Raw genomic sequence first — 103121 nt, 5'->3', positions numbered from 1 at the left:
GAAGCGCCGATAACGCCACGAGCAGGCACAGAAGACGATCAAGGTGTCAAGCATCAAGCGAAGCCAGAGTGTCAACCATCAAGCGAGATAGGACAGCTGTAGCCGAAACCCCGCTGCACGCCAAAGCCCGTAGCAGTCCAAGGTCCGTGGTAGCCCAAGGCCCGTGGTAGCCAAGGCCCGCTGTACGCCAAGGCCCCGCTGTACCCGAAAGCCCGCCGTACTCGAAAGCCTCGCTGTACGCCCAGGCTCGTCGGACCCGCGGCTCGTCGTAGCGCGGGTCCGGCGTTCCTGTGGGTCCGGCACACCCCGTGGGGCTGCCGTTTCCCTGAGCCCGGCATTCTTGCGAGCCCGGCATTCCTGCGAGCCCGGCGCACCCGTGGGGCTGCCGTTTCCATGGGTTCGGCGTATCCCGTGGTGGCTGGGGCTCGCCGTACCCGACGTCTTCGGTCGGGTACGGCGAGCGGTATCGCCCCCGGCCGCAGGTGGATGGGAGGCCCGGCGAAGGTGAACGAAGCGGACGGCCGGTTTGGCGGTTCTGTGGGCAGAGGCTGGATCGCGCTTGGTTGTCGGTGGCGGCCTATAGGCTCTTGAACGTGGCGAGCACCTTGAGTTTCCGGCCGAAGCCGGGGTCGATCCCCGATTCTCCAGGGGTCTACCGGTTCCGGGACGCCAACGCCCGGGTGATCTACGTGGGCAAGGCGAAGAGCCTGCGCCAGCGGCTCAACTCCTACTTCGCCGACTTCGCGGGGCTGCACCCGCGCACCCAGACCATGCTCAACACCGCGGCGGGCGTCGACTGGACGGTCGTCGGCACCGAGGTGGAGGCGCTCCAGCTCGAATACTCCTGGATCAAGGAGTTCGACCCGCGCTTCAACGTCAAGTATCGCGACGACAAGTCCTATCCCTACCTCGCGGTCACGATGGGCGAGGAGTTTCCGCGCGTGCAGGTGCTGCGCGGGGCGAAGAAGAAGGGCACCCGCTACTTCGGGCCCTACTCCCACGCGTGGGCCATCCGCGAGACCGTCGACCTGCTGCTGCGGGTCTTCCCGGTGCGCACGTGCTCGGCCGGGGTCTTCAAGCGGGCAGGCCAGATCGGCAGGCCGTGCCTGCTCGGCTACATCGACAAGTGTTCGGCCCCGTGCGTCGGCCGGGTCACCCCGCAGGAGCACCGCGACCTGGCCGAAGACTTCTGCGACTTCATGGCGGGCAACACCGGCCGCTTCATCAAACAGCTCGAACAGGACATGCGCGCCGCGGCCGGCGAGCAGGAGTACGAACGGGCCGCGCGCATCCGTGACGACATCCAGGCGCTGCAGCGGGCGCTGGAGAAGCAGGCCGTCGTGCTCGGCGACGCCACCGACGCCGACGTGATCGCGCTGGTGGAAGATCCGCTGGAGGCGGCCGTCCAGGTGTTCTACGTGCGCGCCGGGCGCATCAGGGGTCAGCGCGGCTGGGTGGTCGACAAGGTCGAAGAGACCACGCCTGGCGAGCTGGTCGAGCACTTCCTGCTGCAGATCTACGCCGAGGGCGAGATCCCCAAGGAGGTGCTGGTGCCGGCGCTGCCGCCGGACGCCGACGCCGTCACCGAGTTGCTGGCCGAGCAGCGCGGCGCGAGGGTGGAGCTGCGGGTGCCGCAGCGGGGCGACAAGAAGGCGCTGATGGAGACCGTCGAGCGCAACGCCAAGGAGTCGCTGGCCCAGCACAAGCTGCGCAGGGCGAGCGACCTGACGACGCGGAGCCTGGCGCTGCAGGAGATCGCCGACGCGCTCGATCTCGACCAGGCGCCGCTGCGCATCGAGTGCTACGACGTCTCCCACCTGCAGGGCGAGAACGTCGTGGCGTCGATGGTCGTCTTCGAGGACGGGCTCGCGCGCAAGAGCGAGTACCGCCGCTTCGCCGTACGGACGAAGGAGGGTGATGTCGCCTCGATCCACGAGGTGATCACCCGCAGGTTCAAGCGCTACCTGGAGGAGCGCTCGGCCACCGGCGAGCTGACGGCGGAGGACGAGCACGGCCACGGGCCGATCGACCCCGAGACCGGCAAGCCCCGCAAGTTCGCCTACCCGCCCAACCTGGTGGTGGTCGACGGCGCGGGGCCCCAGGCGGCGGCGGCGCAGCGGGCGCTCGACGAGCTCGGCGTCGACGACGTGGCGGTGTGCGGGCTCGCCAAGCGGCTGGAGGAGGTCTGGCTGCCCGGAGACGATCAGCCGGTCATCCTGCCGCGCGCCAGTCAGGGCCTCTACCTGTTGCAACGGGTGCGTGACGAGGCACATCGCTTCGCCATCACCTACCATCGATCCAAGCGGTCCAAGACGGTGAAGGAGAGCGCGCTCGACGGCGTGCCCGGCCTCGGCCCGGCCCGCAGGCAGGCGTTGCTCAAGCATTTCGGCTCTGTGAAGCGGCTGCGCGAGGCCACCGTGGCCGAGATCTGCGAGGTCCCCGGCATCGGCCGTGCGACCGCAGAGGTCATCGTGTCAAGGTTTGCCCAGGAGTAGTGAGGTTATGAGCAGCCCAGAGCATCAAGGACGCGCCGAAACCGCGTTCGTCATCGTGACCGGCATGTCAGGAGCCGGGCGCAGCACCGCGGCCAAGGCGCTTGAAGACTTGGGCTGGTTCGTCATCGACAACCTGCCGCCGGGGCTGCTGTTCGCCATGGCCGAGGAGGCGGGCAGGGTCAAGCTGGCCGCCGACAAGGTGGCCGCCGTCGTCGACGTGCGCAGCCTGGCCTTCACCACCGACCTCAACACGGCGATCGAGGAGCTGGAGGGGCGCGGCGTGCGCGTCCGCGTGGTCTTCCTCGAGGCCAGCGACGAGGAGCTGGTGCGCAGGTTCGAGAACGTCCGCAGGCCGCACCCGCTGCAGGGCGAGGGCAGGCTGGTCGACGGCATCGCGCGCGAGCGCGGCATCCTGCGCGAGGTGCGCGCCAACGCCGACCTGGTGATAGACACCTCGGCGCACAACGTCCACGAGCTGCGCAACAAGATCGTCGCCTACTTCGGCGGCGAAGACAGGCCGGGCCTGCGGGTCAACGTCGTCTCCTTCGGTTTCAAGTACGGCCTGCCCGTCGACGCCGACCTCGTGGTCGACTGCCGCTTCCTGCCCAACCCGCACTGGGTGCCCGAGCTGCGGCCGATGAACGGCCTCGACGTCCCCGTGCGCGATTACGTCCTCGGGCAGTCGGGGGCCAAGGAGTTCCTCGACGCCTACGAGGAGGCGTTCAAGATCGTCGCAGCGGGATACTCGCGTGAGGGCAAGAGCTACGCGACGCTGGCGGTGGGCTGCACGGGCGGTAAGCATCGCAGCGTGGCCATGGCCGAGCAGCTTGGCGGCCGGTTGCGTGACCGCGGGATGGAGGTCCAGGTGAGTCACCGGGATGTGGGCCGGGAGTGACGGATGGGCGTGGGCAGGTAACGCGGGAGGACACGCCGGGAGTGCCCGATGGGCGTGAGCAGGCAACCCATGCAGACGCGCCCGGAGTGAGGGATGGGCGGGAGCCGGTAGTTCGGGAAGACGCGCCGGGGTTGTCCGAGGGCCATGAGCGGGCACCCCGGGAGGTCGCGCCCGGATTGTCCGATGGTCGTGAGCCGGCGATTCGGGAAGACGCGCCGGAATTGTCCGATGGGGGTGAGTCGGCAACCCGGGAAGACGCGCTGGGTCAGGCCGGTGGGCGAGCGGGCGGCGGGCCGAAGGTGGTCGCGCTGGGCGGCGGGCATGGGCTCTACGTCTCGCTGACTGCGCTGCGGAGCGTGACGGACGAGCTCACCGCCGTCGTGACCGTGGCCGACGACGGCGGCTCCAGCGGCAGGCTCAGGCGGGAGCTCGGCGTGCTTCCGCCGGGTGACCTGCGGATGGCGTTGGCCGCGCTGTGCGGCGATGACGAGTGGGGCAGCACCTGGAGCGAGGTGGTCCAGCACCGCTTCAGGAGCGAGGGCGACCTCCACGGGCACGCTGTCGGCAACCTGCTCATCGTGGCCCTGTGGGAGCTGCTGGGCGACCCGGTGGCCGGGCTCGATTGGGTGGGGCGGCTGCTCGGCGCCCACGGCAGGGTGCTGCCGATGGCCTCGGTGCCGCTCGACATCGTCGCCGAGGTCGAGCTCGACGGCGTGATCTCGACCGTGCGTGGCCAGGTGGCGTGCGCGCTCACCCCTGGCAGAGTCCAGGCCATCTCGCTGGTGCCGGAGGATCCGCCCGCGCGTCCCGAGGCCGTGCAGGCGATCCTCGACGCCGACTGGGTCGTCTTCGGCCCAGGATCGTGGTTCACCAGTGTGCTGCCGCACCTGAAGGTGCCTGAGCTGGCCGAGGCGCTCCACGTCAGCAGGGCCAAGCGGCTGGTGACGCTCAACCTCGCCCCGCAGCCGGGCGAGACCGACGACTTCTCGCCCCAGCAGCACCTGGAGGTGCTCAGGCAGCACGCGCCCGACCTCACGGTGGACGTGGTGCTGGCCGACACGGGCGTGGTCGACGACCTCGACGCGCTGGAGAAGGCCGCCGCCGCGTTGGGCGGCCGGGTGGTCACGGCCGTCGTGGCGGCCGAGGACGGCTCGCCGAGGCATGACCCACGACGTCTTGCCTCCGTCCTTGACGAGATTTTCCTCCAGAAGCGTTGATCCTGGTCGGCGTCGCGCGAAGGTGCGAGAGACTTCTTGGGAGCCGGTCTGTATGGGGGAGGACTAACGCTTATGGCAATGACAGGTGTGGTGAAGGACGAGCTGAGCCGACTGCCGGTGCTCAAGCCCTGCTGCCGCAAGGCGGAGGTGTCCACGCTGCTGCGCTTCGCGAGCGGGCTGCACCTCGTGGGCGGGCGCATCGTGATCGAGGCCGAGCTCGACACCAACGCCACCGCCCGCCGGCTGATCAAGGACATTGGCGAGGTCTTCGGCCACAAGGCCGAGGTGCTCGTGCTGGCTCCGGCCGGGCTGCGCAAGGGCTCGCGCTACGTCGTGCGCGTCTACCGCGACGGCGAGGCGCTGGCCAGGCAGACCGGCCTGATCGACAACCACGGCCGACCGGTCAGGGGTCTGCCCCGCCAGGTGGTGGCGGGCGCGTCCTGCGACGCGGAGGCGGCCTGGCGGGGGGCCTTCCTCGCCCACGGGTCGCTGACCGAGCCTGGCCGTTCGATGTCGCTGGAGGTCACCTGCCCCGGGCCGGAGGCGGCACTCGCGCTGGTGGGGTCGGCGCGGCGGCTCAAGATCCACGCCAAGGCGCGCGAGGTGCGCGGCGTCGACAGGGTGGTCGTGCGAGACGGCGACGCGATCAGCGCGCTGCTGACCAGGCTCGGCGCCCACGACAGTGTGCTGGCCTGGGAGGAGCGGCGGATGCGCCGCGAGGTGCGCGCCACCGCCAACAGGCTCGCCAACTTCGACGATGCCAACCTGCGGCGTTCGGCGCGCGCGGCGGTCGCCGCGGGCGCGCGGGTGCAGCGGGCGCTGGAGATCCTCGGCGACGACGCGCCCGACCACCTGGTCATCGCGGGCCGGCTGCGGGTGGAGCACAAGCAGGCGTCGCTGGAGGAGCTGGGCCAGATCGCCGACCCGCCGCTGACCAAGGACGCCATCGCGGGCCGGATCAGGCGGTTGCTGGCGATGGCCGACAAGCGCGCCTCCGACCTGGGCATCCCCAACACCGAGGCCAACCTGACCGTGGAGATGCTCGCCCCGTGACCCAAGCGGGCGCCGTCCCCCTGCGGCGCTCGCGGGGTGGAATCGGGGTGACCGCGGTGTTCTCGGGTCGCTCGCTGCGGTGCCAGCTGGCCGCTGTTCGCATGCGGTACGGCGGAGCATGTCCTTCGGCGTGTGCTGCGGGGAGTGGGTGGCTCCGGGTGCGGCGGGATCGGGCGGTTCGGTTGCTGCGCGAGGAAGCGGTTTCGGGTGCGGCGGATTCGGGCGGTTCGGTGTGCTGCGGGGGACGGGTGGCTTTGGGCGCGGCGGGATCGGGCGGTTGGGTGTGCTGCGCGAGCGGGTGGCTCCGGGCGACCGGCGCGGGCGGGTGGCTCTCGGGTGCGGTGGGTGTGGGTGCGGCAAGGGTCGTTCGGGCGTCTGGTCGCGTGAGGTCAGCGGTTCCTGGGAGTGAACAGGTTGATCGGCTCCTGCGGGGGAGCGGCGGGCTCCGGTACGGCGGCCGCGCGGGCCGCCCTGACGGCTTTGATCCGCTTGTTGACGAACATGAACGCCGCCACCGCGCTGATCACCCAGAACAGCACGACCACCGGGTCCTGCTGGATCACCGTGTCGAACTGCGCGAGCACTGTGCGAACCGCGGTCAGGTAGTCGGTGCCCGCGGGGGCGAGCTTCACGGTGAGCGCGACCACGCCGGCCGTGGTGCCGAGCGCGGCTCCGACGAGGCCGAACAGCGCCGCCAGCCAGGGCAGGACCGCGCTGGACGGTTTGACCGCCGTCACGCCGACGCCGACCAGCACGCCCACCAGCACCGCGACGACGCCGAGGTTGTACTCCGTGACACCGATGACCGCCCCGTGGACGCCCGCGCCGACGAGCATGGCCACCAGGCCGATGAGGACACCGGGCACCAATCCTGACTTCTGCTGGGTCATTGTGAGGTCCTAGGAAAGAGACGTGTTGACAGTAACGAGTCGGGCACTTTACTCGACTAGGACAAATGACGTGTGGGGATCGACGAAATCCAGAGCGGGACCTCACGTGGTCTAAACCAATTTAGGTCCGATAGTGTTTGCGCTGAGGTTTCAGCCCGCCATTCACGTACGAGGAGACGGTTCCGTGAGCATCCGCGTAGGCGTCAACGGCTTCGGTCGCATCGGCCGCAATTTCTGGCGAGCGGTCGCCGCCAGCGGCAAGGACATCGAGATCGTCGCGGTCAACGACCTGACCGACAATGCGACGCTCGCCCACCTGCTGAAGTACGACAGCATTCTGGGCCGCCTGCCGTACGAGGTGAAGGCTTCCAGCGACGAGATCACCGTCGACGGCAAGGCCATCAAGGTCTTCGAAGAGCGCGACCCCGCCAAGCTGCCCTGGGGCGAGCTGGGTGTCGACGTCGTGGTGGAGTCGACCGGTCTGTTCACCGACGCCGCCAAGGCCAAGGTGCACGCCGACAACGGCGCCAAGAAGGTCATCATCTCCGCGCCCGCCAAGGGCGAGGACATCACCATCGTGATGGGCGTCAACCACGACAAGTACGACCCCGCCGCGCACACGATCATCTCCAACGCCTCCTGCACCACCAACTGCCTGGCCCCGATGGCCAAGGTCATCCACGACTCCTTCACCATCGAGAAGGGTCTGATGACCACCATCCACGCCTACACGCAGGACCAGAACCTGCAGGACGGCCCGCACAAGGACCTGCGCAGGGCCCGCGCCGCCGCCCTCAACGTGGTCCCGACCTCCACCGGCGCCGCCAAGGCCATCGGCCTGGTGCTGCCCGAGCTGAAGGGCAAGCTCGACGGCTTCGCGATGCGCGTGCCGATCCCCACGGGCTCGGCCACCGACCTGACCGTCGACCTGGCCCGCGAGGTCACCGTCGAAGAGGTCAACGCCGCCGTCAAGGCCGCCGCCGAGGGCCCGCTCAAGGGCATCCTCACCTACACCGAGGACGAGATCGTCTCCAGCGACATCGTCACCGACCCCGCCTCCTGCATCTTCGACGCGGGCCTGACCAAGGTCATCGGCAACCAGGTGAAGGTCGTCGGCTGGTACGACAACGAGTGGGGCTACTCCAACCGCCTCGCCGACCTCATTCAGCTGGTGGGCGCTGACCTCTGATGCGCACGCTCGACGATCTCGACGTGAAGGGGCGGCGCGTCCTGGTGCGCGCCGACCTCAACGTCCCCCTCGACGGGGAGACGATCACCGATGACGGCCGCATCCGGGCGTCGGTGCCGACGATCAGGACCCTGGTGGAGCGCGGCGCGAAGGTCGTCGTCTGCGCCCACCTGGGCCGCCCCAAGGGCGAGCCGAACCCCAAGTACTCCCTCAGGCCCGTCGCCAGGCGCCTGGGTGAGCTGCTGGGCCAGGACGTCGCCTTCTCGCCCGAGGTCATCGGGACCGAGACGGTGGAGGCCCTCCAGGACGGCCAGGTGGCCCTGCTGGAGAACCTGCGCTACGAGCCCGGCGAGGAGTCCAAGGACGACGAGGTCAGGCGCGCCTTCGCCGAGCGGCTGGCCGCGCTGGCCGAGCTGTACGTCGGCGACGGCTTCGGCGCCGTGCACCGCAAGCACGCCAGCGTCTACGACGTGCCGAAGCTGCTGCCGCACGCGGCCGGCGGGCTGGTCGTGGCCGAGGTCGAGGTGCTCAAGAAGCTCACCGACGACCTCGAGCGGCCCTACGTGGTCGTGCTCGGCGGCGCGAAGGTCTCCGACAAGCTCGGCGTCATCGCCAACCTGCTGACCAAGGTCGACAGGCTGCTCATCGGCGGCGGCATGGCCTACACCTTCCTCAAGGCCCAGGGCCACGAGGTGGGCGGGTCGCTGCTGCAGGAGGACCAGCTCGACCAGGTGCGCGGCTTCCTCAACGAGGCGGCCAAGCGCGGAGTGGACCTCGTGCTGCCCGTCGACGTGCTGGCGGCCACGCACTTCGCCGAGGACGCCGACTTCGAGGTGGTCGAGGCCGACGCGATCCCCGCCGACCGGCAGGGGCTCGACATCGGCCCGAGGAGCCGCGAGCTGTTCGCGAGCAAGCTGGCCGACGCGCGCACCGTCTTCTGGAATGGCCCGATGGGCGTGTTCGAGTTCGACGCGTTCGCCGGGGGAACTCGCGCGGTGGCCGAGGCGTTGGTCGCTTCCGAGGCCTTCACCGTGGTCGGCGGCGGCGACTCGGCGGCAGCCGTACGCAAGCTCGGCCTGCCCGAGGACGGCTTCTCCCACATTTCCACCGGTGGTGGGGCTAGCCTCGAGTATCTCGAAGGCAAGACCCTGCCCGGTCTGGCCGCCCTGGAGGACTGACGTGCAGCGAACGCGACGCGGCGAGCGCGGATGCGTGGTGAGCGAGCTTTGAGCAGCCCGCGCAAGCCGCTCATCGCCGGCAACTGGAAGATGAACCTCAACCATCTCGAGGCCATCGCGCTGGTCCAGAGGCTGGCATTCGCGCTCAACGACAAAGACTTCGACAAGGTCGAGGTGGCGGTGCTGCCGCCGTTCACCGACCTGCGCAGCGTGCAGACGCTGGTCGACGGCGACAAACTGCGCATCGTGTACGGCGCGCAGGACCTGTCCCAGCATGACGGCGGCGCCTACACCGGCGAGGTGTCGGGCGCGATGCTGGCCAAGCTCGGTTGCACTTTCGTGACGATCGGCCACTCCGAGCGGCGGCAGTACCACGACGAGGGCGACAACGTCGTCAACGCCAAGGTCCACGCCGCCTACCGGCACTCCCTGACGCCGATCCTGTGCGTCGGCGAGGACCTCGGGGTCCGGCACGCGGGGGCCCAGGTGGCCCACTGCACGTCACAACTCGATGGCGCTCTGCGCAGAATCACCGCGGAGCAGGCACAATCGATAGTGGTGGCCTACGAACCGGTCTGGGCGATCGGCACCGGTGAGGTGGCCACTCCGCAGGACGCACAGGAGGTGTGCAGCGCGCTTCGGGCACGACTCGCCGCGCTCTACACGCCCGAAGTAGCCGCTGGCATCCGTATCCTTTACGGAGGCTCGGTCAAGTCTGACAACATCGCCGGGATCATGGCTCAGCCCGACATCGACGGCGCCCTCGTGGGCGGTGCAAGCCTCGATGCAGGGGAGTACGTCAAGATCTGCCGTTTCGGCGAAATGTCTGGCTAACTGCAGCGTTCGGAGGGTGCGACTTGACAGCAGGTCGTACCCTCTAGAAGCAAGTTTGAATCGTCGCGCGAACAGAGCATTGAAAGAACGGGTCTACGGTGACTATCGGAATCTCCATCGCCCTCATCCTGGCGAGCTGCCTGATGATCCTGCTGGTGCTGCTCCACAAGGGTAAGGGCGGAGGTCTGTCCGACATGTTCGGCGGCGGCTTCTCGTCGAACTTCGGCGGTTCCTCGGTGGTGGAGCGCAACCTCGACCGGCTGACCATCATCACCGGCATCGTGTGGTTCGTCTGCATCATCGCCCTTGGCCTGCTGCTCAAGCCCTGACAGCACGGCAACGCGTGACAGTGATTCTCCCCCCGCCGCACGCGGGGCGATCGAGCGAGGAGTTCATCCGTGGGTAGTGGCAACGCGATCCGTGGCAGCCGAGTCGGCGCAGGCCCTATGGGGGAGGCCGAGCGCGGCGAGGCAGCTCCGAGAGTGCGGGTCTCGTTCTGGTGCGCCAACATGCATGAGACGCGCCCCAGCTTCGCCAGCGACGCGGCCGTCCCCGAGACGTGGGACTGCCCCCGTTGCGGCCTGCCGGCCGGTCAGGACGAGGCGGCGCCGCCGGCTCCCCCGAGGAACGAGCCGTACAAGACGCACCTGGCCTACGTGAAGGAGCGCAGGAGCGACAAGGACGGCAAGGCCATCCTCGAGGAGGCCCTCGAGCGCCTGCGCGCCAACAAGTCCCCCTGGTAGGACTTCCGACGACACGAAGACCCCGGCCCGCGCGGGCCGGGGTCTTCGTGTTGGAAGCCCCGTGTTACTCGGGGTAACGGACATTGTCAAAAAACGATATTGGCATGTCCGCAATGTCACGGCATGATGATCGCGTTCGAGAGTCACCACAGCAAGGGAACTCAGTTTTGAAGAGAACGCTGTCCATCGCCGCCGCCGCCCTCTCCGCTGCCGCGGTTCTGGCGATCCCCTCCGCCGCCCACGCCGACGCCTACTGCGGCTCCGGCTACAACGTCGTGGCCCAGGCCCCCGTCAAGACCTCCAGCGGTTCCACGTACGGCACCGTCTACCTGACCTACAACAGCGGCACCGGCAAGAACTGCGTGTCGGTGGTCAAGAGCGCCTACGTCGGGACCGCGACGTCCACGTACGTGGAGATCGCGGTCAAGGGCGGAAGCGTCTTCGGGCTCTCGGAGAACGTGAAGTACTACGGCGGGCCCGTCCACGCCGACGCCCGTGGCACGTGCGTGAAGTACCGGGGCTTGATCGACAGCCCCAGCGGCACCAGGGCCAGCGGCGGCCGGTCCAGCTGGGGCAACTGCGGCTAACGCTGGTAGACCGGCTCGCCGTCCACGAAGGTCAGGCGGACCTGGGTCGTCCAGATCTCCGGCGCGGGCAGCGCGAACGGGTCGCGGTCCAGGACGACCAGGTCGGCGGGCCGTCCAGGCTCGATCGTCCCGGCGGGCGAGCGGTTGATCCAGGCCGAGCCCGCCGTGTAGGCGGTCATCACGGTCGCCAGGTCGATCCGCTCGCCCGGCAGGAACGGCGTCTGCGCCGTGGGGTAGTCGGCGTGGACGGAGCCTCCGGGCTCGGTACGGTTGACCGCCACGTGCATCCCCTGGATCGGATCGGCGCTCGACACCGGCCAGTCGCTGCCCGCGCACAGGCGTGTCCCGTGCGACAGCAGTGACGCGAACGGGTACTGCCACGCCGAGCGCTCCTCGCCCAGGAAGGGCAGCGTCAGCTCGTCCATCTGGGCGTGGTGGGTGGCCCACAGCGGCTGCAGGTTCGCCGTCACGCCGAGCGCGGCGAAGCGCGGCACGTCGGAGGGCTCGATGATCTGCAGGTGCGCGATGTGGTGCCGGTTGGCGGGGGAGGTGCCCTCGAAGCTGTCCAGCGCCTCCCGTACGGCTCGCTCGCCGATGGCGTGGAAGTGCACCTGGAAGCCGTGCCGGTCGAGCTCGGCGACGTACCCGCGCAGCGCGGTGGGGTCGATGTAGGACAGCCCGGTGCCGCCGCACCTGCAGTAGGGCTCGATCACCGCGGCGGTGAAGTTCTCGGCGATGCCGTCCTGCATGATCTTCACCGCGCCCGCGCTGAACCTGTCCAGGCCGTCGGCCATGGCCCTGCGCTCGATCAGCGACTCGATCTGCTCGGCGCCCTGGGCGCGGTCCCACCACAGCGCACCGACGACGCGCGCCTTCAGCCGCCCTGCCTTGGCCGCCGACAGGTAGGTCGGCAGTTGGTCGTCGGAGCCGGCGTAGGAGCCGACGATCGCGTCCTGCCAGCCGGTGATGCCCAGCGAGAACAGGTGCCGCTGCGCCGTCAGCAGGGCGGCGTCCAGGTCGTCGGCGGTCGGCCGGGGGGTGAGCAGGCCCACCAGGTCCATCGCGCCCTCGTGCAGCACGCCGCTCGGGGTGCCGTCGGCGTCGCGCTCGATCCTGCCGTCGGCGGGGTCGGGGGTGTCGCGGGTGATGCCCGCCAGCTCCAGCGCGCGGGTGTTGACCCAGGCGGCGTGGTGGTCGCGCTGGATCAGATAGGCGGGCCGGTCGAGGAAGTCGAGCTGGGAGCGGTGCGGCAGGCCGCCGGGGAAGGCGGCCATGTCCCAGCCGCCGCCGTCGATCCACTCCTTGTCGCAGCGGTCGGCGTAGGCCGCGATGGCCGCGGTGTAGGCCTCCAGCCCGTAGATCTCCGACAGGTCGCACTTGGCGTGTTCGAGCCCCGCCTGCACGGGGTGGATGTGCGCGTCCGTGACGCCGGGAATGAGCAGGCCGCCGTCGAGGTCCACCGTCTCGTGCGCGGGCGCCTGCCGTACCAGGTCGGACTCGGGGCCGACGGCGACGATCACGCCGTCGCGCACGAGCACGGCGTCGTCGGTGGGGGACGATCCGGTGGCGGTGAAGACGCGGCCGCCGCGGAAGAGGGTGTGCATCCAGATACTCCTTAGTGACCGGTGATCAGGTCGGCGAGGCGGGCCAGGGCGGAGGTGCGGCGCATCGAGCGCTCGCGGGCGTCGGCCGCGCGGTAGAGGCGGTACATGGAGTGGACGCCGAGCCAGCGCAGCGGCTCGGGCTCCCACGCGCGCACCTCGCGGCCCACCCACGGCAGGCCGGTGAGCCGGCTCGGCTCGTCCAGGATCAGGTCGCGTAGGGTACGGCCGGCCAGGTTGGTCGTGGTGACGCCGTGTCCGGTGTACCCGCCGGCCCAGCCGAGGCCGGTGGCGTGGTCGACGTGGACCGTGGAGCACCAGTCGCGCGGCACGCCGAGCACGCCCGACCAGGCGTGGGCGATCCTGGCGGAGGCGGCGGCGGGGAAGAAGTCGACCAGCAGCGACCACAGCGCCTCGATGGTCCAGTCGTGGGTACGGCCGCGGGCGTCCACGCGCGAGCCGTACAGGTAGGGCTTGCCCCTGCCACCGAAGGCGATCCGGCCGTCGGCGGTGCGCTGGGCGTACATGTAGTAGTGGGCCAGGTCGCCGAGCAGTTCGGCGCCCTCCCAGCCGACCTGCTCCCAGAAGGAGTCGGGCAGCGGCTCGGTGACGATCATCGAGCTGTTCATGGGCAGCCACTGCCGCCGCAGGCCCTTGATCGTGGCGGTGAAGCCCTCGGTGGCCCTGATCACGTAGTCGGCGGTGACCGTGCCGTACGGTGTGACCGCCCGGTGCGGCGCGATCTCCTCGACCGGCGTGCGCTCGAAGATCTCCACCCCCGACTCCCTGACGGCCCTGGCCAGGCCGCGCACGAGCTTGCCGGGGTGAATCCTGGCACAGTGCGGGCTCCACGAGGCCTGGATCGCGCCCGCCACGCGCAGCCTGGCCTCCCGCTGCGAGGAGGTCAGCAAGGTGGCCTCGACGCCCCACTTCGCGCCCGCGGCGACCGAGGCGCGCAGCCGCGCCGCCTGGGCGCTGCCCCTGGCGACGTTGAGCACCCCGCCCTTGACGATGTCGGCGTCGATGCCCTCCTTCTCGCAGATCTCGATCACCTCGTCGATCGAGGAGTACATCTCGCGCTGCAGCAGCCTGGTCGCCTCCACGCCGTGCGTCCTGGCGTAGCGCTCATGGGTGCCGGCCAGGTCGCCGGTCAGCCAGCCGCCGTTGCGCCCCGAGGCGCCGAACCCGGCGAACTCCTTCTCCAGCACCACGACGTCGAGAGAGGGCCTGGCCCGCTTGAGGTAGTACGCCGTCCAGAGCCCCGTATAACCCGCGCCCACGATCGCCACGTCCGCCCTGCGGTCGCCGTCGAGAGCGGGAGCGGGGGGCAGGTCGCCGAGTGAGCGATGCCAGAAGGAGACGTCTCCGTTGACGAAGTCGTCGCTGAACGAAGGAACACGCGTGCTCATGACGGTACATCCTGCTATATCCGCATATCTTCGTGCATCTCGCCACGGAATTCGTGATGAAACACTTCCAGTCAGCAGCTGTAACAAATGCGGCGCATCCTTGCGGCATGGGATTTCTGCGCATCCGTACCACGGTCGACGAACGGCCCGGAAGGCTGGCCTCGCTGGCGGCGGCGCTCGCCGAGCGGGGCGGCAACATCCTCGGGCTGAGCGTCCAGCCCGACATCGACGGCACGGTCGACGAGTTCGTCGCCGAGATTCCCGCCGCCCCCGAGGCGGTCAAGGCGGCGTTGGAGGCGGCGGGCGGCCGCCGCGTCCAGGTCGTCGCGGCGACGGCGCACGAGCTGACCGACGAGCCGACCAGGGCGCTGCTGCTGGCCTCCCGCCTGCGCGCCACCCCGTGGCGGCTGCCCGAGCTGCTGGCCGAGCTGCTGCGCGCGGACGACGCCCGCTGGGTCTATGGTGACGCCGTGCGCGATCTTCCCGACCCGACCCTCCTGATCGTTCCCGTGGCCGCCAAACGGGCCATCAAGGTGCGCAGGAGCGAGCTGCCCTTCACGCTGACCGAGGCCGCCCGCGCCGCCTCGTTCGTACGGCTGGCCCAGCCGCCCGCCGACCCCGTCGGCGCCGAGCGGCACATCAGGCTGGCCGACGGCACTGAGGCCACGGTCAAGCCGCTGACCACCATCTACCGCGAGGCCGTCAAGGACCTGCACGACCGGTGCTCGCCGGAAAGCCGCAGGTTCCGCTACTTCACCGCGATGCCCACCCTGCCGCCGCGGGTGTTCGAGCGGTTGTGCGACCGCGGCAGGGGGCACTCGCTCGTGGCCGGTCACGACGGGCAGGTCGTCGCGCTGGCCAGCCTGATGTTCACCCCCGATCCGGGCATCGCCGAGATGGCCCTGCTCGTCGAGGACCGCTGGCAGGGGCGCGGTCTGGGCGCGGCGCTGGCCAGGATGCTGGTGCAGCAGGCGCGCGATCTCGGCTACGCCGAGGTCCGGGCCTCGCTGCTGTCGGACAACACGCGCATGCGCCGCCTGATGATCTCGCTGGGCGCCACCCTGGGCTACACCGAGGACCCGGGTGTCGTGGAGACGCGGCTGGCGGTGGGCGCGCTGGTCTAATCCTGCCCAGCGGGGTCAGGGGGTGCGCCCAGGGCGTCCAGGCGGCGCTCGATCCGGTCGAGGCTCTCCTGGATCTGCTGGAGGCGGTGGTCGAGCTGCGGGCGCTCTCTGGCCTCCGTCGCACGCAGCTTGTGGAGCACGCGCTGCCTGAGCCTGTGCAGGTCGAGCCCCTTGCTGACCAGCACCTGGGCGGCCACGCCCTGGCCCTCGTGGATCAGCCCGAGCAGGACGTGCTCGGTGCCGATGTGGTGGTGGCCGAGCTGAAGGGCCTCGCGCAGGGAGAGCTCGAGCACCTTCTTGGCGTGCGGCGTGAACGGGATGTGGCTTCCCGGCGGCGCGGAGCCCCGTCCGACGATCTCCTCGATCGTGTCGCGCAGCTCGCCGAGGCCGGCGCCGCAGTCGTGCAGGATCATCGCCGCGATGGCGTCGTCGGCGTGGACCAGGCCCAGGAGCAGATGTTCGGTGCCGATGTAGTCGTGGTCGAGCATCCTGGCCTCTTCCTGGGCGAGGACGACCACCCTGCGGGCACAGTCGGTGAAGCGCTCGAACACGGGGCCTCCGCTCGTGTTGGCTTCTTCCACTATGCGCTACGAATCGGGCCGTGTGGGGTACTTGTCAAGTGTGGATCTTGACGAGATCGCCGACCGGCTCTACTCGCTGCCCGTGGCCGAGTTCATCGCCGCGCGCGAGGCCGAGGCCCGCGCCGCCAAGCAGGCGGGACAGCCCGATCTCGCCCGCCTGGTGGCCGCGCTGCGCAAGCCCACGGTCGCCGCGTGGGCGGTCAACCAGCTCTCCCGCGCCCACCCCGCCGCGCTGGCCGAGCTGCTGGATCTGGGCGAGGAACTGCGCGCCGCGTGGGCGGCGCAGGACGCCGAGGCGCTGGCCGAGCTGACCGCCCGGCGCTCCAGGCTCTCCCGGCGGCTGCTGCGGCTGGCTCCCTCGGCCGGGGCCGAGGTCGAGCAGACGCTCGATGCCGCCACGGTCGACGCCGACGCCGCCGAGGAGGTACGGCGCGGCCGCCTGGCCAAGCCGCTCAGCTACAGCGGCTTCGCTCCCGCGCCTGTCGCGAAGTCGCGTCCCGCTCGCAAGCCCTCGGAGGAGGACCGGCGGGCCGCTGAGGATCGCAGGGCCAAGGAGCTGGCCGAGGCCACCGCCGCGCACGAGGAATGGCGGGCCACGCTGGCGCAGGCCGTACAGGAGAGGGACGAGCGGGCCGCGAAGGTGGCGGACCTGGAGAAGAAGCTGGCCAAGGCCCGCAGAAAGCTCGCGGAGGCCGAGCAGCGGGCGGAGGTGGCCAGGAGGGAGGAGGCCCACGCGCGGGCGCGGCTGAACCGATAGAGTGGTGTACGAAACCGTTTCGTACACCTGGAGGTTCCATGTCCGAACTCGCGGCGATCGTCACGGGCGCCAACAGCGGCATCGGCCTGCCCACGGCGCGTGAACTGGCCAGGCGCGGCGCGCGGGTGACCGTCGCCTCCCGCGACCCGGAACGCGGCAGGGCGGCGGTGGAGGGCATCCGGCGCGACGTCCCCGGCGCCGACGTCACCTTCGGCAGGCTCGACCTGGCCGACCTGTCCTCGGTGAGGGAGTTCGCCGCCGGCGTGGAGCGGGTCGACCTGCTGATCAACAACGCGGGCATCGGCATGATCCCGCGCGGCGAGACCAAGGACGGTTTCGAGCTGCAGTTCGGCACCAACCACCTGGGCCACTTCGCGCTCACCGGGCTGTTGCTGCCGCACCTGCTGGCCGCGCCCGCCCCCCGGGTGGTCAACGTGGCCAGCGACGCCCACAAGGTCGGCAAGCTCGACTTCGACGACCTCGGTCTCGAGCGCGGCTACGGCAAAATGACCTCCTACGGCCGCTCCAAGCTGGCCAACCTGCTGTTCACCTTCGAACTGCAGCGCAGAGCCAGGCTGGCAGGCTCGGCGCTGCTGTCGGTGGCCACCCACCCGGGCGCCACCGCCACGAACTTCTTCTCGCTCGGTCCTTTCCAGCCGCTGCTGAAGCTCTTCCTCCACAGCGCCGAGGACGGCGCGGTGCCCTCCCTCTACGCGGCGACCTCGCCGCTCATCAGGGGAGGGGAGTACCTCGGGCCCAAGTCCAAACCGCTGAGGCCCAGTAAGGACGCTCTCGACGAGGCACTGGCCGCGCGGCTGTGGGAGATCTCGACCGAGCTCACCGGCGTACGATTCCAGGAGTTCGCCCACAACTAAGGACGCGCGCGTGCCACCACTTGACCCGGGCAGGGAGAAGGCCATCCTCGACGCCACCTTCGACCTGCTGTCGGAGATGGGCTACGACCGGATGTCGGTCGACCAGATCGCCAAGCGCGCCAAGGCCAGCAAGGCCACCATCTACCGGCGCTGGGCGGGCAAGCCCGAACTCGTCGTCGATGTCATCTGCCGCCGTTTCGACATGGACGTGCCGCCGGTGCCCGACACCGGGTCGCTGCGCGGCGACCTCGTCGAGGTCGTCAGGGGCCTGTCGGCGGCGGCCGAGCGCAAGCACGGGCTCATCATGGGGCTGTCGTCCACGCTCGTCTCCCACCAGGAACTGGCCAGGACGCTGCGGCAGCACATGCCCGTGCGCGACCTGGTGGGCACCTCGCGGCTGGTCGAGCGGGCGGTGGCACGCGGCGAGCTGCCGGAGGCCGTCGAGGCGGGCCGGTTGTTCGAGGTCGTGGAGGCGCTCGTCTGGCACCGGCTGATCTTCATCGGGCCGCCGCTCGACGACGCCTTCGCCGCCGAGGCGGTCGACGGTGTGCTGCTTCCACTCACTCGCGCCTGGGCAGCCCAAACCTGACGAGTTGTTGTCAGATTCGCCGTCCAAGCCTTTCTGGCCGGGGGAGCGCGTGCCTAAGGTCGTCGGCATGAGCATCGACGACTTCATCGACCGCCTGCCCAAGGTCGAACTCCATGTCCACCTGGTCGGCTCCGCCTCGGTGCCGACCGTGCTCGAACTGTCGCGCCGCCACCCCGGCAGCGGCGTGCCGACCGGCGAGGAGGAACTGCGGGCCTTCTACACCTTCCGCGACTTCCCCCACTTCGCCGAGGTCTACCGGGCGGTCAACGACCTGGTGCGCGAGCCCGAGGACATCGCCGCGCTGGTGACCGGGCTGGCCCGCGACCTCGCCCCACAGAACTGCCGCTATGTCGAGCTGCAGGTCACGCCGTACGCGCACTGGGTGCGCAAGCTGCCGATGCGCGCGGTCACCGAGGCGCTCGACCTGGCCGCGCGGCGGTCCCTCGACGAGCACGGCGTCGAGATGGCCTACATCTTCGACATCCCCGGCGAGTACGGCGAGGAGGCGGCCCGTGTCACGCTCGACCACGCGCTGAACGAACCTCCCGCCGCATTGGTAGGTTTCGGCATCGGCGGGATCGAGCAGGAGCGGGCCCACTACCGGGACGCCTACCGCGACGCCTTCACCGCCGCCCGCGCGGCGGGCCTGCACAGCGTCCCGCACGGCGGCGAGATGTCCGGTCCCGAGACGGTGTGGGAGGTCATCGAGGGGTACGGCGCCGAGCGGATCGGACACGGCATCAACGCTCTGGACGACCCCCGCCTGATCGCCCACCTGAGGGAGAGGCAACTGCCGCTGGACGTCTGCCCGACCTCCAACGTGTGCACAGGACAGGTGAAGCGGATCGAGGACCACCCGCTGCCCCGCATGCTGGAGGAGGGGCTGTTCGTCACGCTCAACAGCGACGACCCGCCGATGTTCGCCACGACGCTGGCCGCCGAGTACCGCCTGGCCGCGCACGTGTTCGGGCTGGGCCAGGCAGAGCTGGCGCAGCTGGCGCGCAACGCCGTACAGGCCTCGTATCTGAGGCAGGACCGCAAGCGGGCGCTGCTGACCGAGATCGACGCCCTGGGCTGAGCCGGGGGCGCCCCCGCGGACAGGGGCAGGCACGTCCGCGGGGGGCCGGTTCCATGGGTCGCTACAGGCCGGGGACGTAGAGCAGACGGTTGGGCGAGCCGCTGCCGCGGCTCTTGACGACGCCGGTCGTGGCGTTGTTGACGATCGCGTCGCTCACCTGCTGGGGCGTGGCGCCAGGGTGGCCCTGCAGGTAGAGGGCGGCGGCCCCGGCGACGTGCGGGGTGGACATCGACGTGCCGCTGATCGTGCTCGTCGCGGTGTCGGAATCCTTCCACGCCGAGGTGATGTTGTAGCCGGGGGCGAACAGGTCCACGCAGGTGCCGCGGTTGCCCCACGACGGCTTGGTGTCGGAGGTGTTGGTGATCGAGACGGTGATCGCCTCGGGCACACGGGCGGGCGACTGGGTGCAGGCGTCCAGCGCGAACAGCCCGAACAGGCCGTTGCCCGCCGCGATCGCGTAGGAGACGCCCGAGGCGATGGAGTTCTTGACCGCGGTGTCCAGCACGGCGTCGGCGCTGCCGCCGAGGCTCATGTTGGCGACGGCGGGCTTGACGGCGTTCGCGGTGACCCAGTCGATGCCGGCCACGACCTGGTCGGTGGTGCCCGAACCCTCACAGTTGAGCACCCGGACGCCGACCAGCGTCACGCCCTTGGCCACGCCGTACGCCGAACCGCCGGTCGTGCCCGCCACGTGCGTGCCGTGGCCGTGGCAGTCGTTGCCGTTCTGACCGTCGCCGATCGCGTCGAACCCGATCGAGGCGCGCCCGCTGAAGTCGTTGTGGGAGGGCCTGATGCCGGTGTCGATGATGTACGCGTGCACGCCCGCGCCGGTGGGCCCGTAGGTGTAGTCGTTGTTGAGCGGCAGGTTGCGCTGGTCGATGCGGTCCAGGCCCCACGATGGCGGGTTCGGCTGGGCTTCGGAGGCGCGGTGCACCACCACCTGCTGCACGTAGGCGACCGACGGGTCCGCCGCCAGGGCCTCGGCCTCCTTCTGGCTGGCGTGGACGGCGAAGCCGCGCAGGGCGTGGCGGTACTCCCTGAACTTGGTGCCGCCGTGCTTGGCGGTCAGGTCGGTGGCGGCCCTCGACACCTCGGGCCGGTTCTTCAGGACCACGATGTAGGCGCCGGGGACGAGGTTCTCCGGTTCGGCGCTAGGGGTGACCAGCTTGCCCGACGGCTCGGGGTCGGCCAGGGCGGGGGCGGAACTCGCGAGTACGGCGGCGGCCGCGGCGATGACCGCGGCCCAGCGACGTAAGGCCGAGCGACGTAAGACCATGGGGGGTGTGTCCCTTCGTGGGTCGGTGACCACGAAGGTAAAAAACACTTTCGGGGCTGACAAGACCTAAAATCTGATGTCAAATCCGCTTATGCCCCGAAGGTTCTCGCGACTCAGGCCCGCTTCACGGCGAGGCGATCCGGCCGAGCCCCGGCGGGATCTTCGCCGCGGCGGCCCTGTCGAGCAGGAAGAGCGTGCGCAGCCGCCCCCTTGCGCCCGCCGCCGGCACCTGCACCTGGCCCGAACCCTCCGCCAGCGCCAGCCGTACGGCTCCCGCCTTCTCCGCGCCCGCGGCCACCACCCACACCTCGCGTGCGGCCTGGATGGCGGAGAAGCTCAGCGAGATGCGCACCGGCGGCGGCTTCGGCGAGCCGTGCACGGCCACCACCGAACGGGTGTCGTAGACCGCGGGATTGCCGGGGAACAGCGAGGCCACGTGCGAGTCGGGGCCCATGCCGAGCAGCATCACGTCGAACGAGGGAACGGGCCCGTGGTCCTCGGGACGGGCCGCCCTGCGCAACTCCTCGGCGTAGGCGTCGGCCGACTCCTCGGCCGTCATGCCGGAGTCGGGCCCCCGCATGACGTGGATGCGTTCGGGGTCGAGGTCGACGTGGTCGAGGAGCGCCTTGCGGGCGCCCGTCTCATTGCGCTCCTCGTCGCCCGCGGGCAGGAACCGCTCGTCACCCCACCAGATGTCCAGCTTGCGCCAGTCGACCGCGTCACGCGCGGGCGTCTCGGCGATCGCGGCCAGGGTGGCGATGCCGACCGTGCCGCCGGTCAGCACCAGCGACGCCGAACCCGTCGCCGACTGCACGTCGACCAGGCGGGTGATGATCCGCGCGGCGACGGCCTTGGCCAGCACGTCGGCGTCGCGGTGCACGACTACGTTGGGAACGCTCACGATCACACCCTATCGAGGCGCGAGGGTGCGGCTCGCGTCGCCTCTCGGGTGCCGTGCCGGACTTCGGCGCGGTCTTCCGGAGGCCCGAGGTGAAGGGTCGGGTCGCGTCGGCTCTCGGGCGGCGGACTTCGGTTCCGTCTTCTGGAGGCCCGAGGTGGTGGGCGCCCGAGAGACGGCGAGGGTCCCGGATTCCGTCGAACCCGGGACCCTCGAACCGCCATGCTCAGGACTTGTGCGAGCGGGCCAGCCGCTTCAGCGCCGCCTCGTAGGTCTCGTCGGGGTCGAGCCTGCGCAGTTCCTCGGCCAGCAGCTCAGAGGTGCTGCGCCGGGCGAGCGCCACATGCCGGTCCGGCTGCCCAGGACGCGCGAGCGTGGCCAGGCGGGCATCGCTGCGGGTGATGGCCACCTCTCCGCCGTCGAGCGACAGCCGTACCGCGGTCAGGCCTGGACCGACGGAGTCGGCCACCTTCACCGGCGCGCCCAGCCGCTCCGACAGCCACGCCGCCAGCAGCGGCGCGCTGGGGTTTCCGGCGGCCGCGTCGACGAAGCCCTTCTTGACCCTGCCCACCGGCTGGTCGAAGGCCGCGGCCAGCAGGCTGCGCCACGGCGTCAGCCTGGCCCACGCCAGGTCGGTGTCGCCGGGGGCGTAACCCTTGGCCCGGCCCGCCAGCACCTTGATGGCCTCATGGGCGGACTTGGCGTCGGTGATCCGGCGCTGGGTCAGCGCCCCGATCGGGTCCCTGGCGGGTACGGCCGGAGCGTCGCCTGGCCACCACGCCACCACGGGGGTGTCGGGCAGCAGCAGCGGGCTGACCACCGAGTCGGCGTGGTCGGTCAGCTCGCCGTACAGGCGCAGCACCACCACCTCGCCGGGCGTGGACTCGCCGACGCGCAGCTCGGCGTCGAGGCGGTTGGCCTCGTCGGTCTCCCGCTTGATCACCACGAGGATCCGCGAGGGGTGCTCGCGGGCGGCCTCGGTGGCGGCGCGGACCGAGTCGTACTGGTCACGCTCGTCACAGACCACCACCAGCGTCAGCACCATGCCGATCGCCGGGGCGCCCATCTGGTGCCGCAACCGGGTGAGCTGCGCGGAGATCTTCCCAGCGGTGGTATCGGTCAACATAAAAGACGTCACAGTCGCCTCCACACCCGGCCGTCGCGGGCCATCATCTCGTCCGCCGACGGCGGGCCCCACGTGCCCGCCGGGTAGTCCTCGGGCTGCCCCTGCGTCGCCCAGAACTCCTCGATCGGGTCGAGGATCTTCCACGACAGCTCGACCTCGCGCTGGTGCGGGAACAGCGGCGGGTCGCCGATCATCACGTCCAGCAGCAGCCGCTCGTACGCCTCGGGCGAGGACTCCATGAACGACTCGCCGTAGGCGAAGTCCATGGACACATCGCGCACCTCCATCGCGGTGCCCGGCACCTTCGAGCCGAAGCGCACCGTGATGCCCTCGTCCGGCTGGACCCTGATGACCAGCGCGTTGTGGCCGAGGATCTCGGTGTCGTCCTTGCTGAACGGCAGGTGCGGCGCCTTCTGGAAGACCACCGCCACCTCGGTGACGCGGCGGCCCAGCCGCTTGCCGGTGCGCAGATAGAACGGCACGCCAGCCCAGCGCCTGTTGGCGATCTCCAGCTTGATGGCCGCGTAGGTCTCCGTCTTGGAGTCGGCGGGGATGCCCTCCTCCTCCAGGTATCCGACGACCTTCTCGCCGCCCTGCCAGCCGGCCGCGTACTTGCCGCGGGCGGTGTACTGCGACAGGTCGTCGGGCAGCCGCACCGCCTTGAGCACCTTCTCCTTCTCCCTGCGCAGCGCGTTGGCGTCGAAGGAGGTGGGGTCCTCCATCGCCACCAGCGCCAGCAACTGGAGCAGGTGGTTCTGGATCACGTCGCGGGCCGCGCCGATGCCGTCGTAGTAGCCGGCGCGCCCGGCCAGGCCGATGTCCTCGGCCATGGTGATCTGCACGTGGTCGACGTAGCCGCGGTTCCAGATGGGCTCGTAGAGGTTGTTGGCGAACCTCAGCGCCATGATGTTCTGGACCGTCTCCTTGCCCAGGTAGTGGTCGATCCTGAAGATCGAGCTCTCGGGGAAGGCCTCGTTGGTGATCTCGTTCAACTCGTGCGCGCTCTTCAGGTCGTGCCCGAACGGCTTCTCGATCACCACGCGCCGCCACGAGCCCTCGGGCGCGTCGGCCAGGCCGGTGCGCTTGAGCTGCTTGACCACGGTGGGGAAGAACTTCGGCGGGACCGACAGGTAGAACGCGTAGTTGCCGCCCGTCCCCCTCGTCTGGTCGATCTCCTTCAACGCCATCGCCAGCGCGTCGAACGCGCCGTCGTCGGAGAACTCGCCCGGCACGAAGTGAATGCCCTCGGCCAGCTGCTTCCAGACCTCTTCGCGGAAGGGCGTGCGCGCGTGCTCCTTCACCGCGTCATGCGTGAGCTGCGCGAAGTCCTGGTTGGCCCAGTCGCGCCTGGCGAAACCGACGAGGGAGAAACCGGGCGGCAGCAGCCCCCTGTTGCCCAGGTCGTAGATCGCCGGCAGCAGCTTGCGCTTGGCCAGGTCTCCGGTCACGCCGAAAAGTACCAGCACACATGGGCCCGCCACCCTGGGCAGCCGCTTGTCCCGCGGGTCACGCAGCGGGTTGGCGGCGGCCGCCTCAAGAGTGGTGGCCGTCGCCGCGGCGGCGACCGCCGCGGCGACGGCCTCCTCCACGGGCGCTGCCGGATCCGTCATCTCAGACCTCCTGTGCGGCTGCGAGCAGGTGCGCGATCCCCGCTACGCGGTCGGTCAAATGCAGTCGTATGGCGGGCCGCCCTCGATCGAGGAGCGCCCGCTGGTCGCCCAGCGCCTGCGCGAGCTGCAGCTCGCCCAGCGTGTAGGGCTTGCCCGGAATCGGGACGTCGGCCGGCACGGCACCGGTGATCTGCAGGAACACCCCGTTCGACGGCCCGCCCTTGTGGTACTGGCCCGTCGAGTGCAGCAGGCGCGGCCCCCAGCCGAAGGTCACCGGCCGCTCGGTCCGTACGGCCAGCAGCGCCCGCAGCGTCTGGGCGTCGGCCGCCGTCCACGCCTCGGTCATCTGCTCGAAGTCGGCGTCCTTGGGGATGGGCGCGTCGAAGGCGGCCAGCCGGTCGAGGTAGGCCATGACGGCCAGGTAGCCGTGCGGCGGGATGGCGTGCAGCAGCTGGGTGAGCACGCCGGACAGGTCCTTGGCGTGGGTCTCGCCGTACACCTCGACGGGCCCGTCGACCAGCGCGGGCGCGGCGAGCTGCGGCCCCTGCGCCAGCACGCGGGCGGTGTTGTCCTTCGCCTCGGCCACGTCGGGCTGGTCGAAGGGGTTGACGCCGAGCACGAGCCCGGCCAGGGCCGTGGCGTACTCCCACACCAGGAACTGCGCGCCGAGCGAGCCGTCGACCCTGACGTCGCCGTCGTCGGACTCGATGGCGACCACCAGCTCGTCGCGGCCGCCCCTCGGCTCGGCGGCGACGACGGGCAGGATGCCCTTGCCAAGCTTGCCGGTGGACTCGGCCACCAGCTGCTCGATCCAGTACGGCAGGCCGTTGATCTCGCTCAGCTGGTCTTCGAGGATCAGCTTGTCGCGCCCGGCCAGCGCGGCACCGCCGAGCGCCGCGCCGAGGGCCAGCCCCGGGTTGCCCTCGGTCAGCCGCAGCGCGGGCAGCACCGCCTCGGCCTCGTCGAGCAGCTCGGCCACGTCCGCTCCCGCCAGCGCGCTCGGCACCAGGCCGAACGCCGACAGCGCGGAGTAGCGCCCGCCGACGTCGGGGTCGGCCAGAAAGATCGTGTAGCCGGCCTCGGCAGCCTCGCGCTCCAGGGGCGAGCCTGGGTCGGTGACGACCACGATCCGGCCGGCGGGGTCGATGCCCGCCGACCTGAAGGCCTGCTCGTAGATCCTGCGCTGGCTGTCGGTCTCGACGGTCGAGCCGCTCTTGCTGGCCACCACCACGATCGTGCGGTCGAGCCGGTCGTCGAGCGCCCGCCGTACCTGATGGGGATCGGTGGTGTCGAGCACGGTCAGCGGCACGTCCGCGGTGTCGCAGATGACCTCGGGCGCCAGCGAGGAGCCGCCCATGCCCGCCAGGACCACGTGGTCGAGGCCCTCGGCGCCGGCCCGCTCCACGAGCTTGTCGAGCTCGGGCAGCAGCTCGCGCGAGGAGCGCGGCAGCGTGAGCCAGCCGAGGCGGTGCGCCGCCTCGGGCTCGGCCGCCGCCCCCCACAGGGTGGGATCGCCCGCCGCGAGGCGGGCGGGGGCGTCGGCCAGCCGCGCCGCGACGGAGGCGGCGGCCTCGGCCACCCCCTCCTCGCGGTAGATCACGTCCATCGTCAGACGGCCAGCTTCTTGGTGACGCTGTCGAGCAGGTCGTTCCACGAAGCCTCGAACTTGTCGACGCCCTCGTCCTCGAGCACCTTCACGACGTCGTCGTAGTCGATGCCCGCCTCCTTGAGCGCGGCCATGGTGTTCCACGCCTGCTCGTAGAAGGGACGGACGGTGTCGCCGGTGATCCGGCCGTGGTCGGCGGCGGCGTCGAGCGTCTTCTCCGGCATGGTGTTGACCGTGCCGGGGGCCACCAGCTCGTCGACGTACATCGTGTCGACGTAGTTGGGGTCCTTGACGCCGGTGGAGGCCCACAGCGGACGCTGCGGACGGGCGCCGGCGGCGCGCAGACGCTGCCAGCGCTCGGAGTTCATGACCTCCTCGTAGGCGGCGTAGGCCAGGCGCGCGTTGGCCACGCCCGCCTTGCCCTTCAGCTCCGGCTTGCCCGCCTTGTCGAGCCGCTTGTCGATCTCGGTGTCGACGCGGCTGACGAAGAAGGAGGCCACCGACTCGATGGTCGCCAGGTTGAGCCCCTTGGCCTGCGCGGCCTCGAGGCCGGCCAGCCAGGCGTCCATGACCTGCCGGTAGCGCTCGAGGGAGAAGATCAGCGTGACGTTGACGCTGATGCCCTCGGAGATCGCCTGCGTGATCGCGGGCAGGCCCTCGACGGTCGCGGGGATCTTGATGAGCAGGTTGGGCCGGTCGACCGCCCACCACAGGAAGCGCGCCTCGGCGATCGTCTTGTCGGTCTCGCGCGCCAGGCGCGGGTCGACCTCGAGTGACACCCTGCCGTCGAGGCCGCCCGTGGCGTCGTAGACCGGGCGCAGCACGTCGGCGGCCCAGCGGATGTCGTAGGTGGTGATGGCGCGCACGGCCTCGCCCACGTCGACGCCGCGGACGGCGAGGTCGTGCAGCTGGGCGTCGTAGGCGTCGCCCTTGCTGAGCGCGTTGGCGAAGATCGTCGGGTTGGAGGTCACACCCACGACGTTCTTCTCGCGGATCAGCTGCTCCAGGTTGCCGCTGCGCAGGCGCTCGCGGCTGATGTCATCGAGCCAGATGGAGACACCCTGGCCGGTGAGCTTCTTCAGGTTTTCCGACATGTCCTAGTTTCCCGTCGTCTCGCCCTTGTCGTACCCCAGCTTGGCGAGGCTGGCCTTGGCCGCGGCCGCGACCCGCTCGGCGGTGAGGCCGAACTGCTGGTACAGCGTCCTGTACGGCGCCGACGCGCCGAAGTGCTCAAGGCTGACAACTTCGCCCGCCTCTCCAACGAACTCCCGCCAGCCCAGCGCGATTCCCGCCTCGACGGCGACGCGGGCCTTGACGGTCGGGGGCAGCACCCGCTCCCGGTAAGCGTCATCCTGCCCGTGGAACCATTCGACACACGGCATCGAGACGACCCGCGTGGGAATTCCCTCGGCCTCCAGCAGGTCGCGCGCCGCGACGGCGATCTCGACCTCGCTGCCGGTCGCGATCAGCACCGCCTGCGGCTGCCTGGTGGAGGCCTCGCGCAGCACGTAGCCGCCCCTGGCCACGCCCTCGGCGTTGGTGCCCTCGAACACCGGCAGGTTCTGCCGGGTCAGAGTGAGCGCGGCCGGGCGGTCGCCGTGCTTCAGGATGGCCTTCCAGGCCGCGGCCGTCTCGTTGGCGTCGGCGGGACGCACCACGTCGAGGCCGGGGATGGCGCGCAGCGCCCACAGGTGCTCGACCGGCTGGTGCGTGGGGCCGTCCTCGCCGAGACCGATGGAGTCGTGGGTCCACACGTAGGTGACCGGCAGCTTCATCAGCGCCGCCAGCCGTACGGCCGGCCGCATGTAGTCGGAGAAGACCAGGAAGGTGCCGCCGTAGGGACGGGTGCCGCCGTGCAGGGCGATGCCGTTGAGGATGGCGCCCATGCCGTGCTCGCGGATGCCGAAGTGGAGCGTGCGGCCGTAGGGGTTACCGGGGAACTCCTTGGTCTGGTACTCCTCGGGGATGAAGGACGGCTCGCCCTTCATCGTGGTGTTGTTCGACTCGGCCAGGTCGGCCGAGCCGCCCCACAGCTCGGGAAGCACCGGGGCCAGCGCGCTGAGCACCTCGCCCGAGGCCTTGCGGGTGGAGATCGACGAGCCGATCTCGAAGGTCGGCAGCACCTTGGCCCAGCCGTTGGGCAGCTCGCGCTCGGAGATGCGGTCGAACTCCTCGGCCCGCTCCGGGTTGGCCAGGCGCCAGTCGGCGTAGGACTTCTCCCACTCGGCGTGGGCGGCGCGCCCGCGCTCGGCGACCTGGCGGGCGTGCGCCAGCACCCCGGCGGGCACGTCGAAGGTCCGCGCCGGGTCCATCCCGAGGATCGTCTTGGTGGCGGCGACCTCGTCCTCGCCCAGCGCGGAACCGTGGATCTTGCCGGTGTTCTGCTTGTTGGGGGCAGGCCAGCCGATGATGGTGCGCAGCCTGATGAAGGAGGGCCTTCCGGTCTCGGCGCGGGCCGCCTCGAGCGCGTCGTGCAGGGCCTGGACGTCCTCGACGTACTCGCCGGTCTGGGTCCAGTCGACGGTCTGCACGTGCCAGCCGTAGGCCTCGTAACGCTTGACCACGTCCTCCGACAGCGCGATCGCGGTGTCGTCCTCGATGGAGATGTGGTTGGAGTCGAACAGCACGGTCAGGTTGCCGAGCTTCTGGTGCCCGGCCAGTGCGCTGACCTCGTGGCTGATGCCCTCCTCGATGTCACCCTCGGAGGCGATGCACCAGATGTGGTGGTCGAAGGGGCTGGCGCCGGGCTCGGCGTCTGGGTCGAACAGGCCGCGCTCGCGGCGGGCGGCCATCGCCATGCCGACCGCGTTGCCGATGCCCTGGCCCAGCGGGCCCGTGGTGGTCTCGACGCCGACGGTGTGGCCGTGCTCGGGGTGGCCGGGCGTGCGGCTGCCCCAGCTGCGCAGGCGCTCGATGTCCTCGAGCGTCAGGCCGTAACCCGACAGGTAGAGCTGGATGTAGAGGGTCAGGCTGGAGTGGCCGCACGACAGCACGAAACGGTCACGACCCACCCACGTGGCGTCCGTGGGGTCGTGGCGCATGGTCCGCTGGAAGAGCAGGTACGCCGCGGGCGCCAGGCTCATCGCGGTGCCCGGGTGCCCGGAGCCCACTTTCTCGACCGCGTCCATCGCCAGGGCTCGGACGACGTCGACCGCCTTCTTGTCGAGGTCGGTCCATTCAAAGGTGCTCAACTGCTCGATCTCCGGAATCTCGTTGTCATGGTGGTGCTGGTGGCTTTTCCCGCCCACACTGACCCTAACTGAGTGGACCTTGCCGGAGTGGACCAACCCGGCCCCCGGTGCCCCCATTGGCCGGACCGGCTCACCCTGCGACTACAGTTTGTTTGTTCGCAGGACGTCTGGTGCTCGACGTCCACGGTTCCGCTCTCTTCAGAGGTTACGCGTTGACTCCGCACTCGCTGGAAGCGCCTTGACGGTGCTCACGAACAGGCAAACGCCGGCCGAGGCCGCGCCCACCGACGGCCCCCCCGGGTCCCCCGCGGCGGCCGCCGGGCCGCGCTCGCTCGCCGCGGTCGTCAAGGCGTACGTCGCGCTGACCAAGCCGCGGGTCATCGAGCTGCTCCTGATCACGACGCTGCCGGTGATGTTCCTGGCCGCGGGCGGCCTGCCACCGCTGTGGAAGGCCCTGTCCGTCATGGTCTTCGGGACCCTGTCGGCCGGCAGTGCCAACGCGCTCAACTGCTACATCGACCGCGACATCGACGTGAAGATGCGCCGCACCCGCAAGCGGCCGCTGGCCAGGCACCAGGTCAGCCCGCGCGCGGCGCTCGTCTTCGGCATCGTCCTCGGCGTCCTGTCCGTCGCCGGCATGTGGATCACCACCAACCTGCTGGCGGCGGCGCTCAACCTGTCGGCGATCCTGTTCTACGTCTTCGTCTACTCGTTGATCCTCAAGCGCCGCACGTCGCAGAACATCGTGTGGGGCGGCCTGGCCGGCTGCATGCCCGTCGTCATCGGCTGGGCCGGCATCACCGGCGGCCTGGAGTGGACACCTCTCGTGCTGTTCGGCGTCGTGTTCTTCTGGACGCCGCCGCACACCTGGACACTGGCGATGCGCTACAAGGAGGACTACGCGGCGGCCTCGATCCCGATGCTGCCCGTCGTGGCCACCGAGCGCCGGGTCGTGCTGGAGTCCATCGCCTACACCTGGGCCACCGTGGCCTGCTCGCTGCTGCTGTGGCCGGTGGCCGGCACCACGCTGCTCTACCCGCTGGTCGCCGTCGTGCTCGGCGCGTTCTGCCTGGTGGAGATCTACCGCCTGCTCGGTCGGCTCAACGCCGGCAAGAGCGGCGTCGACCTGCGCCCGATGCGCTTCTTCCACTGGTCAAACGCCTACCTGGCGCTGCTGTTCCTCGCGGTGGCGATCGATCCCCTGCTGGCCTGACCCGCTCCCGAAGTGGGAAGGACAGCCCCATGGCGATCCGTTACAGTCACCGTATGAAGACCCGTGATCCACGCTGGGTGTTCAAGGACCGCCCGTCGTCCGGATTGATCGCGGGCCTGGTGCTGGCCGGCATCTGCGCTCTGGTGTCGTTCTCCTTCGACGTGCTCAACGGCGCGCCCGTGCAGTTCCTCGTCGCGCTCGTGCTGGCGATGGCTCCGGTGCCGCTGCTGCTGGCGGCCGTGCTCGCGCTCGACCGGATGGAGCCCGAGCCGCGCAGCAACCTGGTCTTCGCCTACGCCTGGGGCGCGGGCATCGCCGTCCTGGTGGCGGGCCTGGTCAACTCGCTCAACCTGCACTACATCACCGACACCGTGGGCCTGTCGGCGGCCAGCGCGCGCAACATCGCCGCGACCTTCGGCGCCCCCGTCGTCGAGGAGACGATGAAGGGCCTGGTGCTGCTCGGCCTGCTCAGGTTCAGGCGCGCCGAGCTCGACGGGCCCACCGACGGCATCATCTACGCCAGCATGGTCGGCCTCGGCTTCGCCATGACGGAGAACGTCAGCTACTACATCGCCGCCCAGGACCAGCTCGGCGTGCAGGGGCTGGCGGTGACGGTCGTGCTGCGCGGCATCCTGTCGCCGTTCGCGCACCCGCTGTTCACCTCGATGACCGGCGTGGCCGTCGCCTATGCCGCCAGGCGCACCGGCTCCGACCGGGCCCTGGTCATCCTCGCGGGCTGGATCGGCGCGATGCTGCTGCACGGCATGTGGAACGGGCTGGCCTCCTACGGCGGCTTCTTCGGCCTGGTGATCGCCTACCTGGTGCTGCTGGTCGTGCTGTTCGTGCTCATCGGCGTGGTCATCCGCGACCGGCGCCGCATCGTCGCCCTGCTGCAGCGCTACCTGCCGCCCTACGAGCCGACCAGGCTGGTCGACGCGGCCGACATCTACATGCTGTCGGCGCTGTCGCGGCGCAGGCAGGCCAGGCAGTGGGCCAGGGCCCACGGCGGCAAGGCGGGGCTGCGCGCGATGAGCGACTACCAGCTGGCCGCCACCGAGCTCGGGCTGCTGCACGAGCGGGCCGCCAGGCACATCGTCGACGACCAGACCTTCCACGAGGAGCAGCGGGCACTGCTGGAGTGCATGAGCGCGGCCAGGGCGGGTTTCCCCGTGCCCGAGCGCCACGCCAGAGCGGCCGCCCACGGCACTCCACCGCCCGGTTACGCGCCCGGCGCCCCCGCGTCGTCCAGCGAAGGTCAGTGGCCGCTCTGAGCCTCGAGGAGTGAGGTCTCCCGCGGCCCGGGGAAGATCGGCTGCGTGCCGAGCGTGACGTCGGCCAGCGCCTTGGCGGCGGCGAAGAACTCACGGGCGGCCGCGGCGTAGGTGGCCGTCGCCCACTGCTTGGTGGAGTCGTCGCCCACGCCGAAGGCCTCCATGCCCGCGGTACGGCACAGCGTGACCGCCCGCGGCAGGTGGAAGACCTGCGTGACCACGGTGACCTCGCGAGCGCCGAAGACCTGGCGGGCCCGCACGCACGAGTCCCAGGTGTCGAAGCCCGCGTAGTCGCGCCCCGGCGCCGAGGACGAGCGCGGTGCCGGAGGCGGGGACCTCCTGCAGCCAGCCCGGCGTGCCGGCCACCACGCGGCGGTCGTCGCTGCCCAGCCAGACCCAGGTCAACGGGGTGATCGCCACCACGCTCAGCGCCACGGCCGCCTGGTAGGCGCGGCGCAGCGCCGTACGGGAAACCCCGATGGAGCGGGCAAACGGCATGAAAGCGCACCTTCCGCCGGTGGGGGAGTGGCGGACCAATCGTGCCATACACCCCCACAGCGGGGGTGGGCGATCAGTGGGGGAGGGGCACGGCGGGCGCGGGGGCGGCGGCGGGCAGCTGCTCGCGGACCCTGAGGCTGGTGACCACGCGCAGCGTGCCGATCCACACCAGCGTCGCGCCGAGCACGTGCAGGCCGACCAGGAAGGCGGGCACCGCCAGGAAGTACTGGATGTAACCGATCGCGCCCTGGGCAAGCTCGATCAGCAGCAGTGTCCATGCGGCTCTGCGGGCTGCCTTGGGGGCGTCGGTGACGTGGAGCGCGAACAGCAGGGCGAAGGTGAGGCCGACGACGACGTAGACGATGTCGGCGTGCAGCCTGGCCACGGTCTCGATGTCGAAGTCGAAGCGGCTGGCCAGCTCGTCGCCCGAGTGGGGGCCCGTGCCGGTGACCACGACGCCCGCGACCAGGAGCACGGCGACCGCGGCCACCAGCACGTAACCGAGCTTGCGGATGTCGCGGTGGACGACGCGCCTGGCGGGGGCGTCGCCCTCGCGCGAGCGGGCGTACAGCGCCCAGCAGCCCGCGATCAGCCCGATGGAGATCAGGAAGTGGACGCTGACCGTGACCGGGTGGAGCATCGAGCGCACCACCAGGCCGCCCCACAGCGCCTGGGCCAGGACGCCCGCGGGCTGCAGCCACGCCAGCCGCACCAGGTCGGGGCGGCGCGGCCGCAGCCGCCATGCCGTCAGCAGGCACATCGCGCCCACGGCCAGGACCAGGAAGGTGAACAGGCGGTTGCCGAACTCCACCGACATGTTGAACCAGCTGTGCTCGGGGTGCGCGACCGGGATGAAACTGTCGGGCGTGCACCGCGGCCAGGTGGGGCAGCCGAGACCGGAGCCCGTGACCCGCACCGCCACGCCCGTGACGGTGATCCCGGCGTTGGCGATCACGCCGAGCAGAGCCCACAGGGACATGGAACGGGCGGTCGGCGGCCAGAAGGATTTCACGTCATCGATGGTATGGGGCGGGGTGTGCGGTCCCGCATTCGAGACCACCCGCAGGTCGGGGGTAGTGATCCTCGAGACGGGCCGCTGGACGGCGCGACTAACTATGTGACATATTACTGACCGGAGGTGAGAGCGGACGATGTCCGACGTGATCGTCATCGGCGCCGGCGTCGTCGGCGCGGCGTGCGCCTACTACGCGGCCGCCGCGGGCATGGACGTGACAGTCCTGGACCGCGGGCCGGTAGCGGGCGGCACCACGGGCGCGGGCGAAGGCAACGTGCTGGTCTCCGACAAGGAGCCGGGACCCGAACTCGACCTGGCCCTGCTGTCCAACCGCCTGTGGCGGGAGCTGGCCGGGCACGGCGGGTTCGAGTTCGAGGCCAAGGGCGGCCTCGTCGTCGCCGAGACCGAGGAGATCCAGCGGCAGCTGGTCGCGCTGGCGGGCAAGCAGGGCGTGGAACACACCGTGGTCCCCGCCGACCGGCTGCGCGGCTACGAGCCGCACCTGGCCGACGACCTGGCGGGCGGCGTCTACTACCCGCAGGACGCCCAGGTGCAGCCCATGCTGGCCGCCGCCCAGCTCCTGCGGCACGGCGCCGAGAGCTTCGGCCGGGGGACGCTGCGGCTGCGCACGGGCGTCACCGTCACCGGATTCCTGCGCGAGGACGGCCCTTCTGAAGGCGGCAGGGTCACCGGCGTGCGCACCGACCACGGCGACATCATCGGCGGCGCGGTCGTCAACGCCGCAGGCACGTGGGGCGGGGAGATCGCCGCCATGGCGGGGGTCGAACTGCCGGTCCTGCCCCGGCGCGGCTTCATCCTCGTCACCGAACCGCTCGCCGAGCCGCTCATCAGGCACAAGGTCTACACCGCCGCCTACGTGACGAACGTCGCCAGCGACTCGGCAGACCTGGAGACCTCCGCCGTCGTCGAGGGCACGCCCGCGGGCAGCGTGCTCATCGGAGCCAGCAGGGAGCGCGTCGGCTTCGACCGCACCACCTCGATCCCCGTGCTGCGCAGGCTCGCCGCCCAGGCCACCGCGCTGTTCCCGGTACTGCGCGACAAGCGGGTGATCAGGTCCTACTGCGGCTTCCGGCCGTACTGCCCCGACCACCTGCCCGTCATCGGCGAGGACCCGCGCGTGCCCGGCCTGCTGCACGCCTGCGGCCACGAGGGCGCGGGCATCGGCCTGGCGCCCGCCACCGGGTACCTGCTCGCCCAGCTGCTGGGCGGGGAGGGCACCGACCTCGACCTCACCCCGTTCAGCCCAGGGAGGTTCGCGTGAGCTTCGAGATCACCGTGGACGGCAGGCCGGTGCCGGTCATCCCCGGTCAGTCCGTCGGCGCCGCCCTGCACGCCGCGGGCATCACCTCGTGGCGCACCACCAGGCACGGCGGCCGGCCGCGCGGCCTGTTCTGCGGGATCGGCGTGTGCTTCGACTGCCTGGTCACCGTCAACGGGCGCGAGTCCCAGCGGGCCTGCCTGGTCGAGGCGATGCCCGGAGACGAGGTGACGACCTCATGACCTACGACCTCGCGGTCATCGGGGGCGGCCCTGCGGGCGTCGCCGGCGCGCTGAGCGCCGCCCAGAGCGGCGCCCGCGTGGTGCTGGTCGACTCGGGCCTGCGCCTGGGCGGCCAGTACTTCCGCCACCAGGCCGGCGGGCGGCCCTCCGGCCAGGGCGCCGACCGGTTCGTACGGCAGTGCCGTGCCCTGGAGGCGAGGGCCCTGGAGTCGAAAGCCGAGGTGCGGCTCGGCCACAAGGTGTGGGCCGTCGAGCAGGACGACGACGGCATCTTCACGATCCACTGCTTGGAGGGGCGGGACGAGCGCCCCTTCACCATCACCTGCCGCGCCCTGCTCATCGCCACGGGCGCGCACGACCGGCCGCTGCCGTTCCCCGGCTGGGACCTGCCCGGCGTGTTCACCGCCGGAGGAGCGCAGGCCCTGCTGAAGGGCAACGGCGTGCTGGCGGGGCGGCGCGTGGTCGTCTCCGGCACCGGGCCCTTCCTGCTGCCCGTCGCCGCGGGGCTGGCCGCGGCCGGCGCCTCGGTCGCGGGCGTCTACGAGGCCAACGGCCTGTTCGGGCTGGCCAGGCATCCGCTGCTGGCCGCGGGCAAGGCGGGCGAAGCCGTGAGCTACGGGGCCGCGCTCGCCAGGCGGCGCGTGCCGTACCGGAGCCGGCACGCGGTGGTCGCCGCCCACGGCACCACCGCGGTCACGCACGTCACGCTCGCCCGCCTCGATCCCGACTGGCGCATCCTGTCGACCCGCACCGTCGAGTGCGACGCGGTCGCGACCGGCTACGGCTTCGTCCCGCAGATCGAGCTGGCCGTCCAGCTGGGCTGTGCGACCGCCCACTCGCCCGACGGCAGCCCCGTCGTCGCGGTCGACGCCGCCCAGCGCACCACCGTCGCCCACGTCTACGCCGCCGGCGAGCCCACAGGCGTCGGCGGCGCCGCCCTGTCGGAGCTGGAGGGCCGCATCGCCGGCCTCACCATCGCCCACGATCTCGCCTTCCCCGGCGGCTCCACCGGCCACGTGCCAGGGGTGCTGCAGAGACGCGCCGAACGCCTGCGGGCCTTCGCCGACGCGCTCCAGCAGGCCTACCCCGTCCGGCCCGGCTGGCAGGACTGGCTCGCCGACGACACCCTGATCTGCCGTTGCGAGGAGGTGCCCATGGCCAGGGTCCGCGAGGCCCTGGAGCTGGGCGCGAACGACGCGCGGTCGGTCAAGCTGCTGGCCCGCCCAGGAATGGGCTGGTGCCAGGGCCGCATCTGCGGCTACGCCGTCTCGTGCCTGTCGGGCGAGCCGGCCACCCAAGCCCCCCGCCGTCCCATTGCCCAGCCGATCACCCTCGGCTGTCTGGAGAGGATTGAAGATGAGCAACCGCGCTAAGCCGTGGCACGGGATCATGGTCGCCACGGCCCTCCCGCTGCGCGAGGACCTGTCGATCGACTTCGACGGGTTCGCCGAGCACTGCCGATGGCTGGTCGAGCACGGCTGTGACGGCGTGGCCGTCAACGGCTCGCTCGGCGAGTACCAGACGCTGTCGGCGGAGGAACGTGCCAAGACCGTCGAGACCGCGGTGCGGGCCATCGGCGGACGCAACGTGATGCCGGGCATCGCCGCCTACGGCGCCGCCGAGTCGCGCCGCTGGGCCGAGCAGGCGGGCGAGGCCGGCTGCGAGAGCGTCATGCTCCTGCCGCCCAACGCCTACCGGGCCGACGAGCGGATCGTCCTCGACCACTACAGGGAGGTCGCCAAGGCCGGCCTGCCGATCGTCGCCTACAACAACCCCTTGGACACCAAGGTCGACCTCACGCCCGCCATGCTGGCCCGGCTGTTTGAGGAGGGCCTGATCGTGGGCGTCAAGGAGTTCACCGGCGACGTGCGGCGCGCCTACGAGATCGCCGAGCTCGCTCCCGGCCTCGACGTGCTCATCGGCTCCGACGACGTGGTGCTGGAGGTGGCGCTCGCCGGCGCCAAGGGATGGGTGGCCGGATACCCCAACGCGCTGCCCGCCGCCAGCGTCGCCCTCTACCGGGCCGCCATGGCCCACGACCTGGAGACGGCGCTGCCGCTCTACCGGCAGTTGCACCCGCTGCTGCGCTGGGACTCCAAGACCGAGTTCGTCCAGGCCATCAAGCTGTCCATGGACGTGGCGGGCAGGCACGGCGGCCCCTGCAGGGCGCCCAGGCTGCCGCTGACCGACGAGCAGGCGGCGATCGTGCGGGCCGCGACCGAGAAGGCCCTCGCCGAGGGCCTGCGGTAGGAGAGAGCGAGCGATGAGGAAGGCTGGACGCCCATGAGATCCAAGCGCGTCTTCCACGCCGTCGACTCCCACACCGAGGGCATGCCGACCAGGGTCGTCGTCGGCGGCGTCGGCGTGATCCCCGGCAACAGCATGGCCGAGCGCCGCCTGTACTTCCGCGAGCACTTCGACCACATCAAGCAGCTGCTCATGAACGAGCCGCGCGGCCACTCGGCGATGAGCGGGGCCATCCTGCAACCGCCCACCAGGCCCGATGCGGACTGGGGCGTGCTGTTCATCGAGGTCTCCGGCTACCTGCCGATGTGCGGCCACGGCACGATCGGCGTGGCCACCGTACTGGTGGAGACGGGGATGGTGGAGGTCGTCGAACCGGTCACCACCGTCCGCCTCGAGGTGCCCGCGGGGCTGGTCGTCGTGGACGTGGCGGTGAAGGACGGCGCCGCCGAGTCGGTGACCCTGCGCAACGTGCCCGCCTACAGCGACAGGCTGGACGCGGTGGTGGAGGTGCCGGGCTTCGGCGAGGTCCGCTACGACCTGGCCTACGGCGGCAACTTCTACGCCATCGTGGACCTCGACTCCTACAAGCTGCCCTTCGACCGGGCGGCCAAGAACGAGATCCTCGCCGCAGGGCTGGCCACGATGGCGGCCATCAACGAGGCCGACGAGCCGGTGCACCGCGAGGACGACCGGATCAGGGGCTGCCACCACGTCTACTTCGCGGCGCCCGGCTCGACGGCCGAGCACTCCAGGCACGCGATGGCGATCTATCCGGGCTGGTTCGACAGGTCGCCGTGCGGCACCGGCACCAGCGCCAGGATGGCCCAGCTGCACGCCAGGGGCGAGCTGGCGATGGACACCGACTTCGTCAATGAGTCCTTCATCGGCACCCGCTTCGTGGGCCGGCTGGTGGAGCAGACGAGCGTCGGAGGGCTGCCGGCCGTGGTGCCGACCATCACCGGCAGGGCGTGGGTCACCGGGACCGCGCAGTACTTCCTCGACCCTCGTGACCCGTTCCCCGAGGGCTTCATCCTCTGACCTGGCGGCCCCGCGCCGCTCCCCGCGGGGGAGCGGCCGAGCCGGTGCGCCTACCGTGGGAGACGGCGGGCAGCCGTACGGCGAAGGGGGTGTTGCCGCTCTGCCCACTACCCTGCTATTTCACTCTGAGGCCCGGGATTCACACCCGCACCTCTCTTGACGTTTCACCTGCGTGTTAGGTCGTTAACGGTCTGGTCTCGGCGCTTGACCTGTGCCCGAGCACGTCGGTGTGATGTCACACATCACTCACGTGAGGAGAGTCTCATGCGTAAGACGCACGTCGTCTCCCTGGCCGCGGCAGCAATGATGCTGGCGGGTTGCGGACAGGGCCTTCTTGGCGATGGAGGCGCCCAGCAGGAGGCCAAGGGCCCCATCCGTCTGGGCATGCTCGTCCCGCAGTCGGGCAGCGAGGCCGCGATCGGACCCTATATGACCAACGCGGCACAGCTGGCCATCGATGAGATCAACGCCAAGGGCGGTGTCCTCGGACGGCAGCTGGAGCTCAAGGCCGCCGACGACGCCTGCGACGCCCAGACGGCCGTCGCCGCCGCCAACAAGGTGGTCACCGAGGGCGTCGAGGTGTCCATCGGCGGCTACTGCTCGGGCGCCACGCTGCCGACCCTGCCGGTGTTCGGCAAGGCGAACATTCCCATGATCATCCCTGCCGCCAACTCGCAGGAACTGGTCGACCAGAAGCTCAAGCACGTCTTCCTGATCAACGGCACCGGCACCCAGCAGGCCGAGTCCGCCGCCAAGTGGATCACCAAGCAGGGCGCCACCAAGGTCGCGCTCATGCACGACAACACCAGCTACTCCAAGGACATCGCCGTCCGCACGCAGCCGCTGCTGGGCGACAAGGCGGTCATCACCGAGGCGGTCACGCCCAAGGAGAGCGACTACAGCGCCAACATCCACAACGTCCTGACGAAGAAGCCCGACTTCGTCTACTGGACGGGCTACTTCCAGGAGGGCGGCCTGATCATCAGGCAGCTGCGCCAGGCGGGGTTCAAGGGCTCGATCATGGTCGCCGACGGCTCGGTCTCTTCCAAGCTGGGTGAGATCGCCGGCGCTGAGGCCGAGGGCGTCTACGCCACCATGACCCCCATCCCTGACACGCTGCCCAACGCCAAGGGCTGGATCGACAACTACACCAAGAAGTTCGGCTCGGCTCCCGGCCCCTACTCCAACCAGGCCTACGACGCCGTGCGCCTGGCCGCCGAGGCGATCACCAAGGCGGGCTCCACCGAGGGCGCCAAGGTGATCTCGGCACTGGAGGGGATCAGCGGCTTCCAGATGTTCTCGGGCCCGCTGAAGTTCACCCCCGAGCACACGCTTTCCACCGGCGGTTTCCAGATCCTGGTGTGGAAGGGTGACAAGTTCGCCCTACAGGACACGCTCTCATGACGCAGCTCGTCTGGAACGGCCTGTTCGTCGGATCGTTCTACGCTCTGGTGGCGCTGGGCTACAGCATGGTCTACGGCATCATCAAGCTGCTCAACTTCGCTCACGGCGACCTCTACATGCTCGGCGCGTTCAGCGGCTTCGCCGTCCTGTCCGCGCTGGGCGGGGTCTCCCCGGCGATGACGCTGCCGGTGCTGCTGGCCGTCCTGCTGCTGACCATGGTGAGCACCGGCCTGGCGGGCGTGGTCCTGGAGCGGGTGGCCTACCGCCCGCTCCGCGGGGCCCCGCGCCTGTCGCTGCTCATCACCGCCGTCGGCGCGTCCTTCGCCATCGAGTACGGCATGCGCGCCGTCGCCGGGCCCGACCCCAAGGTCTACCCCGTACGGCTCGGCGGCACCTCGATCGAGCTGTTCGGCGCCAGATTCACCCTGCAGCAGGTCGTGCTCATCGGCGTCGCCGTCGTCCTCATGGTCGGCCTCAACCTCCTGGTCACCAAGACCCGTGAGGGCAGGGCCATGAGGGCGATCGCCCTCGACCCGCGCACCAGCTCGCTCATGGGCATCGACGTCAACGCCGTTATCTCCAGGACCTTCTTCATCGGCTCCGCGCTGGCGGGCGCCGCGGGCGTGATGGCCGGGGCCTACTACGGGAAGATCGACTTCCTGATGGGCTTCATCATCGGGCTGAAGGCCTTCACCGCGGCCGTCATCGGCGGCATCGGCAACATCCCCGGCACCATGCTGGGCGGCCTCGTGCTCGGCCTGCTGGAGTCGTTCGGCACCTACTGGCTGGGCGGCGAGTGGCGGGACGTGTTCGCCTTCGGCGTGCTGATCCTGTTCCTGACCGTGAGACCGACGGGTCTGCTCGGCGAACGCGTGACGGAGCGGGTGTGAACAAGACCAAAGCCCCCGAAGCTCCGCGCAAGCTCGGCGCCAAGGGCCCGCAGACCAGGCTGTCGAAGCTGTTCGACAACCGCTGGGTCGGCCTGGCAGGCCTGCTGATCGCGCTGCTGGTGCCGTTCGTCAACGCCAGCACCTACACGCTGGGCATCATGACCAGCGCGGCGATCTTCGCGATGCTGGCCTCGGGCCTGAACATCGTGGTCGGCTACACCGGCCTGCTCGACCTGGGCTACGCGGCCTTCTTCGCGGTCGGCGCCTACACCAGCGGCGTCCTGGCCACCCGCTTCGACCTGCCGCTGGTGGCCACCGTGCCGGCCGTCATCGTGGTCACGGTCATCGCCGGCATCATCATCGGCGCGCCGACACTGCGGCTGCGCAGCGACTACCTGGCCATCGTCACGCTGGGCTTCGGCGAGATCATCCGCATCACCGCCAACAACCTGCCCGTCACGGGCGGCCCCTCGGGCATCTATGGCATCCCGAGCCTGAACGACAACCCGGTGATCTTCTACTACATCACCGTGGTGATCGTCGCCATCGCGATCATCGGCGCCTCGCGCCTGGGCAGGTCGCGACTGGGCAGGGCCATGCGGTTCGTGCGCGAGGACGAGGACGCCGCCGAGGCGACCGGCGTGCACACCTACCGGGTCAAGCTGGCCGCCTACATCGCCGGCGCGGTCTGGGGCGGTCTGGCGGGCGTGCTGTTCGCCGGCCACCTGTCGGCCATCTCGCCCAACAGCTTCACCTTCCTGCAGTCGGCGCTGGTCCTGATGGCCGTCGTGCTCGGCGGCATGGGCTCGGTGCCCGGCGTCGTGCTCGGCGCGATCGTCATCAGCCTGCTGCCCGAACTGCTGCGCGGCGTGGCCGACTACCGGTTCTTCGTCTTCGGCGTACTGCTGATCGTCGTGATGCTCGTCAGGCCGCAGGGCCTGTGGCCCGCCCGCTCGAAGGAGGCCCTGAAGTGACACTCCTGGACGTGAGCGAGCTGCGCCTGTCCTTCGGCGGGCTGCAGGCCATCGACGGTCTCAGCTTCTCGGTGCACGAGGCCGAGATCGTCTCGGTCATCGGCCCGAACGGCGCGGGCAAGACCTCCGCCTTCAACTGCGTGACCGGCTTCTACCGGCCCACCGGCGGCGCGATCACCTTCGACGGGCAGTCGCTGCTGGGCAAGCGGCCCTCGGCCGTGGCGAGGGTCGGCATCAGCCGTACCTTCCAGAACCTGCGGCTGTTCGGCGAGCTGTCGGTGCTCGACAACGTCCGCGCGGGCAGCCACCTGTGGCTGAAGCAGAGCGTGTTCGACGCGCTGCTGCACACCCCGCGCTACCGCCGCACCGAGCGCGAGTGCACCGACGAGGCCAACCACTGGCTCGACTTCGTCGGCCTGCGCGGCGACCGCTACTCGGCCGCCCGCAACCTGCCCTACGGCGAGCAGCGCCGCGTCGAGATCGCCCGCGCGCTGGCCCGCAAGCCGCGCCTGCTGCTGCTCGACGAGCCCGCCGCCGGCCTCAACCACGCCGAGAAGGCCGAGATGCTCGACCTGATCAGGCGCATCCGCGACCTCGGCGTCGCGATCGTGCTGATCGAGCACGACATGGGGCTGGTCATGCAGGTCTCCGAACGCATCGTGGTCCTCAACTTCGGCAAGGAGATCGCCGACGGCCGCCCCGAAGAGGTGCGCCGCGACCCCGCCGTCATCGAGGCCTACCTGGGGAGCGACGCCCATGCTTGAGATCAGCGACCTCGACGTCCACTACGACGGCGTGCACGCGCTGCGCGGCCTGTCGCTGACCGTCGGCGCCGGCGAGATCGTCACCCTGCTCGGCAACAACGGCGCGGGCAAGACGACCACCCTGTCGGCGATCTCGGGCCTGGTACGGCCCAGCGGCGGCAAGGTCCTCTTCGAGGACAAGGACATCACCGGCCTGGCCGCACACAAGATCACTGAGCGGGGGCTCGTCCACTGCCCCGAGGGCCGCAGGATCTTCAGCACGCTGAGCGTGCACGACAACCTGCAGCTCGGCGGCTACCTCGTGCGCGACCAGGCGGAGATCAAAAAGCGCATCGACCGCGTCTACGACCTGCTGCCCCGCCTGGCCGAGCGCCGCGCCCAGCAGGGCGGCACGCTGTCGGGCGGCGAGCAGCAGATGCTCGCCATCGGCCGCGCGCTGATCACCGGGCCGCGCCTGCTGCTGCTGGACGAGCCGTCCATGGGCCTGGCGCCGCTGGTCGTCGCCCAGGTGATGGAGCTGATCGCCGACATCAACGCCTCGGGCACGGCCGTGCTGCTGGTGGAGCAGAACGCCTCGGCCGCGCTGAAGATCGCCCACCGGGGCTACGTGCTGGAAAGCGGCCAGGGGACCCTGTCGGGCACCGCGGACTCGCTGCGCTCCGACCCCCGCGTCGTCGAGGCCTACCTGGGAGGGGCATGATCCAGACCATCGACTACCACACCGGCGGCGAGCCGTTCAGGATCGTCGTCGGCGGGGTCGGGGAGATCAAGGGGTCGTCCGTCCTCGAACGCCGCGCCGCCGCCTTCGCCGGCGAGGAGATCGACAGGGTGCGGCGGCTGCTATGCCACGAGCCGCGCGGGCACGCCGACATGTACGGGTGCTTCCTGGTGCCGCCCGACTCCCCGGGCGCCGTCCTGGGCGTGCTGTTCTGGCACAAGGACGGCTACTCCACCGCCTGTGGGCACGGCACGATCGCGTTGGGCGTGCACGCCGTCCAGGAGGGGCTGGTCGAGGCCGACCCCGACGGCACCACCGACGTCGTCATCGACGTGCCCTCCGGCAGGGTGACGGCCAGGGTGGCCATGGAGGGCGGCGAGATCACCTCGGTGACCTTCAGGAACGTTCCCTCCTACGTGATCGCGCGCGGCGTGCCCGTCGAAGGGACCGCCGTCGACGTCTCGTACGGCGGAGCCATCTACGCCTCGCTGCCCGCCGCGTCGCTGGGCCTGTCGGTGGTGCCTGAGCACCTGACCGAGCTGATCGCCCACGGACGGCGGATCAAGGCCGCGCTCGCCGACCACCCGGCGGCCAGGCACCCCTCGGACGAACGCCTGTCGGGCATCTACGGCGTGATCTTCTACGACGAGATCGGGCCCGCCCACCAGCGCAACGTCACCGTCTTCGCCGACGGCGAGGTGGACAGGTCGCCGTGCGGCTCCGGCACCGCGGCCCGGCTGGCGCTGCTGGCCGAGGAGCTGCCCGCCGGGTTCACGCTCACGCACGACAGCATCGTGGGCTCGTCGTTCCGCGCCTGGGTGGCCGAGACCACCGCGGAGGGCGTGATTCCGGAGATCGAGGGCATGGCCTACCGCACCGGTCGGCACAGCTTCGAGCTCGATCCACGGGACCCGATCGGAACGGGGTTCACGCTGCGATGAGCCAGCTGGCGATCATGCCGGTCGGGACCGGATCCGCGCCTGCGGTCCCGACCGGCTCCGGTGCGGGCGGAGCCGGGCGATGAGCGGCCTGCCGTACATCGAACACCTGGAGCGGCTGGTGCCGATGGGGCGGGCTGTCGCCGTCCTGGAGGAGGCGCTGGCCGCCGGGTTCGACCCCGAGAGCGCGCCCGCCCGCGCCGCCGTCCCGGCGGGTGCGGGAGAGTTCCTGATCATGCCCGCCGCGGCCGGGCGGTACGCGGGCGTCAAGGTGGTCACCGTCGCGCCCGGCAACCCCGCGCGCGGCCTGCCCCGGATCCAGGGCACCTACCTGCTGTTCGACGGCGACACCATGGCGCCGCTGGCGGCCATGGACGGCCTGGCGCTCACCGCCCTGCGCACGCCCGCCGTCTCCGCCCTCGCGGTCAAGCACCTCGCGCCCGCCGACGCCTCCGGCCTGCTGGTCTACGGCACCGGGCCGCAGGCCTGGGGTCACGTGCTGGCGCTGCGCGAGGTACGCCCCGTGGACCGGGTCACGGTCGTCGGCCGCGACCACGACCGTGCCTCCACGATGGCCCGCCGGTGCGCCGAGGCGGGACTGACGGCCTCGGCCGCCGTGGGCGCGCCGCCGCCCGGCGCGCTGGTCACGGTCGAGGAGGCCGACCTGATCGCCTGCTGTACGACCTCCAGGAACCCCTTGTTCCCCGGTAAGCTCACCAGCGACAACGTCACCGTGGTTGCCGTCGGGTCACACGAGCCCGACGCCAGGGAGATCGACGACGATCTCGTCGCCCGCGCCACCCTGGTCGTCGAGGCGAGGACGGCGGCGCTGGCCGAGGCTGGGGATGTGGTCCTCCCTTTGCGCGACGGTACGATCACCAGTGGTCATCTCGCGGGCAACCTGGCCGACCTGGTCACCGGTCGCGTCACCGTGGGCGAGGGTCCGCGCGTCTTCAAGAGCGTCGGTATGGCGTGGGAGGACCTGGTGGTCGCGGCGGCAGCGTACGAGGCGTGGGCCCAGTGAACGGACGAAAGTAGGGAAACCGGGATGGCTGCGGAGGAGAGGCTCGACCTTCCGGTGGTGGGCGAGCGGCAGAGCCTGCGCGAGCAGGTCGCGCACGCGCTGCGCGCCGCGCTTGTCACGGGCGAGATGCGGCCCGGCGTGGTCTACTCCGCGCCCGTGCTCGCCGCCCAGTTCGGGGTCTCGGCCACGCCGGTCCGCGAGGCCATGCTCGACCTGGCCAAGGAGGGCCTGGTCGAGGCGGTGCGCAACAAGGGCTTCAGGGTCACCGAGCTGTCCGACCGCGACCTCGACGAGCTGACCGAGATCCGCCAGCTCATCGAGGTGCCGACGATCGCCCGGCTGGCCGACGCGTCCAGGGCCGAGGAGTTCGAGCGGCTCAGGCCCGTCGCGCAGCGGATCGTCGACGCCGCCGAGCGCGCCGACCTGCTCGCCTACATCGACGCCGACCTGCGCTTCCACGTCGAGCTGCTGTCGCTGTCGGGCAACGCCCACCTGGTCGAGGTGGTGCGCGACCTGCGCAACAGGGCCAGGCTCTACGGTCTGTCGCAGTTGTCGGCGCGCGGCACGCTGCCCGACTCGGCGCGCGAGCACCTGCTGCTGCTCGACGCGCTCAAGGCGGGCGACAGGGAGGCCGCCGAGCGCATCATGGGCGAGCACATCCACCACGTCCGCGACATCTGGGCGGACTGACGGCGCGGCAGGGGCAGGCTCAGGCCTTGCCGCCCGCCCGGGTGGCGCCCAGGCTGGCGGCGACGATGCAGATGATGGCCGCCCACTGCTGCACGTGCAGGATCTCGCCCAGCAGCACCAGGCCGATCATCGCCGCCACCGCTGGCTCCAGGCTCATCAGGATGCCGAAGACGTGCTTGGGCATCCGCCGCAGCGCCTGCAACTCCAGCGAGTAGGGAATCACTGACGACAGCAGGCCCACTCCGAGCCCGATGAGGATCACCGAGGGCTGCAGGAGGTCGGCCCCGCCCGTCGTCGCGCCCACGGGCGCGATGACCACGGCCGAGACGATCATCGCGAACGACAGCCCGGTGGTGCCGGGGAAGCGGCTGCCCGCGGCGGCCGACAGCAGGATGTAGGCCGCCCAGCAGGCCCCCGCCACCAGCGCGAAGCCGATGCCGAGCCAGCTGACCGAGGCCGACTCGCCCCACGGCGCGATGAGCGCGATGCCCGCCGCCGCCAGGACCGCCCACAGCAGGTCGAGGCGGCGGCGCGAGGCCGCGATCGCCACGCCGAGCGGCCCGAGGAACTCGATCGCGACCGCGATGCCGATCGGCAGCCTGGCCAGCGCCTCGTAGAACGACAGGTTCATCACCGCGAGCGTCACGCCGAAGCCGATGCCCACCGCCCAGTCGCGCCAGGCCAGCCCCCTGAGCCTGGGCCGCGCGACCGCGCCCAGGATCAGCGCGCCCGTCACGATGCGGATGAACACCACCGCCGACGGCGGCAGCACCGCGAACAACTCCTTGGCGAAGCCCGCGCCCAGCTGCACCGAGACGATCGCCAGCATGACCAACCCCGAGGGTGGGATCGAGTCGGCTGCCGTGCGCAGCAGGCTGCCCGAGCGGGGCAGGGCTGACTTGAGGCGGTCGGCTGGCCCGTCGAGGGCGAAGGCGGTCACAGGACTCCCCGGGGAGAAGACGAACAGCAGGGCACGAGCCTACCCGGCGGGTCCGACAAGACCTGGAGGCGGGAGGCCTACTCCCAGCGGAACGTCCTTGACGCCAGGCCCAGGGTCAACGCGGCCCACACCGCCAGCACCGCCACCGCGCCGAGCGGCAGCGCCGCGCCGTCGGTCAGGACCGAGCGCAGGCCGCCGGTCAGCGCCGAGATCGGCAGCAGCCCGAGCACGGGCTCCACCGCGTCGGGGAAGGCGCTCAGCGGGAACACCACGCCGCCGCAGCCCAGCAGCACCAGGTAGACCAGGTTGGCCCCGGCCAGCGTCGCCTCGGCCCGAAGCACGCCGGCCATCAGCAGCCCGAGCCCGCTGAAGGCGGCCGTGCCGAGCAGCACCAGCAGCACGGCGGCCAGCGGCGAGCCCTGCGGCCGCCAGCCGATCATGAGCGCCACCACCACGATGACCACGGCCTGCAGCAGCTCCACCGCGACGACGGCCGCCGTCTTGGCCAGCAGCAGCCCCGGCCTCGACAGCGGGGTCGCGCCGAGCCGCTTGAGCACGCCGTAGCGGCGCTCGAAGCCCGTCGCGATCGCCTGGCCGGTGAAGGCCGTCGACATGACCGCGAGCGCGAGCACGCCCGGCGCCAGGAAGCCCACGCGCGAGCCCCCGCCGACGTCGACCAGCGGCGCCAGCGAGAAACCGACCAGCAGCAGCACCGGGATGATCAGCGTCAGCAGCAGCTGCTCGCCGTTGCGCAGGATCGCCCTGGCCTCGGCTCCCGCCTGCGCCAGCACCATCCGGTGGAAGGCGGCCGCCCCCGGGGCGGGGGTGAAGTCGAGGGCGGTCATCGCAGCTCCCTGCCTGTCAGCTCGAGGAAGACGTCCTCGAGCGTCCTGCGCTCGATGGACAGGTCGTCGGCCGTGACACCCTCGGCGGCGCACCACGCCGTCACCGTGGCCAGCAGCTCGGGCCCGACGTGCCCCTCGATGATGTAGTGGCCCGACGGCGACTCCTTGGCCGCCGAACCCGCCGGCAGCGCGCTCAGCAGCTCCTCCAGGGTGAGCCCCGGCCTGGCGCGGAAGCGCAGCTGCCGTTCGGCGCCGGTGAGCGAGGCGGGCGTCCCCTCGGCCACGACCCTGCCCCTGTCGATGATCACCACGTGGTCGGCCAGCCGTTCGGCCTCGTCCATGTAGTGGGTGGTCAGCACGACCGCCACGCCCGCCGCGCGCAGGTCGGCGACCAGCTCCCAGCAGGCCCGCCTGGCCTGCGGGTCGAGGCCCGCGGTCGGCTCGTCGAGAAAGACCAGCTCGGGCCGGCCGATCACGGCCCCCGCCAGCGAGAGCCGCTGCTGCTGGCCGCCCGACATCCTCCGGTACGGCGTGCGCGCGTGCTCGGCCAGGCCCAGCCGTACCAGAAGGGTCTGGGGGTCGAGGGGAGAGGCGTGGAAGCGGGACATCAGCCGCAGCCACTCACCGCACCGCATCGCCGGCGGCACGCCCCCCGCCTGCGGCATCACGCCCACCCTGGCCCGGAGCGTCGGGTCGGAGGGCGCGCGGTCGAGCACGCGCACGGTGCCGCCGTCGGCCGCGCGGAAACCTTCGCAGATCTCGATGGTGGAGGTCTTGCCCGCGCCGTTGGGGCCGAGGATCGCGGTGACCGCGCCGCGCTGGGCGGCAAGGGTCAGCCCGTCGACGGCGGTGGTGCCGCCGTAACGTTTGACCAGATCGATGACCTCGACGGCAGGGGAGCTCATGGCCACGAGTGTAGGGACCCCTGCGGGCGGTCAGCTCGTCAGGCGGCGCCCGCGACACTCACAGACGACAAATATCTAAAAAGCCAGCCAACTGAAGGGATGTGACCTTGGACACGTGATTGGGTGACGGGAAAGGAGGTAGTGCAAATGTCGGTGCGCAGTGCTTACGAGGCGGGCATCCCGTGCTGGGTCGACCTGTCGACGTCCGACGTCCAGGCGGCGGTCCGCTTCTACGGCGACATCTTCGGCTGGACGGCCGAGATGGTCGCCGACCCGGCCGCGGGCGGTTACGGGCAGTTCGTCCACAACGGCAAGAAGGTCGCGGGCGTCGGCCCGATCATGGGGGAGGGGATGCCCCCCGTCTGGAACGTCTACGTCGCCACCGACGACGCCGCCGTCGTGGCCGACCGCGTCAAGAACGCGGGTGGCACCGTCGTCGTCGAGCCGATGCAGATTTTCGAAGAGGGCTCGATGGCCGTCTTCCAGGCCACCGACGGCTCCTACTTCTCCGTCTGGCAGGCCCGTAACCACAAGGGCGCCGAACTGGTCAACGAGCCCGGCGCCTTCTGCTGGAACGAGCTGGTCACCAGAGACCCGCAGGCGGCCACGGCGTTCTACACCACCGTCTTCGACTGGACCGCCAGGCCGCAGCGGATGGACGGCCTGACCTACACCGAGTGGCTGGTCGGCGACCAGAGCATCGCGGGCATGATGGAGATGTCGCCCAACTACCCGGAGGGCACCCCCTCGCACTGGGCGACCTACTTCGCCGTCGCCGACCTCGACGCCACCATCGCCAAGGCCAGGTCGCTGGGCGCCACGGTGCTCATCGACTCGATGGACTCCCCTCCCGGCAGGTTCGGGATGATCATGGATCCGCAGGGCGCCGCGCTCTCCCTGATTCAGCTGAACGAAACTGCGTGAAAATTCAGCAAAAATCTGGGAATTCCGCGGACCGGATGCTGGTTTGACCCCTCGGCCCTCGTGGGCCACGGCCTACGAGGGAGAGGGGTTCACGCATGTCCGTGGCAGCAGCCACACCCGTTGTCACCAGGGGGGACCGCCGCGGACTGCTGCTGCTGATCCTGGGCGCGCTGTCGGCTATCGGCCCGCTGTCCATCGACATGTACCTGCCCGCGCTGCCCGCCATCACCTCCGAGATGGCCTCGACCCCCGCGCAGGTGCAGCTCACCCTGACCGCCTGTCTCATCGGCGTCAGCCTGGGCCAGGTCCTCGCCGGGCCGCTGAGCGACGTCAGAGGTCGCAGGATGCCACTCGTCGTCGGCGTCGCCGGCTACACGCTGGCCTCGCTGCTGTGCGCCTTCGCGCCGTCGGTGGCCGCGCTCGTCGTGCTGCGCCTGGCGCAGGGCATCCTGGGCGGCGCCGTCCTGGTGATCGTCCGCGCGGTGGTCCGTGACCTGTACGAAGGCGCCGCCATCGCCCGCATCTTCGCCACCCTCATGCTGGTCAGCGGCCTCGCGCCGATCCTCGCGCCGATCGCGGGCGCCCAGTTGCTGTCCTTCACCTCCTGGCGCGGCATCTTCGTCGCGCTCAGCCTGGCGGGCGTGGTGCTGCTGCTGGCCGTCCTGCCCGGGGTCAGGGAGACGCTGCCGGTGGACAAGAGGGAGGGCGGCGGGCTCAGGAACACCGCGGCCACCTTCGGGCGGCTGCTCGGCGACCGTTCGTTCATGGCCTGCTCGCTGGCCGCGGGGCTGGCCTTCGCCGGCATGTTCGCCTACATCTCCGGCTCGCCGTTCGTGCTCCAGGAGGTCTACGGCGCCTCGCCGCAGCAGTTCTCGCTCGTCTTCGCGCTCAACGCCCTCGGCCTGACGCTCCTGGCCCAGGTGGGCGGCAGGCTCTCGGGCCGCGTCGCGCCCGCCCGCCTCGTGCTGGGCGGCCTGATCCTCAGCCTGGCCGGCGGGGTGCTGCTCGTCGTCGCCACGGTCATGGACTTCGGCCTGGCCGGCGTGGTCGCCGCGCTGTTCGTCATCATGTGCGGCTCGGGCCTGACCCTGCCGGGCACCGGCGCGCTCGCCCTGGCCGGCCAGTCGCAGCAGGTGGCGGGCAGCGCCTCCGCGCTGCTCGGCGTCATGCAGTTCGCGTTCGGCGCGATCGCCGCGCCGCTGGTGGGCCTGGCCGGATCCGGTACGGCGGTGCCGATGGCCGTGGTCATGCTGGCGCTCATCGTCGGCTCCTTCCTGGTTTTCGCGATCCTGGGCCGAGGACGCGTTTTCGCAGTTAGGTAAGGCTTGCCTGCGTGAGAAATTGCATTTCCCGTTCGTTTGAGAACCGGGAAGGAATTAAGGCACACTGATGTTGTGAAAAACGTGCCCCCTACGATCGAGCCAGGACATGAGCGCAGCACCCGCGCCCGTGTGGCCAGGCTTATCCTGGAGCACGGTCCCGTCGCGGCCGCGGCGCTCGGAGAGCGGCTCGGGCTCACCCCCGCAGCTGTCCGCCGCCACCTCGACGCGCTGCTCACCGACGGGATGATCGAACCTCGCACGAGCCGGCCGCGCGGTCAGCGCGGCCGCGGGCGGCCGGCCAAGCTGTTCGCCATCACCGACGCGGGGCGCAGTGCTTTCGAGCACGCCTATGACGATCTCGCGGGCAGCGCGTTGCGTTTCCTTGCCGAGCGCATGGGCGAGGAAGCGGTGACCGAGTTCGCCCGCTCGCAGGTCCAGGGCCTGCTGCAGCGGCTCGAGCCGGTCATGCGGACAGTGCCGGAAGACCAGCGCGTACAGGTGCTGGCCGAGGCGCTGTCGGCGGACGGTTACGCCGCCTCGGCCACCAAGGCCAAGTCGGGCGGCGACCAGCTCTGCCAGCATCACTGCCCGGTGGCGCACGCGGCGGCGGAGTTCCCGCAGCTGTGCGAGGCCGAGACGGAAGCGTTCGCGCGACTGCTCGGCACCCCCGTGCAACGCCTGGCCACCATCGCACACGGCGACGGGGTCTGCACCACTCATGTGAGCCCTGTTCGGATAAGAGAGAGCAAGGAGACCGGAAGGTGACTGTCACCGACCGCCCGGAGCTGGAAGGCCTCGGGAATTACAAGTTCGGCTGGGCCGACTCCGACGCTGCGGGCGCCGCGGCCAAGCGCGGCCTGTCCGAGGAGGTCGTCCGCAACATCTCCGCGCTCAAGAACGAGCCGGAGTGGATGCTCGACCTTCGCCTGAAGGGCCTCCGGCTGTTCGGCAAGAAGCCGCTCCCCACCTGGGGCTCGGACCTGACCGGCATCGACTTCGACAACATCAAGTACTTCGTGCGCTCCACCGAGAAGCAGGCCGCTTCCTGGGACGAGCTGCCCGACGACATCAAGAACACCTACGACAAGCTCGGCATCCCCGAGGCGGAGAAGCAGCGCCTCATCGCCGGTGTCGCCGCCCAGTACGAGTCCGAGGTCGTCTACCACAAGATCCGTGAGGACCTCGAGGAGAAGGGCGTCATCTTCGTCGACACCGACACGGGCCTGAAGGAGCACGAGGAGCTCTTCAAGGAGTACTTCGGCTCGGTGATCCCCGTCGGCGACAACAAGTTCGCCTCGCTCAACACCTCCGTGTGGTCGGGTGGCTCGTTCATCTACGTGCCGCCGAACGTCGAGGTCGAGATCCCGCTGCAGGCCTACTTCCGGATCAACACCGAGAACATGGGCCAGTTCGAGCGGACCCTGATCATCGTGGACGAGAACAGCTACGTCCACTACGTCGAGGGCTGCACCGCGCCGATCTACTCCAGCGACTCGCTGCACTCCGCGGTCGTCGAGATCATCGTGAAGAAGAACGCCCGCTGCCGTTACACGACCATCCAGAACTGGTCGAACAACGTCTACAACCTGGTCACCAAGCGCGCCGTGGCGTACGAGGGCGCGACCATGGAGTGGATCGACGGCAACATCGGCTCCAAGGTCACGATGAAGTACCCCGCCGTCTACCTGATGGGCGAGCACGCCAAGGGCGAGACGCTGAGCGTCGCCTTCGCCGGCGAGGGCCAGCACCAGGACGCCGGCTCCAAGATGGTGCACCTGGCGCCCAACACCTCCTCCAGCGTCATCTCCAAGTCGGTGGCGCGCGGCGGCGGCCGTACCTCCTACCGCGGGCTCGTCCAGATCGAGGAGGGCGCCCACGGCTCCGCCTCGACCGTCAAGTGCGACGCGCTGCTCGTCGACCAGATCAGCCGCTCCGACACCTACCCCTACGTCGACGTCCGCGAGGACGACGTCTCCATGGGTCACGAGGCCACGGTCTCCAAGGTCAGCGAGGACCAGCTGTTCTACCTCATGAGCCGCGGGCTCGACGAGGACGAGGCGATGGCCATGATCGTGCGCGGCTTCGTCGAGCCGATCGCGCGCGAGCTGCCCATGGAGTACGCCCTCGAGCTGAACCGCCTGATCGAGCTGCAGATGGAAGGAGCCGTCGGCTGATGGGCCTGAACGAGAAGCCCCTGTCGACCCTGCACGAGAAGTCGTCCTACAACCTGGACGACTTCGAGGTGCCGACCGGGCGCGAGGAGCAGTGGCGCTTCACGCCGCTGTCGCGCCTGAAGGGCCTGCACAACGGCACCGCCGAGGTGACCGGCCAGGTCGTCACGCAGACCTGGACCCCCGCCGGCGTCACCGCCGAGTGGGTCGGCCGCGACGACGCGCGGGTCGGCAAGGCCTACGCCCCCGTCGACCGGGTCAGCGCGCAGGCCTACAGCTCCTTCGAGAAGGCGCTGGTCGTCACCGTGCCGCAGGAGGCCGTCGTCGACGAGCCGATCCAGATCGAGGTGCGCGGCGGCGGCGTCGAGGGCGCGGCCTACGGCCACATCGTGGTCAAGGTCGAGCCGATGGCCCAGGCCGTCGTCGTCCTCGACCACCAGGGCAGTGCCGTCTACGCCGACAACGTCGAGTTCGTCGTGGGCGACGGCGCCAGCCTCAAGGTCATCAGTCTGCAGGACTGGGCCGACGACGCCGTCCACGTCTCCCACCACCACGCGCAGCTGGCCAAGGACGCGACCTTCCGCGGGTTCGCGGTCACCCTGGGCGGCGACCTCGTACGGCTGTCGCCCAGCGTCTCCTACACCGCCCCCGGCGGCGACGCCGACCTGTCCGGCGTCTACTTCGTCGACGCCGGTCAGCACCTGGAGCACCGCCTGCTGGTCGACCACTCCCAGCCCAACTGCAAGAGCTACGTCGACTACCGCGGCGCGCTGCAGGGCGAGGACGCGCACGGCGTGTGGATCGGTGACGTGATCATCAGGGTCGAGGCCGAGGGCACCGACACCTACGAGCTCAACCGCAACCTGATCCTCACCGACGGCGCCCGCGCCGACTCGGTGCCCAACCTCGAGATCCTCACCGGCGAGGTCGCCGGCGCGGGTCACGCCTCCGCCTCCGGCCGCCTGGACGACGAGCACATCTTCTACCTCCAGGCCCGCGGCATCCCCTACGACGAGGCCCGCCGCCTGGTGATCAGGGGATTCCTCGGTCAGCTGGTGGAGAAGATCTCCGTTCCCGAGCTGCGCGATCGCGTGCTGGCCAAGGTCGAGGCGGAGCTCGAGAAGTGACATTCCAGAAGGTCTGCAGGATCAGCGACATCCCTGACGAGGGAGTCGTCGGCGTCGAGGTGGACGACACCCCCGTGGCGCTGGTCCGCAAGGGCGATGAGGTCTTCGCCCTGCACGACGTCTGCTCGCATGCCGAGGTGAAGCTGAGCGAGGGCGAGGTCTACGACGGGACCCTCGAGTGCTGGCTGCACGGCTCGTGCTTCGATGTGCGCTCGGGCAAGCCCACCGGCCCGCCCGCCACCAAGCCCGTGAACGTTTACCGAGTGAAGATCGACGGCGACGACGTCCTCGTCTCGCTCTCGAAGGAGTCATAACAGTGTCCACCCTTGAGATTCGTGACCTGCAGGTCTCCGTCGCCGACAAGGAGATCCTGAAGGGCGTCAACCTGACCGTGAAGGCCGGCCAGACCCACGCCATCATGGGCCCCAACGGTTCGGGCAAGTCGACGCTCGCCTACGCGATCGCCGGCCACCCCAAGTACACGATCACCGGCGGCCAGGTCCTGCTCGACGGCGTCGACCTGCTGGAGCTGTCGGTCGACGAGCGCGCCCGCGCCGGTCTGTTCCTCGCCATGCAGTACCCGGTCGAGGTGCCCGGCGTCAGCGTCTCCAACTTCCTGCGCTCGGCCGTCACCGCCGTGCGCGGCGAGGCGCCGAAGCTGCGCGAGTTCAGCAAGGACCTGAAGTCGGGCATGGACTCCCTGGCCATCGACTCGGCCTTCGCCACCCGCAACGTCAACGAGGGCTTCTCCGGCGGTGAGAAGAAGCGGCACGAGATCCTCCAGCTCGAGCTGCTCAAGCCGAAGATCGCCGTCCTCGACGAGACCGACTCGGGCCTCGACGTCGACGCGCTGCGCGTGGTGTCCGAGGGCATCAACCGCTTCCGTGCCAACGGCGAGACCGGCGTGCTGCTGATCACCCACTACACCCGCATCCTGCGCTACGTGAAGCCTGACTTCGTGCACGTCTTCGCGGCCGGCAAGATCGTCGAGGAGGGTGGGCCCGAGCTGGCCGAGAAGCTCGAAGCCGAGGGCTACGAGCAGTACACGAAGGCGTCAGCGTAATGAACGGAGCGTTCGACGTGGAGAGGGTCAGGAAGGACTTCCCTGTCCTCTCCCGCGAGCTGTCCGGCGGGCGCCCGCTCGTCTACCTCGACTCGGGCAACTCCTCGCAGAAGCCGGCGCAGGTCATCGAGACCATGCGCGACCACTTCGCGATGCACTACAGCAACGTGGGGCGGGCCCACCACGCGCTCGGCACCGAGTCGACCGAGGCGTTCGAGGCGGCGCGCGACAAGGTCGCCGCCTTCGTGAAGGCGCCCAGCCGCGACGAGATCGTGTTCACCAAGAACGCCTCCGAGGCGCTCAACCTGGTGGCCTACTCCTTCGGCAACCGCACCAACACCGACCCCCGGTTCGCTCTCGGCCCCGGTGACGAGATCGTCATCTCCGAGATGGAGCACCACTCCAACATCGTCCCGTGGCAGATGCTGGTGCAGCGCACGGGCGCGACGCTCAAGTGGTTCGGCGTGACCGACGACGGCAGGCTCGACCTGGCCGACGGCGTCATCACCGAGCGCACGAAGATCGTCTCGGTCGCCCACCAGTCCAATGTGCTCGGCACCGTCAACCCGGTCGCCGAGATCGTCCGCCGCGCCCGCGCTGTGGGCGCGCTGGTGATGCTCGACGCCTCCCAGTCGGTGCCGCACCACCCGATCGACCTGGCCGGGCTCGACGTCGACTTCGTGGCCTTCACCGGGCACAAGATGCTCGGCCCTTCGGGCATCGGCGTGCTGTGGGGGCGCGCCGAGCTGCTCGAGGCCATGCCGCCGTTCCTCGGCGGAGGCGAGATGATCGAGGCGGTCTGGATGGACCGCTCGACCTACGCGCCCATCCCGCACAAGTTCGAGGCGGGCACGCCGCCGATCGTCGAGGCCATCGGGCTCGGCGCGGCGGTCGACTACCTCGAAGGCGTCGGCATGGCGGCCATCGAGGCGCACGAGCGGGAGCTGACGGCCTACGCGCTGCAGGCGCTCACCGAGGTGCCCTCGCTGCGCATCATCGGCCCCGCCTCGAAGGACGACAGGGGCGCCACGGTGTCCTTCACGCTGGAGGGCATACATCCGCACGATGTCGGGCAGATCCTCGATGACCGGTTCGGCGTCGCCGTACGGGTTGGACACCACTGCGCGCGGCCGCTCCACCTGAGGTTCGGAATACCCGCGACCACGCGGGCGTCGTTCTACCTGTACAACACCACGAGCGAGATTGACGCCCTGGTCAGAGGTCTCTACCACGTGCAGAAGGTGTTCGCCTGAGATGATCGCCGAGTCGATGTACCAGGAGCTGATCCTGGAGCACTACAAGCACCCGCAGGGGCGGGGGCTGCGTGAGCCGTACGACGCCGAGGTTCACCACGTGAACCCGACGTGCGGCGACGAGATCACGCTCAGGGTCAAGGTCGGCGACGGCGGCAAGATCGAGGACGTCTCCTACGACGGGCAGGGCTGCTCCATCAGCCAGGCCGCGGCCTCGGTGCTGCACGAGCTGGCCACCGGCTCGACGGTCGAGGCGTCGCTGTCGGTGGTGGAGGAGTTCACCAGGCTGATGCAGGGCAGGGGCAAGGTGGAGGCCGACGAGGACGTGCTTGGTGACGCGGTCGCCTTCGCGGGCGTGGCCAAGTTCCCCGCCCGCGTCAAGTGCGCGCTGCTGTCCTGGATGGCCTACAAGGACGCTGTTGTGAGGAGCGCATAGTAATGAGCAAGCCGGTGGAGACGCCGACGACGGCGTTCGACGGTGAGGCGACCGTCGAGGAGGTCATGGAGGCGCTCAGAGACGTCGTCGACCCCGAGCTCGGGATCAACGTCGTCGACCTGGGCCTGGTCTACGGCCTCAACCTCGACCCGGTCGAGGGCGGCCAGCCCGTGGCCACCATCGACATGACGCTGACCAGCGCGGCGTGCCCGCTGACCGATGTCATCGAGGACCAGGCCCACTCGGCCCTCGAGGGCATGGTCTCCGACGTGAAGATCAACTGGGTGTGGCTGCCGCCGTGGGGCCCCGACAAGATCACCGACGACGGGCGCGACCAGTTGCGTATGCTAGGATTCAACGTCTGATCTTTTCGCTGTACGGCTGGCGATTTGCAGCGCCAGCCGTTTCAGCATGCCAGGGCTCCGGAAGGTCCGGATCCGGCGCGGGAATATCCCCATCCTCCTGCGTGTTGGCAACACGTGCACCTGACGCACCATTGTGCGTGAACGCCGCCTGCGGCCGGCTCATTGGGTGCGCGTAGACGGGCCGAAGCTAGTGGCCCAGTCCCCACCCCGAGGGCGTAAGAGACGCCCTGTACTCGGCTCGTCCTTTCGCAGAAGTGACGCGCCCACTCTGACTGAAAGGCACGACTTCGTGACCATGCTCGACGCTGCCATGCCCGAAACCTCCGTCGAGGAGCAGGGTGTTCCGGAGTTCGAGCTGCTTGGCCTGCCCAAGCCGCTCGTCACCGGCCTGTCCCGGCAGGGCATCGACAGCCCGTTCCCCATCCAGAGCGCGACGATCCCCGACGTGCTGGCCGGCAACGACGTTCTCGGCCGCGGCCAGACCGGCTCCGGCAAGACCCTCGCCTTCGGCCTGCCCACGATGGCGCGCATCGCGGGCGTCAAGCCCACCCCCAAGCGCCCCCGCGCGATGATCCTCGTCCCCACCCGTGAGCTCGCGCTCCAGGTGCACGACGCCCTCGAGCCCCTCGGCCGCGGCCTCGGCCTGCGGATGAAGGTCGTCGTCGGCGGCATGTCCATGGGCAAGCAGGTCGAGGCCCTGCGACGGGGCGTCGACGTCATCATCGCCACCCCCGGCCGGCTGGGCGACCTGATGCGCCAGGGCGAGTGCTCGCTCGACTCCATCGAGGTCAGCGTGCTCGACGAGGCCGACCACATGTGCGACCTCGGCTTCTTCCCCGTCGTGTCGGAGCTGCTCGCGCAGACCCCCGCCGACGGCCAGCGGCTGCTGTTCTCCGCCACGCTCGACGGCGACGTCGACAAGCTGGTGCAGCGCTTCCTCAAGGACCCGATCACCCACTCGATCGCGCCCGCGACCTCGCCGGTCGACACCATGGAGCACCACGTGATCCAGGTGACCCGCGACGACAAGTTCGACGTCACCGCCGAGATCGCCAACCGCGAGGGCCGTACGATCATCTTCGTCCGCACCCAGCACGGCGTCGACCGGCTGTGCAAGCAGCTGGCCCGCGTCGGCGTCAAGTCCGGCGGTCTGCACGGCGGCAAGCGCCAGAACCAGCGCACCCGCATCCTCGCGGAGTTCAAGGAGGGCCAGGTCGACGTCCTGGTCTGCACCGACGTCGCGGCCCGCGGCATCCACGTCGACGGCATCAGCCTGGTGCTCCACGTCGACCCGCCGCAGGACCACAAGAGCTACCTGCACAGGGGCGGCCGTACGGCGCGCGCGGGGGAGAAGGGCACCGTCGTGACCCTCGTCCTGCCGAACGAGCGCCGCTCCACCGACGCGCTGACCCGCCGCGCCGGCATCCACCCGTTCAGGCTGAAGGCCGTGCCGGGCAACGACCGCGTCGCCGAGGTGACGGGCGCCCGCGCCCCCAGCGGCGAGTCCATCCCCGTGTGGGAGCCCGACGTGCGCAAGCCGCTCCGTCCGCGCCGTGAGGGCGCCGGGCACGGTGGTGAGCGCCGTGGCCGCCGCCGCGACTTCGGCGACGACCGGCGTCCGCGCCGCTCGTCCGACGGTTTCGGCGAGGACCGCCGTCCCCGCCGCCACGACGGCGACGACCGCCGCCCGCAGCGCGACTTCGACGGTGACCGTGGCCAGCGGTCGGACTTCGGTGGCGACCGCGGCCCGCGTTCCGACTTCGGTGGCGAGCGCCGCCCGCACCGCTCCTTCGACGGCGACCGGCGTCCGCGCCAGAACGACGGTGGCTCGGCCGAGCCGCGCACGTTCGGCGAGGACAGGCGTCAGGGCGGCTTCCGCTCCGACGACCGCGGCGGCTACCGCTCGAACGACCGCGGTGGGTTCAGGTCCGACGACCGGGGTCCGCGTTCGGGCGGGTTCCGCTCGGGCGGCTACAACCCGGCCGGTTCCGGCTCCGACGACCGCGCGCCCCGCTCCGGCGGCTACCGTTCCGACGACCGGGGTTCCCGCCAGGGCGGCGGCTACCGTTCCGACGACCGTGCTGGTGACCGGGGCCGTCCCTTCTCCGCCGACCGGGGCCCCCGCTCCGGCGGTTTCCGGGCCGACGACCGCGGTGGCGACCGGGGCCGTCCGTTCTCGGCCAACCGCGACGACCGAGGCCCGCGCGGCGGGTTCCGCTCCGACGAGCGCGGCAACGGCGGCTACCGCTCCGACCGCGGCAACTCGGGCCGTCGCTTCGGCCGCTGACCCGTCCCGCAGCCTCGGCCGCTGATCCATCCCGCCGCTGCCCGCCCTACCCCGCCTTCCGGCGAGGTACGGCGGGCAGCGCCGTTTCCCGAGGTGCCGTTTCCTGGGGTTCGGATCATGTTCACGTCGGCGCGATAGTCTCGACGGGGCCGCACACTTGCGCATTTCGGAGATCTCGTGACTGAGCTGCTTTCCAACCCCGTCAAGCACTACGACTGGGGTTCCCGTACCGCCATCGCCACCCTGACGGGGCGTCCTTCGCCCTCGCCGCAGCCCGAGGCGGAGATGTGGCTCGGCGCCCACCCTTCGGGCCCCTCCCTGCTCGTCGGGCGAGGCGTCACCCTCGACCAGGCGATCGCCGCCGACCCCGAGGGCGAGCTGGGCGGCCAGACGGTGGCCAGGTTCGGGGCGCGCCTGCCGTACCTGCTGAAGCTGATCGCGGTCGACAGGGTGCTGTCGCTGCAGGTGCACCCCTCGGCCGAGCAGGCCGAGGCCGGTCACGCGCGCGGCGCCTACGTCGACGCCTACCCCAAGCCCGAGCTGGTCTGCGCGCTGACGCCGTTCAGCGGCCTGGCGGGCTTCCGCGCGCCGGGCGAGGCGGCGCGGCTGCTGGAGGGGCTTGAACTGCCGGAGCTGCGCCCGGTCGTCGACCTGCTCGACGCGGGCAGGTCGGCGGACGCGCTGCGGCTGCTGCTGGAGTGGCCCGAGCGCAAGGCGCTGGTCGAGGCCGTCGTGGCGGCGGCCGGGCGGCTCGGCCACGACCTGGTGCTCCGCCTGGCCGACCAGTACCCCGACGACCCCGCGGTCCTGGCTCCGCTGTTGATGAACCGGCACGACCTGGAGCCAGGACAGGCGCTGTTCCTCGGCGCGGGCGTGCTCCACTGCTACCTGAGCGGCTTCGGCGTGGAGATCATGGGCGGTTCCGACAACGTGCTGCGCGCGGGGCTGACCCCCAAGCCGGTCGACGTGGACGAGCTGCTGCGGATCACCGACTTCGCCTCCCAGCCGCTGCGGGTCGAGCCGGTGGACGGGCTCTACACGGTGCCCGTCCCCGAGTTCGCGCTCGGCCGCGCCCAGGGCGCCGGCGACACGCTGGAGGGCGGCGTGCCGCGCGTGTTCGTCTGCGTCGAGGGCGAGGTGTCCGTCGACGGGCAGGTGCTGCGGGCGGGGGAGTCGGCGTTCGTGCCGGGCTCGCGGGGCGCCTTCGAGGTGAGCGGCCCCGGCACCGTCTTCTGGGCGCAGCCATCTCGGGTGGCGGACGCTCACGCTTCCGGGCGCTGAGGGCCGATACTCTGGAAGCGCACATCAACCGAGCACCGAGAGAGATCATGAAGACCTTCGATGAGCTGTTCGCCGAGCTGTCCGAGAAGGCGCGCACCCGGCCCGCGGGCTCGGGCACCGTGGCCGCGCTGGACGCCGGCGTCCATGCCATCGGCAAGAAGGTCGTCGAGGAGGCAGCCGAGAGCTGGATGGCCGCCGAGCACGAATCCGACGACCGTGCCGCCGAGGAGATCTCGCAGCTGCTCTACCACGTGCAGTGCCTCATGATCGCCCGCGGCATCGGGCTTGACCAGGTCTACAAGTACCTCTGAAAGGAGCGTCCACGATGCTACGGCTGGCCGTACCCAACAAGGGCGCCCTCAACGAGGCCGCCGCCACCATGCTGAAGGAAGCCGGATACCGCACCAGGAAGGACAGCAAGGAGCTGGTCGTCGTCGACGCCGACAACTCCTGCGAGCTGCTCTTCCTGCGTCCGCGTGACATCGCCGTCTACGTCGGCGAGGGCACGCTCGACGCCGGGATCACCGGCCGCGACATGCTGTTCGACTCGGGCGCGCCGGTGGAGGAGGTGCTGCCGCTCGGCTTCGGCGGCTCCACCTTCCGCCTGGCCGCCAGGTCGGGCAGCATGTCCTCCGTGCAGGACCTCGACGGCCTGCGCATCGCCACCTCCTACGCCGGGCTGCTGGAGAAATACCTGTCCGACAGCGGCGTCGACGCCCGCGTCATCAAGCTCGACGGCGCGGTCGAGACCGCCATCCACCTGGGCGTGGCAGACGCCGTGGCCGACGTGGTCGAGACGGGCACCACGCTGCGCAACGTCGGCCTCGAGGTCTTCGGCGAGCCGATCATGCGCTCGGAGGCGGTGCTGATCAGGCGCGCGGGCTCCGCGGATACGCAGGGGTTGAGCCAGCTCGTGCGCCGCCTCCAGGGCGTCATCCACGCCCGCGACTACGTGATGATGGACTACGACATCCGGGCCGAGCAGATCGAGCAGGCCAGCGCGATCACGCCGGGCATGGAGGGCCCGACCATCTCGCCACTGCACCGGGAGGGCTGGGTCGCCGTCCGCACGATGGTGCCCCGCAAGGGCCACCAGCAGGTGATGGACCAGCTCTGGGAGATCGGCGCGCGCGCCATCCTGGTGACGGACATCTACGCCTGCAGGATCTAGCGCGGGTCACGCGAGCGCGGCGACGGCGGGCCTCGCGCCGCAGTCCCGCGCGGCGGTGACGCCCGCGTCGCTAGGTGAGCGCGGCGACCGCCTTGACGGCCTGGTCGACCTGTTCGGGGCTGACCAGGATCGAGGTGCCGAAGCGCAGGTAGACCTGCAGGTAGGGGGTGGTGCTGGTCAGGATGCGCCGGGCGCGCAGCCGCTCCATCGCCTGGAAGGCCGTCACGCCGTCGATCTCGCAGCACACCAGCCCCGCCGACAGCGCGGGATCCATCGGCGTGATGAGCCGCACGCGCGGGTTGGCGGCCAGGCCCTGCTTGAGCCGGGTGGCCAGCTCGATCGTGCGTTCCTGCACGCGGTCCTTGCCGATGCCCGTCTGGAAGGCGAACGCCTCGGCCATCGCCCAGCGGTGCTCGAAGGCCTTGTAGCCGCCCGGGGTGTTGATGAGGCCGCCGGGGCCCGCGGGCGCGCCGCCGCCGAACCAGGCCCGGAACCCGGGGTCGCTGAAGCTCGGGATGATGGGGGCGACGTGCTCCCACGCCCTGCCGTACACGATGCCGGTGCCGCGCGGGCCGAACAGCCACTTGTGGGTACCGGAGGCCAGGAAGTCGCAGCCGAGGTCGGTCACGGAGTCGGCGAGCGCGCCGAAGCCGTGGACGCCGTCGACGCACAGCAGCGCCCTGTCATTGTCGTCGCGGCCGCGGTTGGCCTCGGCGAGCATGTCGGCGATCGCGCGGATCGGCAGCCTGACCCCGGTGCCGGAGTGGACCCAGGTGACGGCGACGATCCTGGTGCGCGGGGTGAGCCCGGCCTTGAGCGCGGCGACGATCTGCTCGGCGCGGGCCTTGGCGGGGTCGTCGTAGAGACGCACCCGGGTGACCCGCGCGCCGGTGCGCTCGGCGAGCATCCTGAGGTTCTCGTGGGTGGCGTAGAAGTCGTGCTCGGTGGTGAGCACCTCCTGGCCCTGCCGCAGGCGCAAGCCCGAGTAGAGCAGGCTCAGGCCCATCGTCGTGCTGTCGGCGAGCGCGACCTCGCCCTCCTTGGCGCCGAGATACCGCTCGGCGGCCCTTCTGACGGCGGCGTCGCGGTCCTCCCGCTCCAGGTATCCGGCGGTGTCGCCGTCGAGCCCCTGGCGGTGCCGCTGGATCGCCGCCCGCACGGGAGCGGGATGGGCGGCCAGGACGAACGCCGCGAAGTTGGCGTCCTTCGGGTCGAGGGCGAACTGCGCCCGCACCGAGGCCCAGTCGTTCTCCTGGAGCCTCGGGGGCTTGGGGTCCTCGGTGGGCACCTCGGTGGGCACCGTGCAGCCCGCCAGGGTGGCGCTCGCTCCACCCAGCAGCAACGTCCGCCTGTTCAGCACGACTTCCTTCCTAGCACGCTAACGTGCCGATGTGGGACGACCAGCCAAGTTCGGAGCCGACAAGATCCTTGACGCCGCCGCGGCGCTGGCCGCGGAGGGCGGCCACGAGGCCGTGACTGTCACGGCGGTCGCGGCGCGCCTGGGCGCGCCCAGCGGATCCATCTATCACCGGTACGGCTCGCGCGACCTGCTGCTGGCGCACCTGTGGATCAGGGCCGTCAGGCGCTTCCAGGAGGGATTCCTGCTCGCCGCCCGCGCGCCAGACCCGGCCGAGGCGGTGCGGGCGTCGGCCGCGCACGTCGTCCGATGGTCGGCCGAGCACCCGGACGAGGCCCGCCTGCTGCTCGCGCACAACGTGGCCGAACTGCGCGAACGGTGGCCGGCCGAGCTCGGCGAGGAGCTCGACAAACTCAACACCGACGCCGCGGCGGCGCTGCGCGAGCTGGCGGCGCGGCTGCCGGGCGACGCGTTGGAACGGGTCACGTTCGCGCTGGTCGACGTGCCCGTCGCGGCCGTGCGGCGGCATGTGCTGGCCGGGCGGGCCGTGCCCGAAAGGGCGGTACGGCTGGCGGAGGCGGCCGCTCTGGCGGTAGTTTTGGAGAGTGACCTCTAAAACTGTGGACGACCTGTACGCGGCCTTCGCCCAGGAGGACCCCGCCGCGCTCCTCGCCACCCTCCATCCCGACCTGGTCCTGAGGGTCAGCGAGGGCATGCCGCTGGACGTCGGCGGCGAGCACTGCGGGCCGCAGGCCGCCCTCGCCGACTGCTGGGCTGTGATCTTCCGGGCCTACGACACCCGTCCCGTCCCCGAGGAACAGGTGTGGGCGGGCGATGACAGGGTCGTCGTCTTCGGGCACTACCGCGGCGCCGCACGTGCCACGGGACAGGCCTTCGAGGCCGCCTTCGCGCACGACCTCGGGCTGAAGGACGGCCTCATCGCCACGTTCACGCAGGTCACCGATACGGCCCGGTGGCCGCGCGCATGAGGTCGCCGACCCTGACGACGCCCATGCATCTGCCCACCTCGTCCGTCACCACCAGGTCGTCGTAGACGCGGGCGCTGTCCCGCCCCGCGACCTGCATCGCGGCGATGGCCGGGGTGGTCCTTGGAACGGTCCTCGGCGGGTCGGCCAGCCGTAGCGCGGGCTTCTTGCCGTGCAGGGCGTGGCCGTACCGGCTGGCGATCGACAGCAGGAACCTGCTGCGGTCCAGGCTGCCCTCGGGGCGCTGGTACTCGTCCACCAGGATCACGCTGGTGATCGAGGGTTCGGTGCCGAACGCCTCCACCACCTCCTCCGCCGTCGCCGCGGCCGGCAGCGACACCGCGGGCAGCAGCAGCTCGTGCACGCGCGGGCCGAGCATCAGGTCGGTCCTGGACGGCTTGCGCACCGGCAGCGGCACCCGCACCATGCCGTCGGGGCCCGGCCGCAGCAGCGGCCCCTCCGCCAGCCGTACCCCCCAGTCGCGCACGGCCGCCAGCTGCGCCCCCGTCGTGACGGCGGGAGCCAGCACGTGCGCGCCGATGCCGCGTGCCAGCGTCGCCAGCGCCTGGCCCGCCGCGGCCCTCCTGTGGTCCTCGGGGACGCGCGCGACCAGCTCGGGGGCCAGCACGATGACGCCGCCGGTCTCGAGGTCGATCACAGGGGAGACGGCGGCCGGAGCTTCCTGGTCGTACTGGGGAAGCAGGGGAGTCTGGGGAGACACGTCAGAATTGTGGAGCGAATCCCAGCAGTCCCAGAAGCCTCCAGGAACGAAATTCACCGACTTTTCGCCACAAGTTCCAGCTCAGAGGGGCCCACCGGCTACGCTGCCAGGGTGAAAGCGCGGCCGGCGAAGGGCGGGGGACGGTGGGTGTCGGTGCCCCCCGAACGCCTCCAGCGGTGGATCGACGGGTTCGCCGACCGCCACGGCCCGTTCGAGGCGACCGGCGACACCCATGTCGTACGGCTGGCCGCCGCCGACGGGGCGATCGCCGAATGCCACGCGCCCTTCCCCCCGATGCCGTCAGGCTCGCCGAGGGTGACCGGCCTCGTGACGCACGCCCGCGCCGACCGCCTGGTCGGGGTGGTGCTGGTCCGCCTGGGCGGCTACGCGGCGGGCGTCTTCGACGGCGTACGGCTGGTCGCCTCCAAGGTCGACTCCCGCTACGTCCAGGGCCGCACCGCCGCGGGCGGCTGGTCGCAGCAGCGTTTCGCCAGGCGCAGGAGCAACCAGGCCGACCAGACCTACCAGGCCGCCGCCGACACCGCGCTGCGGGTGCTGTCGCCGCACCTGGAGGCGATGACGGCAGTGGTGTTCGGCGGCGACAGGAAGGCCGTCGACTCGATCCGGTCCGACCGGCGGCTCGCGCCGCTGTTCGCGATGGAGGCCGAGCCGTTCCTGCCCGTGCCCGACCCCAAGCTGGCCGTCCTGCGGGAGACGCCGCAGCTCTTCCGCGCGGTCCGCATCCACGTCACCGATCCGGAGTAACGATCAGGGCGCCGCCCGCCGCCGCCACGATGCGCGCGCGGCGCACAAAGGAACGCGCGCGGTACAGCGGGGCGGGACGAAAATTTTCATCCACAGCCTTGGTAATGTCAATTATCGACATCTGTCATGAAGCCTCATAGTGTGCACCCGACACCCCCCGTTCGAGGAGCGCTCATGACACGATTAGCCGCTCTTGTCGCCTCGGCCCTCTCCGCCCTCCTCATCCTGGCCGGCCAGCCCGCCGCCGCCGACCGCACGACCCCGCTGCGCGCCGCCTTCGCCAAGGCCGCCGCCGCTCACGACGTCCCCCGTGACCTGCTCGCCGCGATCGCCTACGCCGAGACCCACCTCGACGGGCACGACGGACAGCCGAGCGCCAGCGGCGGTTACGGCGTGATGCACCTGGTCAGCAACCCCACCACGCACACCCTGGAGAAGGCCGCCGAGCTCACAGGACTGCCCGTCGAGAAGCTGCGCGCCGACACCGAGGCCAACATCCTCGGCGGCGCCGCCGTGCTGCGCTCGATCGCCGACGAGCTCGGGCTCGACGAGGCCGCCAGGAAGGAGGAGGGCCGCTGGTACGAGGCCGTCGCCAGGTACGGCAACGCCTCCACGCCGGAGCTGGCCCGCCTCTACGCCGACGCCGTCTACGAGCTGCTCGGCCTCGGGTTCAAGGCCAAGGGCCTGCGCGTGGCCCCTCGCGAGGTCACCGCCGAGAGGGGACCGTACGCGGGCGCCAGGGACCTGAACGCCAAGGAGCCGAACGCCATCGCCGCCGCCCCCGACTACCCGAGTGCGAGCTGGGTGCCCGCCAGTTCGAGCAACTACACGGTCTCGAGCCGTCCGTCGAGCTACGCCATCGACCGGGTGGTCATCCACGTGACCCAGGGTTCGTACGCCGGATCCATCTCCTGGTTCCAGAACCCGAGCGCTCAGGTCTCGGCCCACTACGTGATCCGTTCCTCCGACGGCGCCATCACGCAGATGGTCCGCGAGAAGGACGTCGCCTGGCACGCGGGCAACTGGAGCTACAACACCCGCTCCGTCGGCATCGAGCATGAGGGCTTCGTCAGCGACGCCTCGTGGTTCACCGACGCGATGTACCGCGCCTCGGCCGCCCTGACCCGCAACATCTGCGACAGGTACGGCATCCCCAAGGACCGCGCCCACATCATCGGCCACAACCAGGTCCCCGGCGCCACGCACACCGACCCGGGCCCGCACTGGAACTGGAACACCTACATGTCGTACGTGACCGGCGGTGGCGGCGGCTCGTGGTCCACCACGGTCGACAACAGCGGCGCGTTCACCGCGAGCGGCAACTGGGGCACCTCCAGCTACTCCGCCCAGCGCCACGGCGCCGACTACCGCTTCGCCGGCCCGGTGGCCGCCAGCGATCCCGCCTGGTTCCGGGCCAACCTGCCCAGCACCGGCAGCTACCGGGTCGAGGTCTGGTACCCGTCCGACCCCGGATACAACAGCGCGGCCCCCTACATCGTCGCCGCCGCCGGCGGCAACCAGACGGTGTACGTCGACCAGCGGTCGGGCGGCGGTGGCTGGCGCAATATCGGCACCTTCACGCTCAACGCCGGTGACCGCGACGTCGTGGGCGTCAGCCGCTGGACCACCGGCACCGGCTACGTCATCGCCGACGCCGTCCGCATCACCCGCCTCTGACCAGAACGAACACGGTACGGCCCGCGGCGCCTCGCGGGCCGTACCGCTGTTTTCGGAAGCAAGAGCGGGAAGCCCCGGGCCGTCTCGTCCGTTAACCAGAGGAGGAGGCGTGCCCCTGCCCCGTACACTGATCCCCGTGCACACTCCCGATTGACCCCGGCCCCCACGCCGCATGACCGACTTTCCTATCCCGGGAGTGTCCTCCTAACCATGATCATCGCCAGTGATATCGAGCTGCGCGCGGGCTCGCGCCTGCTCATCGAGAACGCGTCGTTCCGGGTCAACCCCGGTGACAAGATCGGCCTGGTCGGCCGCAACGGCGCGGGCAAGACCACCCTGACCAAGGTCCTCGCGGGTGAGGGCATCCCCGCCGCGGGCTCGGTCACCGCCGCGGGCAGCGTCGGTTACCTGCCGCAGGACCCCCGCCAGGGCGACCTGCAGGTGCTGGCCCGCGATCGCATCCTGTCGGCCCGCGGTCTCGACGAGGTGCTGCGCAAGCTGCGCGCGGCCGAACTCGGCATGAGCAGCGACGATTCGCGCGTGCGTGACAAGGCGGTCAGGCGCTACGGCAAGCTCGAGGACCAGATGCACGTCCTCGGCGGTTACGCGGCCGAGTCCGAGGCGGCCTCCATCGCCTCCAGCCTCGGATTGCCCGACCGGGTGCTCGGGCAGCCCCTGGAAACGCTGTCCGGCGGGCAGCGCAGAAGGGTCGAACTCGCCCGAATTCTCTTCAGTGGGGCTGAAACTCTCCTTCTGGACGAACCGACAAACCACCTCGATGCCGACTCAATTGGGTGGCTTCGGGATTTTTTGCGCTCGCATCAAGGTGGCTTGGTGATCATCAGCCACGATGTTGGTCTACTTGAAGCGACGGTCAACAAGGTCCTCCACCTCGACGCCAACCGCAGCGTGATCGACATCTACAACGTCGGCTGGAAGGCGTATCTCGCCCAGCGCGAGACCGACGAGAAGCGCCGCAAGCGCGAGCGCGCCAACGCCGAGAAGCAGGCCGGAGCCCTGCTGGCGCAGGCCGACAAGATGCGCGCCAAGGCCACCAAGGCCAAGGCTGCTCAGGACATGATGCGCCGCGCCAACCGGCTGCTGTCCGGCACGGAGGAGGTGCGCAAGGGCGACAAGGTCGCCAAGCTGCGCTTTCCCGACCCGCTGCCGTGCGGCAGGACGCCGCTGGTGGCCGAGGAGCTGTCCAAGTCGTACGGCTCGCTGGAGATCTTCACCGATGTCAGCATGGCCGTCGACAGGGGCAGCAGGGTCGTCATCCTGGGCCTGAACGGCGCGGGCAAGACCACGCTGCTGCGGCTGCTGGGCGGCGTCGAAACGCCCGACACCGGCGAGATCAAGCCGGGTCACGGTCTCAAGGTGGGCTACTACGCCCAGGAACACGAGACCCTCGACGCCGAGCGCACGCTGCTGGAGAACATGCGGTCGGCGGGCGGCACGTTCACCGACACCGAGCTGCGCAAGGTGCTCGGCTCGTTCCTGTTCACCGGCGACGATGTCGACAAGCCGGCCGGCGTGCTGTCGGGCGGCGAGAAAACCCGCCTGGCGCTGGCGATTCTGGTGCTGTCGAGCGCCAACGTCCTCCTTCTCGACGAGCCCACGAACAACCTCGATCCCGTCAGCAGAGAGCAGGTACTTTCGGCGCTAAGGTCCTATTCTGGGGCGATCGTGCTGGTTACGCACGACGAGGGTGCTGTTGAGGCTCTGCAACCCGATAGGGTGATCTTGCTACCTGACGGAACTGAAGACGCTTGGAGCGCTGAATTTTCCGATCTTGTGGCACTTGCCTGATCTTAATTTGAGCGGGTAGGGATCTTTTCCCCTGGAGTAGGTAGCCGATCCCGCTGAAATGACTGATCATGGCGGAGTAACGCTGCGGAAGTCTGGCACTACAGGAGGTACTCGTGGCCGAGACTCTGAAGAAAGGCACCCGGGTGACCGGGGCCGACCGTGAGAAACTGGCCGGCGATCTCAAGAAGCGCTACGCCGCGGGTGAGAGCATCCGCGCCCTGGCCGCTTCGACCGGCCGGTCGTACGGGTTCATCCACCGCATCCTCAGCGAGTCCGGTGTGACTCTGCGCGGACGCGGCGGGGCCACCCGAGGCAAGTCCAAGCGCTGAGGCCGCCTCGGATACGCGCGACCGCAGCCGCTCGTCTCCCAGTCAGCGTGCCGTCGCGCCCGACCCTACTAGAACCTCATTCTGGGGAATCGGTAGGCTCGGGCGCGACGGACCAGCGAGGGAGCGAACTCGCCCCGAAAGGGCGGGCGAGCGACCCGTGACCACGCGGGAGTGAGCGATGGCGGAAGCGACGCTTGGGGGGAGTGCGGCAGACGTCTCCTACGAGGAGGCCGGACTGCGCTACGAGGTGGACGGTGAGATCGCGACGATCACGCTGGATCGGCCGGACAAGCGGAACGCACAGACGTTCGCTACCTGGTCGGCTCTGGCTCGAATCGGTGACGACCTGCCTGAGCAGGTTCGTATCGTCGTGGTCCAAGGTGAGGGACCGTCCTTCTCAGCAGGGATCGACCTGCGGATGTTCACACCCGAGGGGGTGCCGGGACAGGGCTCGTTCAGCTCGGTGGCACAACTCGACGAGAAGCCTTTCGAGCAGCGAATCGAACAGGCCCAGCAGGGTTTCCTGTGGCTACGCCGTCCGGAGATCGTCTCCATCGCCGCGGTTCACGGTCACGCCATCGGCGCCGGATTCCAACTGGCGCTCGCCTGTGACCTGCGGATCGTGGCCGACGACGTCAAGTTCTGCATGAAGGAACCCGCCCTCGGACTCGTGCCCGACCTGACGGGGACCAAGCCCCTCGTCGACCTGGTCGGCACGGCGAAGGCGATCGACATCTGTCTGACGGCCAGGGTCGTGGACGCCGAGGAGGCGTTCAGGATCGGACTGGCCGAACGCGTCGTCAGCAGGCAAGAGCTGGCGCAGGCCGTACAGGAGAAGACGGCCGGGCTGCTTTCGACCAACCGCGACGCGGCGACGGCCACCAAGCGGCTGCTCCAGGGCGCGAGGGGGCGCACCCTGGAGGAGCAGGCGGCGGCCGAACGGGCCGAACAGAAGGCCAGGATCAAGGCGTTGTTCGCCGGTAGCTGACAAGGGAATCAGCGGCGGCCGGCCGGGGCTGTGATGGGCGATGGCGATGATGGGTGGGGGCTTCGGGCCCCAGACGATGCGGTCGCTGCGGCGTGACGACTCGGTCATGAAGCAGCGGCTTCGCCCCGGCACGGTCAGGCGCATCGCGGGCTACGGCCGCCCCTTCGGCGGTCTGATCACCGCCTTCCTGGTGCTGGTGGTCGCGGGCGCGGTCATCGTGGTCGCCAACCCGCTGCTGATGAAGGCCGTCATCGACGACGGCATCCTGCCCAAGCGGCCCGACGTCGTCGTGAGCCTGGCGGTCGCGATCGCGGTGCTGGCCGCGCTCGACGCGGGCCTGACGCTGGCCCAGCGGTGGTTTTCCGCCCGCATCGGCGAGGGCCTCATCTACAACCTGCGCACCGAGGTCTTCGACCACGTGCAGCGCATGCCGGTGGCCTTCTTCATGCGCGCCCAGACCGGCGCGCTGGTCTCCAGGCTCAACACCGACGTCATCGGCGCGCAGCGGGCGCTGACCAGCACGCTGTCCTCGGTCGTCGCCAACGTCATCAGCCTGGTCCTGGTGCTCGGCGCGATGCTGGTGCTGTCGTGGCAGGTCACGCTGATCGCCCTGGTGCTGCTGCCCATTTTCATCTTCCCCGCCAAGTGGGTGGGGCGGCGGATGTCGGCGCTCACGCGCGAGCAGATGCGGCTCGACGCCGAGATGAGCTCGGTGATGACCGAGCGCTTCAACGTGGCCGGCGCCATGGTCGCCAAGCTGTACGGCAGGCCGGAGGAGGAGGCCGACACCTTCGGCGGGCGGGCGGCGCGGGTGCGCGACGTGGGCGTCACCGTGGGCATGTACAGCACCGTCTTCAGGGTCGCGCTCGGCCTGGTCGCCGCCCTGGCCACGGCTCTGGTCTACGGCATCGGCGGCGTGCTGGCCGTGCGCGACGTCTTCGAGCTCGGCACGCTGGTCGCCCTCGCCGCCCTGCTGATGCGCCTGTACGGCCCGCTGACCTCGCTGTCGAACGTCCACGTCGACGTGATGACCGCGCTGGTCAGCTTCGACCGCGTCTTCGAGGTGCTCGACCTCGAGCCGATGGTCGCCGAGAAGCCGGCCGCCAGGCCCGTCACCCCGGGCCCCGTGACGATCGAGTTCGACGACGTGCACTTCCGCTACCCCGCGGCGGAGGAGGTCTCGCTGGCCTCCCTCGAGTCGGTGGCCAGGCAGGACACCGGGCCCTCGCAGCCGGTGCTCAAGGGCGTCTCCTTCACCGCGCGCCCGGGGCAGCTCGTCGCGCTCGTCGGCCCCTCGGGCGCGGGCAAGACCACCATCACCTCGCTCGTCTCACGCCTGTACGACGTCGGCGAGGGCACGGTGCGGCTGAACGGGCTCGACGTGCGCGACGCCACGCTCGCCTCCATCCGCGACACCGTGGGCGTCGTCATGCAGGACGCCCACCTCTTCCACGACACCATCGGCGCCAACCTGCGCTACGCCAGGCCCGAGGCCGACGACGAGGAGATCTGGGAGGCGCTGCGCGCCGCGCAGATCGCCGACCTGATCGAAGGCCTGCCCGACCGGCTCGACACCGTCGTCGGCGACCGCGGCTACCGCCTGTCTGGAGGGGAGAAGCAACGGCTCGCGCTGGCCAGGCTGCTGCTGAAGGCGCCCAGCGTCGTCGTGCTCGACGAGGCCACCGCGCACCTCGACTCCGAGTCGGAGGCGGCGGTGCAGCAGGCGCTGAAGACGGCGCTGGCCGGGCGCACCTCGCTGGTCATCGCGCACCGGCTGTCGACGATCCGCGAGGCCGACGAGATCCTCGTCGTCCAGGACGGCAGGATCGCCGAGCGCGGCAGGCACGAGGAACTGCTGGCGCGCGGCGGCGCCTACGCCGAGCTCTACCGCACCCAGTTCGCCGCCGAGGCGCCCGACGAGCGGGCCTGACGGCTCCTCACGCGTAGCCGAGCCTGGTCAGCTCCTCGCGCGCCACCTTCTCCACCAGCTCGCGGTCCTCGGCACGCAGCCGGGTGCGCCACACCCCGACCTCGGGGACGCGCGTGCCGTACAGGGCGACCTTGGACACCCGCGTCTCGAGGAAGCTCGACAGCGAGGCGACGCTCTCGCCGGTGGAGTGGAGCAGGTCCTCGTAGCGGACGGTCAGCAACTGCTCGGCCGGCAGCTGCCTGCGCAGCGTGGCGCTGAGCCGCACCGCGCTGCGCCAGCGCAGCGCGCACTTGCCCGCCGTCGGCATGCTCTTCCACCGTTCGCGGTGCTCGTCACGGTTGACCCCGAGGAAGGCGTTGGGGAACTCGGTGTCGTCGGTCAGCATCGACGGCTTGAACCAGGCCAGGCAGGCGGGGTCGGCGGCCATGTCGCAGGTCACGTCGCGGCCGTCGCGGATCAGCTGCACGAACCGGGCGTCGGGAAAGGCCTGCAGCAGGACCTCGGCGCTGTAGAGCAGGTCGGGGCTGGCGTCGCCGAAGCGGGTCACGGTGGCCGTGGCGACGCAGGGCCCGCCGCCCGTCACGCCGCCCGCCTCCCTGCACGGCGCCGCGCACTGGCCGCACGAGCCCGGCAGCACCTGCCACGACTCGGCGAGCGAGTCGCGCAGCACCCTGACCGCGCCCGAGCTGCGCCCGATGGAGGGACGGCGGGCGAAAGCGTGCACCACCTGCGCCACCGACTGGCGGCCCATCGTCAGGTGAAAACCGGGCGAGCGCTTCAGAGCACGCGCCAGCAGGTCCGCGCCGGAATGCGGGGCTCCGAGCAGGAACACCGGCCTGCGGACCTTGATGCCGTTGACCACAAGAATGTGGGGCGGAGGTCGCATACGTCGGTTAAGTGTGACACCGTTTGCGAGGTGAACGAACCGGCCACGCCAACATCCGCCGACACCGTTTCCAGACCTCTCCGCCTGCGCGCGGATGACACCGTGGCCATCGTCTCGCCGTCCGGCCCACCGAACGCGGCGCTGCTGCATCGAGGGGTGAAGCTGCTGGAAGGGCTGGGGCTGAAGGTCGTGCTCGGCCCGCACGTCCTCGACCGGCAGGGCTACCTCGCGGGCTGCGACGCCGACCGCGCCGCCGACCTGCAGGCGGCCTGGTGCGACCCGGCCGTCTCGGCCGTCTTCTGCTCACGCGGCGGGTACGGCGCGGCCAGGATCCTCGACCTGCTCGACTGGCACGCCATGCGCGCGGCAGGCCCCAAGATCCTGCTCGGCTCCAGCGACATCACCGCCCTGCACCACGTCTTCAACGTCGAGCTGGGCCTGCCCACGCTGCACGGCCCGATGCCCGCCTGCCGCCCGCTCACCTTCGAGGAGGAACCCGAGCCGGCGACGTGGGAGCATCTGCGGGCCGCGCTGTCCGGCCAGTCCCCGCCCGTCACGGGCGACAGGGTGCTGCGCGAGGGGCGCGCGGAGGGCGTGCTCGCCGGTGGCAACCTGTCGCTGCTGGCCTCGCTGTGCGGCACGCGCTACCAGCCGTCGTTCGCCGACCGGCTCGTGCTGCTGGAGGACATCGGCGAGCAGCCGTACCGGATCGACCGGATGCTCACCCAGCTCCTGCAGTCCGGCGCCCTCGACGGCGTGCGCGGCATCGCGCTCGGATCATGGGTGGAATGCGGCGATCCCTACCCGGTGCTCGCCGAGCGGCTGGTGCCGCTCGGGGTCCCTGTCATCGCGGGGTTGACAGTGGGACACGGCACACCACAGAGGTCTGTGTGGCTCGGATCGCTTGGTGTTATCGATACCGAATCGTGCTCCCTTACTGGTCTGCTTGGCGCGGCGGAGCAGGCAATGTAAGACGCATAGGGAGAAAACCAACGATTCCGGAGGCGGGGACGCGTGAAGTTCTTCAGGCGCGACCGGGAGCCCTCCCGGAGATCTGTCGAGGAGATCGACCTCGACTCTCTGCTCGCGCTCGTCGCCGACTCCCTCGGCTACACCTGCGAGTTCGCGCGCGACGGCGGCTCACTGACCCTCGGCGGCGGCAGAGAGATCCGGGTACGGCTGGCAGGCCTGCGCCGCGAGGCGGGCCGCCGCTCCCGCGAGGACTGGCCCGTGCTGGTGTCGGAGCACCTGGCCAACGCGGTCGCCGCCGCCGACGACCTGCTCGACGTGTGCGACCTCGCTCAGATCAAGCCGCTGCTGCGCACCAGGGTCGAGTCGGTCGACGCCGTTGACGACCTCACCAGGGTCGTCGGCCGCTCGCTCAACGGCGACCTGGTCGAACTGCTCACCGTCGGAGCCCGTTTCGTCCGCCCCGAGGAGGCCGGCTGCTGGCCCATCCCCTCCGGCCAGGCGCTCGACCTGGCGCTGGCCAACGTGCGGCAGGACGAGCGGCTGACCCTCTCCCACCTCGACCTGGCCGGGCTGCAGGTCTGGCGGCTGTCGGGCCGTACCGTGGCCGCGGCCGCGCACCTGCGCTGGCTCGCGCAGTACGTCACCGTGCCGGAGGACGGCGTGCTCGTCATCCTGCCCGACCCCGCCACGCTGGTGCTCTACCCGGTCGACGGCATCGGCGTCGTGCGCGCCATCGAGCGGCTGCGCGTCCACGCCGAGCGCGCGGACGGCCTCAGCCAGCAGGTCTACTGGTGGCACGCGAGCCGGCTGACCCTGATCCGCGCCGACATCGTGCTGCAGGACGGCCAGACCAGGCTCGTGGTCGCCCCGCCCCCCGAGTTCGCCAGAGTCCTGGCCCGCCTGGCCGCCTGACCCCGACCTCTCTAGCTCAGCGCCCGGGCGGCGTGGACGAGCGGAACGTGGGAGAAGGCCTGCGGGAAGTTGCCGACCAGGCGGCCGTAGCGGGGGTCGTACTCCTCCGATAGCAGCCCCACGTCGTTGCGCAGCGTCAGCAGCCGGTCGAACAGCGCACACGCCTCGTCGGTACGGCCCTGCATGGCCATCACCTCCACCAGCCAGAAGCTGCACGCCAGGAACGCGCCCTCGCCACCCGGCAGGCCGTCGACGTCGTTGTCGGCGGCGACCGGATAGCGCAGCACGAACCCGTCGGTGAGCAGCTCCCGCTCGATCGCCGCCACCGTGCCGGCCACCCTGGGGTCGTCCACCGGCAGGAAGCCGACGATCGGCATCAGCAGCAGCGCCGCGTCGACCTCGTAGGAGCCGTAGGACTGGGTGAAGGTGTTGCGCGTCTCGTCGTAGCCCTTCGCGCAGACCTCCTCGTGGATGCGGTCACGCACCTCGCGCCACCGCTCGACGGGCCCGGTGCGGCCGAAGTTCTCCACCTGCCTGATGGCCCGGTCCACCGCCACCCAGCACATCACCTTGGAGTGCGTGAAGTGCCTGCGGGGGCCGCGCACCTCCCACAGGCCCTCGTCGGGCTCGTCCCAGTGCTCCTCCACGTAGCCGAGCAACTCCCGCTGGATCGACCACGCCCGGTCGTCGGGGGCCAGCCCGGAGGTGCGCGAGGAGTACAGGCAGTTCATCACCTCGCCGTAGACGTCGAGCTGCAGCTGGTTGACCGCGCCGTTGCCGATGCGCACGGGGCGGGAGTCCTCGTAGCCGTCGAGCCAGCCGAGCTCCATCTCGGGCAGGCGGCGCTCGCCGGCCACGCCGTACATGATCTGCAGGTCCTGGGGTCTGCCCGCGATGGCGCGCAGCAGCCACGCGCGCCAGGAGGCGGCCTCGTCGAGGTAGCCGGAGCCGACGAGCGCGTCGAGCGTCATGGTGGCGTCGCGCAGCCAGCAGAAGCGGTAGTCCCAGTTGCGCACGCCGCCCAGGTCCTCGGGCAGGGAGGTGGTCGGCGCGGCCACGATGCCGCCCGTGGGGGAGTAGGTCAGCGCCTTCAGCGTGATCAGCGAGCGGACCACCGCCTCCCGCCACGGACCCTTGTAGGTGCACTGGCTCACCCACTCGTCCCACAGCTCCTCGGTCTGCACGAGGTGCTCGTCGGGCGAGATCAGGCGCGGCATCGGCTCGTGGGAGGGGTTCCAGGTGAAGACGAACGACAGGCGCTCGCCCGCCTTGACGGGGAAGGTGGCGCGGTGGGCGTAGTCGCCGCCCTTGAGCGGAACGGGGGAGTGCAGCCATACGGAGTCGGGGCCGCCGACCGCCTGCAGGTGGCCGTCGCTGCGGCGCACCCAGGGGACGATCCTCCCGTAGTCGAAGCGGATCCTGATCTGGGTGGACATCTCCACCGTGCCGGACACGCCCTCGACGATGCGCACCACGTCGGGATTGCGGTCGCGGGGCGGCATGAAGTCGATCACCCTGACCGTGCCCGTGGGCGTGTCGTACTCGGTCTCCAGGATCAGCGTCTCGCCCCGGTAGCGGCGCCGGTCGGCGACCGGCCGGCCGGTGGGGCCGAGCCACCAGTGACCGTTGCTCTCCTTGCCGAGCAGCGCCGCGAAGCACGCCGGCGAGTCGAACCTCGGAAGGCAGAGCCAGTCGATCGATCCGTCGCGGCCCACCAGCGCCGCCGACTGCATGTCCCCGATGAGGGCGTAGTCCTCGATCCGCATGATCCGACGCTACAGCGACCAGCGACCATCGAAGGAGATTTCGCGGGAGATGCGCCTTATGCGGGGAGTGGGAAGCGCCGGGCGAACAGCTGCGTGAGCGGGCCGATCGCCACGGCGAACAGCAGCGTGCCGACGCCGACGGTGCCGCCGAGCAGCCAGCCGACCGCCACGACGGTGATCTCGATGAGGAAGCGGGACAGCCGCACCGAAAGCCCGAGCCTGATCAGGCCCGTCATGATGCCGTCGCGCGGGCCAGGCCCCATCCCCGCGCCGATGTACAGGACGGTCGCCAGGGCCACGGCCGCGATCGCGACCAGCAGGTAGACCCACGCCAGAGCCCAGTGGCCCGGTGTCGGCAGCAGGAACAGCGCCGCGTCGGCGAACAGGCCGAGGAAGACGATGTTGCTGATCGTGCCGATGCCCGGCTTCTGCCGCAGCGGGATCCACAGCACCATGACCAGCGCGCCCACCAGGATGATCCAGGTGCCGATCGACAGTCCGGTCCTGACGGCCAGACCCTCGTGGAAGGCGTCCCACGGGTCGTTGCCGAGGCTCGACTCGATCTGGAGGCCGATGCCGGTGCCGTACAGGGCCAGGCCGCCGTAGAGGCGGAACAGGCGGGACGGCAGGGAACCCAGGGAAGGAACGGAAACTTCGCTCATAATGGTCTTAATCATCCAGGCCAATGGCTTGCGCCAAAAGGGCCAATCAGCGAAAGTGGCCTTATGCCGGAACGTCGCCTGTCCGCTCAGCAGCTCGGCCGGCTCCTCGACGTCGACCGCTCGGCCCGGCCGCTCTACCGGGCGCTGGCCCAGGCCGTGCGCGGTCTGGTGCGCGACGGCAGGGTGCCGGTGCGCATGCGCATGCCCGCCGAACGGCACCTGGCCGAGCAGCTCGGCGTCAGCCGCACGACCGTGACGGCCGCCTACGACCTGCTGCGCGAGCAGGGCTACCTCGACAGCCGCCAGGGCGCGGGAAGCTGGACGGCGCTGCCCGACCCCTCGGTGTGCGCCGACAACCCGTGGCTTGCGGTCGACGACGACGGGCTGCTGCAGATGCACTGCGCCGCCTCACCGGCCACCGCGATGCTGTCGGAGGCGGTGGCCGAGGCCGTCCAGGACCTGCCCAGGTACGCCATGGGCGCCGGCTACGACCCGATGGGCCTGCCCGAGCTGCGCGAGCGCATCGCCGCCCACTACACCGCCAGGGGCCTGGCCACCCGCCCCGAGCAGGTCCTGGTCACCACCGGCTCCCAGCACGCCCTCCAGCTCGTCATGGGCCTGCTCGTCAGCGCCGGCGACCCCGTCATCGTCGAGTCGCCCACCTACCCCCACGCCATCGACGCCGCCCGCCACCGGATGGCCCGCGTCGTGCCCGTCGGCGTCTCGGCCGAGGGCTGGCAGCTCGACCTGCTGGCCAGCGCCATGCGCCAGTCCGCCGCCCGCCTGGCCTACCTCATGCCCGACTTCCAGAACCCGACCGGCGCGCTCATGGACGACGCCACCCGCGCCGCCGTCGTCGGCCACGCCAGACGCCTGGACACCACGCTCCTGGTCGACGAGACCTGGGCGGAGCTGGCGATCGACGAGGCGCCCAGGATGGCGCCGATGGCCGCCTTCGACACCGACAGCAGGGTCATCACCATCGGCTCGGCCTCCAAGCTGTGGTGGGGCGGGCTGCGCATCGGCTGGATCCGCACCACCGCCGCGATGGCGCGCGCCCTGGCCGTGCACCGCTCCGCGGTCGACATCGCCAGCCCCGTGCTCGACCAACTCGTCGTCGCCGGACTGTTCGACCGCATCGAGCAGACGCGCGCCGAGCGCCGCCGATCCCTGGCCACCTCCCGCGCGGCGCTGGTGAGCGCGCTGCGCGAGCATCTGCCCGAGTGGAGCTTCACCGTGCCGCGCGGCGGCGGCACCCTGTGGGTACGGCTGGCGGGCGAGGGCGCGACCCCGCTCGCCGAGAGCGCCGCCTGCCACGGCGTGCGCCTGGCGCCAGGTCCCTGGTTCGGCGTGGGCGGCACCCTCGAGGGCTACCTGCGCCTGCCCTTCACCCAGCCGCCGCAGGTCATCACCGAGGCGGTCGCCCGGCTGGCCATGGCCAGGGACACCGGCCCCGTCGGCTCCCGCCCGGCTGACCCGCTCATGCGGATGGTGTGAGGCCCGCTCAGTCGGAGGGTTTGACGCCGGAGGCCAACGGGGCCCGCCAGCCGTACTTCATGGCCAGGATGCGCAGCCCGAAAGCCAGCACGGCCGAGGCCAGCACGGCGGGCCAGCCGTGCAGGTCCAGCTCGAACAGCGCGGCCATCGCGGCCGAGCCGAGCATCGCGGGCACGGCGTAGAGCTGGCGGTCGTAGAGCAGGGTGGGGATCTCACCGGCCAGCATGTCGCGCAGCACGCCGCCGCCGACGGCCGTGGTGACGCCGAGCAGCGCCGCGTGCAGCGGCGACAGGTCGTACAGCAGCGCCTTCTCCGTGCCGACCGCGCAGAACAGGCCGAGACCCGCCGCGTCCAGCACCAGCAGGACCGGCATGATGCGGGTGACCTGCGGGTGCCAGAAGAAGACGATCGCCGTCGCGGCGACGGGCGTCAGCACGTACCCGAGGCTCTGGAAGGCGGCGGGCGGCACGTTGAGAACCAGGTCGCGCATGATCCCGCCGCCCAGCGCCGTCATCGACGCCAGCACCGCCATGCCCACGACGTCGAGACGTTTGCGGACGCCCATCAGGGCGCCGGTCAGGGCGAAGACGAAGATTCCGACGAGATCCAGCAGTTCAGACACGACGATTAGTGTGTCAGGGCCCGGCCGGAGCCACGTCCCCCTCGGCCATGATCGCCTTGAGCCTGCGCACGAACATCAGCAGGAACAGTCCCGCCACCAGCGCGATCGCCGCCAGCACCAGGTAGTACTGGGTGAGGGAGAGGAAGTGGGTCAGCCGGAAGGTCTGGCCGCCGATGGCGTCGCCGAGAGCGGCGGCCAGGAACCACACGCCCAGGATCTGGCCCTTGAAGTGGTGGGGGGCGAGCTTGGTCGAGACCGACAGACCCACGGGGCTCAGCGTCAGCTCGCCGATCGTCTGCAGGAGGTACATCACCACCAGCCACAGGATGGACACCCTGATCCCGCCGGCGGCGACGTTGGCGGCCGTGGCCAGCACGACGAAGCTCAGGCCCGCCATGAACAGGGCGAAGGCGAACTTCATCGGGCTGCTCACCCTGCTGCCCCACCTGGTCAGCCAGATCGCCGCGAAGATCGGCGAGAAGACGATGACGAACAGCGAGTTGAAGTTCTGCGTCCAGCCGGCCGGGATCGTGAAGCCGAAAAAGGTCAGGTCGACGCTCTTCTGCGCGAAGGCGGTGACCGGCCCCGGAGCCAGGTCGAAGATCATCCAGAAGACGACGGCGGCGCAGAAGAGCCAGATGTAGGCGCCGAACCTGCGCCGTTCCTGCGGTGTGATGCCGTGGCCGCCGTGGATGATGTAGGACAGGTAGAAGACCGTGACCAGGGCGATGATCGCGGTCACCGTCCAGGTGACGCCGTCCTCGGTGAACAGGCCCGTCACCGACAGCAGCAGGGCGAGGACCACGAGCGCGGCCACGCCGATGAGCACCCACCTGACGGCCAGGCGCCGCTCGGGCGGGGTCAGCGGCTGTGGCACCCGCTCGCCCGCGCCGTGCAGGCTCGGCCTGCCCAGGACGTACCAGATCAGGCCGAGCGCCATGCCCACGGCCGCGGCGCCGAAGGCCAGGTGCCAGTTCGTGTCGCCGGCCAGCACGGGGGTCAGGCTGATGCCGGCGAGCGCGCCGATGTTGATGCCCATGTAGAACAGCGAGAAGCCCGAGTCGCGCCGGGCGTCCTCGTCCTCCCGGTAGAGGTAGCCGACCATGCCGGAGACGTTCGGCTTGAGCAGGCCGGTGCCGGAGACGATGAGCAGGAGGCCGAGGTAGACGAACAGCGGCCCCTTCACCGGCAGCGCCATGCTGATGTGGCCGCACATGATGATGAAGCCGCCCAGCAGGACGGCCTTGCGCGCGCCCAGCAGCCGGTCGGCCACCCAGCCGCCGGGCAGCGCCGTCAGGTAGACCATGCCCTGGTAGACGCCGAGGATCGCGTACGCCGTGGTCTCGGGCAGGCCCAGGCCGTTGCGGATGGCGGGGGCCATGAGGAAGGCGGCCAGGATGGCGCGCATGCCGTAGAAGCTGAAGCGCTCCCACATCTCGGTGCCGAACAGCGTGGCCAGGCCCCAGGGATGTCCGAAAAAGGTCTTGTCCGTCGCCCTCATACCGCCCCCCGACGACACTGTCCGCATATGATCGACAACTGTACGTCACGTCGCGTTCCTGTGCCCTGTCCAGGTCTTGCCCGGGGTGACGGCGTGTGATGCGATGCATGCCACTCGTGCAAGTGAGCACTGACTGGGAGGGCGCGCGTCGTGGCCGATGTCCTTGAGGTACAGGCCGAGATCCTGCGGGAGATCGCCGGCCGTACGGTATGTGAGCAGCTCCAGCAGATCGCCGAACGGTATCCCGACTCGCCCGCCTACTCCGACCCCGTGGACGGCGGCTGGAGCACCCTGACCTACGGCCAGGCCAGGCAGCGGGTGCTGGAGATCGCCGCCGGATTCGTCGCGCTCGGCCTGGAGCCGGGCGAGGCGGTGGCGCTGATGATGGTCAACCGCAGCGAGCACGTGCTGGCCGACCTCGGCGCGGTCCACGCCGGCGGCATGCCCTGCTCGGTCTACTCGACCTTCGCCCCTGACCAGATCGCCTTCGTCGCCGACGACGTGGCCGCCAAGTACGCCGTCCTCGGCGGCGCGGCCGACGTGGCCCGCTGGGAGCCCGTGCTCGACCGGCTGCCGGAGCTCCGCAAGATCATCGTGCTGGACGGCGCGCCGACCTCCGACCGCTTCCTGAGCTGGGCCGACTTCCTCGAGCTCGGCCGGGCCAGGCTCGCCGCCGACCCCGCCGCCGTCGAGGCCCGCTGGCGCGCGGTCACCGCCGGCGACGTGCTCACCGTCCTCTACACGTCGGGCACCACCGGCATGCCCAAGGGCGTGCCGCTCACCCACGCCAACGCCTTCTACGAGTGCGCCGCCACCGACCGCATGACCGCCCTGCCCATGCAGGGCACCCAGATCTCCTACCTCACCTACGCCCACATCGCCGAGCGCGTCCTCAGCCTCTACCTGCCGCTGACCAAGGTCTCCCACGTCCACTTCTGCACCGACCTGGCAAACCTCGGCGCCACGCTCGGCCAGGTGCGGCCGATGATGTTCTTCGGCGTGCCCCGGGTGTGGGAGAAGATGATGGCCAAGCTCCAGGCGCTGCTGGCCGGCCAGCCCGAGGAACAGCAGGACAAGGTACGGCAGGCCATGGCCGCCGGCCGCGCCTACGTCGAGGCCGGCCAGTACGGCAACACCGTCACCCCCGAGATCCTGGCCGCCTACGAGGCCGCCGACGCCGCGCTGCTGTCAGTCGTGCGCGCGATGATCGGCTTCGACCGCGCCGAATGGACCGCCACCGGCGCGGCCCCGCTCCCCGCCGAGGTGCAGGGCTTCTTCGCTGGGCTCGGCCTGCGCGTCATCGACGTCTACGGCATGACCGAGACCACCGGCGCCTTCACCGCCAACAGCCCCGCCTGCTACAAGCTCGGCTCGGTCGGCAGGCCCGAACCCGGCGTCGAGGTGCGCATCGCCGAGGACGGCGAGATCCTCACCCGCAGCCCGCTCAACACCGGCGGCTACCTCGGCAGGGCGGCGCAGGAGCTGATCGACGAGGACGGCTGGCTGCACACCGGCGACATCGGCACCGTCGACGACGACGGCTTCTTCAGGGTCGTCGACCGCAAGAAGGAGCTCATCATCACCGCCGGCGGCGAGAACATCTCGCCCGCCGCGATCGAGAACCACCTCAAGGAGCATCCGCTCATCGGCCAGGCGCTCGCCTACGGCGACAACAGGCCCTTCCCTGTAGCCATCCTCACCCTCGACGGCGAGGTGGCCCCCGGCTGGGCGCAGGCCCAGGGCATCACGTTCACCTCGATGGCCGAGCTGGCCGAGCATCCCGACGTGGTCAAGGCGGTCGAGGCGGCAGTCGAGGCGGCCAACGCGAAGCTGGCCAGGGTCCAGCAGGTCAAGAAGTGGGCGTTGCTGCCGGTGGAATGGACGGCCGAGACCGCCGAGCTCACCCCGAGCCTGAAGCTCAAGCGGCGGGTCATCCACGCGAAGTACGCCGAAGTGATCGAGGGCCTCTACACCGGGTGACACCTTTGCCAACAGGGGCGTGTGTCGCGACCACGGTCATTGCCGGACGGTTCCTACCGTCCAACTCATGACCAAGACAGTCCTGCTCACAACGCTGGTGGCGGGGGCACTGACCGGTCCCGCGCTGGCCGATGCACCCGCCACACTCGCGATCAAGGAAATCACGATCCGCCCCGGCGACCCCGTCGTGGGGCCGCACGGCTCGGTGAAGCTGGTGATCGACGTCGTGGCCAGCGGAGCCGAGGAGAACGGCGTGACCATCAAGGTCGAGCCGGGCAACCCTCCAGGTCCGGTGCTCGACCGTAAGCCGATCGACGGCGGCAAGGTCTTCGGCCCTGTCCCCGCCGCCCGGATGGCGCCCGCCGCCCCGGCGGCGCCGGTGGCCATGAGGGTCGCGCCGCCGCCGGAGGAGATGCCTCCCGCGTTCGCGGCGCCCCGGCCCGCCCTCCCCGCCTCTCCCGGCATCTGGGGGGAGACGCCCGCGCAGGCCGCGCTTGACGACGCTGCGCCGGGCATCGCTACGCTGGTCCAGGCCGCGCCTTCGTCCGCGCCCGCATGGGAGCAGCTTCCGCCTGCCCCCGAGCCCGAGGGGACGCCCGACCCCGCGCCCACGCCTCCATCCGACCCGGACGCTTCCGACCCGGACGCTTCCGACCCGGACGCTTCCGACCCAGACGGTGGGCCGATCGAGCGCGACGGCGTCTGGGAGACCTGGCGCTTCCTTCCCGCCCAGGGCCTCAACCGCTTCTATCCCGCGGGCGCCTGGACCATCACCGCCACCGCCAGGTCGGCGGACGGCGACAGCATCGTCGCCTACGCCGCCTTCAACCTGCGCCGCGACACCAAGCTGAGCTCGCTGAAGGTAAGCGAGGCGCGCGGCACCAGGGGCGTGCGGCTGACGGGGGCGCTGCAGCGGGTCGACCCGAGCGGGGTCGCCGACTTCGCGCCGTTCGCCAAGCAGCGCCTCGAGATCCTCTACCGCCGCACCAGGGACGCGGAGTGGCTGCCGGTGGCGACCGCGACCACCGGCGAGACGGGCCGGTTCGAGCGGCGCCTGCCCGGCAGGGAGCACGGCCTGTGGCGGGTCCGCTTCGCCGGCACCGAGGCGTACGCCGCCGACCAGGCCGGAACCCAGCGCTGAGCCGTCAGTTATCCGATCGTTAGCTTCTTTACTGCAACTTTTCTTTACCCTTACCCGTCATTGGCGTTGACGCACTCCGTGCCGAGCGCGTCTTCCACGGGGAGAGGAAGTTACAGATGATGCGACGACTCGCGGCGGGCGCAGTGGCCGCCGCTCTCGGCGCCTCGGTGCTCGCCATCGCGGGCCCCGCACTCGCCGATCCCGGCTACGACCACGACCCCGACTGGGACGGCGGCCACACCAGGCTGTCGCTCGACGTGGGTCCCGAGCCGGCCTGGAAGGGCAGTGGCATCTCGATCGGCGGCAAGCTCTCGGTCGAGTGCGAGGAGGACTACATCGACGGCTTCGTCTCGGTCCACCACGCCGACTACTGCAAGGACGAGGGGGGCTGGAAGCGGCTGGGCGGCAAGAACATCGTGATCCTGTTCAGGCCGGACAGGTCCGGCCGCTGGGAGCACGTCGACACGGTCAGGACCGGCCGTGACGGCTACTTCCACACGCGGGAGCGGGCCTGGACCTCGGGCACGTGGCGCGCGGTGTTCGAGGGCGCCTGGTACCTCAGGCCGGCCGAGGCGACCGACTGGGTGAAGGTCATCAACCACTGACCTGTCCTCGAAGCAGCCCCGGTCCCGCGCGGGACCGGGGCTCTTTCGTGTCCGCGTGGCAGAGCGCGGGCGGGGTCTTCGGGTGTCCGTGCGGCCATGCGCGGGCCGGGGGTCTTCGGGTGTCCGTGCGGCCATGCGCGGGCCGGGGTTCTTCGGGTCTGCGGCCGGCCGTGCGCGGGTCGGGGTTCTTCGGGTCTGCGTCCGGTGGTGCGCGGGCTGGGGTTCTCGGTTTCTTTACGGCTGCGCACGGCAGAGGCCACCGTGGTCACCGGTGGCCGCCCGTCCATCACGCCGCGCCAGCCGGACTCCGGCGCGCGCCGTCACGTCGCCCGTGAACCATCACGGCCCGGCCGCCCGGAGGTCAGCTCGTCCAGCGCCTCCAGCAGGCGTTCGACCTCCTCGCGTTCGTTGTAGTGGACCAGGCCCGCCCGCACCGCCGACCCCGAGTCCCTGATGCCCAGCGCCATCGTGGGCTCCCACGCGTAGCAGTGCCCGTCCCACACGTTGATCCCGCGCGCAGCCAGGTGCTCGGCGACCTGGCGGGGCGAGTGGCCGTCCACCGTGAAGTAGACGGTGGCGGTGCGCCGCCGCGGCGAGCCGACCAGCCGTACCGGAGGGAGCGCCGCCAGTCCTTTGAGCAGGTGAGCCAGCTCGGCCTGCTCGTAGGCGGCGACGGCGGACATGGAGGTCAGCAGCCGCGCCCTGCGCGAGCCCTCGGCCTGGGGATCGAGGGCGGCCAGGTGCTCCACGGCCGCGCTCACGCCCGCCAGGTCGGCGAAGGGCAGCGTGCCCGTCTCGAACCCGTCGGGCGCCTGGTCGGGGGAGGAGGCCAGCTTGTCGGGCCGCAGCGCGGCGAGCAGGTCGGGCGCGGCGACCACCGCGCCGATGTGCGGGCCACTCCACTTGTAGGCGCTGGTGGCGTAGAAGTCGGCGCCGAGGGCCGTCATGTCGACGGGGCCGTGCGGGGTGGCGTGCACGCCGTCCACGTAGACGAGCGCGCCCTGGCCGTGGGCGATCGCGGCGATCTCGGCGACGTCGGGGATCGTGCCGAGCACGTTGCTGGCCGCCGTCACCGCCACCAGCCTGGTCCGCTCGGTGACCAGCTCCCGGTACTGCTCGGCGGGCAGCTCACCGGACGGCACCACGATGTCCGCATATTTCACGACGACGCCCGCGCGTTCGGCGGCCTGCACCCACGGGCGGACATTGGCGTCGTGATCGAGCCTGGAGACGACCACCTCGTCGCCCTCCGCCCAGGTCCTGGCCAGGGTGGCGGCGAACCGGTACGTCAGCGTCGTCATGTTGGGGCCGAACACCACACCGCCCGCCTGGCCGCCCACCAGGTCGGCGACCGCGGCCCGCGCCCCGGCCACGATCGCGTCGGAGCGGGCGCTGGCGGCGAACGCGCCGTGCGCGTTGCCGAGGCCGTCGCGGTAGGCGTCCGCGATGGCGTCGATCACGGTCTGCGGCACCTGGGTGCCGGCGGCGGCGTCCAGCCAGGCGTGTCCATCGGACAGAGCGGGGTACAGCGCGCGTACCCGAGTCACGTCGAAGCCCATGACTCACATCCTGCATTTGCCCTGGACCGAACTCCAGCCGCGAGGATGAGCCCATGAGGAACCGATCCATCGCCAACGTCCCCGTCAGCGCCATCGGCCTGGGCGCCATGCCGATGTCCGTGGCCGAGCACATGCCCGACGAGGCGCAGTCCATCAGGACGATCCACGCCGCGCTCGACGCCGGGATCACGCTCATCGACACCGCCGACGCCTACGCGCCGGCCACCGCGGAGGTCGGCCACAACGAGCGCCTCGTCGCCAAGGCCCTCGCCCTGTGGGACGGCGACCGCGACGCCGTCCTCGTGGCCACCAAGGGCGGTCACACCAGGACGCCCGGCGACGGCTGGGGTCTGGACGGCAGCGCGACCTACCTGCGCAGGGCGTGCGAGCGGTCGCTGAAGGCCCTCGGCGTGGAGGCCATCGGGCTCTACCAGCACCACCGGCCCGACCCGGCCGTGCCGTACGAGGAGAGCATCGGGGCGCTGCGCGACCTGCTGGACGAGGGCAAGATCCGGCTGGCGGGCATCTCCAACGCCGACCCCGCGCAGATCAGGCAGGCCCACGACCTCCTCGGCGGGCGGCTGGCCAGCGTGCAGAACGAGTACTCGCCCCGCTTCCGCACCAGCGAACCCGAGATCGACGTGTGCGCCGAGCTGGGGGTGGCCTTCCTGCCGTGGTCGCCACTCGGCGGCATCTCGGCGGCTGCCGGGCTGGGCGACGCGCACGCCGCCTTCAACGAGGTCGCCGCCGAACGCGGCGTCTCGCCGCAGCGGGTGTGCCTGGCGTGGGAGCTGGCCCGCAGCCCCGTCGTCATCCCCATCCCCGGCTCCAGCCGCCCGGAGAGCATCCTCGACTCGATCGCCGCCGCCGACCTCACCCTGACCCCGGACGAACTCGCCCGCCTCGGCTAGACCCATCAGGGCTGCGTCCGCCGGACCTCCGGGTCGAGCACGGGCGCCCTGGTTTCCGGTCCTGGGTGATCAGTCGTCTGACCACCCAGGCACGGCAGCACAGGATCGATCAGCCCTTGTAGTTGAAGATCTGGCGCAACGTGTGCTGAACCTCCACCAAGTCCTTCTGATCCGCCATCACCTGATCGATGGACTTGTACGCCTCAGGGTGCTCGTCCACCAGGGCAGCGGCTCGGTTCGCATTCCAGGTACGCCCGCGCATTGCTTCCGTCAGGGAGGCCGCAGACAGTTCCCGCTTGGCCTTGGTCCGGGACATGCGGCGGCCCGCGCCATGGGAGCAGGAGTTGTACGACTCGGGGTTTCCGCGGCCGCGCACGATGTACGAGCGCGTGCCCATCGACCCCGGGATCACGCCTTCGTCACCCGTGTCGGCCTTGATGGCACCCTTGCGGGTGATCCAGAGCGACTTGCCGTAGTGAGTCTCCTGCTGGGTAAAGTTGTGATGACAGTTGATGGTGCGGACTCGCTGACCCTTGCCGACCACCCGGAACAGTGCGTTGATCAGGACCTTGTCCATCCGGGCACGCGAGGCCATGGCGTAGCGCTGGGCCCACAGCATGTCCTCGATGTACGCGGTGAACTCCGGCGTGCTCTGGACCAAATAGGCGAGATCCGGGTCTTCCAGGCCGATGGCCTGCTTCTTCATCAGCTTCTTGGCATCCACGATGTGCATCGTGGCGAGCTGGTTGCCGATGCCGCGCGAACCCGAGTGAAGCACCGTCCAGACCCGGTCACGCTCGTCGAGGCAGACCTCCACGAAGTGGTTGCCCGAGCCAAGGGTGCCGAACTGGTCGGATACCTTCTTCGTCAGCCTGGGGTTCAGGTCGGTGTGAGGTAGCCCGAGTTCGCTCAGGGTGCGGTCCATGGACGGATCGGCGTGGCCCTTGCCGACACCGGCCGGGATGCGGTGCTCCACCATGGGCATCAACGCGGCCAGGGTGTCGGGCAGGTCGGCGGCGGTGAGGTTGGTCTCGGTCGCGACCATGCCACAGCCGATGTCGACACCCACGGCGGCCGGGATGATCGCGCCCTCGGTGGGAATCACGGAGCCCACCGTCGCGCCGATGCCGACATGCGCGTCGGGCATGAGAGCGACGTGGCCGGAAACGAACGGCAGGCGGGCAGTACGAGCGGCCTGCATGATCGCGCCATCGTCGATCTCGCTGGCCCACGACAGCAGGTTCGGTGCGGGCTGGTTCGGCATCAGGTGAATCTCCTTACTGGCTCTTGATCAGTTTGGCGTGACCAGGAAGGAAATCCCACTCATTTTACCGCTCAGGGGGTTCACGGGGCGCTTCCCATTTGTCCCCGCATTTCGAGCCGAGGTCCGTACGCGCGCCCCGATGCCGCTTGGTGCGGGTGTCTTTCCGGTCCTCCAGCCACCGGCGGGACGATGATCGACCGCGCTGCCGAACTCCGCATCGTCCCAGCTCACAGCGCTCGCAAAGAAGCTTTCACGTTCCTCCATGCTCACCATTCCCAGCACTTGCGCTGGTCACCCAACCCCCCCAAATCACATCCGTGCGTTCAGGCAACAGCCTTGTGGATCACCTGCGCACGGATGTGCGAAATGAAGAGCGTAAGGGGAGGCCATGAACACACAGACAGGTACTGGGCGGACGGCGGACGCACGGAAATCACGAGGCAAAGGCAGGAGGATTGCCGGCCGAGCGGTGACGGCCGTGGTCACGGCTGCGGTCACGGCCCTGACGGCCGTGGGGATGCCTGCGATGCCGGCCTGGGCGGTGGTCCCCGGCGCCAATGGGAAGATCGCCTTCACCAGCAGCCGGGACGGCAATCAAGAGGTGTACTCGATGAACGCCGACGGCGGCGGGCCGGTCAACCTCACCGACAACCCCGCCGACGACCGTGAGCCCGACTGGGGAGTCGCTCCGCCCGTCGAGTGCACGATCAGCGGAACGCCCGGGAACAACGTGCTGGTCGGCACCCCCGGTAACGATGTCATCTGCGGCCTGGGCGGCAACGACATCCTGCGCGGCGGCGGCGGCAACGACACTCTCATCGGCGGTCTCGGCAACGACGTCCTGGACGGCGGCAACGGCGACGACTCCCTTGACGGTGGTCCCGGATCCGACTTCCTGAGCGGCGGCAATGGCAACGACACTCTCAGCGGTGGTCCCGGCAATGACTTCCAGAGCGGCGGTAACGGCGACGACACGCTCGACGGCGGTCCCGGCGCCAACGTCAACAACGGCGGACTGGGAACCGATATCTGCACCAATCCCGCCACCGGCGCTGGTTGCCCCTGAACCCTGATACCAAGGGACAGGTGACCGGACGATCAACCTCGTGCCACTGGCATCCGTCAGGGGCACGAGGTTGAGCAATCCCGGGCGGGCAGCGATGGACCGTTCGCCGCGCGGGGAAGCAGAACGGTGGAGGCGCTGACTCGCGGTGGCGACCCCACGCCCCCGCCCCCCGTTCGGTGTGAGGGATGGCATAGGCTGAACTGATGTTCCCCTCGATGAGCTAGGAGGTGACCGCCCTGTGCTGAAGGACTCGTTCGGCCGGGTGGCGACCGACCTTCGGGTGTCCCTCACGGACAAGTGCAACCTGCGATGCACCTACTGCATGCCCCCCGAAGGCCTCGACTGGCTGCCCAACGCCCAGTTGCTGACCGCCGATGAAATCGTCCGCCTGGTCACCATCGGCGTCGAACGCCTGGGCATCACCGAAGTGCGCTACACGGGAGGCGAGCCGCTGCTGCGTCGCGAGCTGGTCGACATCGTCGCCCGCACCGCCGCGCTGCGCCCCAGGCCGCAGATCTCGCTGACCACCAACGGCATCGGCCTGGCCAAGCTCGCCACGTCGCTGGCCGGGGCGGGGCTCGACAGGGTCAACGTCTCGCTCGACACCCTCGAGCGCGAGACGTTCAAGCGGCTGGCGCACCGCGACAGGTTCGAGGACGTCATCGCGGGCCTGGAGGCCGCCGACCAGGCCGGTCTGCGGCCGGTCAAGGTCAACACGGTGCTCATGCGCGGGATCAACGAGCACGAGGCGGTGCCGCTGCTGCGCTACTGCCTCGAGCGCGGCTACGAGCTGCGCTTCATCGAGCAGATGCCGCTCGACGCCCAGCACGGCTGGAGCCGCGCCGACATGGTGACGGCCGACGAGATCCTCGCCCTGCTCACCGGCGCGTTCGACCTGTGCCCCGACGACCTGGAGGAGCGGGGCAGCGCCCCGGCCGAACGCTTCCTCGTCGACGGCGGCCCGGCCAGGGTCGGCGTGATCGGCTCGGTGACGCGCCCGTTCTGCGGGGCCTGCGACCGGGTACGGCTGACCGCCGACGGCCAGATCCGCAACTGCCTGTTCGCCAGGGAGGAGTCCGACCTCAAGGTCGCGCTGCGCGGCGGCGCCACCGACGAGGAGCTGGCCGAGCGCTGGATCGCCGCGGTGCGCGGCAAGCGGGCAGGACACGGCATCGACGACCCCTCGTTCCTGCAGCCGGTCAGGCCGATGTCGGCCATCGGAGGCTGATCAGCCGCCGGTAGGAGTCCAGGCGCCGGTCGAGGTCGTAGGTGTTCATCGTCACCAGCACCTCGTCGGCTCCGGTCCGTTCGACCAGGTCGCGCAGCTGGGCGGCGACCTGGTCCTCGGTGCCGTGGATCTGGCCCCTCAGCGCCTCGTCGAGGTAGCCGCGCTCGCGCTCGGTCGGCGTCATCGCCTGGATCTCCGCCACGGGGCGCAGCGGCGGGAAGACGCCGCGGGTGCGCGAGTGGACGGTCGCCCACGCCTCGGGCAGCTGCAGCAGGTGCGCGTCCGGGCCGACGGCGATGTTGGCCGCCACGATCACGTACGGCGTGCCCTTCACGGTGTCGCGGTAGCGCCTGACGCCCTCCTCCACCCGGCCGCCGCCGATCACCAGCGGCAGCCCGAGCTCGGCGGCGATGTCCGCCCCCGAGCCGATCGCCAGGACGAACGCGGGCACCTTCCTGCCCTCGGACGGCATCGCGTGCACGCCGTGCCTGCCCGTGGTGAAGAAGTCGAGGAGCTCTTCGATCTGGGCGCGGAAGTCGTCGGCGTCCTTCTTGTCGTGGCCGAGGGCCTTCCTGATCCCGCCGGTGAACCCGACCGACCGGCCCAGGCCCATGTCGATCCGGCCCGGATGCAGCGCGTCCAGCACCCCGAACTGCTCGGCGACCACGAGCGGCTGGTGGTTGGGCAGCATCACCCCGCCGGTGCCGACTCTGATGCGCGAGGTGGCCGCGGCAACGGCGGCGGCCAGCACGGTCGGCGCGGAGCCCGCCACGCCGGGCACCGCGTGATGCTCCGACACCCAGAACCGGTGGTAGCCGAGCTCTTCGGCCTGCCTGGCGAAGGCGACGGTGTCGCGCAGGGCCTGCGCGGGGTCCTGGCCCTGGCGGACGAGGGACCGGTCGAGAATCGACAGCTTTGTCACCTTCGGTGCAACACGCCAGGCGCGGCAGGATTCCCGCGCCCCCGCGGCTCAGGTGTCGAGGACGGCCGACAGGGCGGTCACCGCGTGCGCGCGGTGTTCGTCGAGCCTGAGCACCGCCGCGTCGGCGTCCGCTGCCCGCAGCGCGTCCAGCACCGCGCGATGCTCGCCGACGACCCGCTCCCTGTTGCCGCCGTCGCCGTAGTACATCGACCGGTAGGCGTCGGTGGCGTCCCACAACGTCCTGATCAGCCTGACCAGGCGCGGCATCCCCGAGCACTCGAACAGGGTCAGGTGGAAGACCCTGTTGGCCGCCGCCATCTCCTGCACCTGGCCCGCCGCGGCGGCCCGCTCGACCTCCTGCTGAGCGTGGTCGAGCCGCGCCAGGTCGTCGGCCGTCAGGCGGGGTACGGCTCGCCGTACCGCCTCCTCCTCCAGCAGCTGCCTGATCCGGTAGACCTCGCGCAGGTCGTCGAGCGACAGCGTCTCGACGAAGTAGCCGCGATGCGCCTGGTAGGTGACCAGGCCCTCGCCCTGGAGGGTCTTCAGCGCCTCGCGCAGCGGCACCCTGCTGACGTCGAACTCCTCGGCCAGCGCGTCCTGCCTGATCGGGCTGCCCGGCCGCAGCCTGCCCGTGGTGATGGCCCTGCGGAGCTCGCCGAGCACGAACTGCTGGGCCGTGGGCGGCCTGCGCCGTTCCTCAAGCGAGCTCATCGCCCCAATATCTCACGGACCCACGCCGAGTCCTGCCCGAGAGCGGGCGGGAGGAGCCGGTACGAGGCAGGCGTCGCGCCGAGCCGGACGGGGTTGGCCACCTGGCCGTCCACGACGGGCTCGAACCCGAGCGAGGCGGCCAGCTCGAAGGCCCCCGCCACGTCGTTGATCGGCCCGCACGGCACGCCCGCCGCGGTCAGCGCCTCGAACCACGCGTCGGCCGTCCGCGCGGCCAGCGCCGACGACAGCTCGGGCACCAGCACGTCGCGCGCCTCCACCCTGGCGGCGTTGGTGGCGTAGCGGGCCTCGGCCGCCAGGTCGTCGCGCCCGAGCACGGCGCACAGCGCGCGGAACTGCCTGTCGTTGCCCGCCGCGATGACGATCGGCCGGTCGGCCGCCTCGAACACCTCGTACGGCACGATGCTCGGATGCCGGTTGCCCATCGCGCGCGGCACCACCCCCGCCGCGGCGTAGGCGGAGGCGTGGTTGGCCAGCGCCGACAGCAGCGAGGTCAGCAGCGACACCTCCACGAGCTGCCCCTGCCCGGTGGTGTCCCTGTGGCGCAGCGCGGCCAGCACGCCGAACGCCGCGTGCAGCCCGGTGATCACGTCGACCAGCGCCACGCCCGTCTTGGTGCCCTGCCCCTCCGGCTCGCCGGTCACGCTCATCAGGCCGCCGACGGCCTGCACGACCAGGTCGTAGCCGGGAAGCTCGGCCCCCTTGCCCGCGCCGAACCCGGTCACCGAGCAGTAGACGAGGCCGGGGTTGAGCTCGCGGACCGTCTCGTAGCCCAGCCCCAGGCGCTCCATCGTGCCCGGCCTGAAGTTCTCCACCAGCACGTCGGCCCTGGCCACCAGCGCCCGCGCCACCTCCAGGTCGCCGGGGTCGCGCAGGTCGAGGGCGATCGAGCGCTTGTTGCGGTTGACGCCGAGGAAGTAGGTGGCCTGCCCGTCGGCGTACGGCGGGCCCCACGCGCGGGTGTCGTCGCCGCCCTCCGGCCGCTCCACCTTCACCACGTCGGCGCCCAGGTCGCCGAGCAGCATCGTGGCGTAGGGGCCGGCCAGCACCCGGCTGAAGTCGGCCACCAGCAGTCCGGACAGCGCTCCTGAAGTCTCCATAGGCAAAGCACCTTATGCTGTGCCATGTTGGATATCCAATATTGGATCCAATTTTGGAGGCCTTATGCATCCCACCGCCCTGTTCGCCCTCGACAGCCTGCTGACCGAGGAGGAGCGCGAGATCAGGAGCACAGTCCGCCGCCTGTGCGACCGCGAGCTGCGCCCCCACCTGACCCAGTGGTTCGAGGACGGCCAGATCCCCGCCCGGGAGCTGGCCCGCGCCTTCGGCGAGCTCGGCCTGCTCGGCATGCACCTGGACGGCTACGGCTGCCCCGGCCTCGGCGCCGTCTCCTACGGCCTGGCCTGCCTGGAGCTCGAGGCGGCCGACTCGGGGCTGCGCAGCCTGGTCTCGGTCCAGGGCTCCCTGGCCATGTACGCGATCTGGCGTTACGGCAGCGAGGAGCAGAAGAACGAGTGGCTGCCCGCCATGGCCGCGGGCGAGCGCATCGGCTGCTTCGGCCTGACCGAGCCCGACTTCGGCTCCGACCCGTCCAGGATGCGCACCAGCGCCAAGCGCGAGGGCGGCGACTGGGTGCTCAACGGCACCAAGATGTGGATCACCAACGGCTCGGTCAGCGACGTGGCCGTCGTGTGGGCGCAGACCGACGAGGGCATCCGCGGCTTCCTCGTCCCCGCGGGCACCCCCGGCTTCACCACCAGGGACCTCAAGCACAAGGTCTCGCTGCGCGCGAGCGTCACCAGCGAACTGGTCCTCGACGGGGTACGGCTGCCGCGCCAGGCCATGCTGCCGGGCGCCCGCGGCCTGTCGGGACCGCTGCGCTGCCTGAACGAGGCCAGGTTCGGCATCGTCTTCGGCGCGATGGGCGCGGCCCTCGACTGCCTGGAGACGGCGATCGCCTACGCGGGCGAGCGGGAGGTCTTCGCCAGGCCGCTCGCCTCCTTCCAGCTCACTCAGGACAAGCTCGCCGACATGGCGCTCGAACTGGGCAAGGGGCTGCTGCTTGCCGTACACCTCGGACGGTTGAAGGAGGCCGGGACGCTCACGCCCGAGCAGGTGAGCGCGGGCAAACTCAACAACGTGCGCGAGGCCCTGGAGATCGCCAGGACGTGCAGGACCATCCTGGGTGCCAGCGGGATCACCCTGGAGTACCCGGTGATCAGGCACGCGGTGAACCTGGAGTCCGTGCTCACCTACGAGGGCACCTCGGAGATCCACGCCCTCGTGCTCGGCAAGGCGCTCACCGGCCACGCGGCCTTCGCCTGACATGTGATCATCCCAGCCGACGCCGTACGGTGTGACACATGGGGCATGACGCGATCATTCTCGCGGGCGGCGCGGCGAGCCGGATGGGCGGCAGGGATAAGCCGGGCCTGCGCCTCGGCGGCCGGACGCTCCTGGAACGCGTCGCCGCCGCCGTACCGGACGCGGGCCGCCTGGTCGTGGTCGGTCCGCCGCGCGATCTGCCCGGCGCGCTGTTCACCCGCGAGCGCCCCGAGGGCGGCGGCCCCGTCCCCGCGCTGCGGGCGGGCCTGGCGCTGGTGGCGGCGCCATGGGTGGCGCTGCTGGCCGGAGACCTGCCGCTCATGGAGCCCGCCCACGTGAGGGCGCTGCTGCGGGCCGCCGGCGACGGCGACGGCGCGGTGCTCCTCGACGACGACGGGCGCGAGCAGTGGCTGGCCGGGGTGTGGCGCACCGCGCCGCTGCGCGCCGCGCTGGCCGGCTACGAGGGCCGCTCCCTGCGCGGCCTGCTCACCCCTCTCGACCCGGCACGGCTGCGCCTGCCGGGCACCCCCTGGCTCGACTGCGACACTATGGACGATCTCAGAAAGGTGGCACAGATGAACGTGTTGGCCGAGTGGACCGCACTGGCCTGCAAGGAACTGGGCGTCGACCCCGCCAGGGTCGACAGGGACCTCGTCCTCGAACTGACCAAGGAGGTCGCCCACGGCGTCGCCAGGCCCGCGGCCCCCCTCACCGCCTACCTGCTCGGCCTCGCCGAGGGCACCGGAACGGCGCCCGAAGACGCCGTCGAACGCATCACGACGCTCGCCCGTAACTGGGAACGCGCCACGACAGAGACCTTGACCGACGACTGAAGATCGGGGTCAAGCTGAAGATTTGCTGTGAACCCGCCGCGAAAAGCATTTGGGAAAGGATGCCTATCCAACCGGCGGGCTAGAACAAATTTACGGAGAAAAGGGCGATGCCGGGTGGTTACGGGGGCAAACCACCCGGCATCGCTTCATCGGCGTTCCGACGGGGGCCCGGAACGCCGGCAATAGCACTCCGACGGGGGACCGGAGCGCTTGGCTAAAGCGTACACCTACAACCCGTGGGATGCGTCAAGACTTAGTCACGACCCGATCTCGCGTCGGTGATGCGGTATCTCGTCTTGGTCAGGAGCGGGGCTGGAAAAGGTCGGAGGCGGGGCATCTCTTCCTCGCTCATTGGCCCCGATAACCGCTATGTATGGCAAAAAGATCGCGCCCGCGATGAACAGCAGGCGATACGGCCACGGCACCGGCACGACGACCGCCAGGATCAGGCAGATCGTGCGGATGCCCATCTGGATGAGGTAGATCTTCTCCCGGCGGTTGATGTCCGCGCTGAGGGACGGCCGGGCGTCGGTCACCCGGTGGACGTCCTTGCTGCGCCGCCAGCCCCTCACACCATCCACGGTAGACCTCGGACGGCGCGGGCGCGATGAACCCCATGGACGGTACGGCTGGTCATGCGATCATGGCTTTCAGGTAAGGGAGGAGCAGCTATGACGGATCGAACGTATCGGGTGACCGAGATAGTCGGCACGTCGGGGGAGAGCCTCGACCACGCCATCCGCAACGGCATCCGCAGGGCCTCGGAAACGCTTCGGCACCTCGACTGGTTCGAGGTCACGGAGATCCGCGGGCACATCGAGCAGGGGGAGATCGCCCACTACCAGGTGGGCATGAAGGTGGGCTTCCGGCTCGAGGACGCCTGATCTGCGTCACTGTCGCGTGCGGGGGGTGACTTCGCCGGGCTCGCGGGGCACACTCCGGTACCAAGGGGCTCGGCGAAGGGATCATGAGATGACACCGCTCCACAGGGCTCGGCCGCGGGCGTTACGCGGCGCGCTGGCCGCGCTGGCGCTGGCCGTACCGCTGGCGACCGCCTGCTCGGCCACGCCCGATGTGGTCACGCCCGCGTTCGACGTGACAGCTCCCGTCCGGAGCGGGGTGCTGCGGCAGACGGCCGACGAGATTGCCCGCACCAGCGCCAGCATCAGGCGCCTGGACGACCTGCCGCTGTACGAGATGACCTTCCACGGCGGCTACGACATCGAGGCGCCCCTCACCAAGGACGAACTCGCCCGCAAGGACGAGGGCTGGGCCTGTTCGCTCTTCCACCGCGGCACGGAGTTCGGCCGCAACTTCGACTGGTATCCCAATCCGGCGATCGTCGTGCGGTCCGACCCGCCGGACGGCTACGCCTCCCTGTCGGTCGTCGACGCCTACTACCTGCTCGGCAAGAGGGATCCCGCCGACCTCGCCGACCCCGCCCAGCGGCGCAGGCTCGCCCACGCCGTGCTCGCCCCCTTCGACGGCATGAACGAGAAGGGCCTGGCCGTCGGCATGGCGTCCACGCCCGACGCCGACCTGCCCGTCCCGGATCCGGCCAAGCCCACGCTGAACGACGTGCGCATCATGCGGGTGCTGCTCGACCGGGCGGCCACCGTCGACGAGGCGCTGACCCTGATGCGCGCCTACAACATCGACTTCAGCGACGGCCCCCAGGTGCACTACCTGATCGCCGACAGGAGCGGCGCCACCGCCGTCGTCGAGTACGGCAAGGGCAGGATGAACGTCGTCAAGGACCGCGTGCTGACCAACTGGAGCGTCGTCAGCGGCACGCCCGACGAGCGCCACAGGAGGCTGACCGCGACCGTCGACACCAAGACCGACGGGCTCGACCTGCTGAGAAGCGTCGCCCAGGGCCACACCCGCTGGTCGGTCGTCTACGACCTCAAGGCCGGCACGGCCAGGCTGGTCACCGCCAAACGCTGGGACAGGGTGCACACGCTGTCGATCGCCCGCCCGCAGGGCTGAGCCCACGGGCGGGCGGCAGGACGGTCAGTTCGCCTGGCTGACCGTCGACATGTTGAAGTCCGGCACCCTGACCGGCGGCATGATCGTGCGGGTGAAGTAGTCGTTCCACTCGCGCGGAAGCGTCTGCAGGCTCTCGCCGACCTCGCTGAGGCGCCCCAGCAGGTCGACGGGGCTCTCGTTGAACCTGAAGTTGTTCACCTCGCCGACCACCTCGCCGTGCTCGACCAGGTAGACGCCGTCGCGGGTCAGGCCGGTCAGCAGCAGCGTCTGCGGGTCGACCTCGCGGATGTACCACAGGCAGGTCACCAGCAGCCCGCGCTCGGTCGAGGCGATCATCTCCTCCAGCGACCTGCCGCCCTCGCCGCCCCGCATGATCAGGTTGTCGATCGCGGGCGTCACCGGCAGGCCGCTCAGCTCGGCCGAGTAGCGGGTCTGCAGCAGCGCCGACAGCGTGCCGTCCTTCACCCAGTCGGTCGCCGACAGCGGCAGGCCGTTGTCGAAGACCGAGCTGCGCCGGCTGGCCGCGTGGGCGGTCACGAATGGCGCGCACTCGATGCCGGGCGCGGCGGGGTCGCTGCTTAGCGTGACGGGCAGCGACGCCAGCCGCTCGCCGACCCGGGTGCCGCCGCCCGGCTTGGAGAAGACCGTGCGGCCGTCGAGCGCGTCACGGGCGCCCGCCGACCACAGCAGATAGATCATCAGGTCGGCGACCGCGCTCGGCGGCAGCAGCGTCTCGTAGCGGCCCGCGGGCAGGTCGATCCGGTTCTTGGCCCACTCCAGGCGCTGGGCCAGCGAGGAGTCGAGCGCGGCCACGTCGACGTCGGAGAAGTCGCGGGTGGCCACGCCCGTCCACGCCGAACGCTTGAGGTCGGCCGACTTGGCGTTCAGCTCCAGACGGCCCGTCGGCTGGTCGTGACGCAGCCGCAGGCCGCTCGACGAGCCGACGAAGGACGAGGTCAGCGTGTGCTCGGCGAAGCCGTACAGCTTCCTGCCGCCCGCCTCGGCCGCCGTGAACGTCTCGCCGAGCGCCGGAGCGAAGCCGCCGAACACGCCGATCGAGGTCGGCAGCACGGGCTCGGACCAGTTGGCGCTCGACCCCACGCCCTCCAGCAGCGGCCTGGCGTCCTCGGCGGGCTGCGCCTCGCGCGCCGCCGCGTCGGCCGCGGCGACCACCTCGGCCAGCTGCTCAGGCCGTACGCCGGCGCGGGAGACCACGCCGACGCCCGCGCCCACGATCGAGATCACGGTCAGCTGCGACGACCTGGCCACCCCGTTGGTGGTCAGCGTGTTGCCCGCGAAACGCAGGTTGGCCGTCGAGCCCTCGTCGACGATGACGACGCAGTCGTCGGCCTGGGAGAGCTCCAGCGCCCTCTCGACCATTTCCTGAGGAGACGTCACTTTCCACCCTCCTGGACGGTGTTGAGGATCCTGACGCGGCGAAACAGCGCCGAGGGGCAGCCGTGGCTGACCGGCGCGACCTGGCCAGGCTGGCCCTTGCCGCAGTTGAAGGCGCCGCCGAGCACGTAGGTCTGCGGCCCCCCCACGGCCTCCATCGAACCCCAGAAGTCGGTCGTGGTCGCCTGGTAGGCGAAGTCGCGGACCTGGCCGGCCAGGACGCCGTTCTCGATGCGGAAGGCGCGCTGCCCGGTGAACTGGAAGTTGTAGCGCTGCATGTCGATCGACCAGCTCTTGTCGCCGACGATGTACAGGCCGCGCTGCACCCTGCCGATCAGCTCCTCGGTCGAGGGGCCCGCCGGATCCGGCCTGAGCGAGACGTTGGCCATGCGCTGGATCGGCATGTGGCCGGGGGAGTCGGCGAAGGCGCAGCCGTTGCTGGCGCCCAGCCCCTGCATCAGCGCCATCCTGCGGTCGAGCTGGTAGCCGACCAGGATGCCGTCCTTGACGATGTCGAACTCGCGTGTGGCCACGCCCTCGTCGTCGTAGCCGATCGTCGACAGGCCGTGCTCGACCGTGCGGTCGCCGGTGACGTTCATGACCGGCGAGCCGTAGACCAGCGAGCCGAGCTGGTCGAAGGTGGCGAAGCTGGTGCCGGCGTAGGCGGCCTCGTAGCCGAGCGCGCGGTCGAGCTCGGTGGCGTGGCCGATCGACTCGTGGATCGTCAGCCACAGGTTCGACGGGTGGATCACCAGGTCGTAGTCGCCCGCCTCGACCGACGGCGCGGCCAGCTTCTCGGCCAGCAGCTCGGGGAGCGCGGCCAGCTCGCCCTGCCAGTCGTACAGGTCGCCCGTGAGGTACTCGTAGCCGCGGCCGACCGGCGGCGCGATCGTCGACATGTCGTCGAACCCGCCGGCGGCGGCCTTCATCGCGTTGAACTCCGGATGCACCCGCACCCGCTGCTGGGTGGTGACGGTGCCCGCGCTGTCGGCGTAGAACTTCTGCTCCTTGACCTGCAGGAGCCTGGCGCTGACGTGGTCGGCGCCCTTCAGCGGCCCCGCCGACCAGTCGGCCAGCAGCGCCACCTTGTCCTTCTGCGGCACCGAGAACGGGTCGATCTCGTAGGGCGAGACCCAGGTGACCTCGCCGTGGACCGGCTCGGGCGCCAGCTCGATGGGCTCCCTGTTGATCGGGGCGCTCACCTCCGCAACCTGGACCGCCTGCGCCGCGACCTCCGCGGCCGCCTCCGGGGTCAGGACCAGGCCCGCGGCGAAACCCCACGTGCCATTCTTGATCACCCGTACGGCATAGCCGAGGTCGTCGGCGTCCATGGCCCCTTCGAGCCTGGCGTCGTAGAGGGCGAGGGACTCGGCTCGCACACGCTCCAGCCTGAAGTCGGCGTGCGAGGCGCCGAGGTCGCGGGCGCGCTGGAGCGCGGCGTCCGCGAGCCGCCTGAGCGGCAGGGCGAGGAAATCCGGATCGATCTGGCGCATGTCAACGATCCTAGCCCTGTGATCTTGTGCGTCCCGGACAACGGGATACCGGCCGGTACGAGATAGCGTCAGGTCCCATGGCACGCTCTGTACTCGTCACCGGAGGCAATCGCGGCATCGGCCTCGCGATCGCCCGCGAACTGGCCGCGGCAGGCGACAACGTCGCCGTCACCTACCGATCGGGGGAGCCGCCCGAGGGATTGTTCGGCGTCCGCTGCGACGTGACCAGCTCCGACGACGTCGAGGCCGCCTTCGCCAAGGTGGAGGCCGAGCAGGGCCCCGTCGAGGTGCTCGTCTCCAACGCGGGCATCACCAAGGACACCCTGCTGGCGATGATGAAGGAAGACACCTTCACCGACGTCATCGACGCCAACCTCACCGGCGCCTACCGGGTCGCCAAGCGCGCGATCAGGCCGATGATGAAGCTCAAGCGCGGCCGCATCATCCTCATCTCCTCCGTCGTCGGCCTCAGCGGACAGGCAGGGCAGTCCAACTACGCCGCCTCCAAGGCCGGCCTGGTCGGCTTCGGCCGTTCCCTGGCCCGCGAGTACGGCTCGCGCGGCATCACCGTCAACGTCGTCGCCCCCGGCTTCGTCGAGACCGACATGACCGCCGACCTCGACTCCGAGGCGATCGTCAAGAACATCCCGCTGGGCCGACAGGCGGCTCCGGCGGAGATCGCACGCGTCGTCCGCTTCCTGGCCAGCGACGACGCCTCCTACATCACCGGGGCAGTGATCCCCGTCGACGGCGGACTCGGAATGGGACACTGATCATGGGCATCCTCGAAGGCAAGCGCATCCTCGTCACCGGCGTCCTCACCGACGCCTCCATCGCCTTCTCCGTGGCCAAACTCGCCCAGGAGCAGGGCGCCACGGTCGTGCTGACCGGCTTCGGCCGCCTGTCGCTGGTCGAGCGCATCGCCAAGCGGCTGCCGCAGACGCCGCCGGTGATCGAGCTCGACGTCCAGAACACCGAGCACCTCGACACCCTGGCCGCCCGCGTCGGCGAGCACGTCGACGGCCTCGACGGCGTCGTCCACTCCATCGGCTTCGCCCCGCAGACCGCGCTCGGCGGCAACTTCCTCAACACCACGTGGGAGGACGTCGCCACCGCCCTGCACATCTCCACCTACTCCTACAAGTCGCTCGCGGTCGCCTGCCTGCCGCTGATGAAGGACGGCGGCTCCGTCGTCGGCCTCGACTTCGACGCCAGCAAGGCGTGGCCGGTCTACGACTGGATGGGCGTGGCCAAGGCGGGCCTGGAGTCGGCCAACCGCTACCTGGCCCGCGACCTCGGCAAGCAGGGCATCAGGGTCAACCTGGTGGCCGCGGGGCCGCTGCGCACGATGGCCGCCAAGTCGATCCCCGGGTTCAAGGAGTTCGAGGAGGCCTGGCCGGAGAGGGCGCCGCTCGGCTGGGACCTGACCGACACCGAGGCGGCCGCCAAGGCGTGCGTGGCGTTGATGTCCGACTGGTTCCCCGCCACCACCGGCGAGATCGTCCACGTCGACGGCGGCGTCCACGCGATGGGTGTGTGAGGCCTGGGAAGGCGTGTGTGAGCCTGGGAAAGGCATGGTCTCTCGCCTCCGGCGAGAGGCCGCCCCTCCCCGGGGGCTCCCGCCCAATGCCGGGAAGTTAAGAAACGGGCGATCCTGTCAAGGGGGTCGCGGATATGACGAAGCTCCTGTAGGACAGGGGATCGACCAAGATCTCTATCCGCAGGAGCTTCGTTGTGGAGCAGTGTGTCATGCCCGTGGCCGATCGGGTATTCGTCCCGGCTCATCTGGGTGCGTTGACCGATCAGTTGCCCGCCGAGCTGATCGATGAGGTGTTGGTGCAGACCCTGCGGCAGCAGCGGCGGGTGCGGCTGCTGCCCGCCCGGCTGATGGTGCTGTTCGTGCTGGCCATGACCCTGTTCCCGGATCGGGGCTATGGCCGCATCTGGGCGGCGTTGTGCGCTTCGGTGCGGCAGTTGTTGCGCGGTATCCCCAGCACGGCGGCCTTGCGGCAGGCCCGCAACCGGCTGGGCGCGACGCCGCTGCGGGAACTGTTCGATCGGCTGCGCGGCCCGGTCGCGCCGGCGGTGATGCCGGGCGCATGGTGGCGTGGGTTACGGGTGGTGGCCTGGGACGGGTCCACGCTGGCGCTGGCCGAGCAGACACAGATCCGGTCGGCCTTCGGTGGGCCGACTACCCAGCACGCAGCCGGTGGCCGGCCGCAGATGCGCATCGCGCTGCTGGTGGAATGCGGCACCAGGGCCATCATCGACGCGGTCTTCGGCTCCTACCGCAGCGGCGAACCCGAACTGGCCGCTCGCATGCTGCCCAGCCTGCGAGGGGGCATGCTGCTGCTGGCCGACCGTAACTTCGTCGGCCTGGATCTGTGGCGCCAAGCCGCCGCCACCGGCGCGCACCTGCTGTGGCGCATGCCCAGCTACCTGACCTGGCGACCCCTGCGCAGGTTGAGTGATGGCTCCTGGCTGGCCACCCGACCCGGCCAACGGGCCCGACGTGGCCATCCGGCCACCACCGACACCCTGGTCCGGGTGATCGAGGCCACCATCACCATCCAACGGGCCGACGGCACCTGCCGCACCGAACCATACGTGATCATGACGACACTGCTCGACTCCCAGCGCCACCCCGCCCGCGACCTGATCGAGCTCTACCACCAGCGCTGGGAGATCGAGATCTGCCTGCTCGGCCTCAAGGCCATCCACAAGGGCACCACCCGCACCCTGCGTTCCAAGACGGTAGAAGGCGTCCACCAGGAGTTCTACGCCCTCATGATCACCCACCACCTGCTGCGCCAACTGATCTGCCACGCCGCTTTGGACACCGCCCTCGACCCCGACCAGATCTCCTTCACCACCACCCTGCACGCCATCCAGGCCAGCATCTTGAACCATCGCGGCGTGCGCGACGACAACGCGATCCCAGATTGGCAAGACCTCCTCGCCGAACTCACCGACAGCACCACCACAGCGGTCAGACGATCACGAGTGAGCCCACGTCCTTCGCCACGAACCAGAACACGACCAGACTTCGTCCACTCCCAGAAAGTCACCTACACCATCACCATCGACACGACCTTGACAGACGACCAAGCCGCTTAACTTCCCGGCATTGTTGCGCCACGCGCGGAGAGGAGTCGTCATGCGGTAGGAGACGACTGCTGTCGTGCTGCTGCACGGAAGATGAAG

The 103121-nt window shown here is 70.5% G+C and carries 100 protein-coding genes; 69 read left to right on the top strand and 31 right to left on the bottom strand.

Annotation, left to right across the window (positions count from 1 at the left end; translation table 11 throughout):
* The first annotated feature begins 587 nt into the window (after positions 1-587).
* The 4 genes from uvrC to whiA all read left to right on the top strand — a co-directional run bounded on the left by uvrC (position 588) and on the right by whiA (position 5660).
* The gene (gene uvrC / locus ACFXJ8_RS32400) at positions 588-2495 is read left to right on the top strand and encodes an excinuclease ABC subunit UvrC (protein WP_379647789.1); all 1908 of its coding nucleotides are present in this window, start codon (positions 588-590) and stop codon (positions 2493-2495) included.
* Positions 2496-2502: 7 nt separating this feature from the next.
* Positions 2503-3390: an RNase adapter RapZ gene (rapZ, locus tag ACFXJ8_RS32395; protein WP_379647788.1), complete on the top strand. Its 888-nt coding sequence runs from the start codon at positions 2503-2505 to the stop codon at positions 3388-3390.
* A gap of 299 nt (positions 3391-3689) precedes the next feature.
* Entirely contained in the window at positions 3690-4607 is a 918-nt protein-coding gene (gene yvcK, locus ACFXJ8_RS32390) for a uridine diphosphate-N-acetylglucosamine-binding protein YvcK (RefSeq protein WP_379647791.1), read from the top strand.
* Positions 4608-4679: 72 nt separating this feature from the next.
* Positions 4680-5660 carry a DNA-binding protein WhiA gene (whiA, locus tag ACFXJ8_RS32385; protein WP_358138997.1) on the top strand — a complete coding sequence of 327 codons (981 nt, stop codon included), beginning with the start codon at positions 4680-4682 and terminating at the stop codon, positions 5658-5660.
* Between the two features lie 389 nt (positions 5661-6049).
* Here whiA and ACFXJ8_RS32380 read toward each other — a convergent pair whose 3' ends face one another.
* The gene (locus tag ACFXJ8_RS32380; RefSeq protein ID WP_379647787.1) at positions 6050-6550 is read right to left on the bottom strand and encodes a hypothetical protein; all 501 of its coding nucleotides are present in this window, start codon (positions 6548-6550) and stop codon (positions 6050-6052) included.
* A gap of 184 nt (positions 6551-6734) precedes the next feature.
* On the opposite strand from ACFXJ8_RS32380, the gene gap reads away from it, so the two are divergent.
* The 6 genes from gap to ACFXJ8_RS32350 all read left to right on the top strand — a co-directional run bounded on the left by gap (position 6735) and on the right by ACFXJ8_RS32350 (position 11081).
* Positions 6735-7739: a type I glyceraldehyde-3-phosphate dehydrogenase gene (gap, locus tag ACFXJ8_RS32375; protein WP_379647786.1), complete on the top strand. Its 1005-nt coding sequence runs from the start codon at positions 6735-6737 to the stop codon at positions 7737-7739.
* The gene (locus ACFXJ8_RS32370; protein ID WP_379647785.1) at positions 7739-8917 is read left to right on the top strand and encodes a phosphoglycerate kinase; all 1179 of its coding nucleotides are present in this window, start codon (positions 7739-7741) and stop codon (positions 8915-8917) included. The genes gap and ACFXJ8_RS32370 overlap by 1 nt, the downstream gene beginning before the upstream one ends.
* 48 nt (positions 8918-8965) lie before the next feature.
* Entirely contained in the window at positions 8966-9751 is a 786-nt protein-coding gene (gene tpiA, locus ACFXJ8_RS32365) for a triose-phosphate isomerase (protein ID WP_379647784.1), read from the top strand.
* A gap of 98 nt (positions 9752-9849) precedes the next feature.
* Complete coding sequence (gene secG / locus ACFXJ8_RS32360; protein WP_358139007.1) at positions 9850-10080, top strand: preprotein translocase subunit SecG; 231 nt, start codon at positions 9850-9852, stop codon at positions 10078-10080.
* A 69-nt stretch (positions 10081-10149) separates the two neighbouring features.
* The gene (locus tag ACFXJ8_RS32355; protein WP_183661989.1) at positions 10150-10494 is read left to right on the top strand and encodes an RNA polymerase-binding protein RbpA; all 345 of its coding nucleotides are present in this window, start codon (positions 10150-10152) and stop codon (positions 10492-10494) included.
* A 167-nt stretch (positions 10495-10661) separates the two neighbouring features.
* Positions 10662-11081 carry a spore-associated protein A gene (locus ACFXJ8_RS32350; RefSeq protein ID WP_379647783.1) on the top strand — a complete coding sequence of 140 codons (420 nt, stop codon included), beginning with the start codon at positions 10662-10664 and terminating at the stop codon, positions 11079-11081.
* On the opposite strand, the gene ACFXJ8_RS32345 is transcribed toward ACFXJ8_RS32350, so the two are convergent.
* Both ACFXJ8_RS32345 and ACFXJ8_RS32340 read right to left on the bottom strand, forming a co-directional pair.
* Complete coding sequence (locus tag ACFXJ8_RS32345; RefSeq protein ID WP_379647782.1) at positions 11078-12685, bottom strand: amidohydrolase; 1608 nt, start codon at positions 12683-12685, stop codon at positions 11078-11080. The two genes, ACFXJ8_RS32350 and ACFXJ8_RS32345, sit on opposite strands and share 4 nt — an antisense overlap.
* Positions 12686-12696: 11 nt before the next feature.
* Positions 12697-14091: an NAD(P)/FAD-dependent oxidoreductase gene (locus tag ACFXJ8_RS32340; protein ID WP_379647781.1), complete on the bottom strand. Its 1395-nt coding sequence runs from the start codon at positions 14089-14091 to the stop codon at positions 12697-12699.
* Positions 14092-14198: 107 nt separating this feature from the next.
* Here ACFXJ8_RS32340 and ACFXJ8_RS32335 point away from each other — a divergent pair, with 107 nt between their 5' ends.
* Positions 14199-15215 carry a GNAT family N-acetyltransferase gene (locus tag ACFXJ8_RS32335; RefSeq protein WP_379647780.1) on the top strand — a complete coding sequence of 339 codons (1017 nt, stop codon included), beginning with the start codon at positions 14199-14201 and terminating at the stop codon, positions 15213-15215.
* On the opposite strand, the gene ACFXJ8_RS32330 is transcribed toward ACFXJ8_RS32335, so the two are convergent.
* The gene (locus tag ACFXJ8_RS32330; protein ID WP_379647779.1) at positions 15212-15766 is read right to left on the bottom strand and encodes a Clp protease N-terminal domain-containing protein; all 555 of its coding nucleotides are present in this window, start codon (positions 15764-15766) and stop codon (positions 15212-15214) included. The genes ACFXJ8_RS32335 and ACFXJ8_RS32330 overlap by 4 nt on opposite strands.
* Positions 15767-15836: 70 nt before the next feature.
* Between ACFXJ8_RS32330 and ACFXJ8_RS32325 the strand changes: the two genes are divergently transcribed.
* The 4 genes from ACFXJ8_RS32325 (at position 15837) to add (ending at position 19095) form a co-directional block, all read left to right on the top strand.
* Complete coding sequence (locus ACFXJ8_RS32325) at positions 15837-16553, top strand: hypothetical protein (protein ID WP_379647778.1); 717 nt, start codon at positions 15837-15839, stop codon at positions 16551-16553.
* A gap of 38 nt (positions 16554-16591) precedes the next feature.
* A complete protein-coding gene (locus tag ACFXJ8_RS32320; RefSeq protein WP_379647777.1) occupies positions 16592-17428 on the top strand; it encodes an oxidoreductase in 837 nt (278 codons plus the stop codon).
* Between the two features lie 10 nt (positions 17429-17438).
* Entirely contained in the window at positions 17439-18017 is a 579-nt protein-coding gene (locus ACFXJ8_RS32315) for a TetR/AcrR family transcriptional regulator (RefSeq protein WP_379647776.1), read from the top strand.
* Positions 18018-18084: 67 nt separating this feature from the next.
* Positions 18085-19095 carry an adenosine deaminase gene (gene add, locus ACFXJ8_RS32310; RefSeq protein WP_379647775.1) on the top strand — a complete coding sequence of 337 codons (1011 nt, stop codon included), beginning with the start codon at positions 18085-18087 and terminating at the stop codon, positions 19093-19095.
* A gap of 61 nt (positions 19096-19156) precedes the next feature.
* On the opposite strand, the gene ACFXJ8_RS32305 is transcribed toward add, so the two are convergent.
* The 7 genes from ACFXJ8_RS32305 to tkt all read right to left on the bottom strand — a co-directional run bounded on the left by ACFXJ8_RS32305 (position 19157) and on the right by tkt (position 28802).
* A complete protein-coding gene (locus ACFXJ8_RS32305) occupies positions 19157-20371 on the bottom strand; it encodes a S8 family peptidase (protein WP_379647774.1) in 1215 nt (404 codons plus the stop codon).
* Positions 20372-20495: 124 nt separating this feature from the next.
* Positions 20496-21272: a 6-phosphogluconolactonase gene (gene pgl, locus ACFXJ8_RS32300; protein ID WP_379647773.1), complete on the bottom strand. Its 777-nt coding sequence runs from the start codon at positions 21270-21272 to the stop codon at positions 20496-20498.
* Between the two features lie 223 nt (positions 21273-21495).
* Positions 21496-22395 carry a glucose-6-phosphate dehydrogenase assembly protein OpcA gene (gene opcA / locus ACFXJ8_RS32295; protein WP_379647772.1) on the bottom strand — a complete coding sequence of 300 codons (900 nt, stop codon included), beginning with the start codon at positions 22393-22395 and terminating at the stop codon, positions 21496-21498.
* Positions 22396-22403: 8 nt separating this feature from the next.
* Positions 22404-24005 (bottom strand): glucose-6-phosphate dehydrogenase, encoded by a 1602-nt coding sequence (gene zwf / locus ACFXJ8_RS32290; RefSeq protein ID WP_379647771.1) that lies wholly within the window; start codon positions 24003-24005, stop codon positions 22404-22406.
* Position 24006: 1 nt separating this feature from the next.
* Positions 24007-25611, bottom strand: a complete 1605-nt coding sequence (locus ACFXJ8_RS32285; protein ID WP_379647770.1) for a glucose-6-phosphate isomerase — start codon at positions 25609-25611, stop codon at positions 24007-24009.
* A gap of 2 nt (positions 25612-25613) precedes the next feature.
* Entirely contained in the window at positions 25614-26705 is a 1092-nt protein-coding gene (tal, locus tag ACFXJ8_RS32280; RefSeq protein ID WP_379647769.1) for a transaldolase, read from the bottom strand.
* Positions 26706-26708: 3 nt separating this feature from the next.
* Entirely contained in the window at positions 26709-28802 is a 2094-nt protein-coding gene (gene tkt, locus ACFXJ8_RS32275; RefSeq protein ID WP_379647768.1) for a transketolase, read from the bottom strand.
* A 238-nt stretch (positions 28803-29040) separates the two neighbouring features.
* On the opposite strand from tkt, the gene ACFXJ8_RS32270 reads away from it, so the two are divergent.
* The gene (locus tag ACFXJ8_RS32270; RefSeq protein WP_379647767.1) at positions 29041-30015 is read left to right on the top strand and encodes a heme o synthase; all 975 of its coding nucleotides are present in this window, start codon (positions 29041-29043) and stop codon (positions 30013-30015) included.
* 53 nt (positions 30016-30068) lie between these two features.
* The gene (locus ACFXJ8_RS32265; RefSeq protein WP_379647766.1) at positions 30069-31286 is read left to right on the top strand and encodes a PrsW family intramembrane metalloprotease; all 1218 of its coding nucleotides are present in this window, start codon (positions 30069-30071) and stop codon (positions 31284-31286) included.
* On the opposite strand, the gene ACFXJ8_RS32260 is transcribed toward ACFXJ8_RS32265, so the two are convergent.
* Positions 31271-31546, bottom strand: coding sequence for an ElyC/SanA/YdcF family protein (locus ACFXJ8_RS32260; protein ID WP_379647765.1), 276 nt, complete (start codon positions 31544-31546; stop codon positions 31271-31273). The genes ACFXJ8_RS32265 and ACFXJ8_RS32260 overlap by 16 nt on opposite strands.
* A gap of 59 nt (positions 31547-31605) precedes the next feature.
* Here ACFXJ8_RS32260 and ACFXJ8_RS32255 point away from each other — a divergent pair, with 59 nt between their 5' ends.
* Positions 31606-31734: a hypothetical protein gene (locus ACFXJ8_RS32255; protein ID WP_379647764.1), complete on the top strand. Its 129-nt coding sequence runs from the start codon at positions 31606-31608 to the stop codon at positions 31732-31734.
* A 123-nt stretch (positions 31735-31857) separates the two neighbouring features.
* On the opposite strand, the gene ACFXJ8_RS32250 is transcribed toward ACFXJ8_RS32255, so the two are convergent.
* Positions 31858-32796, bottom strand: a complete 939-nt coding sequence (locus tag ACFXJ8_RS32250; protein WP_379647763.1) for a heme A synthase — start codon at positions 32794-32796, stop codon at positions 31858-31860.
* A gap of 139 nt (positions 32797-32935) precedes the next feature.
* On the opposite strand from ACFXJ8_RS32250, the gene ACFXJ8_RS32245 reads away from it, so the two are divergent.
* The 13 genes from ACFXJ8_RS32245 (at position 32936) to ACFXJ8_RS32185 (ending at position 45007) form a co-directional block, all read left to right on the top strand.
* A complete protein-coding gene (locus tag ACFXJ8_RS32245; protein ID WP_379647762.1) occupies positions 32936-34081 on the top strand; it encodes an NAD(P)/FAD-dependent oxidoreductase in 1146 nt (381 codons plus the stop codon).
* On the top strand, positions 34078-34320 hold the full coding sequence (locus ACFXJ8_RS32240; RefSeq protein ID WP_379647761.1) for a (2Fe-2S)-binding protein: 243 nt from the start codon (positions 34078-34080) through the stop codon (positions 34318-34320). The genes ACFXJ8_RS32245 and ACFXJ8_RS32240 overlap by 4 nt, the downstream gene beginning before the upstream one ends.
* The gene (locus ACFXJ8_RS32235; protein WP_379647760.1) at positions 34317-35693 is read left to right on the top strand and encodes an FAD-dependent oxidoreductase; all 1377 of its coding nucleotides are present in this window, start codon (positions 34317-34319) and stop codon (positions 35691-35693) included. Before ACFXJ8_RS32240 ends, ACFXJ8_RS32235 begins: the two co-directional genes overlap by 4 nt.
* A complete protein-coding gene (locus tag ACFXJ8_RS32230; RefSeq protein WP_379647759.1) occupies positions 35677-36570 on the top strand; it encodes a dihydrodipicolinate synthase family protein in 894 nt (297 codons plus the stop codon). Before ACFXJ8_RS32235 ends, ACFXJ8_RS32230 begins: the two co-directional genes overlap by 17 nt.
* A gap of 33 nt (positions 36571-36603) precedes the next feature.
* Positions 36604-37605 (top strand): proline racemase family protein, encoded by a 1002-nt coding sequence (locus tag ACFXJ8_RS32225; RefSeq protein ID WP_379647758.1) that lies wholly within the window; start codon positions 36604-36606, stop codon positions 37603-37605.
* A 264-nt stretch (positions 37606-37869) separates the two neighbouring features.
* Positions 37870-39009, top strand: coding sequence for a branched-chain amino acid ABC transporter substrate-binding protein (locus tag ACFXJ8_RS32220; protein WP_379647757.1), 1140 nt, complete (start codon positions 37870-37872; stop codon positions 39007-39009).
* Positions 39006-39899, top strand: a complete 894-nt coding sequence (locus tag ACFXJ8_RS32215; RefSeq protein ID WP_379647756.1) for a branched-chain amino acid ABC transporter permease — start codon at positions 39006-39008, stop codon at positions 39897-39899. The genes ACFXJ8_RS32220 and ACFXJ8_RS32215 overlap by 4 nt, the downstream gene beginning before the upstream one ends.
* Positions 39896-40873, top strand: coding sequence for a branched-chain amino acid ABC transporter permease (locus tag ACFXJ8_RS32210; protein WP_379647755.1), 978 nt, complete (start codon positions 39896-39898; stop codon positions 40871-40873). The genes ACFXJ8_RS32215 and ACFXJ8_RS32210 overlap by 4 nt, the downstream gene beginning before the upstream one ends.
* On the top strand, positions 40870-41637 hold the full coding sequence (locus ACFXJ8_RS32205; RefSeq protein ID WP_379647754.1) for an ABC transporter ATP-binding protein: 768 nt from the start codon (positions 40870-40872) through the stop codon (positions 41635-41637). Before ACFXJ8_RS32210 ends, ACFXJ8_RS32205 begins: the two co-directional genes overlap by 4 nt.
* Positions 41630-42337, top strand: coding sequence for an ABC transporter ATP-binding protein (locus ACFXJ8_RS32200; protein ID WP_379647753.1), 708 nt, complete (start codon positions 41630-41632; stop codon positions 42335-42337). The genes ACFXJ8_RS32205 and ACFXJ8_RS32200 overlap by 8 nt, the downstream gene beginning before the upstream one ends.
* A complete protein-coding gene (locus ACFXJ8_RS32195; RefSeq protein ID WP_379647752.1) occupies positions 42334-43296 on the top strand; it encodes a proline racemase family protein in 963 nt (320 codons plus the stop codon). The genes ACFXJ8_RS32200 and ACFXJ8_RS32195 overlap by 4 nt, the downstream gene beginning before the upstream one ends.
* 79 nt (positions 43297-43375) lie before the next feature.
* Positions 43376-44317: an ornithine cyclodeaminase family protein gene (locus ACFXJ8_RS32190; protein WP_379647751.1), complete on the top strand. Its 942-nt coding sequence runs from the start codon at positions 43376-43378 to the stop codon at positions 44315-44317.
* A 24-nt stretch (positions 44318-44341) separates the two neighbouring features.
* Positions 44342-45007, top strand: a complete 666-nt coding sequence (locus tag ACFXJ8_RS32185) for a GntR family transcriptional regulator (RefSeq protein ID WP_379647750.1) — start codon at positions 44342-44344, stop codon at positions 45005-45007.
* Positions 45008-45026: 19 nt separating this feature from the next.
* Here ACFXJ8_RS32185 and ACFXJ8_RS32180 read toward each other — a convergent pair whose 3' ends face one another.
* The 3 genes from ACFXJ8_RS32180 to ACFXJ8_RS32170 form a co-directional block, all read right to left on the bottom strand.
* Positions 45027-45947, bottom strand: a complete 921-nt coding sequence (locus tag ACFXJ8_RS32180) for a DMT family transporter (RefSeq protein WP_379647749.1) — start codon at positions 45945-45947, stop codon at positions 45027-45029.
* Positions 45948-46024: 77 nt separating this feature from the next.
* Positions 46025-46792: an ABC transporter permease gene (locus ACFXJ8_RS32175; protein ID WP_379647748.1), complete on the bottom strand. Its 768-nt coding sequence runs from the start codon at positions 46790-46792 to the stop codon at positions 46025-46027.
* Complete coding sequence (locus ACFXJ8_RS32170; RefSeq protein WP_379647747.1) at positions 46789-47697, bottom strand: ABC transporter ATP-binding protein; 909 nt, start codon at positions 47695-47697, stop codon at positions 46789-46791. The genes ACFXJ8_RS32175 and ACFXJ8_RS32170 overlap by 4 nt, the downstream gene beginning before the upstream one ends.
* Before the next feature lie 147 nt (positions 47698-47844).
* Here ACFXJ8_RS32170 and ACFXJ8_RS32165 point away from each other — a divergent pair, with 147 nt between their 5' ends.
* The 14 genes from ACFXJ8_RS32165 to hisG all read left to right on the top strand — a co-directional run bounded on the left by ACFXJ8_RS32165 (position 47845) and on the right by hisG (position 61097).
* Positions 47845-48621, top strand: a complete 777-nt coding sequence (locus ACFXJ8_RS32165) for a VOC family protein (protein WP_379647746.1) — start codon at positions 47845-47847, stop codon at positions 48619-48621.
* Positions 48622-48716: 95 nt separating this feature from the next.
* Complete coding sequence (locus tag ACFXJ8_RS32160) at positions 48717-49943, top strand: multidrug effflux MFS transporter (RefSeq protein ID WP_379647745.1); 1227 nt, start codon at positions 48717-48719, stop codon at positions 49941-49943.
* Positions 49944-50015: 72 nt separating this feature from the next.
* Complete coding sequence (locus ACFXJ8_RS32155) at positions 50016-50708, top strand: helix-turn-helix transcriptional regulator (RefSeq protein WP_379647744.1); 693 nt, start codon at positions 50016-50018, stop codon at positions 50706-50708.
* On the top strand, positions 50705-52117 hold the full coding sequence (gene sufB / locus ACFXJ8_RS32150; RefSeq protein WP_379647743.1) for a Fe-S cluster assembly protein SufB: 1413 nt from the start codon (positions 50705-50707) through the stop codon (positions 52115-52117). Before ACFXJ8_RS32155 ends, sufB begins: the two co-directional genes overlap by 4 nt.
* On the top strand, positions 52117-53241 hold the full coding sequence (sufD, locus tag ACFXJ8_RS32145; protein ID WP_379647742.1) for a Fe-S cluster assembly protein SufD: 1125 nt from the start codon (positions 52117-52119) through the stop codon (positions 53239-53241). Before sufB ends, sufD begins: the two co-directional genes overlap by 1 nt.
* Positions 53238-53555 carry a Rieske (2Fe-2S) protein gene (locus tag ACFXJ8_RS32140; protein ID WP_379647741.1) on the top strand — a complete coding sequence of 106 codons (318 nt, stop codon included), beginning with the start codon at positions 53238-53240 and terminating at the stop codon, positions 53553-53555. The genes sufD and ACFXJ8_RS32140 overlap by 4 nt, the downstream gene beginning before the upstream one ends.
* A gap of 2 nt (positions 53556-53557) precedes the next feature.
* Positions 53558-54304: a Fe-S cluster assembly ATPase SufC gene (gene sufC / locus ACFXJ8_RS32135; RefSeq protein ID WP_379647740.1), complete on the top strand. Its 747-nt coding sequence runs from the start codon at positions 53558-53560 to the stop codon at positions 54302-54304.
* On the top strand, positions 54304-55557 hold the full coding sequence (locus tag ACFXJ8_RS32130) for a cysteine desulfurase (protein WP_379647739.1): 1254 nt from the start codon (positions 54304-54306) through the stop codon (positions 55555-55557). Before sufC ends, ACFXJ8_RS32130 begins: the two co-directional genes overlap by 1 nt.
* Before the next feature lies 1 nt (position 55558).
* On the top strand, positions 55559-55993 hold the full coding sequence (gene sufU, locus ACFXJ8_RS32125; RefSeq protein WP_379647738.1) for a Fe-S cluster assembly sulfur transfer protein SufU: 435 nt from the start codon (positions 55559-55561) through the stop codon (positions 55991-55993).
* Positions 55994-55995: 2 nt separating this feature from the next.
* The gene (locus ACFXJ8_RS32120; RefSeq protein WP_379647737.1) at positions 55996-56358 is read left to right on the top strand and encodes a metal-sulfur cluster assembly factor; all 363 of its coding nucleotides are present in this window, start codon (positions 55996-55998) and stop codon (positions 56356-56358) included.
* A gap of 310 nt (positions 56359-56668) precedes the next feature.
* Positions 56669-58645: a DEAD/DEAH box helicase gene (locus ACFXJ8_RS32115; RefSeq protein WP_379647736.1), complete on the top strand. Its 1977-nt coding sequence runs from the start codon at positions 56669-56671 to the stop codon at positions 58643-58645.
* Between the two features lie 177 nt (positions 58646-58822).
* Positions 58823-59926: a mannose-6-phosphate isomerase, class I gene (gene manA / locus ACFXJ8_RS32110; RefSeq protein WP_379647735.1), complete on the top strand. Its 1104-nt coding sequence runs from the start codon at positions 58823-58825 to the stop codon at positions 59924-59926.
* A gap of 47 nt (positions 59927-59973) precedes the next feature.
* Complete coding sequence (locus ACFXJ8_RS32105) at positions 59974-60237, top strand: phosphoribosyl-ATP diphosphatase (protein ID WP_358139153.1); 264 nt, start codon at positions 59974-59976, stop codon at positions 60235-60237.
* Between the two features lie 14 nt (positions 60238-60251).
* Entirely contained in the window at positions 60252-61097 is an 846-nt protein-coding gene (gene hisG / locus ACFXJ8_RS32100) for an ATP phosphoribosyltransferase (RefSeq protein ID WP_379647734.1), read from the top strand.
* Between the two features lie 70 nt (positions 61098-61167).
* Here the strand turns inward: hisG and ACFXJ8_RS32095 are convergent, their stop codons facing one another.
* Positions 61168-62457, bottom strand: coding sequence for an aminotransferase class V-fold PLP-dependent enzyme (locus ACFXJ8_RS32095; RefSeq protein WP_379647733.1), 1290 nt, complete (start codon positions 62455-62457; stop codon positions 61168-61170).
* 31 nt (positions 62458-62488) lie between these two features.
* Between ACFXJ8_RS32095 and ACFXJ8_RS32090 the strand changes: the two genes are divergently transcribed.
* On the top strand, positions 62489-63070 hold the full coding sequence (locus ACFXJ8_RS32090; RefSeq protein ID WP_379647732.1) for a TetR/AcrR family transcriptional regulator: 582 nt from the start codon (positions 62489-62491) through the stop codon (positions 63068-63070).
* Positions 63060-63443 (top strand): nuclear transport factor 2 family protein, encoded by a 384-nt coding sequence (locus tag ACFXJ8_RS32085; protein ID WP_379647731.1) that lies wholly within the window; start codon positions 63060-63062, stop codon positions 63441-63443. Before ACFXJ8_RS32090 ends, ACFXJ8_RS32085 begins: the two co-directional genes overlap by 11 nt.
* Here the strand turns inward: ACFXJ8_RS32085 and ACFXJ8_RS32080 are convergent.
* Positions 63412-64161, bottom strand: a complete 750-nt coding sequence (locus ACFXJ8_RS32080) for a CBS domain-containing protein (protein ID WP_379647730.1) — start codon at positions 64159-64161, stop codon at positions 63412-63414. The two genes, ACFXJ8_RS32085 and ACFXJ8_RS32080, sit on opposite strands and share 32 nt — an antisense overlap.
* A gap of 111 nt (positions 64162-64272) precedes the next feature.
* Between ACFXJ8_RS32080 and ACFXJ8_RS32075 the strand changes: the two genes are divergently transcribed.
* The 6 genes from ACFXJ8_RS32075 to ACFXJ8_RS32050 all read left to right on the top strand — a co-directional run bounded on the left by ACFXJ8_RS32075 (position 64273) and on the right by ACFXJ8_RS32050 (position 71659).
* Positions 64273-64926: an acVLRF1 family peptidyl-tRNA hydrolase gene (locus ACFXJ8_RS32075; RefSeq protein ID WP_379647729.1), complete on the top strand. Its 654-nt coding sequence runs from the start codon at positions 64273-64275 to the stop codon at positions 64924-64926.
* 174 nt (positions 64927-65100) lie between these two features.
* A complete protein-coding gene (locus tag ACFXJ8_RS32070; protein WP_379647728.1) occupies positions 65101-66603 on the top strand; it encodes an N-acetylmuramoyl-L-alanine amidase in 1503 nt (500 codons plus the stop codon).
* A 210-nt stretch (positions 66604-66813) separates the two neighbouring features.
* The gene (locus tag ACFXJ8_RS32065) at positions 66814-68412 is read left to right on the top strand and encodes an ABC-F family ATP-binding cassette domain-containing protein (RefSeq protein ID WP_379647727.1); all 1599 of its coding nucleotides are present in this window, start codon (positions 66814-66816) and stop codon (positions 68410-68412) included.
* Between the two features lie 113 nt (positions 68413-68525).
* The gene (locus ACFXJ8_RS32060) at positions 68526-68741 is read left to right on the top strand and encodes a helix-turn-helix domain-containing protein (RefSeq protein ID WP_020547488.1); all 216 of its coding nucleotides are present in this window, start codon (positions 68526-68528) and stop codon (positions 68739-68741) included.
* Positions 68742-68919: 178 nt separating this feature from the next.
* Positions 68920-69729 carry an enoyl-CoA hydratase/isomerase family protein gene (locus ACFXJ8_RS32055; protein ID WP_379647726.1) on the top strand — a complete coding sequence of 270 codons (810 nt, stop codon included), beginning with the start codon at positions 68920-68922 and terminating at the stop codon, positions 69727-69729.
* 40 nt (positions 69730-69769) lie between these two features.
* A complete protein-coding gene (locus ACFXJ8_RS32050) occupies positions 69770-71659 on the top strand; it encodes an ABC transporter ATP-binding protein (protein WP_379647725.1) in 1890 nt (629 codons plus the stop codon).
* A 7-nt stretch (positions 71660-71666) separates the two neighbouring features.
* Here the strand turns inward: ACFXJ8_RS32050 and ACFXJ8_RS32045 are convergent, their stop codons facing one another.
* The gene (locus ACFXJ8_RS32045; RefSeq protein WP_379647724.1) at positions 71667-72545 is read right to left on the bottom strand and encodes a sulfotransferase family protein; all 879 of its coding nucleotides are present in this window, start codon (positions 72543-72545) and stop codon (positions 71667-71669) included.
* Positions 72546-72575: 30 nt separating this feature from the next.
* Here ACFXJ8_RS32045 and ACFXJ8_RS32040 point away from each other — a divergent pair, with 30 nt between their 5' ends.
* Entirely contained in the window at positions 72576-73517 is a 942-nt protein-coding gene (locus ACFXJ8_RS32040) for an LD-carboxypeptidase (protein ID WP_379647723.1), read from the top strand.
* 42 nt (positions 73518-73559) lie between these two features.
* Positions 73560-74429 carry a hypothetical protein gene (locus ACFXJ8_RS32035; RefSeq protein ID WP_379647722.1) on the top strand — a complete coding sequence of 290 codons (870 nt, stop codon included), beginning with the start codon at positions 73560-73562 and terminating at the stop codon, positions 74427-74429.
* 11 nt (positions 74430-74440) lie between these two features.
* Here ACFXJ8_RS32035 and ACFXJ8_RS32030 read toward each other — a convergent pair whose 3' ends face one another.
* On the bottom strand, positions 74441-76195 hold the full coding sequence (locus ACFXJ8_RS32030; RefSeq protein WP_379647721.1) for a glycoside hydrolase family 15 protein: 1755 nt from the start codon (positions 76193-76195) through the stop codon (positions 74441-74443).
* 56 nt (positions 76196-76251) lie between these two features.
* Complete coding sequence (locus ACFXJ8_RS32025; protein ID WP_379647720.1) at positions 76252-76857, bottom strand: YitT family protein; 606 nt, start codon at positions 76855-76857, stop codon at positions 76252-76254.
* A gap of 63 nt (positions 76858-76920) precedes the next feature.
* Between ACFXJ8_RS32025 and ACFXJ8_RS32020 the strand changes: the two genes are divergently transcribed.
* The gene (locus ACFXJ8_RS32020; protein ID WP_379647719.1) at positions 76921-78354 is read left to right on the top strand and encodes a PLP-dependent aminotransferase family protein; all 1434 of its coding nucleotides are present in this window, start codon (positions 76921-76923) and stop codon (positions 78352-78354) included.
* A gap of 7 nt (positions 78355-78361) precedes the next feature.
* Here ACFXJ8_RS32020 and ACFXJ8_RS32015 read toward each other — a convergent pair whose 3' ends face one another.
* Together ACFXJ8_RS32015 and ACFXJ8_RS32010 are read right to left on the bottom strand one after the other, a co-directional pair.
* Positions 78362-78976: a trimeric intracellular cation channel family protein gene (locus tag ACFXJ8_RS32015; protein ID WP_379647718.1), complete on the bottom strand. Its 615-nt coding sequence runs from the start codon at positions 78974-78976 to the stop codon at positions 78362-78364.
* Positions 78977-78989: 13 nt separating this feature from the next.
* On the bottom strand, positions 78990-80477 hold the full coding sequence (locus ACFXJ8_RS32010; RefSeq protein ID WP_379647717.1) for a peptide MFS transporter: 1488 nt from the start codon (positions 80475-80477) through the stop codon (positions 78990-78992).
* A gap of 150 nt (positions 80478-80627) precedes the next feature.
* Here ACFXJ8_RS32010 and ACFXJ8_RS32005 point away from each other — a divergent pair, with 150 nt between their 5' ends.
* The 3 genes from ACFXJ8_RS32005 (at position 80628) to ACFXJ8_RS31995 (ending at position 84203) form a co-directional block, all read left to right on the top strand.
* Positions 80628-82457 (top strand): AMP-dependent synthetase/ligase, encoded by a 1830-nt coding sequence (locus ACFXJ8_RS32005; RefSeq protein WP_379647716.1) that lies wholly within the window; start codon positions 80628-80630, stop codon positions 82455-82457.
* Between the two features lie 67 nt (positions 82458-82524).
* On the top strand, positions 82525-83598 hold the full coding sequence (locus ACFXJ8_RS32000) for a hypothetical protein (protein WP_379647715.1): 1074 nt from the start codon (positions 82525-82527) through the stop codon (positions 83596-83598).
* Positions 83599-83714: 116 nt separating this feature from the next.
* The gene (locus tag ACFXJ8_RS31995) at positions 83715-84203 is read left to right on the top strand and encodes a hypothetical protein (RefSeq protein ID WP_379647714.1); all 489 of its coding nucleotides are present in this window, start codon (positions 83715-83717) and stop codon (positions 84201-84203) included.
* Between the two features lie 320 nt (positions 84204-84523).
* On the opposite strand, the gene ACFXJ8_RS31990 is transcribed toward ACFXJ8_RS31995, so the two are convergent.
* Positions 84524-85762 (bottom strand): cysteine desulfurase-like protein, encoded by a 1239-nt coding sequence (locus tag ACFXJ8_RS31990; protein WP_379647713.1) that lies wholly within the window; start codon positions 85760-85762, stop codon positions 84524-84526.
* Between the two features lie 53 nt (positions 85763-85815).
* Here ACFXJ8_RS31990 and ACFXJ8_RS31985 point away from each other — a divergent pair, with 53 nt between their 5' ends.
* A complete protein-coding gene (locus ACFXJ8_RS31985) occupies positions 85816-86673 on the top strand; it encodes an aldo/keto reductase (protein ID WP_379647712.1) in 858 nt (285 codons plus the stop codon).
* Positions 86674-86782: 109 nt separating this feature from the next.
* On the opposite strand, the gene ACFXJ8_RS31980 is transcribed toward ACFXJ8_RS31985, so the two are convergent.
* Positions 86783-87937, bottom strand: coding sequence for an RtcB family protein (locus ACFXJ8_RS31980; RefSeq protein WP_379647711.1), 1155 nt, complete (start codon positions 87935-87937; stop codon positions 86783-86785).
* 469 nt (positions 87938-88406) lie between these two features.
* On the opposite strand from ACFXJ8_RS31980, the gene ACFXJ8_RS31975 reads away from it, so the two are divergent.
* Together ACFXJ8_RS31975 and moaA are read left to right on the top strand one after the other, a co-directional pair.
* The gene (locus ACFXJ8_RS31975) at positions 88407-89003 is read left to right on the top strand and encodes a calcium-binding protein (RefSeq protein WP_379647710.1); all 597 of its coding nucleotides are present in this window, start codon (positions 88407-88409) and stop codon (positions 89001-89003) included.
* A 238-nt stretch (positions 89004-89241) separates the two neighbouring features.
* Positions 89242-90231, top strand: coding sequence for a GTP 3',8-cyclase MoaA (gene moaA / locus ACFXJ8_RS31970; RefSeq protein WP_379647709.1), 990 nt, complete (start codon positions 89242-89244; stop codon positions 90229-90231).
* On the opposite strand, the gene ACFXJ8_RS31965 is transcribed toward moaA, so the two are convergent.
* From ACFXJ8_RS31965 to ACFXJ8_RS31955, 3 genes are read right to left on the bottom strand one after another with little or no spacing between them, the layout of a single operon-like run.
* A complete protein-coding gene (locus ACFXJ8_RS31965) occupies positions 90203-91153 on the bottom strand; it encodes an MsnO8 family LLM class oxidoreductase (protein WP_379647708.1) in 951 nt (316 codons plus the stop codon). The two genes, moaA and ACFXJ8_RS31965, sit on opposite strands and share 29 nt — an antisense overlap.
* 48 nt (positions 91154-91201) lie before the next feature.
* The gene (locus ACFXJ8_RS31960; RefSeq protein WP_379647707.1) at positions 91202-91864 is read right to left on the bottom strand and encodes a GntR family transcriptional regulator; all 663 of its coding nucleotides are present in this window, start codon (positions 91862-91864) and stop codon (positions 91202-91204) included.
* Positions 91861-92982 carry a CaiB/BaiF CoA transferase family protein gene (locus ACFXJ8_RS31955; protein WP_379647706.1) on the bottom strand — a complete coding sequence of 374 codons (1122 nt, stop codon included), beginning with the start codon at positions 92980-92982 and terminating at the stop codon, positions 91861-91863. Before ACFXJ8_RS31955 ends, ACFXJ8_RS31960 begins: the two co-directional genes overlap by 4 nt.
* A 64-nt stretch (positions 92983-93046) precedes the next feature.
* Here ACFXJ8_RS31955 and ACFXJ8_RS31950 point away from each other — a divergent pair, with 64 nt between their 5' ends.
* Together ACFXJ8_RS31950 and ACFXJ8_RS31945 are read left to right on the top strand one after the other, a co-directional pair.
* Positions 93047-94207 carry an acyl-CoA dehydrogenase family protein gene (locus ACFXJ8_RS31950; RefSeq protein ID WP_379647705.1) on the top strand — a complete coding sequence of 387 codons (1161 nt, stop codon included), beginning with the start codon at positions 93047-93049 and terminating at the stop codon, positions 94205-94207.
* Between the two features lie 38 nt (positions 94208-94245).
* Entirely contained in the window at positions 94246-95040 is a 795-nt protein-coding gene (locus ACFXJ8_RS31945; RefSeq protein WP_379647704.1) for an NTP transferase domain-containing protein, read from the top strand.
* A 257-nt stretch (positions 95041-95297) separates the two neighbouring features.
* Here the strand turns inward: ACFXJ8_RS31945 and ACFXJ8_RS31940 are convergent, their stop codons facing one another.
* On the bottom strand, positions 95298-95612 hold the full coding sequence (locus tag ACFXJ8_RS31940) for a DUF3099 domain-containing protein (RefSeq protein WP_379647703.1): 315 nt from the start codon (positions 95610-95612) through the stop codon (positions 95298-95300).
* A 99-nt stretch (positions 95613-95711) separates the two neighbouring features.
* Here ACFXJ8_RS31940 and ACFXJ8_RS31935 point away from each other — a divergent pair, with 99 nt between their 5' ends.
* The gene (locus ACFXJ8_RS31935; RefSeq protein ID WP_379647702.1) at positions 95712-95924 is read left to right on the top strand and encodes a dodecin; all 213 of its coding nucleotides are present in this window, start codon (positions 95712-95714) and stop codon (positions 95922-95924) included.
* A gap of 88 nt (positions 95925-96012) precedes the next feature.
* Positions 96013-97029: a linear amide C-N hydrolase gene (locus tag ACFXJ8_RS31930; protein ID WP_379647701.1), complete on the top strand. Its 1017-nt coding sequence runs from the start codon at positions 96013-96015 to the stop codon at positions 97027-97029.
* 24 nt (positions 97030-97053) lie between these two features.
* On the opposite strand, the gene ACFXJ8_RS31925 is transcribed toward ACFXJ8_RS31930, so the two are convergent.
* Complete coding sequence (locus ACFXJ8_RS31925) at positions 97054-98409, bottom strand: metallopeptidase TldD-related protein (RefSeq protein ID WP_379647790.1); 1356 nt, start codon at positions 98407-98409, stop codon at positions 97054-97056.
* A 14-nt stretch (positions 98410-98423) separates the two neighbouring features.
* Positions 98424-99917, bottom strand: a complete 1494-nt coding sequence (locus tag ACFXJ8_RS31920; RefSeq protein ID WP_379647700.1) for a TldD/PmbA family protein — start codon at positions 99915-99917, stop codon at positions 98424-98426.
* A gap of 77 nt (positions 99918-99994) precedes the next feature.
* Here ACFXJ8_RS31920 and ACFXJ8_RS31915 point away from each other — a divergent pair, with 77 nt between their 5' ends.
* The 3 genes from ACFXJ8_RS31915 (at position 99995) to ACFXJ8_RS31905 (ending at position 103034) form a co-directional block, all read left to right on the top strand.
* Positions 99995-100690 carry a beta-ketoacyl-ACP reductase gene (locus ACFXJ8_RS31915; protein WP_379647699.1) on the top strand — a complete coding sequence of 232 codons (696 nt, stop codon included), beginning with the start codon at positions 99995-99997 and terminating at the stop codon, positions 100688-100690.
* A 2-nt stretch (positions 100691-100692) separates the two neighbouring features.
* Positions 100693-101457, top strand: a complete 765-nt coding sequence (gene fabI, locus ACFXJ8_RS31910; RefSeq protein WP_379647698.1) for an enoyl-ACP reductase FabI — start codon at positions 100693-100695, stop codon at positions 101455-101457.
* Positions 101458-101666: 209 nt separating this feature from the next.
* Positions 101667-103034, top strand: coding sequence for an IS4 family transposase (locus ACFXJ8_RS31905; protein WP_379647697.1), 1368 nt, complete (start codon positions 101667-101669; stop codon positions 103032-103034).
* Positions 103035-103121 lie beyond the last annotated feature (87 nt).

The sequence above is a fragment of the Nonomuraea sp. NPDC059194 genome, assembly GCF_042754765.1.
Classification (GTDB): Bacteria; Actinomycetota; Actinomycetes; order Streptosporangiales; family Streptosporangiaceae; genus Nonomuraea.
The sequence above is the reverse complement of the archived record's forward strand: the minus strand, read 5'-3'. Positions and strand labels throughout refer to the sequence as shown.

Excerpts from the sequence above, each read along its gene's own strand:
- ACFXJ8_RS32020 (WP_379647719.1), top strand. The coding sequence starts at position 76,921 with ATGCCGGAACGTCGCCTGTCCGCTCAGCAGCTCGGCCGGCTCCTCGAC.
- ACFXJ8_RS32170 (WP_379647747.1), bottom strand. The coding sequence starts at position 47,697 with ATGAGCTCCCCTGCCGTCGAGGTCATCGATCTGGTCAAACGTTACGGC.
- ACFXJ8_RS32235 (WP_379647760.1), top strand. The coding sequence starts at position 34,317 with ATGACCTACGACCTCGCGGTCATCGGGGGCGGCCCTGCGGGCGTCGCC.
- ACFXJ8_RS32370 (WP_379647785.1), top strand. The coding sequence starts at position 7,739 with ATGCGCACGCTCGACGATCTCGACGTGAAGGGGCGGCGCGTCCTGGTG.
- whiA (WP_358138997.1), top strand. The coding sequence starts at position 4,680 with ATGGCAATGACAGGTGTGGTGAAGGACGAGCTGAGCCGACTGCCGGTG.
- ACFXJ8_RS32285 (WP_379647770.1), bottom strand. The coding sequence starts at position 25,611 with ATGGACGTGATCTACCGCGAGGAGGGGGTGGCCGAGGCCGCCGCCTCC.
- ACFXJ8_RS31925 (WP_379647790.1), bottom strand. The coding sequence starts at position 98,409 with ATGGTCGAGAGGGCGCTGGAGCTCTCCCAGGCCGACGACTGCGTCGTC.
- ACFXJ8_RS31905 (WP_379647697.1), top strand. The coding sequence starts at position 101,667 with ATGCCCGTGGCCGATCGGGTATTCGTCCCGGCTCATCTGGGTGCGTTG.
- ACFXJ8_RS32010 (WP_379647717.1), bottom strand. The coding sequence starts at position 80,477 with ATGAGGGCGACGGACAAGACCTTTTTCGGACATCCCTGGGGCCTGGCC.
- ACFXJ8_RS32030 (WP_379647721.1), bottom strand. The coding sequence starts at position 76,195 with ATGCGGATCGAGGACTACGCCCTCATCGGGGACATGCAGTCGGCGGCG.
- ACFXJ8_RS31995 (WP_379647714.1), top strand. The coding sequence starts at position 83,715 with ATGATGCGACGACTCGCGGCGGGCGCAGTGGCCGCCGCTCTCGGCGCC.
- ACFXJ8_RS32120 (WP_379647737.1), top strand. The coding sequence starts at position 55,996 with ATGAGCAAGCCGGTGGAGACGCCGACGACGGCGTTCGACGGTGAGGCG.
- ACFXJ8_RS31930 (WP_379647701.1), top strand. The coding sequence starts at position 96,013 with ATGACACCGCTCCACAGGGCTCGGCCGCGGGCGTTACGCGGCGCGCTG.
- opcA (WP_379647772.1), bottom strand. The coding sequence starts at position 22,395 with ATGTTGACCGATACCACCGCTGGGAAGATCTCCGCGCAGCTCACCCGG.
- ACFXJ8_RS31935 (WP_379647702.1), top strand. The coding sequence starts at position 95,712 with ATGACGGATCGAACGTATCGGGTGACCGAGATAGTCGGCACGTCGGGG.
- add (WP_379647775.1), top strand. The coding sequence starts at position 18,085 with ATGAGCATCGACGACTTCATCGACCGCCTGCCCAAGGTCGAACTCCAT.
- ACFXJ8_RS32050 (WP_379647725.1), top strand. The coding sequence starts at position 69,770 with ATGGCGATGATGGGTGGGGGCTTCGGGCCCCAGACGATGCGGTCGCTG.
- ACFXJ8_RS32195 (WP_379647752.1), top strand. The coding sequence starts at position 42,334 with ATGATCCAGACCATCGACTACCACACCGGCGGCGAGCCGTTCAGGATC.
- ACFXJ8_RS32130 (WP_379647739.1), top strand. The coding sequence starts at position 54,304 with ATGAACGGAGCGTTCGACGTGGAGAGGGTCAGGAAGGACTTCCCTGTC.
- ACFXJ8_RS32000 (WP_379647715.1), top strand. The coding sequence starts at position 82,525 with ATGACCAAGACAGTCCTGCTCACAACGCTGGTGGCGGGGGCACTGACC.
- ACFXJ8_RS31985 (WP_379647712.1), top strand. The coding sequence starts at position 85,816 with ATGAGGAACCGATCCATCGCCAACGTCCCCGTCAGCGCCATCGGCCTG.
- ACFXJ8_RS32345 (WP_379647782.1), bottom strand. The coding sequence starts at position 12,685 with ATGCACACCCTCTTCCGCGGCGGCCGCGTCTTCACCGCCACCGGATCG.
- ACFXJ8_RS32185 (WP_379647750.1), top strand. The coding sequence starts at position 44,342 with ATGGCTGCGGAGGAGAGGCTCGACCTTCCGGTGGTGGGCGAGCGGCAG.
- ACFXJ8_RS32025 (WP_379647720.1), bottom strand. The coding sequence starts at position 76,857 with ATGAGCGAAGTTTCCGTTCCTTCCCTGGGTTCCCTGCCGTCCCGCCTG.
- ACFXJ8_RS32190 (WP_379647751.1), top strand. The coding sequence starts at position 43,376 with ATGAGCGGCCTGCCGTACATCGAACACCTGGAGCGGCTGGTGCCGATG.
- ACFXJ8_RS32055 (WP_379647726.1), top strand. The coding sequence starts at position 68,920 with ATGGCGGAAGCGACGCTTGGGGGGAGTGCGGCAGACGTCTCCTACGAG.
- ACFXJ8_RS32230 (WP_379647759.1), top strand. The coding sequence starts at position 35,677 with ATGAGCAACCGCGCTAAGCCGTGGCACGGGATCATGGTCGCCACGGCC.
- ACFXJ8_RS32225 (WP_379647758.1), top strand. The coding sequence starts at position 36,604 with ATGAGATCCAAGCGCGTCTTCCACGCCGTCGACTCCCACACCGAGGGC.
- ACFXJ8_RS32265 (WP_379647766.1), top strand. The coding sequence starts at position 30,069 with ATGAAGACCCGTGATCCACGCTGGGTGTTCAAGGACCGCCCGTCGTCC.
- ACFXJ8_RS32115 (WP_379647736.1), top strand. The coding sequence starts at position 56,669 with ATGCCCGAAACCTCCGTCGAGGAGCAGGGTGTTCCGGAGTTCGAGCTG.
- ACFXJ8_RS32200 (WP_379647753.1), top strand. The coding sequence starts at position 41,630 with ATGCTTGAGATCAGCGACCTCGACGTCCACTACGACGGCGTGCACGCG.
- ACFXJ8_RS31980 (WP_379647711.1), bottom strand. The coding sequence starts at position 87,937 with ATGCCGAACCAGCCCGCACCGAACCTGCTGTCGTGGGCCAGCGAGATC.
- ACFXJ8_RS32220 (WP_379647757.1), top strand. The coding sequence starts at position 37,870 with ATGCGTAAGACGCACGTCGTCTCCCTGGCCGCGGCAGCAATGATGCTG.
- ACFXJ8_RS32160 (WP_379647745.1), top strand. The coding sequence starts at position 48,717 with ATGTCCGTGGCAGCAGCCACACCCGTTGTCACCAGGGGGGACCGCCGC.
- ACFXJ8_RS31945 (WP_379647704.1), top strand. The coding sequence starts at position 94,246 with ATGGGGCATGACGCGATCATTCTCGCGGGCGGCGCGGCGAGCCGGATG.
- ACFXJ8_RS32165 (WP_379647746.1), top strand. The coding sequence starts at position 47,845 with ATGTCGGTGCGCAGTGCTTACGAGGCGGGCATCCCGTGCTGGGTCGAC.
- ACFXJ8_RS31950 (WP_379647705.1), top strand. The coding sequence starts at position 93,047 with ATGCATCCCACCGCCCTGTTCGCCCTCGACAGCCTGCTGACCGAGGAG.
- zwf (WP_379647771.1), bottom strand. The coding sequence starts at position 24,005 with ATGACGGATCCGGCAGCGCCCGTGGAGGAGGCCGTCGCCGCGGCGGTC.
- ACFXJ8_RS32070 (WP_379647728.1), top strand. The coding sequence starts at position 65,101 with ATGACACGATTAGCCGCTCTTGTCGCCTCGGCCCTCTCCGCCCTCCTC.
- sufU (WP_379647738.1), top strand. The coding sequence starts at position 55,559 with ATGATCGCCGAGTCGATGTACCAGGAGCTGATCCTGGAGCACTACAAG.
- ACFXJ8_RS32065 (WP_379647727.1), top strand. The coding sequence starts at position 66,814 with ATGATCATCGCCAGTGATATCGAGCTGCGCGCGGGCTCGCGCCTGCTC.
- ACFXJ8_RS32245 (WP_379647762.1), top strand. The coding sequence starts at position 32,936 with ATGTCCGACGTGATCGTCATCGGCGCCGGCGTCGTCGGCGCGGCGTGC.
- ACFXJ8_RS32380 (WP_379647787.1), bottom strand. The coding sequence starts at position 6,550 with ATGACCCAGCAGAAGTCAGGATTGGTGCCCGGTGTCCTCATCGGCCTG.
- ACFXJ8_RS32175 (WP_379647748.1), bottom strand. The coding sequence starts at position 46,792 with ATGACCGCCCTCGACTTCACCCCCGCCCCGGGGGCGGCCGCCTTCCAC.
- ACFXJ8_RS31920 (WP_379647700.1), bottom strand. The coding sequence starts at position 99,917 with ATGCGCCAGATCGATCCGGATTTCCTCGCCCTGCCGCTCAGGCGGCTC.
- ACFXJ8_RS32305 (WP_379647774.1), bottom strand. The coding sequence starts at position 20,371 with ATGGTCTTACGTCGCTCGGCCTTACGTCGCTGGGCCGCGGTCATCGCC.
- ACFXJ8_RS32045 (WP_379647724.1), bottom strand. The coding sequence starts at position 72,545 with ATGCGACCTCCGCCCCACATTCTTGTGGTCAACGGCATCAAGGTCCGC.
- sufD (WP_379647742.1), top strand. The coding sequence starts at position 52,117 with ATGGGCCTGAACGAGAAGCCCCTGTCGACCCTGCACGAGAAGTCGTCC.
- ACFXJ8_RS31960 (WP_379647707.1), bottom strand. The coding sequence starts at position 91,864 with ATGAGCTCGCTTGAGGAACGGCGCAGGCCGCCCACGGCCCAGCAGTTC.
- ACFXJ8_RS32215 (WP_379647756.1), top strand. The coding sequence starts at position 39,006 with ATGACGCAGCTCGTCTGGAACGGCCTGTTCGTCGGATCGTTCTACGCT.
- hisG (WP_379647734.1), top strand. The coding sequence starts at position 60,252 with ATGCTACGGCTGGCCGTACCCAACAAGGGCGCCCTCAACGAGGCCGCC.
- fabI (WP_379647698.1), top strand. The coding sequence starts at position 100,693 with ATGGGCATCCTCGAAGGCAAGCGCATCCTCGTCACCGGCGTCCTCACC.
- ACFXJ8_RS32320 (WP_379647777.1), top strand. The coding sequence starts at position 16,592 with ATGTCCGAACTCGCGGCGATCGTCACGGGCGCCAACAGCGGCATCGGC.
- rapZ (WP_379647788.1), top strand. The coding sequence starts at position 2,503 with ATGAGCAGCCCAGAGCATCAAGGACGCGCCGAAACCGCGTTCGTCATC.
- ACFXJ8_RS32335 (WP_379647780.1), top strand. The coding sequence starts at position 14,199 with ATGGGATTTCTGCGCATCCGTACCACGGTCGACGAACGGCCCGGAAGG.
- ACFXJ8_RS31990 (WP_379647713.1), bottom strand. The coding sequence starts at position 85,762 with ATGGGCTTCGACGTGACTCGGGTACGCGCGCTGTACCCCGCTCTGTCC.
- ACFXJ8_RS32340 (WP_379647781.1), bottom strand. The coding sequence starts at position 14,091 with ATGAGCACGCGTGTTCCTTCGTTCAGCGACGACTTCGTCAACGGAGAC.
- ACFXJ8_RS32105 (WP_358139153.1), top strand. The coding sequence starts at position 59,974 with ATGAAGACCTTCGATGAGCTGTTCGCCGAGCTGTCCGAGAAGGCGCGC.
- tal (WP_379647769.1), bottom strand. The coding sequence starts at position 26,705 with ATGTCGGAAAACCTGAAGAAGCTCACCGGCCAGGGTGTCTCCATCTGG.
- ACFXJ8_RS31915 (WP_379647699.1), top strand. The coding sequence starts at position 99,995 with ATGGCACGCTCTGTACTCGTCACCGGAGGCAATCGCGGCATCGGCCTC.
- ACFXJ8_RS31955 (WP_379647706.1), bottom strand. The coding sequence starts at position 92,982 with ATGGAGACTTCAGGAGCGCTGTCCGGACTGCTGGTGGCCGACTTCAGC.